Consider the following 113,769-nt stretch of genomic DNA (forward strand, 5'->3'; position numbering starts at 1 on the left):
CCAGCGCGGTGTGAAAGTGCGTCTATCGGAGATGCGCGGCAGCGGAGAAATGACCCCGGCGCACCAGACCGATGGGCTGGCCGAACTGGTATGCTCCAATTCGTTCCGCTCGGACGACGACACCAAGAACGCCGTCGGGCTGCTGCATCACGAAATGCGCGAGCTCGACAGCCTGGTGATGCGCGCTGGCCATGTCGCACGGGTGCCAGCGGGAAGCGCGATGGCTGTGGACCGCGATGTCTTCTCCGCCGAGGTCGAAAAGGCGCTCTCCAGCCACCCTAATGTCACCATCGTGCGCGAGCGGGTCGACGCCCTTCCCGACGCAGGTCTCACCATTGTCGCCACCGGGCCGCTGACGGCTGAAGCGCTGGCGGGCAGCATCGTGCGCGCCACCGGGGCCGAGCGGCTTGCGTTCTTCGATGCCATTGCGCCGATCATCCACCGCGACAGCATCGATATGTCGAAGTGCTGGATTCAATCGCGTTGGAACAAGCGCACCGAGGCCTCGAACGAAGGCGGCGATTACATCAATTGCCCCATGAACGAGGAGCAATACCGCGCCTTCCATCGCGGGCTGATGGAAGGTGAAAAGTCCGAGTTCAAGCAATGGGAAAAGGACACGCCCTACTTCGACGGCTGTATGCCGATCGAAGTGATGGCCGAACGCGGCTGGGAGACGCTGCGCTATGGCCCGATGAAGGGCGTCGGGCTGGATAATCCCTTCGATACCACCCCCGAATTTCCGCAAGGCCGCTGGCCCTATGCCGTGGTGCAGCTGCGCCAGGACAACAAGCTGGGCACGCTGTGGAACATGGTCGGCTTCCAAACCAAGCTCAAATATGGCGCGCAGATCGAGCTGTTCCGCACCATACCGGGACTGGAGAATGCTGAATTCGCCAGGCTCGGCGGGTTGCATCGCAACACCTTCCTCAATTCGCCGCAGGTGCTCGACCGCCAGCTGCGGTTGCGCGCTGCGCCGCATATCCGCTTTGCCGGGCAGGTGACGGGGTGCGAGGGCTACGTCGAAAGCGCGGCAATTGGTCTTGTCGCTGGCATGATGACCGTTGCCGAGATCGCCGGACACGATTGGCGGCCCCTTCCCGCCACTACGGCGCTGGGAGCGCTGCTGAGCCATATCACTGGCGATGCCGAGGCGGAGACCTTCCAGCCCATGAACGTAAATTTCGGCCTGTTCCCACCGCTTCACGACATCGGCAAGAAGGTCCGCAAAGAGGCATATACCGGCCGCGCCAAGGAAGACCTCGCACGCTGGATCAGCGAAACCCGCGAGGCCTTACCCGCCTGAAACTCAGCATTTGCAGGCAGGCTTCTTCGCCACAGGCTTGGGCGCAGTCGCCGCGAATTCGCGCGGGGTCAGGCGTTCGTCGCCATCCCCATCGGCCTTCTCGAACCGGTTGACCGTCGACACCGCCCATTCCTCAAAGGTCAGCAGATTGTTGCCATCCTTGTCGAGCGCGCGGAAGCCCTCCGTCCGGGTGCTGAGCATTTCGTTCCGGGTGATCAGCCGGTCGCGGTTGCGATCATAGCGGAAGAACCGCTGCTCCTCGCGGCTGAGGTCGCTCATCTCGGGCGGTGCGGGGCCGGTCAGACTACCGGGATCGGCAATGGGGAGCGCCTCAGGGTCTGGCGCAGGCGCAGCCACCGGAGGCGGCGGTGCACTCTGTTCGACCGCCGCGCGGCCCTGCCACCAGAACATTCCAATCCCAGCGAGGGCCAAGGCCCCCACCCCTCCCAACGCGGCTTGTCGCAAAGGTCTGCCCCCTTTTGCTGAATACCCCTGCGCGAATATACCCAATCAGTTCAGAAAGATAGCACCCCTGAGCGCCGCGAGTGAGGCCCCCCTCCCCTCCATAAGTGGTCGCCCACCCCGATGAAGCGCGCGCAGTGCCAGCACGTCGAGGACAGCGAGCCCGCGCAAACCTCGCGGAAAGCGCGTGACCGTCTCGCCCTGTAACGTTGAAAGGCCAGCGGCGATCAATGCGGCGCGCTCGCTCTCGTCCGAAACAGCAGCTGCGGCATCGGCCATCGCCCAGCGCGATCCTGCTGTAGCCAAACGCGTGACCAATGCGGCGGAGCTATCCGAAGCCAGTGCCGCGAAAAACGCCCCGCGGGCCGTGCCAAAAGCGGCGGCTTCGCCCTGTCCCAAGCGGTCGGCGGTCACTAGCACTTCCCACCCATCAACCATCGCTACCAGAGCGCTCTCACTCCCAGCCCAGTGGAGCCCAATTCCATCGAGCACGACATCGCCGCGCGGACGCTCCGCCACAGGTTTGGAAAGAGCGTCACGCCACCACGCCAGCCGCATCTGACCCAGCATCGGCTCGCTGGTACGCATCACGATCCGCGCCAGCCGCCGGTCAAGCTGAAGAGCTATGCTTAACGGCCCGCGAACCTTTGGACTGCTCCACGCAAGGGCCAGTTCTGCTTCGGGAGATAGGGGTTCGGGGGTCTCGTTCGTCACGCTTCCAGCGCCTAGCCAAGCATTTGCACACTTGGCAAGCAAACTGTCCCGGCCCGGGACGTCACCATTTCGGGGAGCGCTAAACCTGTCATTAGGACTTTGTTAACCAGGTCTTTTCGCACTCCGCTTACCAGAACGACTTAAGGGCGAAGGCTGCATCTGGATTGTCCGCGGTAATTCCGTGCGGACATCAGGGGAAGGGCACCTAAGTGATGGGGCGAGAAAAGCAGGCCAATATGTCGTTCATGCGCAAGCTGGTGCGCGACAAGACCGCCAACACGCTCGTGATTTCAGCCGCGGCGATGGTTCCGATCATGGCAATGGTGGGCGGCGGCGTCGATGCGAGCCGCTATTATATGACCGCTGCACGTATGCAGGCCGCGTGTGACGCAGGCGCACTCGCAGCGCGGCGCGCGATGACGAATGACACGTTCACATCAGCGCATCGCACGATTGGGCTCAACTTCTTCGATCAGAACTTCAACGACGGCATTTTTGGTACCGAGAACCGCACCCGCGATTTTACTACTGACGGTGACGGCGTCGTGTTCGGCGATGCCAGCGCGACCTTGCCGACGACAATCATGGGCGCATTTGGCTACACCGAATTCGCCATCGAGGTCAGCTGCACCGCTGAAATAAACATCTCCAACTCCGACATCATGTTCGTGCTCGACGTTACGGGCTCCATGTCGGAGTGCCCCAACGGCAATGAGTGCAATTCGAACTCCAGCTCGAAGATCGTCGCGCTGCGCAGCGCGGTGATGAACTTCTACGATACGGTGGAAGCGGCAACCTCCACCAGCGCGCAGGTGCGTTATGGCTTTGTGCCCTATTCGCAGCAGGTCAATGTCGGCTTCTCGATCCCGCGCGCCTATATGGCTGACACGCACAGCTACCAGACGCGCGTGGCACGGTACAATCCTGCGCCGTTCCCGAATTCAGGCAATCCTGACGTCGATCAAGTCGGTGAAACGATCCTGATCTCGGATCAAAGCGAATGGTTGCCGCGTGCGACCAACAACTTCAATTCGAGCAACACCGATCACTACCGCTTCCGCACCGATGGTTCTAACGGAACCACCGCGCGCAACTTCTGCCAGACCACTCTGCCTGGCACACGTAACGTGACGGTCAGCGGCCAGACCCAGAGCTGGCAAGTGTTTGCCACACCTCAGATAGTCACTGGGCAATGGTCGGGCGGCAACTCGAACGAGCGTGCCGGTTGCTATGGGCGTGTGCGCAAGACCCGACTTGCGACCGCCGCTGACGTGATCCCGCAGTTCCGTGAATGGATTTATTGCGAGGTCACGCCACGAACATCCAATCCGTGCAACGTCAACAACCCGCCCCGCAGCCCTGCTGGTTGGGAATCGGTCAACCTTGCATCGATCTATGCCGCCAACACGCTCCAGATCCCGGTCGGTACCAATGGCGCAATGACAACCCAGACCTGGAGCGGCTGCGTCGAAGAGCCGGTGTGGATGGACACCACCGGCAATTACAGCCCCATTCCTGCCGCGGCCCACGATCTCAACATCAATCTGGTGCCGGCAAACGAATCGCAGAAGTGGAAGCCGGCGCTCAACACTGCGGCTTATGAGCGCCGCGATGGCACCGGAAACCGGACTACGAACCAGGTAACCGATTCGGACCGGATCGCCGCCGGATTGTCGACAACTCAGGACCGTCCCGGCTGGGTCTGCCCTGCGGCAGCGCGCAAGCTGGCCGAAATCGACCGCACTGCTCTGCAAACCTACGTCAATGGCTTAGCTGCCAGCGGCAACACCTATCACGACATTGGTATGGTGTGGGGCGCGCGCTTCGTATCGCCGCGCGGCATGTTCGCCGCCGAAAACACCACCGCGCCGAATGGCGACGCCATTGCCCGCCACATCGTGTTCATGACGGACGGTGTGCTTGTCACCGGCGTCGAGAACTATTCGCCTCAAGGGATTGAATGGTGGAATCGCCGCGTCACGGGCAATGGCGATCAAACGCGCGAAGCGACCCGGCGTGCGGCCCGTCTGCAAGCCATCTGCCGCGCTGCCCAGCAGGAGAACATCACCGTCTGGGTGGTGGCCTTCGGGACAGCGCTGACCCAGAACCTGATCGACTGCGCTTCACCCGGCCGTGCCTTCCAGGCCAGCGACTCCGTGACCCTGAACGCGCGGTTCCAGGAAATCGCGCAGAAGATCGCAGCGCTGAGGCTCACCTCGTGATCGGCCGGCTGTCACGCACAGGCGCGCTGCTGCGCCGCCTGCACGCCGATCGCGGCGGCACGACCTTGATCGAATTCGCGATCGTAGCGCCGGTCCTGCTCCTGATGGTCATGGGCCTGTTCGACATGGCGCATACCCAATACTCGAGCTCGGTGTTGCACGGCGCCATGCAGAAAGCGGGACGCGACCTGACGCTGGAGAATGCTAACAGCCAGCAAGAGAGTATTGATCAGCGCGTCACAGATCAGATCACCACGGTGATGCCCGCAGGCACGACGATCGAGCTTGAGAAGCTGTCGTTTTTCGAATTCGCCGACGTCAGCGAGCCCGAGGAATTCACCGACCTGAACAGCGACAGCATCTGCAACAACAACGAACCCTACATCGATGCCAACGAGAATGGCAGCTGGGACGAAGACCGCGGCAGAGACGGGATCGGCGGCGCGCGCGATGTGGTGCTCTACACCGCTACCGTCACCTACCCTCGCCTGTTTCCGATGTACGGCATGGCTGGCTTGTCGGACACCGTCACGCTTGAGGCATCGACCGTGCTGCGCAATCAGCCGTTCGACGAACAGAATGACCGTGTCACCACTCCGGGAAATTGCACATGACCAACACCACGAGGAAACCGCTGCGTAGCCGCGTGCGAAGCCTTGCCCGTCGGCTTTCGGGTGACACATCCGGCCTTGCGTTGATCGAGTTTGCCTTTGCTGCACCGCTGGTGCTCGGCATGGGGATGCTCGGCACTGATACGGCCTTTCTCGTGATCACGCATATGCAGATCAGCCAAATCGCGATGCAGGTCGCCGACAACGCTTCACGCGTGGGCGAACAGGACGTGCTGACCGCGCGCAAAGTGTTTGAGCGCGACGTCGCCGAAACTCTGATCGGTGCGGAAAAGCTCGGCCAGAACCTCGACTTTTACAACAACGCACGGGTCATCATTTCCAGCTTGCAGCGCAATGCTCAGGGCGGTCAGTGGATTGCCTGGCAGCGGTGCCGCGGAGCGGTCGCTCATGCCTCAAGCTTCGGGGTTGAAGGCAACGGCGCGTCGGGAACCAGCTTCCCCGGCATGGGTGTGCCCGGGCGTTATATCACGGCATCACAAGGCACCGCCGTGATGTTTGTGGAAGTGGCGTTCGATTACGAGCCGATCACACCGATCACCGTTTTTGAGAACCGCCGCATTGTGTACACCGCTGCATTCAACGTCCGCGACAACCGCGACCTGACCCGGCTTTACGCTGGTGGCCCGGTGGCGCGTTGCAACGTCTTTTCGGCAGCCCGCCCGACCTAACCAAGGCCGGGCGGTTCATGCCGTCATCAGTTACTTGTAGCAGACCTTGCGCGCTGCAGCCGCAATTCGGGCCGGATCAATCAGCGCGAGCTTTTCGAGATTGGCAGCATAGGGTAGCGGCACGTCTTCGTTGCACACCCGCAGCACTGGCGCATCGAGGTGGTCGAAGCCTTCCTCCATGCAAATGCTGATGATTTCGCTTGCGATCGAACAGGTCGGCCAACCTTCCTCGGCTACGATGAGCCGATTGGTCTTGGCGAGGCTATCTAGCATGGTCTGCTTGTCGAGCGGGCGCAGCGTGCGCAGGTCGATCACTTCGGCATCAATACCTTCATCCGCCAGCGTTGCTGCCGCTTCGAGCGCCATGCCGACCCCGATCGAATAGGTGACGATGGTCACATCGCTGCCTTCGCGCATGATCCGCGCCTTGCCGATGGGCAAGACGTAATCATCCATATCCGGCACATCGAAGCTGCGGCCATAGACCAGCTCGTTTTCGAGGAAGACGACCGGGTCTTCGCAGCGGATCGCGGCTTTCATCAGCCCCTTGGCATCGGCCGCGTCAAATGGCGCGATCACGATCAGGCCGGGGACGCTGGCATACCACGGGCCGTAGTTCTGCGAGTGCTGCGCGCCGACGCGGGAGGCCGCGCCGTTGGGGCCGCGGAACACGATCGGGCAACGCATCTGGCCACCGGACATGTAGTTCGTCTTGGCCGCAGAGTTGATGATGTGGTCGATCGCCTGCATCGCAAAGTTGAAGGTCATGAATTCGACGATCGGGCGCAGTCCGCCCATCGCCGCGCCCGTGCCGATCCCGGCAAAGCCGTATTCGGTGATCGGCGTATCGATCACGCGCTTGGGACCGAACTCCGCCAGCAGTCCCTGGGTGACCTTGTAGGCGCCCTGATACTGGGCCACTTCCTCACCCATCACGAAGACACGCGGGTCGCGCCGCATTTCCTCGGCCATGGCATCGCGCAAAGCTTCCCGCACTGTGGTGCTGGTGAGGGTGGTTCCGGCAGGGATCGCGGGATCAGCAGCCGCAGGGGCGCGCGCTGGGGCCGCTGCCTTGGGCGCCGGAGCCTGTTCGGGCACAGACGCTGGCGCAGCAGCGGGTGTTTCCGCCTCGGCCGGAGTGGGTGCGGGCGCCGCAGACGGTTCGTCCCCTTCCCCGGCGATCAGCGCAATTACTGCGCCGACCGCGACATCTTCCGTCCCGGCTGCGACCAGGATCTTCTCCAGCACGCCTTCGTCGATGGCTTCGAATTCCATCGTTGCCTTGTCGGTCTCGATCTCGGCGAGGATATCGCCCGGTTCGATCCGGTCGCCCTCCTGCTTGAGCCACTTGGCGAGCGTGCCCTGTTCCATCGTCGGCGACAGCGCCGGCATCTTCAGTTCAATCGCCATGGCTCAATACGCCTCCACCAGAACATCGGTGTAGAGTTCGGCTGCACCGGGCTCGGGCGAGGTTTCCGCAAAGTCAGCAGCGGATGCCACCTCGGCGCGGATCGCCTTGTCGATCGCTTTCAAATCGTCCTCGGTCTTGCCTGCTTCGATCAGGGTCTTCTTCAGCCCCTCGATCGGATCGTGGTGGTCACGCTGCTCCTGCACTTCCTCGCGGGTGCGGTACTTGGCCGGATCGGACATCGAATGCCCGCGATAGCGATAGGTGTTGCACTCCATCAGCACCGGGCCCTTGCCCGCGCGGACATGGGCGAAAGCGACTTCGGCCGCCGCGCGCACTTCGAGCACGTCCATGCCGTTCACTTCCATCCCCGGGATGCGGAAGGCGGTGCCGCGGCGGTGGAACCGGGTTTCGGCCGACGACCGCGAACTTGCGGTGCCCATCGCGTATTGGTTGTCCTCAACCACGAAGACGATGGGGAGGTTCCACAAGGCCGCCATGTTGAAGGTCTCATACACCTGACCCTGGTTGGCCGCGCCGTCACCGAAATAGGCCAGGCACAGCCCGCCGTCATTGTTGTACTGGTGGGCGAGCGCAAGGCCCCCGCCAAGCGCCACCTGCGCGCCGACGATGCCGTGGCCGCCATAAAACTTATGCTCGGTCGAGAACATGTGCATCGACCCGCCCTTGCCCTTGGAAATCCCGGCTTCGCGCCCGGTCAACTCCGCCATGATCACCTTGGGATCGATCCCGTAGGCGAGCATATGGCCGTGATCGCGGTAGCCGGTGATGACGCTGTCGCGCTCGTTATCCAGCGCGCTCTGCAACCCGATCGCGACCGCTTCCTGGCCGATATAGAGGTGGCAGAAACCGCCGATCAGACCGAGGCCGTAAAGCTGGCCGGCCTTTTCCTCGAACCGGCGGATCAGCAGCATCTGGCGGTAAAACTCCAGCATCTCTTCCGGCGAAGCGTCATAGCGCTTCTTGGCCTCGAAGGCGGCTTGCAACGAGTGGAGCATGAAATCGGCGTCGTCCGCAGCGGTTGCGGACTTCTTTGCAGGCTGTTTGGCCAAGACAAGTATCCCTCTCTCTGGCGCACTCATGGGGAGGAGAAGCGCATCGTGGCTCTATAGGCAGGGAGATAAGGCCCGCGCAACGCCAAGCCGTAACGGTAATCGCTCACGCATACGAAATCAGGTGAGCCGAGCCGGCTACCCGAAGTCAGTCTTCGAGCGTGATCACGACCTCATCTTCGCGCATCACGCCAAGCTGATCGCGCACCAGCTCGCTGGCCAGATCAGGATCAGCGGCTTCAGGATCAAGGAGCATCACGCGGTTGCGCAGTGCATCGCGCTTGGCGGTGAGTTTGGCGATTTCGCTCTCGCGCACTTCGAGCGCGGCGGCATTTTCGCTCCAGGCGAGCAGGCCCGTCGGACCGGCCACAGCCACGCCCGTCAGCAGCAGCAAGGCACCCAAGGCGCCAAACCGCTTCAGCCTGTTTTCAGATCCTGGTTTGCGCATCGCCGCGAATGATCCCTCGTCCGTTAAATCGAACAGAATCATATCTGCTCGGCCTCTGCAAGAATAATGCGACACAATGGGACACAATGCTTGCAATTCCTTGGGGATTGCAGGTTTCAGTAGCTTCGCGGCAACCCCAGCACGTGTTCAGCGAGGTAGGAGAGGATGAGGTTGGTTGAAATCGGCGCCACGGTGTAGAGTCTCGCCTCGCGAAACTTGCGCTCGACATCATATTCTTCGGCGAACCCGAAGCCGCCGAAGGTCTGCACGCACATGTCGGCTGCGGCCCAGCTGGCTTCGGACGCGAGCAACTTGGCCATGTTGGCCTCCTCGCCCGGATTGCCGCCCTCATCGTAAACCCGCGCGGCATGGTACACCATCAGCTCAGCGGCGCGCATCTGCGCGTAACAACGGGCGATCGGGAACTGAACACCTTGATTCTGGCCGATGGGCCGTGCGAAGACAGAGCGGTCTTTGGCATAGCCCGTCGCCTTCTCGATAAACCACTTGGCATCGCCGATGCACTCGGCGGCGATCAGGATGCGTTCGGCGTTCATCCCCGACAGGATGTAGCGGAAGCCCTTCCCCTCCTCGCCCACCAGCGCCGATGCGGGAATGCGCAGGTCGTCGAAGAACACTTCGCAGGACGAGTGGTTCATCATCGTGCGGATCGGCTTGACCGACATGCCGCACGCCAGCGCGGCCTGCATGTCGACGAGGAAGATCGACAGCCCCTCTGTCTTACTCGCCACATCCTCGCGCGGGGTGGTGCGGGCGAGCAGCAGCATCAGGTCGGAATGTTCGGCGCGGCTGGTCCAGATCTTCTGGCCGGTGATGACATACTCGTCACCATCCCGGACTGCGCGGGTCTTCAGGCTAAGGGTATCGGTGCCACTGGTTGGCTCGCTGACGCCAAACGCCTGCAACCGCAATTCGCCGCTAGCGATGCGCGGCAGATAGGCCGCCTTCTGCGCCTCCGAGCCGTACCGCAGCAGCGTGTTCATGATGTACATTTGCGCATGGGCGCTGGAGCCGTTGCACCCCGAGGCCTGAATCTCCTCCATGATCACGCAGGCCGCCTCCAAGCTGAGACCGCTGCCTCCGTGTTCAACTGGGATCAGAGCGGCGAGGAAGCCCGCCTTGGTCAGCGCGTCGACGAACTCCGCAGGATAGGCCCGAACCGCATCCTTGGCGCGCCAATAGTCCCCCGGAAAACCATCGCACAGGCTGCGGACCGCACGCCGGATTTCGGTGATTTCCTCGGGTTCGTGACGGGACATCGACAAGCCTTCTCTCCTGCTATTGGCGGGAGGCTTGCCCGCTCCCCGCGGCCAAGTCCACCTCATCAATTTGGGTGCTTTTGGGCAAGACGGCGGGCATAGCAATCCCGTTTCGATCTGCTACTCACCATGGTGATGGGAGGAACCGCCATGCAAATCATCGCTCACGATCCGGCGCGCTTTGCCGCTTTGCCCGATTATCCTTTTGCCGAAAACTGGCTGACGATCGACCTTGGCCAAGGGCTGTCAGCGCAAATGCACTATCTCGATGAAGGGCCGAAGGATGCCCCTCCCCTGATCCTGTTTCATGGCGAGCCAAGCTGGTCCTACCTCTACCGCAAGATGATCCCGCTGCTCGTGCAAGCAGGGTTCCGCTGCCTGGCGCCCGACCTCATTGGCTTCGGCAAGAGCGACAAGCCGGACGATCAGGCCTTCTACACCTATGCCCGCCATGTCGATTGGCTCAAGCAGTGGCGCGATGCCGTGGTACCGGAAGTCGCCGGGCTGTTCTGTCAGGACTGGGGCGGGCTGCTGGGCCTGCGCATCGTCGGGCAGGAGCCGGAGCGCTTTGCCCTTGTCGTCGCCAGCAACACCTTCCTGCCCACTGGTGGCGGCAAAGCCTCACCGGGCTTTCTTGCGTGGCGCGAATTTGCCCGTTCGTCGCCCGACTTCAAGATCGGCGGGATCATGGACCGCGGCTGCCAGAGCGAACTCAGTGCTGTCGAGATTGCCGCCTATGACGCCCCCTTCCCTGATGAACCCAGCAAGGCCGGTGCGCGCGCCTTCCCGCAGCTGGTCCCGGTCGAGGATGACAAGGACGGGGTCGCTGACAACATCGCCGCGTGGGATGGGCTCGCCGCCTTCGACAAGCCGTTCCTGACCCTGTTCGGGGAGGATGACCCAGTGCTCGGCCAAGCAGGCCCGCTGCTTTCCAAACGCATTAAGGGCGCCGAGGGCCAGCCCCATGCAATGCTGCCCAAATGCGGCCACTTCAGTCAGGAAGACCGCCCGGCCGAGCTTTCCCAAGGCGTGATCGACATGGCACGGCAGGCAGGGTTCCTCGCTTGACCCAGACCGCGCCCGTTCCTGCCTATCTCACCCGCACGCAGGAACGGGCGCTGGCGCTCACCATCGCGGTGGTGACAGCGAACGCCTATTACATCCACCCGATCATCGGCGAAGTCGCCCGCGCTTTCGGTGTTGGCGAGGCGGAGATCGGGTTGGTGCCGGCGCTCAACCAGTTGGCGCTGGCGCTGGGCATTCTGCTGCTGCTGCCGCTGGGCGACTTCTATTCGAACCGGCGGCTGTGCATCGTGTTCGTCGCCGCGCAAACTGTGTGCCTTGGCGGCATGGTGCTGGCACAGGATCTGGTGCTGTTCACCGCCGCTTCCACTCTGCTCGGCTTCGTCACCATCGCGCCCTATTTGATCCCCGCCTTCGCTTCGAAACGCGTCGCGCCCGAGCGGCTGGGACAGGTCACCGCGCAACTCACCGCGGCGGTGATCTTCGGCATTCTCGTCGCGCGGGTCGGTGCGGGGATCATTGCCGAGCATGCCGACTGGCATACGGTCTACGTCGGGGCCTTCGGGTTGATGGCTGCAGTGACGGCCTTTCTGCCTATCGCCATGCGCAGCGAGCCTGCCGCGCCCAAGCAATCGCAGGCCCGTTACGGCGCGCTGATCGCTTCAGTCTTCACGCTGGCGGCCAAGCACCCCGACATGCGGATTTCAGCCGCGATCCAGGGGCTGAACTTTGCGATCTTCACCGCCAGTTGGCTGGCACTAGCGCTGCACCTCACCAGCCCCGCCATGGGCTACGGCACGGATGATGTCGGCTATCTTGCGGGCGTTGCGGCGATCAGCGTGTTCACCACGCCTCGGCTGGGGCGCTGGGCCGATAAAGTCGGCCCGCGCAAGGCCCGACTGACGGCGGCGGCGGTGCAGATTTTCGGCATCGCGCTGTTCTATCCGCTGGGCTTCAGCATCTGGGGCGTGCTGGTGCCACTGCTGGTGGTCAACATGGTCGGGCCGACCATTGATGTGACCGGTCGGATGACCCTGTTCACCCTCGCCCCGGAAATCCGCACGCGGCTGACCACGTCCTATATCGTGACGATGTTTGTCGGCGGCGCGATCGGCAGCGCGCTGGGCACGGCGGTGTATGATTTTGGTGGCTGGGGCGGCACCTGCGCGCTGATGCTCGCCATGTCGAGCGGGGTGCTGGGGTTGGCCCTCCACGCCGAGCGGCGCTGGCAGCGGCTGCAAGCATAGTGGTGACCCCGGCGCGATTCGAACGCGCGGCCCCCAGATTAGGAATCTGATGCTCTATCCGGCTGAGCTACGGGGTCCCGAGGCGCTTCATAGCAGCCGCGCGTTTCAATTCAACTTTTCGGGCGGCGCCACGGGGAACGGCAGCGGAGCGACCGGCACGCCTTCGTCAATCAGCGCCTTGGCCTCGGCGAGGCTCGCCTGCCCGTGGATCGGAGCTTCGTCACGCTCGCCATAATGCATCTTGCGGGTTTCCTCGGCGAACTTGTCGCCAACCCATGTGCTGTTCTTCAGCGCCGCAGCCTGCGCTTTTGCGAGCGCGGCAAGCGCCTTTTGCACCTCGGGCGGCATCGGCGTGTTGGCAACCTGCCGCGGTGCCTCGGGCGGGAGGACTTCCTGCCGGGTGTTGCCCTTGGCCGGCACGGCTGGGGCCATCGGAGCCTTGCTCACCTCGGCCGAGCCGCAGGACGGGCAGGCGAGCAATCCGCGCTCCTGCTGATCCGCATAATCGGTCGAGGAGGAAAACCAGCCCTCGAAGCGGTGGCCTTCATGGCAGGAGAGGTCGAAAACGATCATCGCAAATCACGATGTGGCAATTTGGCGGCGGTTGGCAAGAGCGGGCACCTGCGCCCGAACTTCGGCGATGCGGGCAAGGTCAATGTCACAGAACGCCAAGCTGGGCGCATCGCCGCCCATATCGAGCAAAACCTCACCCCACGGATCGACGACGAGGCTGTGGCCATAGGTCTCACGCCCGTCCTCATGGCTACCGACCTGTGCAGCTGCAATCACGAAGGCGCTCGCCTCGATCGCACGGGCGCGCAGCATCACGTGCCAATGGGCGGCGCCGGTGGGTTTAGTGAAGGCGGCTGGCACGGCAATCGCATCGCAGCGCCGGTTGCCGAGCTCGCCGAAGAGTGCGGGAAAGCGCAGATCGTAGCAGATCGTCAGGCCAAGCCGACCGACGGGCGTGTTTTCGACGGTCACAACCTCGCGCCCCGGTTCATAGGCATTGCTTTCCCGCCAAGTCTCACCCGTCGCCAGTTCGACATCGAACATATGGATCTTGTCATAGGTCACCGGCTGCGCGGCGGCGGGGGCGAATAGCATTGAGCGGTTGGCGTTCTTGCCGCCCGGCACAGCCACAGCCATGGAACCAAGCGCGATAGTCAGCCCCGTATCGCGCGCCAGATCGGCCAGGAAGGGCACAAAAGGCGACTGGTCCTGGGACACGATATGCTCTGCCGCCCGAGAACGGTTGCGGTCAAGCAACAGCGACATTTCCGGAGTAAAGAGCATCGCCGCCCCGCCCTCGCGAGCAGCATAAGCGGCATCGCGGATGCAATCGAAATTGCGGCCCGGATCAGTCCCCGAGCACATCTGCAAGACCGCGATCTTCGGCATCAGCCCGCCAGCAACGCATCAAGCTTGCCCGCAGCTTCCAGCGCGGCGAGATCGTCCGACCCGCCAACGTGCACATCGCCGATGAAGATTTGTGGCACTGTCATCGCGTTGGGTGCGCGGGCGAGCATCTCGTCGCGTCGTGCTCCACCCATGGTGATGTCATGTTCGGTGAATTCGGCGCCCTTTTGCGTCAGCAGCCGTTTGGCCCGCACGCAGAAGGGGCAGGCGAACTTGGTGTAGATATCGATCTGCGGGCTAGCCATAGGTCCCTCTTGCCAAATGCTCTTGAAAGCACGGGTGGATAAACCAGATAGGCGGTGTCGCCGCGTTTCGCCAGTCTTGGGAAACGGCAACGGCGACAAGGCGGGTGCTGCATCCGGCAGGCCCGCATCCGAACCAAATTGCTCAGCCAAGAGGATTTGCAACTATGTCCCGTTTCGATTTCACCCCCTACCGCCGCTCCACCGTGGGCTTTGATCGTCTGTTCGACCTGCTCGAAAATCAGGCGCGCCTGAATGCTGGCGACAATTACCCCCCCTTCAACATCTCGCGCCGGGGCGAGGACAATTACCGCATCACCCTCGCGGTGGCTGGTTTCCGCCCGCAAGATATCGACATCACCGCCCAGCAGAACCTGCTGGTGGTGCAAGGCCGTAAGCGCGACGAGGCTGAGGATGGCTCGGAGCTGATCCATGTCGGAATCGCCAACCGCGGTTTCGAGCGGCGCTTCGAACTGGCCGATTTCGTCCGGGTCGAACGTGCTGATCTGGCCGACGGCTTGCTGATCATCGATCTGGTGCGCGAAGTGCCCGATGCGATGAAGCCCCGCAAGATCGCGATTGGTGGCACCACGACGCTCACCGCCGTCCCGACCAACGAAGGTGACGATACGGCCAGCGCTGCCTGAAGCACGCCCGGTTCAAGCCGATAATGTAAATTAAAGGGGGCGAATCTTGCGATCCGCCCCCCGCGGCTTGCGCCGCCTCATCTGAACCTATCCGTCCGGGTCGCAGAAGACGGACAAGACCAGACAAGCCTGTTTCATAGAGACCCGTCTAAGCGGGGTCGAATCACTGTACAGTTGTACAGCAGCAATTCGTTTGACCCAGCGCAATCGTCCCTAGAAAACCGTTAAATCCGGGCTCCGTCTAATGCGTAAAGGCAACAACACGCAAGGCCTATCTGCAAACCATGTAAGGAAACGACACAGAAAGTCCGGCTTGCGAAACAAAGGATTGCAAAGACTTGCTAAACGCCGGTTTACACTGCGCGGAAGGGTTCAAATGACGTAGCTAACGGCCCGAATTGCGGGCTAAGAAAAGTGACAGGACCTCGATTTAAACGAGTCGTGACTGTTCCAGCGCAGCTGCGATAAACCCGGCGAACAGCGGGTGCGGATCAAATGGCCGCGATTTCAACTCCGGGTGGAACTGCACGCCCACGAACCACGGATGGTCGGGCCGCTCGACAATTTCGGGCAGCAACCCGTCAGGCGACATGCCAGCAAAGATCAGGCCCTGCTTTTCCAGCGGCTCGATGAAGGCGCTGTTGACCTCATACCGATGGCGATGGCGTTCGGAGATGACCTCGGCCCCGCCATAGATCTGCGAGGTGTGGCTGTTAGGGCTGAGCTTGGCCGGGTAGGCGCCCAGACGCATGGTGCCGCCCAGATCGCCGCCTTCGGCGCGGCTTTGGAGGCCTTCCTTGCTCATCCACTCGGTGATGATGCCGACCACCGGGCTATCAGTCGGACCGAACTCGGTCGACGAGGCATCAGCAAAACCGGCCGCACGCGCACCTTCGATGCAGGCCATCTGCATGCCGAGGCAGATGCCAAAGAACGGCACGTTGCGTTCCCGCGCAAAGCGGACGCTGGCGATCTTGCCTTCGCTGCCACGCTCACCAAAGCCGCCGGGGACGAGAATGCCGTGCATCGGCTCCAAAGCGGCGATGATCTGCGATTCGTCGTCGCCTTCGAAGATTTCGGCGTCGATCCACCGGATGTTGACCTTGACCCGGTTGGCCAGACCACCATGCACCAGCGCTTCGTTGAGGCTTTTATAGGCGTCCTGAAGACCGACATATTTGCCGACCACAGCGATGGTCACTTCGCCTTCGGGGTTGAACTGGCGGTCGGTCACATCCTCCCACGCCGAAAGGTCGGGCGCGGGGGCATCGGTGATACCGAATGCGCGGAGCACCTCGGCGTCGAGACCTTCGGCGTGATATTGCTGCGGCACCGCATAGATCGAAGGCGCATCAAGCGCCTGGATCACCGCTTCGGTGCGCACGTTGCAGAACTGCGCGATCTTGCGGCGGTCGCTTTCCGGGATCGGATGCTCGGCGCGGCACAGCAGAATGTCGGGCTTGATCCCCAGGCTCGCCAACTCACGCACGGAGTGCTGGGTCGGCTTGGTCTTCAGCTCGCCCGCGGCCTTGATATAGGGCACCAGCGTCACGTGAACCGAAAGGGTCTGGAGCGGTTCCAACTCGTTCCGGAGCTGGCGGATCGCTTCCATGAAGGGCAGCGATTCGATGTCGCCCACCGTGCCACCAATCTCGCACAGGATGAAATCGTGATCGTCCTGATCGGCGAGCGCGAAGGCTTTGATCTCGTCAGTGACGTGCGGGATCACCTGCACCGTCGCGCCAAGATAGTCGCCGCGCCGTTCGCGCGCGATAATGTCGCGGTAAACCCGGCCAGAGGTGATATTGTCGCTTTGCCGCGCGGAGACCCCGGTGAAGCGTTCGTAATGCCCTAGGTCGAGATCGGTCTCGGCCCCGTCATCGGTCACATAGACCTCACCGTGTTGGTACGGGCTCATCGTGCCCGGATCGACATTGAGATAGGGATCAAATTTACGGATGCGGACCTTGAAGCCGCGCGCCTGCAGGAGGGCCGCCAGTGAGGCTGCCATGAGACCTTTGCCGAGCGAGGAGACCACGCCGCCGGTTATGAAAATGTACCGCGCCATGGGATTTGGGCCTTAAGCAACAGGAGGGATTCGGAGCAAGCGAATTGCGCCGCACAGGATGCGCGCCATCCACAGTCACGTAGATTTTATGGCCGCGGGGCAGCAGCGCGCCGCCCCTTGCGGACGATTACTGGCCGGCCGGAGCCGCAGGTGCCGGTGCAGCGGGCGCGGGCGCCGCTTCGTTCGGGGCCGGAGCCGGAGCAGGATCGGCCAACAGGTCAGGCACTGCCGGAGCCGCTGCACCCGGTGCATTGCGGTCGAGCGTGCTCGTCACCCCGCCGACGCGGCTTTCACGCACGGCGAGCGCTGCCAGAACGATCGAGAGCGTCACGAAGGCCACTGCCAGCCACTTGGTCGACCGGGTCAGGAAATCCGCCGCACCGCGCGCGCCAAATGCCCCGCCGGGGCTGGAGCCGATACCGAGCCCGCCGCCTTCGGAGCGCTGCATCAGCACGACGCCGACCAGCGCGGCGGCCACGAGGGCCTGGATCACGGTGAGGAAGATGAACAGGGACATGAACGATTCTCGTGGCCGAGGGCGATTGACCGCCCGGTTGCATTGCTTGCGCGCCATGTAGGGGCGCAAGGCCTGCGCGGCAAGCCCGCACCGCCTTCACGCCCGTCACAGCATTGGCGCGCTCAGTTCTCGAACGGCTCGCTTGCGGCAAGGGCTATGCCCATGAAGCTATCCGCCGTCAGGCTCGCCCCGCCCACCAACGCGCCGCCGACATCGGGGACAGCGAAGATCGCAGCGGCATTCTCGGGCTTAACCGAGCCGCCATAGATAATGCGCACGTCGCGCCCATGCTCCTCGCCGAACAGCTCGACCAAAAGCGCGCGGATCGCGCCGTGCATCTCGGCGATATCGTCGGTGGTGGCGGCATTGCCGGTGCCGATCGCCCAAATCGGCTCATAGGCGACCGTCAGCTTGTCGCCTATGTCGGCGGGCAGTTGGTCCGCTGGCGGGAGTGAGGCCTTGAGCTGCCTCTTCACGAAGGCGACCGCCTTGCCCGATTCGCGCGTCTCCGCGCTTTCGCCGCAGCACATGATGATCCGCAGGCCCGCGGCCAGCGCGGCTTCAGCCTTGGCGCGCACGCGGGCATCGCCTTCGCTATGTTCGGTGCGGCGTTCGGAATGGCCGAGGATCACGAACTTCGCGCCCGCATCAGCGATCATCGCCGCCGAGATATCGCCCGTATGCGCGCCGCCATCCATATGGTGGCAGTCCTGCGCGCCAACGCCGATCTGTTCGGCTTCGCGGTGGATCGGATGGATCAGCGTGTAAGGCGGCGCAAGCGCCACCTCGACCTTCATGTGACGCTGAGCCGCACGGTCGATCGCGCGCGCTTCGGACAGCATCGCGCGGGTACCGTGCATCTTCCAGTTTCCGACGATATAGGGTCGGCGGGTCATGACTTGTCCTGCACTTTATATAATTGAGAGGGATAGCCCTGGGCGGGTTATGATTCTGTGCTCGCTGTAGTGGCCCGGGTCCCGGTTCGCTAGCCGAGGAAGTCGGACTAGTCAAAACGCGCAGCCACCTGTTGCCGTGCGGTCGCAGGGCCTCTAAAGCGCCCGGGCAACGCGAGTGATCGCGGTGTGCGCTAAGGGCGCTCGCGTCCTGCCATCAGCCAGCCTCGGATGGGTCAATTACGCCATGTTTTCGTTTTTCCGCCGCTTTTTCCAGTCGAAGATCGGGCTGCCGATCTTTCTTGCGTTCCTTGGCCTGATGGCGCTGGCCTTCGTGGCGTCGGACCTCGGCAACACGAATTTCGGCGGCGTGACCAATACCGACCGCATGGCTGTGGTGGGCGGTGAAGCGATTCCGATTTCCGATCTTACCGTCTCGGCGAACAACGCGCTGGCGCAGGTTCGCCAGCGCAATCCGACGCTGACCATGCCCGAATTCATCGCTGAGGGTTCGCTTGACGAAGTGGTCAAGCAGATGATCGATCGTTTCGCCGTGGGCCAATATGGCAAGGACTATGGCCTGCGCGCGGGCGAAAACCTGGTGAACAGCGAGATTTTGCAGATTCAGGCCTTCCAGGGTCTCACCGGCCAGTTCGACCAGCAGGCCTATCTTGCCGCTATCGGCCAGCGCGGCCTTACTGACGCGACCTTCCGCCGTGACCTCGCGATTGATCTGATCGAACAGCAATTGCTGCGCTCGGCAGTGGCCTCGCCGCAGTTGCCTGAAAAGGTCGCGCGACAATATGCCGCGCTGGTGCTGGAAAAGCGCAAGGGCGAGATCGCTCTGATTCCGAGCGCCGCGTTCGCTCCCGCCGGAAACCCGTCCGAAAGCCAGCTGACCGCCTGGTATAACGACAACCGTGCCCAGTTCATCCGCCCCGAGCGGCGCACGCTGCGTTTCGCGGTGTTGGGTACGGACACGCTCAAGGTCAACGCCGCGCCCACCCAGGCCGAAATCGCCGAGCGGTTCAAGCGCGATGCCGCCAAGTATCAAGCGAGCGAGAGCCGCATCGTCTCCAGCTTTGTTGTGCCTACCGAGGACGCGGCCAAGGCGCTCGCCGCCCGCATCCGCGCCGGAGCCTCGCTTGAGGCGGTCGCGCGCGAGGCGAACTTCACCGCCTCACGCTCACCGGCGCGCACCCGCGAAGCCATGGCAAGCGCCACCAGCTTCGCCTTTGCTCAGGCCGCCTTCAAGGCAAGCGAGGGCGGCGTTGTCGATCCGGCACAGGGGACGCTCGGCTGGTATGTGGCGCGGGTCGACACAATCCAACGCGCGCCCGCCCGCACGCTGGCGCAGGTCACGCCTGAACTGACCGAACAGCTCACCACCGAAAAGCGCGCCGCCGCAATCGCCGATCTCACCTCGGAAATCGAAGCCGAAATCGATGGCGGCACGGCCCTGGCCGAAGTGGCCAAGGCCTATGGGCTGAAGGTCGAGACCACGCCGGCGCTGCTGGCGGATGGGCGCGCCTTCGGGCAGCCGCAGGTGCAGATCGTTCCGCAGCTCGCACCGCTGCTCAGCACTGCCTTCCAGATGGAAGAGAGCGAGCCGCAGCTGGCGCAGATCGAAGCCGAACAATTCGTGATCTTCGAAGTCGCCCGGGTCGATGAAGCTCGCGCCGCGCCGCTCGCCGAAGTGCGTGAAGGCGCAATCGCCGGGTGGAAGCGCAGTCAGGGTGCGGTCCTCGCCAAGCAGGCGGCTGACCGGATCATGGCCAAGGTGCGTGCCGGAACCCCGCTGGCCGCTGCGATGGCCGCCGAAAACAAGCCCGGTTTCGAGCGTGAAGCGATCAATCTGGAACGCCGCGAACTGCTCGCCAGCCAGCGCCAGCGGATTGCGCCGCCGTTGGTGCTGCTGTTCAGCATGGCCGAAGGAACGGTGAAATCGCTCGAAGGCCCGCGCGGGCTCGGCTGGTATGTCGTCGCGCTGGAGGACATCAGCACCCTGCCGCTCGACCAGGAACCCAACCTCGTCACCCAGACCCGCCAGCAGCTTGGCACGGCGCTGAGCGATGAATATCGCGCGCAGGCGGCGGCTGCTATGCGCAAGTCGCTGGGCGTGACCCGCAACGAGCCCGCCATCGCGGCGGTGCGCAAGCGGCTCTCGGGCGAACAGTAAGCGACTGGCGGGCTGGCTTCGTGACTGCACCCCTCTCCGGCGCTGCCACAGGCCTGCCCGAAAACGCCGCCGTAGCCGCAGCCATGCTGGCCGAGGGCCGCGCGGCGCTGGTGTGGCGGCGGATCATTGCCGACAGCGACACGCCCGTGGGCGCAGCGCGGCGGCTGATCGTGCCGGGGCGCGGCGATTTCCTGCTCGAATCGGTCGAAGGCGGCGAAGTGCGCGGGCGTTACAGCCTGCTGGGCCTCGACCCTGATCTGGTGTTCCGGGCCAAAGGCAACGCGGCCGAGATTAACCCCGACTGGCGCATTGACCGCGAGGCCTTCTCCCCCTGCCCCGGCGGTGCGCTGGCGGAACTGCGCGCGCTGGCGGCCACCTGCCGCATCGACCCGATGCCTGAAGGCCTGCCGCCCGCGCTTGCGTGCCTCGTCGGCTATCTGGGTTACGAGACCATCGGGCTGGTCGAGACCCTGCCCCGCGCCGCCGACAGCTCGCTCGATCTGCCCGACATGCTGTTCGTGCGGCCCACGGTCATTCTGGTGTTCGACGGCCTGACCAACGCGCTGTTCGCCATCGCCCCGATTTGGGAGGCGAGCGATCCCGCCGCCGCCGTCGAACGCGCGGGCGAGCGGATCGACGCGACCCTCAGCCAGCTCGGTCAGGCCATGCCTGCGGCCCCTGTCGATGCGGTGCCAGACAGCTTGCCCGATCTTGCCCCCGTCATCGCGCCGGACGACTACAAGGCGATGGCCCTGCGCGCGAAGGACTACATCCTCGCGGGCGACATCTTCCAAGTGGTGTTGGCCCAGCGCTTCACCTGCCCCTTCACTCTGCCCCCCTTGGCGCTCTACCGCGCGCTTCGGCGGGTGAACCCCTCGCCGTTCCTCTATTTCCTTGACCTTCCGGGCTTCGCGCTGGTGGGATCGAGCCCCGAAATCCTCGTCCGGGTGCGTCCGAACGACAAGGGCGAGAACGAAGTTACCATCCGCCCGATTGCCGGCACCCGCCCTCGCGGCGCGACGCGTGAGGAAGACCTCGCCAACGAAGCCAGCCTGCTCGCCGATCCCAAGGAGCGGGCCGAGCATCTGATGCTTCTCGATCTCGGGCGCAATGATGTCGGCCGGGTCGCGGCGGCGGGAACGGTGGAGGTCACCGACAGCTTCACGATCGAGCGTTACAGCCACGTCATGCACATCGTCAGCAATGTCATCGGCAATCTCGCGCCCGACAAAGACGCACTCGACGCGCTGTTTGCAGGCTTCCCGGCAGGCACCGTATCAGGCGCGCCCAAGATCCGCGCCTGCGAAATCATCGCTGAACTCGAGCCCGAAACGCGCGGAGCCTATGCGGGCGGCGTGGGCTATTTCGCCCCGGATGGCAGCCTTGATAGCTGCATCGTGCTTCGCACCGCCGTGGTGAAGGACGGGGTGATGCATGTGCAGGCGGGCGCGGGCATCGTCGCCGATTCCGATCCCGATTACGAACTCGCCGAATGCCGCGCCAAGTCCGGCGCGCTGATCGCCGCCGCGCGTGAGGCTGTGCGGGTCGCGGGCGAGCCGGGGTATGGCCAGTGACGCGCGCATCTCTGCTTACCGCCGGTCTGATCCTCGCCCTCTCCGCTTGTTCCGAGGCGCCGGCGGGTGATGCGGTGGTCACCGTCAACCTTGATGGGTCGCCGGTCAAGCGAGGCACTTCGCCCTCCCCCACGCCTAGCGTGGCTGCCGGACCGTCCGCTTGCCGCAGCGTGACTTTTGAAACCGTCGCGCTCACCCATTGCATTGCCGATCCCGCCACGCACGCGATCACCATGGCGAACCTGAGCGCAGACAAGCAGCCCTTCGGTTCGCTCTCTGCCTTCGCGGGGAGCGTCGATCCCGAACGTATCGCCTTCGCCGTCAATGGCGGGATGTACGGCGATGACCTCAAACCCATCGGCTACTACGTCCAGAACGGCGAGCGGCTGGGCGAGCTCAACCGCGCAAACGGCGACGGCAATTTCTACATGAAGCCCAACGGGGTGTTCTTCGGCACCGGCAACACATGGCGGGTGCTGGGGAGCAACACCTTCTTCGAGACGGTGGGCGACCGGCCGAATTTCGGCACGCAATCCGGCCCGCTGCTGTTGATTGATGGTAAGCTCCACCCGGAGATTCAGGCCGACGGCCCGTCAAAGGCGATCCGCAACGGCGTTGGCGTCGATGCTTCGGGCAAAGCGCATTTCGTGATTTCCGACGCGCCGGTCAGCTTCGGGCAATTGGCGCGCTTCTTCCGCGATGAGCTGAAGGTGTCGACCGCGCTCTACCTCGACGGGCAGGTGTCGAGCCTGTGGGACCCGGCGAGCGGGCGGCAGGATAAGGGCCGCGTGGGGCCAATCATCGTGGTGACCAAGCGCGAGAAGGCAGCCGCAGAATGATTCTCGTTATCGACAATTACGACAGCTTTACCTTCAACCTCGTCCATTACCTGATGGAGCTGGGGGCCGAGGTGCGCGTGGAACGCAACGACGCAATGACGGCCGGAGATGCCTTGCGCACCAATGCGGCAGGCTTCCTGATCTCGCCCGGTCCCTGCACGCCGACCGAGGCGGGCATCAGCCTCGATCTGGTCGCGGCCTGTGCCGATGCGGGCAAGCCGCTGATGGGGGTGTGTCTCGGCCATCAAGCAATCGGCCAGCATTTCGGCGGCACCGTGCAGCGCGGCGGGTTGATGCATGGCAAGACCTCACCGGTCACGCATGACGGGACGGGCGTGTTTGCCGGCCTGCCTTCGCCGTTCATCGCGACCCGGTACCACAGCCTTGAGGTGGTGAATGTGCCGCCCGAGTTGATCGCCAATGCTCACGCGGAAACGCCCGGCTCCGATCACCCGAGCGTGATGGGCTTCCGCCACGAAAGCCTCCCGATCCACTCGGTGCAATTCCACCCCGAAAGCATCGCCACCGAACATGGCCACGCGCTGCTGGCGAATTTCGTGCGGCTGTGCGGTCTGGAGCCGGTGATGCCTGCAAGGCTGACGGCATGAACACCCTCCCCGATGTCAACGCACCGCTCAGCGAGGCCGAGGCCGAAGCCGCCTTCGGCGTGCTGTTGGATGGCGCACCGTCCGAAAGCGAGATCGAAGCCTTCCTCGTCGCCCTGTCGGCGCGCGGGGAGACGGCGGACGAAATCGCGGGCGCAGCGCGGGCGCTCCGGGCACGCCTGATCCCGATCAACGCCCCCGAAGACGCAATCGACGTCTGCGGGACGGGGGGCGACGGGCATCACACCTTGAACGTCTCGACCGCCGTCAGCCTCGTGGTTGCCGCCTGCGGTGTGCCGGTCGCCAAGCACGGCAACCGTGCGGCGTCGTCGAAAGCGGGCGCGGCGGATACGCTGGAAGCGCTCGGCCTCGACATGGACGCCGCTGGGCGGACGGCGGAACGCACCCTCGCCGAAATCGGCATCTGCTTCCTGTTTGCCAAGAACCATCACCCCGCGATGGCGCGCATCCAGCCCATCCGCCTGAAAATCGGCAAGCGCACGATCTTCAACCTGATGGGCCCGCTGTCGAATCCCGCGAAGGTGACAAGCCAGCTGATCGGCATTGCTCGACCCGCCTATGTCCCGATCTATGCCGGCGCGATGGCGCGGCTCGGCACCGGCAAGTCGCTGATTGTCTCGGGCGACGAAGGCCTCGACGAATTGAGCCTCGCGGGCGGCAACGAGGTGGCAGTGGTCACCGGCAACGCCTTTACGATGGAGCGCTTGGATGCGAGCATCGCCGGATTGCCGCACGCCCCGATCGAAGCGATCCGCGGTGATGATGCGAAGCACAATGCGGCGGCATTGAAGGCGTTGCTGATGGGCACCCCCGGCCCCTATCGCGATGCTGTGCTGCTCAATGCAGCCGGTGCGCTGACGGTCGCGGGCCGCGGGAACGACTGGACGGAACGCGCAGCAATGGCGGGCGAGGCGCTGAATTCGGGCGCGGCGATGGGGCTGCTCGAACGCTGGATCGAAATGGCAAAGTAACCCCACCCGTTCGCCCTGAGCTTGTCGAAGGGCCGTACTTCCTCTTATCTGCCGCTCGAAGAAAAACGGTGCTTCGACAGGCTCAGCACGAACGGTAGTTTTTTAGGTGAACAAGCTCGAAGAAATCTGCGCCACCAAGCGCGAGGAAGTCGCGGCCCGCAAGCCGCAGGCGACCCTCGCCGCGCTCGAAGCCGCTGCCGCCGCGCAGACGGCCCCGCGCGGGTTCGAGGCTGCCCTGCGCGCGCGCGCTGCCGATGGCTACGCCCTGATCGCCGAGATCAAAAAGGCGAGCCCGTCCAAAGGCCTGATCCGCGCCGATTTCCACCCCGCCGCCCACGCCGCCGCCTATGAAGCAGGGGGTGCAGCGTGCCTATCGGTGCTGACCGACGCGCCCTATTTCCAGGGGCACGAGGATTACCTCATCGCCGCCCGCGCCGCCTGCGCACTGCCGGTGCTGCGCAAGGATTTCATGGTCGACCCGTGGCAATGTCTTGAAGCCCGAAGCATCGGGGCCGACGCGATCCTGATCATCGTCGCCGCGCTGGAGGACAGCGTTATGGCCGAAATCGAGAGTGCGGCGCGCGATCACGGCATGGACGTGCTGGTCGAAGTCCATGACGAGGCCGAGCTGGAGCGCGCCGCGCGTGTGCTCAAATCGCGCCTGATCGGGGTCAACAACCGCGACCTCAAGACTTTCACCACCAGCCTCGCCGTCACCGAACGCCTCGCCCCGCTCGCGCCGGAAGGCACGCTGCTGGTGGGCGAAAGCGGGATCAACACCCATGCCGACATCGCCCGGCTGGAAGCCGCAGGCGTGCGCACCTTCTTGGTCGGCGAAAGCCTGATGCGCGCTGACGATATTGCGAGTGCCACCACCGCGCTGCTGAGCGGGCTGGCCTGATCAAAGCGCTGACTGTCCTACTTGGTGAAAATCGGGCAAGGCTTCAGCCATGACACACCCGCCCCAACCCCTTAGCCAAGTCCACGACCGTGCCTGCGCCTGGCCGGGTTTTTCGCTTCTGGACGGTGTCTCACGTGTCTCCAACACGGTGGTTCGGCAAGCTTGTGGGGCTTCAAGATGAACGATAGCGGTGCGCGACTCACTCACCTTAGCGAAGACGGCGCGGCCCGCATGGTCGATGTCGGCGGCAAGCCCGCCACCGCGCGGCGGGCTGTGGCGTCGGGCCGGATCACCATGTCCGAGCAGGCGCTTGCCGCGATCCGGGCGGGCAACGCGCCCAAGGGCGATGTGCTCGGCACCGCACGCATCGCCGGGATCATGGCAGCCAAGCGCACTGGCGATCTCATCCCCCTGTGCCACCCGCTCGGGCTTGAAGCGGTAAGCGTGGACTTCGAATATGAGGAAGGCGCCATCCGCGCCACCGCCACCGCCTCGCTGACCGGGCGTACCGGCGTAGAAATGGAAGCGATGACAGCGACTTCTGTAGCACTCCTCACAATCTATGACATGGCCAAGGCCATCGACAAGGGCATGGTCATCTCCGACATCCGCCTGATCGCCAAGTCCGGTGGCAAGTCGGGCGACTGGAACGCGCCACTTTGACCGACCTGCTGGGCCTCGAACAAGCGCAAGCCCGTCTGCTGGCGCTGGCCCCGCTGCTGCCGCTGGAGTCGATCCCAACCGAGGCGGCGCTTGGCCGCATCATCGCCGAGGATATCCGCGCGGCCCGCACCCAGCCTGCTGCCGACCTGTCGGCGATGGACGGCTATGCGCTCACCCCCGATGAAGGTCCGTGGACGCTTGTCGGGGAGAGCCGTGCCGGTGCACCCTTCCCCGGCACGCTTACCCCAGGCGAATGCGTGCGGATCTCAACCGGTGCGATCGTGCCCCAAGGCGCGGACCGGGTGTTGCTTCAGGAAGACGCGGTGCGAGACGAAAGCACCGTCACCGCCACCGAACTGCCTCCGCCCGGCCGCCACATCCGCCTGGCCGGGTTCGACTTTCGCAGCGGCGACCTGCTCCTGACCCGTGGCACCCGCATCACCGCGGGCCGGATGGCGCTGGCGCTGGCCGCTGGGCATGGGCAAGTCACGGTCACCCGCCCCGTCCGCGTCGCAGTGATGGACAGCGGGGACGAGCTGGCGAGCGACCCGGCCCACTGCCTCCCCCACCAGATCCCCGCCAGCAATGCCGCGATGATCGCGGCCCTGATCGCGCCATTGGGCTGCGAGGTCGTCCGGATCGGTCCCGTCCCCGATGACCGCGCGGCGCTCGCCGCGGCGCTGGCACAGGCCGAAGCGTCCGACATCCTCATCACCTCGGGCGGCGCGTCGGTCGGCGATCATGACCTCATTAAGCCTGCACTGACCGATTGGGGCGCGCAGATCGCGTTCTGGAAGATCGCGATCAAGCCGGGCAAGCCGCTGCTGGTCGCCACGCGCGGCTCGCAAGTGGTGCTGGGGCTTCCGGGCAATCCGGTGTCGAGCTTCGTCACCGCGCTCCTGTTTGCCCTGCCGCTGATCCGCGCGAGCCAGGGCGATCCCGATCCGCTGCCCAAGCCTGAGACGCTGCGCGCGGGCGAGGATCTGCCTGCGGTCGGTCCTAGGCGCGAGTTCCTGCGCGCGGTGCGTAATGGCGACCATGTGCGACTGGCCGGATCGCAGGATTCCTCCGCACTGTCCGCATTGGCCGAGGCCGATTGCTTGATTGACCGCCCAGCGCATTCTCCTGCCCTGCACGCAGGCGAGCCCGTTCCGGTGTTCAAGCTCCAAAATGGCTGAAATGCGCGGATTTGGCGCAAGGCGCGCTTGACACCTGACATTGAGTTGCCTAATTGTTCCTTGTTCGTTCACCTTAATGGCGGATCGAACGTGCATGCAACGCACCACGCGCTGACCGGCGCGGGTGCCTCTTGGAGCACAAGTGGGACTGGCGCTTGGCCGATGGGTCGGGCGTGAATGCGACCAAGGGAGATTTGATCCATGCTGACGGCCAAGCAGCACGAGTTGATCCGTTTCATCCAGCAGCGGCTGGAGGAGACCGGGATCTCGCCGAGTTTCGAGGAAATGAAGGAAGCGCTCGAACTGAAGAGCAAGTCGGGCGTGCACCGGCTGATTTCCGCACTGGAAGAACGCGGCTTCCTGCGCCGCCTGCCCAACCGGGCGCGTGCGCTGGAAGTGATCCGCCAGCCTGAAGATGCGACTCCTACCCGTGCCGCTGTGTCCGCGGGTGACAACGTGGTGCCAATGGTTCCGCCCGCCCCGCGCGTTGCGGAAGCGGTCGCCGCGAACGATGTGATCGAACTCCCGCTGCATGGCCGGATCGCGGCTGGCGCCCCGATAGAGGCGCTGGAAGGCCAGACCACCTTGCCGGTACCGGCTGCACTGCTTGGGCCGGGTGAGCACTATGCGCTCGAAGTGTCGGGCGACTCGATGGTCGAGGCCGGAATCTTCGATGGCGATTTCGCGCTGGTGCGGCGGACAAACACCGCACGTGACGGGGAGATCGTGGTTGCGCTGGTGCGCGGCGAGGAAGCGACGCTCAAGTACTTGCGGCGCGAAGGGAGTCAGGTGCGGCTTGATCCGGCCAATGCGGCCTATGATCCGCAATTCTACCGCCCTGACGAAGTCGAAGTGCAGGGCAAGCTGGCAGGTTTGCTGCGGCGCTATCACTGAGGCGCTGGCGCTGTTTGCGGATGCAGAGCGTGTTTTCGGTCGTGATTACCCCGCGATTGCAAACGCTTAGAGAAATGTAAGGCCGCGTCACGGGATCCCTTGAGGCGGCCTTGCTGGTTCCAGCCCCCCGTCAGGCTGCGTTTGGCCCACGTTAGGCCCGCCTGGGTCCGGACTCGTTGCGGCTGCCGGGAGGGCGCGGCGGGGGCGATCTTCCTTAATCCGCCACCAGCCATGCGAACCTTGCCCCGCCGCGACCGTCGTCACGGTCTGACTGGCGAGATTGATCGACAGTCCCCCGCTCCGCCGCAGATAGCGCCGATCCGCCTTGAGCCAGCGCGGACGGCAGGAGCGGGGGAGAAACCGCTCCGATATAACCACATCCGCCTCGGCGCAGGCCGCGGCCAAGGCGCGCTCCTCGACCTGCTCACGCCCGCGCCCCAGCAAGAGCACCCAGTCCCGCCCGCCGCGGTCCAAGATCAGCGTGCAGAACGCCGAAGTGCAACGCGCGCCCTCCCAGTCCGCCAGCGGCAAAGGCTCAGCCGCAACGCCGGCAAGCTCCATCAGATTGTCGAGGGTGTAGGACGAACGGCTGTCGTGCAAAGACAGCAGCTGCGGCGATCCATCAGGACCGGGGACAGTGATGCCCACCTGCTGCCCGTCACCTGCCACCAATAGATCGGGGATCGGGGTCAGCGCCACCAGCACGCTCGCCAGCATTACTGGGACCAACCCCGCAAGCCGAACCGACCCGCTCCAGAGCCCGAGCCATAGCCCGCCCGCCGCAAACAATCCGACCGCAAAGCCGCTGATCTGCGGCATCAGCGTGACCGCCCCCGCCTGCCCCGCCGTAACATGGGCAATGGCGAGCAACAGCGCGAGCGAGCGCCCGACCAGCCACCACGCCGGGCCGCCCAAGCCGATCAGATCGAATAACAAACCCAGCGCAATCAACGGCATGGAGACGAAGGTGACCAACGGAATCGCAACCACATTGGCGACCGCGCCGTACAATCCGGCCCGATGGAAATGGAACAGCACGATCGGCATCAGTGCCAATTCGATCACCACCCCGGTCACGAACAGCATCACAACTTGACGCCCTAGCCGCACAAACCAAGCCTCCTCGCGTGGGGCAAGAAAGGCGCGGACCGGCGCGCTGTTCGACAGGGCGATGATCGCCAGCACTGCGGCAAAGCTCATCTGGAAGCTCGGGCCAATCGCGCTCTCGGGCCAGAGCAGCAGCACGAAGCCCGCCCCCACCGCCACCATCCGCAGCGAGAGTGCCTCCCTGCCCAGCGCCAGCGCACCCAGCACCAGCAGCGCGGCAATGCAGCTGCGCACCGTGGGCACCTCCGCGCCGGTCAGCAGCGTATAACCGATCCCGGCCAGCGCGCCGACCCCCGCCGCGACTACCGGCAGCCGCACCCGCAAGGCCAGCGCCGGCCACAGCGCCAGCAGGCGTAGCGCGGCGAAATAGGCCGCCGCGATCACCGCGCTGACGTGCAGCCCGCTGATCGACAGCAGGTGGGTGAGGCCCGAATCGCGCATCGCTACCTCGTCAGCCTCGGCGATCCCCCCGCGGTCACCGCTGGCAAAGGCCGCTGCGATGGCCCCCGGCGAACCCTCAACCCGCGCGCGGACATAGGTCGAAAGCCACCGCTGCACATTGGCTATCCCGCCGTCTTCAGGCGCGGGTCGAATCAGCGTCAACGGGCCAACCATAGTGCCGGTCGCCGCCAAGCCCTTGAACCACGCCGCTCGCGCAAAGTCATAGCTCCCGGGCAGCATCGGGCTCGCTGGCGGCATCAACCGGGCGCGCAGGCGCACCACCGCGCCCTCGGTGAGGCCAGCGGGCACCCCGGCCTCGCCAAGGGCTGCCAGCGGCACGTTGACTCTGACCTTGCGCGCCGCTCCGGTCTCAGCGCCTTCCACTGGCAGCCGCACCGCCAAGGTCAACCGCAACCTGTCATCGGCTGGCTGATCCTCGCGCGCCAGCACATGGCCTTCGAGCAAGGTGACAACCGGAGCGAGGATCGGCGGCGCCCCTACAATCGCCGAGCGGGCCCACACGGTCGCAATCCCGCCTGCGAACACCAGCCCGCACACGACCAGCGCGAGGCGCAGATTAGCGCGGGCCTCATCAGCGCCACTCCCGGTCGGCCATACCGTCAGCGCGCCCAGCGCGATCCCGACGCCGCCCGCCATCGCCGCGATCCAGTGCCACCCCTGAGGCAGCACAAACCATGTGATAATCCCGAGCGCGAACACCACCGCCAGCCACGGCGCGCGGTCGAAACCGGCCTCGCCCAAAAAGCGCTCGGCCCTGTCCAGTAGCCGCCCGCCGAGGCCTCGGGTGCTGGACATTCGGCGCATGGTTTGCCAAGGGCGCGGCGTCGGTTCTCCGGGGCTACTCAGGCCGCCCGGGTTCTCCCCCATCGGAATGATCGGCACATCGCGCATCGGCTTGTCCCCCCGACAGGCCCGGCATGCGCCCAAGCCGTTCAAATTGAACAGGAAGTCGAAGCCAATGGCAAGCGAAAGCAGCACCCCCCTCGCAAGCGCGCCGGGCGAAGTCGTGACCCGCTTCGCCCCCTCGCCCACCGGGTTCCTGCACATCGGCGGCGCGCGCACCGCGCTGTTCAACTGGCTCTATGCCCGCCACCACGGCGGCCGCACGCTGCTACGGATCGAGGATACCGACGCCAAGCGTTCCACCCAGGTGGCGATTGACGCGATCATCGAAGGGCTCGATTGGCTCGGGCTCGATTACGATGCGCCGCCGGTGTTCCAGTCAGACCGGGCCGAGCGCCATGCCGAAGTCGCGTGGCAATTGCTGAAAGCAGGCCACGCTTACAAGTGCTTCGCCACCCCCGAAGAGCTTGAAGCGATGCGCAACGACCAGCGCATGAACAAGCAACCCCTGCGTTATGACGGGCGTTGGCGCGACCGCGACCCTTCGGAGGCGCCGGAGGGCGCGCCCTTCACGATCCGTCTCAAGACCCCGACCGAGGGCGACGTCACCATCCACGACCAGGTGCAAGGCGCGGTGACGGTGAGGAACGAGGAAATCGACGATTACATCATCCTGCGCGCGGACGGGACGCCGACCTATATGCTCGCGGTGGTGGTCGACGATCACGACATGGGCGTGACCCACGTCATCCGCGGCGATGATCACCTCAACAATGCCTTCCGCCAGCTACCGATCAACCGCGCGATGAACGCGATCGAGAGCAATTGGCCCGATCCGGTCTATGCTCACATTCCGCTGATCCACGGATCGGACGGGGCAAAGCTGTCCAAGCGCCACGGTGCGCTTGGCGTTGAGGCCTATCGCGACGAATTCGGCATCCTGCCCGAAGCGCTGTTCAATTACCTGCTGCGGCTTGGCTGGGGCCACGGCGACCGCGAGGAAATCACCCGCGATGAGGCCGTCGAACTGTTCGACCTGGCCGGCGTTGGCAAGAGCCCGTCGCGCTTCGACATGAAGAAGCTCGAAAACCTGAACGGCCATTACCTGCGCGAGGCCGAGGATGCGCGCCTTGCCGCATTGGTTGCCGCGCGGATTGGCGAGACGGCCGACGAAGACCTGCTCGCCCGCGCCATGCCAGTGCTCAAAGTGCGCGCAAAGAACCTCAATGAAGTGGTTGAAGGCGCAACATTTCTGTTCGCCAAGCGTCCGCTCGCCATGACCGAGAAGGCCGCTGCTTTGCTCGAAGGCGATGCGCCCGCGATCCTACGCAAGATTCACGACCATTTGGCTGCGCAAAACGACTGGACAAGCGAGGCGCTCGAAGCCACTACGAAGGCGCTCGCCGAGGAGCAGGGATTGGGACTTGGCAAGCTGGCGCAGCCGATGCGAGCGGCGCTGACCGGGACGACCACTTCACCCGGTATCTTTGACGTACTGGTCCTCTTGGGCCGGGACGAAGCTCTCGCTCGGCTCGACGCACAGGCTGCGTAGCCGCGCCGCTGCGGGGGCAGAAAACTTGGACAGGAGAAACATCGTGGCAGACAAGCTGGCGAAACTCGAACTCGGGGGCAAAACCTTCGACTATTCCGTGCTCGAAGGCAGCACCGGGCCGGATGTGATCGACATCCGCAAGCTCTACGCACAAACCGGGGCCTTCACCTTCGATCCGGGCTTCACCTCGACCGCCAGCTGTGAAAGCGCGCTGACCTATATCGATGGCGATGAAGGCGTGCTGCTGCACCGCGGCTACCCGATCGGGCAACTGGCCGAGCATTCGAGCTTCATGGAAGTCAGCTACCTGCTGCTCAATGGCGAGTTGCCGAGCAAGGATGAGCTTGACGACTTCAGCTACACCATCACCCGCCACACTATGCTGCACGAGCAGCTGATGACCTTCTACCGCGGCTTCCGCCGCGATGCGCACCCGATGGCGATCATGTGCGGCGTGGTCGGCGCGCTGTCGGCGTTTTATCACGACAGCACCGATATTTCCGATCCGACCCACCGCACGATCAGCTCGCACCGGCTGATCGCCAAGATGCCGACCATTGCGGCGATGGCGTACAAGTATTCGGTCGGCCAGCCCTTCGTCTATCCGGACAACTCGCTGAGCTACACCGGCAACTTCCTGCGCATGACCTTCGGCGTGCCGGCTGAGCCCTACATCGTGAACCCGGTGGTGGAGCGCGCGCTCGACCGCATCTTCATCCTCCACGCCGATCACGAACAGAACGCTTCGACCTCGACTGTGCGTCTTGCCGGTTCCTCGGGCGCGAACCCGTTTGCCTGCATCGCGGCCGGCATTGCCTGTCTGTGGGGCCCGGCGCATGGCGGCGCGAATGAAGCTGCGCTCAACATGCTCAAGGAAATCGGCACGCCCGACAAGATCCCGCATTACATCGAGCGGGCAAAGGACAAGAACGATCCGTTCCGCCTGATGGGCTTCGGCCACCGCGTGTACAAGAACTACGACCCGCGCGCGACCGTGATGCAAAAGACCGTACGTGAGGTGTTCGAAGCGCTGAAGGTCACTGATCCGCTGTTCGAAACCGCGCTGCGGCTGGAAGAGATCGCATTGAACGATCCCTACTTCATCGAGAAGAAGTTGTTCCCGAATGTCGACTTCTATTCGGGCATCATCCTTTCGGCGATCGGCTTCCCGACCACCATGTTCACCGCGCTCTTCGCGCTGGCCCGCACCGTCGGCTGGGTGGCGCAGTGGAACGAAATGATCAGCGATCCCGGCCAGAAGATCGGGCGTCCGCGCCAGCTCTACACCGGCCCGACCGAGCGCGATTACATCTCGCTCGATAAACGCTAAGCCGAGTAAATACCTATGATGATGCTCCGCGCGGCAGGCATATTCCTGTTCGCGATGGGCATCATCTGGGCCTTACAGGGCGCCGGATTATTGGCGTGGCCAGCGGACAGCTTCATGCTCGGGCAAGACAATTGGGTGCTGCGCGGACTTGCGACGGCGGCAATTGGCGGCGCGCTGCTTGGCCTGGTTCATTACCGTCAGCGCAGGTGACGTTCTAAGGTGGGATTGGCGAAACGCGGTCTACCTCAGCCGCGCGGCAGTTCGAGCCGGAACAATGCTCCTCCACCCTGCGCACTCTCCACTGTCAGACTGCCATCCATCGCCTCGGCCAGACGGCGCGAGATATAGAGGCCGAGACCTGAACCCCTATCTCGTCCGCCGTCATTGTCGCGGCCCAGACGCTCGCCCTTGTCGAAGATCCGCTCGGCCTGTTCGGGTGTGACGCCGGAGCCTTCATCGGCGACGGTGACAGCCACCCTGCCCTCACTCGCTCCGTGCGCCGTGATCGTGACTGTGCTCGCCGCGGGCGAATAGGCGATCGCATTGCCGATCAGGTTGATGAGGATCTGGAGCACCCGCCGGAACTCGGCCGTGGCAACCGCCTCGCCATGCACGCCCTCGGTCACCAGCACGGTGTCGCGGTTGCGCGCACGCACACCGAGAATGCCTGCGGCCCGCACGGCTGCATCAGCCAGATCGACCGGTTCTTTCGCCGTGGCAAAGCCGGGGGTCTCGACCACTTCAAGATCGGCGAGATCATCAAGCATCGCGGCAAGATGCTGCCCGGCGCTGGCGATGGTGCCGGCATATTCGCTGTATTCGTCGCGCAACGGCCCGGCGAGCCGAGCGCGGATCGTCTCGGCATTGGCGATGATGCGTGCGACCGGCTGGCGCAACACCGGGGTGAGCGCAGTGCCGACAAGCCGTGTGGGCGAGGTTTCGGGTGCGCCGTCCTCGGCCGGATCGGGCTCGATCGGCGCGGTGAGCGGCTCCTCGGCGATCAGCAGCAATTCGAAGCCCGCCGGGTTCTGCACATCCGTCCCCAGCGGGATCAATCGCACGCGCCAATGGCGCTGCGACCCGGCAAAGCGGCAAGTCGCCCCGTCGAGCAGCCGCCAGTGCAAGGGCTGGTGGTGGGTGATGCCGGTAAGTTCGACCAACTCGCTCCACACCGTGGCGGGCGCGGCCAGCGCAGCGAGCTGGAGCGCGGCGGCATCGGCTGCGCGGGCGCTCAACACCTGCAAGCGCTGGCGGGCATCGAGCCGGGCGCTAACTTCGGCGGTGGCGCGGTCGATCGCGTCGATTTTCTCTGCGAAGTCGCGGGCGCTGGGGGGCGTGAGCGGGCTGCGCTGCCAGTTCTCGACCAGCACTTCGCACCCGCCGCCATCATCCTCGGCCAGGGGATGGATGCGGGCGAAGCCGGAGATCTCGGCATCCCCGTCAAAGGCGCTGAAGGCGCGCGCGATCCTGAGTCCCATGCGCCGCGCTTGCTGCACCAGCGCCAAAAGCTCGGGGATCGCCAGCGTGCCGGGCAAATCGCCGCCGCACCGCTCCTGCAATTCGGCGAGCGGCGCATCGGCGCTCAGCAGCCGGTCACGCGCATCGGTGAGGCCATAGGCGCCCAGAAGGCCGTCCGTGCGGTCCATCGTGTTCATCACAGCCCGCCGCCGCCGAGCAGCGCGGCGGCCCGTTCGGCCGAAACCCCGCCAAAGCCGCGCGGCAACCGGCCCGAAGGCTCGACCAGCAACAGCTGACGCTCAATCGCGGTGGGGGACAGTTCGCCCGCGCGCAGCATAAGGGCAAGCCGCAAGCCCTGCCCTTCGTGGCAGGCGAGCACCGCGTCTCCGCGCAGTTGGCGTGTGGTGATCGACAGCGCACTCGCAAACAGCGCCAGCCCGGCATGATCCAGCGCCAGCGCCGCCATCGCCCCGCGCCGCATCGCTGCGACCAACCGCGCGAGCAGGCCGAGCCGCCCGGTCGCCTCGTCATAACCTGCCTGCAATCGCCCTAGCGCCGCGGCGTCCTGCGCTTCGGTCTGGGCCCTGCCGATCAAGCGGTGGAACAGTTCGGCGGGCAATTCGCCCAACGGCAGCTCCATGCGGCGTTGGCCTTGGACGAACCGCGATTGCGCGGCGAGCGTGCTCATGGCGAGGCTGGCGATGGCCGGGTCTTCGGAGGCGATCAACTCCTGCAAGAGCGGGCTCAGCACCGGATCGATCGCGTGGCGTTGGTGCAAGCGTTCGGCAATCAGCCCCTCGGCCGCGAGCGCATGGCAGAAAGCGAGCAGGACCTCGTCCGCCATCAAGACCGCGGCAAGCCGGTCGAGCGCGGCGGGATCGGCGGAGGCGTGCGCGCGGGTGACAGGATCGCGGCCCGCAAGCGCGGCCAGCAATTGCGCGGCGAGATCAAAGATCATGCCCCGGACGCGGGCGAGGATCGCCTCGCTTACCAGCGCTTCAGCATCGCTGCTCAGAAGATGGCGCAGAACGGGGACGACCGCCGCCAGCGCGCGGCTTTCCCGCGCGAATTCATCCGTGAGGATCGCCTCGACATCAGCGTCGGCGGCCAGGTCCATCGTCTTTTCGCCCATACTTGCAGGCCATAGCGCCCACATAGTTAAGACGGCGTTAGATCAAACCCGGTCAGGACGCAGCAGCAAAGCGAAGAGTAGCCCCAAGGCGAGACAGGCCAATCCTTCAGGCAAGACGCCAAAGGCGGCGGCAAGCGCCAGCGCGAGCAACAAGCTCGCACGGTCAGAGGCGGGGGCAGCCAACATTGCGCCGGGCTGCCCCGCGGTCAGGCGGGCGAGACCGACCACCACTGGCCCCAGCACCGCGAGCGGTTGCCATTCGGGCCAGGGCGACAGCGCAAACCATGTGGTGAGCGCCGCCAGCCCGTCTACCGCCGCCGCCAGCACGGCTGGCCCGCGTCCTGGATCGCCCGCCCGCCTGAGCCTTGCGGATAATGCGGTATAGTCGATCGCAACGCGCGCTGCGAAGGCACCCAGCCCCGCGAGCACCAGCCCCACAGCAGGCGGGCCGAATGCTGCAAACATCACACCGATCAGCAGCAGCGCCAAAGCCAACCCGCCCGCTGCAAGCCCGCCCTGTTCAAGTCCCCTCGGAGCCAGCGCGCGCACGAGTATCGCCGCCAGCGTCGCAAGCGGCGCGCGCCAGTTGGTCGGCGCGGCGGCATCGGCGATGAGCGCCTGCTCGGCCTCGGCAACGGCAGCTGTGCCATCGGCCAGCAACCAGCGTTCCGGCACCAGCTCGCGCGCGGCGAGATCGCGGCACGGGGTTCCGGCCTGCAAGGCAAGGCGCAGCAGTAAAGAGACTGCGTCGGCATCGTCAGGAAATTCGGCCAGCTGCTGCACCGGCGCGCCGCGCATCACCAGCACGCCCGCCCAATGGCGCGCGGCATCAATCCGCTCAAAATCATCGGGGTAAGCGGCAGCGAGCGCGTGGTCAGCCGGGATGGCCGCGATCACCCTTTGCAGCGCAACGTCTCCCCCGAGCACCGCCCGCACGACCGCTGGATCGGGCACCAGCCCATCGCGCAGAATGATGAGGTCATCCTCTGACCGCACCAACGCAGGCAGTGCGGCAAAGTTCGGCAGCGCATGAAACGCCGCCCCGCCCGCTTCGATCCTGTGCTGCAATTGCAGCACTTCGTCAGAGGTGGTCTCTGTCAGGCACAGCACCCGCTCAGCGCCCAAGGATTGCAGCAGATCCGCCTGCCAGGCGAGAACGCTGCGCCCGGCGAGCGGAAGTTCGGCGCGAAGTCCACCATCCGCGCTGCGCCGGATTGCGGCAATCAGGCCGATGCGCATTTCCAACCCCCTTCCCTTAAGCCGCCAGCAAGCGGCCAAGGATTGGCGGTTTCAGAGCAGAGGTTCAAGCGGCACTGCGCGGTTTGCCCCGACGCAGCGCACGGCGCGACGAATCAGCGCCGGATATCGCGATTTTGCGCGCGGTTGAAGCGGGCAAGCACAGCCTCGACCTCGCGGATCGCCATCGGCTCGCCCGGCGCAGCATGGAGCGCGATTTCAGCGGCCTGGAGCAGGTCTTCAGCGTGGAAGCTGGCAGCAAGGCCCTTCAGCCGCATCGCTGCGACATGCCAATTGCCATCACAGCGCGCGCGCTTGAGCAGATCTAGCTGCTTGGCAGCGCTTTCAAGGAAGGCAGCGCGCAGCTCACGCAGCAAGGCGGCATCGTCGCCGGCCGCTGCCGCAAGAGTCGCATCAAGAGCACCGTGATTGAAAGCCATGTCAGGCAGATAGACCAAATTGGGTTAATGCGGGGTTTATCCCGATTCCGGCTGTGGTATGACGTGGCTTATGGCAGGACGGCACCAGATGCGCGCGTTGGGGCGCAAGAGCGGCGATGACGGCGCAGGCGACATGGCTTTTGCAGAGGCTGATGGGCAGGATGGGGCATCCGAAGGGATGCTCGATCTGTCCGAAACCTGGGCAGAGGATGATGAGCTAGCGCCCTCCCCCACGCGATCCGGCTGGCTCGCGCCAAGCCTTGCGGTGCTGGTGATTGCCGGATGGAGCGGGTTTTTCGTCTGGGCTCACCTTGCTGACATTCGCGCCGGAGCCGTGCCTGCGCAATGGGCTGGCTGGGTGGTCGAATGGGCCATGCCGGTGGCCTTGGTGGGTATCGTGTGGCTGCTGGCGATGCGGTCCTCACACGCTGAGGGCAGGCGGTTTGCCGCGACCGCTGCGATGATGAATCGCGAAGGCGCCGCTCTCGAAGCGCGGCTTAAGGTGGTGAACCGCGAATTGAGCTTGGCGCGCGAATTTCTCGCCGCCGAAGCCCGCGATCTTGAGGCGCTTGGCCGGATCGCAGCGGAGCGCCTGTCCACTCATGCCGGCGAATTGCAGGCGCTGATCACCACCAATGGCGCGCAGGTCGAAGCGATTGGCACCACCAGCGAAACCGCGCTGGGCAATATGAACCGGCTGCGCGACGATCTGCCGGTGATCGCCAATGCCGCGCGCGATGTCGCCAACCAGATCGGCGGAGCGGGCCGCGTTGCAGAAGATCAGTTGGCGCGGCTTTCGAGTGGGTTTGACCGGCTCGGCACCGCCGGCGCCGAGAGTGAGGCGCAGGTTACGCGCCTAACTGTGCAGGTGGGCGATACACTCGGCCAGTATGAGGCGCAGCTGACCCGGATCGAAGCTATCGTCACGCAGCGGTTTGCGACCTTGCAGACGGAGGCCGAGGCCTTTCGCACCCGCATCGCCGCGCTCGAAGAAGAAGCGCTGGCTTCGCATGGCGAGCGGGCGCAAGCCGTCGCCAGCCAAAGCGAAGCGCTCGCCAATCAGTTGCGCGAAGCGGGAGAGAACGCGCGCACCAGCTATGCCGCCGCGATTGCCGCGCTGCACGAGACGCTGGTGGAGAAGCTCAATCTGGTCGACCAGCTCGACCGCAATTCTGCAACCGTTGCAAACGAGCGGATCGCCAAGCTCCGCGAAGAAGCGGTGCAATTTGAAGAGCAGCTGACGACACGCAACCGCCAGTTCGACGAGCTGATCGAACAGCGGCAGGCGGCCTTTGAGACCCATGAAGCGCAGGCGAGCGAGGTGTTGGCCCAGCGGCTGGCGGCGCTTGACGATGCGCTCGCCCAGCGGCGCGAGGCGCAGGTTGCCGAAATCGAAAAGCTGGTCGTGCAGGGTGAAGCGATGACCGAGCGGGTCGCGGAACTCGGGCGGGTCTTGGCCGAGATTGACCAGACCAGTGCGGCTGCGCGAGAGAGCCTTGGCGCGGGCCTTGGTACGCTGTCCCAGCAGCTTGGCGAGAAGCGCGCTGTGATCGCCGCAACCGAAGCACAATTGCTCCAACTGACCGACAGCAGCGTGCGTTTGCTGGAGATTTTGCAGTCCGGCGCGCGCACGTGCCACGAAGACCTCAGCACCGCGATCAGCGGAGCTAACATCGCTCTGGAAGGGGTCGAAGCGCGGGCCGACAAGGTCGAGGCGCTGATGCTGCGCAGCACGCAGGCGGGCAGCGAGTTGTCGGACTATCTCCTTCGCACCCGCGCGGAGATCGACACGGCTGAAATTGCGATTGCCGGGTTCAAGTCCCATCTCGCCGAAGAAACCGAAGATGCCCTCGCCCGACTGCAAGGCCTGCGCGGCGGCTTTGCGCGGCTTGCCGAAGAAAGCGGCACGCTGGCGGTCGAGACGCAGGACAGCCTGCGCGCATCGCTTGCGGCGCTAGAAACCGCGATCAACCGGGCCTTCGCCACGCTTGATGAAGGCGCGCGCGAGAAGACGCTGGCGCTGGCGAACAACCTCGGCGGCGAAGCGGTTGAGGTGCTCGAACGCGCGCTTCGCAACGAGGCTGCTGCGACTCTCGGCAAGCTTGAGCAGTCAGCCGCTCACGCCTCGGGCGTCGGCCGCGAGGCGGCGATCCAACTGCGCGATCAGTTGGTGAAGGTGAACGAACTCACCGGCAATCTCGAACAACGAGTTATGCACGCGCGCGAACTCGCCGAAGAGCAGGTCAACAACGACTTCGCCCGTCGCATGGCGCTGATCACCGACAGCCTGAATTCCGCCGCGATCGACATCACTGGAGCCTTGGCCGACGAAGTGGCCGACACGGCGTGGGAAGCCTATCTCAAGGGCGACCGCGGCATCTTCACCCGCCGCGCGGTGCGGCTGATCGACAATGGCACCGCCAAGGATATCGCCGCGCTGTACAGCGCGGACGAAGCGTTCAAGGCCAATGTCAGCCGCTACATCCACGACTTTGAAGCCATGCTGCGCCAGACGCTCTCGACCCGCGATGGCCATGTCCTGAGCGTGACGATGCTGGGTTCGGACATGGGCAAGCTCTACGTGGCGCTGGCTCAGGCGATCCAGCGTTTCCGGACTTAATCGGCAGCGGACGGCGGCTTGGGCAGAAAGTCGATATCGGCGGCGGTGATCCAGCCATAGGTATAGTTGGCGACGAACAGCGCGGTCGCCACCGCCGCCACTATGGATGCGCGCGCAGCGACCTTGCCCGGCTGGAAGTTGACCGGAGCGCTGTCTGCCTGCCCAGGCACCTTCTCGATCCCCGCCTCGTCCGCCGTCTTCACGCCGAACGGCAGCATCATGAAGCCGCTCATCACGAAGAACAGGAAGTAGATCGCCGCAATCGAGGTGATCTGCATCAGGCCGCCGCCCCCGGCATCACCACCCGCACCTGCGGCTTCTTACCCGACCAGCGCTGCGCCGCTCGGCGAGCAGCAAGGCGTGCGGCCTCACGGATCCCGGCCACATCGCGCGCATCCTTGCCCTTCAAGCGATTGATCGCGGTCAGCACATCGCCCGCAGCTTCCTCAAGGAAGTCGGGCAAGTCCTCGTCGAGCGGCAAGCCGATCGCCTCGATCACGGGCTTAGCGCCGCGCGCCAACACCACGATCAGCACACCATCACCCGAAATGCGGCGGCGCATGGTGATTGCGTCGCCGTCAGCCGCCGTGATGATATCGCCATCCAGCACCAGACGCCCGGCGCGCACTTCGGCGAGTTTGCCCGGCTTGCCAGGGGCGAGACGGACCATATCGCCGTTCTTCTGCACCACCTGATGCGGGATGCCCGCAGCCTTACCGACCCGCGCCTGCTCGGCCATGTGGCGGATTTCGCCGTGGACCGGTACGAGAATTTCAGGCTTCAGCCAGCTGTAGAGCGCTTCCAACTCCGGCCGCCCCGGGTGACCCGAGACGTGGATCAGGGCCTGACGGTCGGTCACCATCTGGATTCCGCGCGCAGCAAGCTGGTTCTGGATCTTGCCAATCGGAATTTCGTTGCCGGGGATCTGGCGTGAGGAGAACAGCACCACATCGCCTGCGACCAGCTCAATCGGGTGGTTCATATCCGCCATGCGGCCCAAGGCGGCGCGGGGCTCACCCTGCCCCCCGGTGGCGATGATCAGCACCTCACCGCGCGGCAGGCCCATCGCGGTCTCGAAGCTGATCGGGGTCGGGAAGTCCTCAAGATAGCCATTGTCCTGCGCCACCTCGATAATCCGGTCGAGCGAACGGCCGGCGACACACAGCTTCCGCCCCGTCTCAATCGCGACTTCGCCGAGAGTTTGCAGGCGAGCGACATTGCTGGCGAAGGTGGTGACGACGACCCGCTTGCCCTTGTGGCGCGCGACTTCCTCCATCAGCGCACTATGGACTGCGCCTTCCGAGCCCGAGGTGTTCGGATTGAACACATTGGTCGAATCGCACACCAGTGCGAGCACGCCTTCATCGCCGATTTCGCGCAGTTCTTCCTCGGTGGTCGGTTCGCCGATGATCGGATCGTCATCGAGCTTCCAGTCGCCCGTGTGGAAAATGCGGCCGTGCGGCGTGTCGATCAGCAGCGCGTTGCCCTCGGCAATCGAGTGCGCCAGCGGGAGGTAGGTGATGGTGAATGGGCCAAGCTCAATTTCACCATGATCTTCTTCGATGATGATAATCTCGACCTTGCCGAGCAGCCCGGCCTCTTCCAGCTTGCGCGCCACCAGATCGGCGGTGAACGGCGTGGCATAAAGCGGCACGCCCAGCTCGCCCGCGAAATAGGGAACCGCGCCGATGTGATCCTCGTGCGCGTGGGTGAGGACGATGCCGATCAGGTCCTTGCGGCGCTCCTCGATGAAATCGAGATCGGCGAAGACCAGCTCGACACCGGGATATTCATTGCCCGAAAAGGTCATGCCGAGATCGACCATGATCCACTTGCCCTGGCAGCCGTAGAGATTGACGTTCATGCCAATCTCCCCGGAACCGCCAAGGGCGAGAAACAGGAGTTCGTCTTCGGGGGTAAAATCTTTCTTCAATGTGTTTCCGGTTCTGTGAGAGAGGATCAGGCGGCTTCTGCCTGCCTGGCAAGTATGGCGAGGCCGTCCAGTGTAAGGTCGGCATCAACGTGGTCGAAGATTTCGGTGGCGTCGTCGAACAATATGGCAAGCCCGCCGGTGGCTACAACCTTTGCGGGGCGGCCAATTTCGGCCTTCATCTTGGCAACCATGCCTTCCATCATCGCGACATAGCCCCAGAAGACGCCGATCAGCATCTGGTCTTCGGTGTTGCGGCCGATGACACTGCGGCTGGAGGGGGCCTTGATGGCGATGCGCGGCAGCTTGGCGGTCTTGCCCACCAGCGCGTCCAATGACAGGTTAATCCCCGGCGCGATCGAGCCGCCCTTGTAGGCGCCAGTGAAGTCGACCGCTTCGAACTTGGTGGCGGTGCCGAAGTCGACGATTATGAGGTCGCCGCCATACTTGTGGTGCGCGGCAAGAATGTTGAGCGCGCGGTCGGCCCCGAGCGAGGACGGTTGGTCGACATCAATCTCGAAGCGCCAGCGCGCGGTTCCCTGCCCAGCGAACAACGGTGTGATGCCGAAATACTTTTCGCACAATACGGTGAGATTGTGGTCCGCGCGCGGGACGACCGATGCGACGATAATCTGGGAGATGTCCGAGCGTTCGAACCCTTCGATCTTGAGCAATTGCAGCAGCCACACCGCATATTCATCGCCCGTCCGGCGCGGGTCGGTGGCGATGCGCCAGCGCGCACGAATATGGTGCGTGCCGTCCTCCCCATAGGTGAACAGGGCGAAGACGACATTGGTGTTCCCGACATCGGCGGCGAGCAGCATCTGGCAGTCCTTAACTTACGAAATGTCGCCTGCGCGAATGACACGTTCACTGCCATCCGCCAAGCGTAGCCGCAAAGCGCCGTCGCTTTCCTCAAGGCCAGCAAAGGAGCCCGACAGCACCGAGCCGTCGGTATCGTGAACAGTTACGGCGGAACCCTGCGCATGGATGGAGCGGCTGAGGAAGGCGTGGAGTGTCGCGCCAAGGCCGTAGGTGCGCCAGCTTTCCAGCCTGCGATCAAAGGCTGCGGCGAGGTTCGCAGCAAAATCTTCCAGCGGCGGCGGCGGAATCACATCCGCGAGCGCCGCCGTCTTGCGGTCAGGCAGGTCAGGCGCGCGGGCGAGGTTCACCCCGATCCCGACGACAATGTGCCTGCGCACCATCTCCAAGAGGATGCCGGACAGCTTGCCGCCATCTAGTAGCACGTCATTGGGCCATTTGAGCGCCAGCGCGGTATCGTCGGGCAATGCGGCTGCCGCGGCATCGCGGACGGCCAGCGCCGCGACGAAGCTGAGGCTAGCGGGCGGCGGACCACCCTCCCCCAGGCTTACCACGGTCGAGCCCATGAAATTGCCCGCGCCGTCAAACCATGCGCGCCCTTGCCGCCCGCGTCCTGCGGTCTGGCGGCGGGCAACCAGCCAGCGCCCCTCGGCCCAGCCCTCACCCGTGCGCAAGGCGGCGGCGAGGTCGGCGTTGGTCGAGCCGGTCTGTTCGGCGAAGGCGATCAAACCGTAAGGAACAGCGAGGCCGCAGCCTTGTCAGCCAGATCGGTGAGCGACGGGGTAAGCAGATAACCCAGCGGCGAGACGATCAGCGCCGTCAGCCCCAGCAGCACCCAGTGGGCCGCGCCGCTCTTGCCAGTGACTACGCCCGCAGGCTCATCGAAGAACATCACCTTGACGAACTTGATGTAATAGAACGCGCCGATCACGCTCGCCGCGATAGCGATCGCGCCGAATGCCACCAGCCCGGCCTCGATGGTCGCCTGGAACACCACGAACTTGCTATAGAAGCCGAGCAGCGGCGGAATGCCGGCGAGGCTGAACATGAACAGCAGCAGCGCCCACGCAATTGCGGGCTGCGTCACGGAAAGCCCGCGGATGTCGGCAAAGGTTTCGAACAGCGCGCCATCTTCGCCGCGCAGCATCAACAGCGCGACAAAGCTGCCAAGGCTCATGGCGACATAGATGAACAGGTAAACCAGCATCGCGCTCGCCCCATCGGCATTGGCCACCGCAAGCCCAAGCAGGATAAAGCCGATATTGTTGATCGAGGAATAGGCGAGCAGCCGTTTCAGGTTCTCCTGACCGATCGCTCCCAAAGCGCCGAAGATGATCGAGGCCAAGGCCATGAACATCACGATCTGCTGCCACGCGGCGACTTGCCCCCCGAACACCTCGAACACCACCCGCGCGGTGAGCGCAACGGCGGCAACCTTCGGTGCAGTGGCAAAGAAGGCGGTGACCGGCGTCGGCGCGCCTTCATAGACGTCGGGCGTCCACATGTGGAATGGCACAGCGGAAATCTTGAACGCGAGGCCGGAGAGCACGAAGATCACTCCGAACAGCGCGCCGTAACCCATCTCGCCCGTCAGGCCTGCACGGACAGCGGTGAAGGACGTGCCACCGGTGAAGCCGTAGAGCAGACTCATCCCGTAGAGCAGGATGCCCGATGCCAGCGCGCCCAGCACGAAATACTTGAGCCCCGCTTCGCCCGAGCGCGGATCACGCCGCAGGATCGCCGCAAGGACATAGGCCGACAGACTGTTGAGTTCGAGCCCGAGGTACAGGCTCATGAAATCATTGGCCGAGACCATGATGCTCATGCCAACCGCAGCGAACAGGATCAGCACCGGGTATTCCGCGCGCATCCCGCGCTCGGAGCCCGCCGAGGGGCCATCGAAGAACGGCGGCGCGATCATCAACGCGCCGATCGCGGCGAGGTAGATCAGCGCCTTGGCAAACAGGGCGAAGCTATCGACTTTGATCAACCCGCCGAATGCCAGCGTGGCGGGGCCATCAACGCCGAAATGGAGGCCCGGCACCAGCAGTAACCCGGCCGCGAACAGCGCAGCGGCGGCAGCGATGGCGATCAAGCGTGCGGCCTTGTCCCCGCCCCAGGCAGCGACCAGTAGCAGCACAAGGCCAGCTGCGATCAGCACCAGCTCGGGCATCACAAGTGCGAAAGAAGCAGCGAATTCCATCAGTGCGCGCCCTCCTTGGCGCTCGAAGTCTCGGAGCCCTCATGATGTGGCATCGCATTGGCAGCCGCAGCGCGCGGGGCGCCGGGGGCCAGCTTCGCATCACCCGCCGGAGCGGCTGCCGCAAGCCGCGCGTCAAGCACGGCGATGTCGGCGCGCATCGGCGCAAGGAAGCTCTCAGGATAGACACCCATCCACATCACCGCTGCCGCAATCGGGGCCATCATCACCCACTCACGCGCCGAGATATCACGCATCGCGGCCGCGTCCTCGTTCACCTGTCCGCCAAAGGCAACGCGGCGATAGAGGTACAGCATATAGGCCGCGCCAAGGATGATGCCGGTGGTGCAGATCAGCGCCACGAGACTCGAAGTCTGGTAGATGCCCGCCAGCGACAGGAACTCGCCGACGAAACCGCTGGTGCCCGGCAGGCCGATGCTCGCCATGGTGAACAGCAGGAAGAACAGCGCATAATAGGGCATGTTGATCGCGAGCCCGCCGTAACGCGCGATCTCGCGGGTGTGGAGGCGGTCGTAGATCACACCGACGCACAGGAACAGCGCACCCGAAACGAGGCCGTGGCTGAGCATGACGATCATGGCACCCTCCAGCCCCTGCACATTGAAAGCGAACAGGCCGACCGTGACAATCGCCATGTGCGCGACGGAGGAATAGGCGATCAGCTTCTTCATGTCGGTCTGCACAAGCGCGACCAGCGAGGTGTAGACCACCGCGATCATCGACAGAGCAAACACCAGCCAAGCGAACTGCGCGCTAGCCTCGGGGAACATCGGCAGGCTGAAACGGATGAAGCCGTATCCGCCCAGCTTCAGCAGCACGCCGGCAAGGATCACCGAACCCGCGGTCGGCGCCTGCACGTGCGCATCCGGCAGCCAGGTGTGGAGCGGCCACATCGGCACCTTCACCGCAAAGCTGGCGAAGAAGGCGAGCCATAGCCACGTCTGCGCGCCTGCCGGGAAGCTGTACTGCATCAGCGTCGGGATGTCGGACGTGCCCGCTTCGGCCACCATCCAGAACATCGCGATCAGCATCAGCACCGATCCGAACAGCGTGTAGAGGAAGAACTTGTAGCTGGCGTAAATGCGGTTGTCCCCGCCCCACACCCCGATGATCAGATACATCGGGATGAGGCCCGCCTCGAAGAAGACGTAGAACAGGAACAGGTCTTGCGCCGCGAAGGTGCCGATCATCAGCACTTCCATGAACAGGAAGGCGGCCATGTATTCGCCCACGCGCTTCTGCACCGATTCCCAGCTCGCCAGAATACAGACCGGCATCAGGAAGACGCTCAGCATGATCAGCATCAGGGCGATCCCGTCGATCCCAAGCTTGTACTGGAAACCGGCGAAGAGGTTCGCTTCTTCGGTGAACTGCCACTGCGGTCCGCCGATCTGGTAATTCGACCACAGCACGACGCCGAGCACGAAGGTGACAAGCGTCGCGCCGAGCGCGATCCAGCGGGCCGCAGCTGCGCCCGCAAACAGGCACGCCGCAGCGCCCGCCAGCGGCGCGAGCATCATCAGCGACAGGATGGGAAGGCCTTCCATTACGAAGCGCGCTCCTAAAGCAGAACAAAAGTGACAGCGGCGACCAGCCCGAGCAGCATGATCAACGCGTAGGTGTAGACGTAGCCCGACTGAATCGACTTGGCGGCGACCGAAGAGCGTTCGACCGCCCAGGCGATACCGTTGGGGCCGAAGCGGTCGATGGTGCCGATATCGCCGAGCTTCCAGAACTTGTTACCGAGCCAGAAGGCGGGCTTTACGAAGATCGCATCGTACAACTCGTCGAAGTACCACTTGCGGTAGACGAAGTTATGCAGCGCGCCGAAGGTCGCTACGAACTTTGCAGGGATATCGGGCTTGGCGATGTAGGCGACATAAGCGCCCGCAAACCCGATCAGCATCACGATCAGCGCGGTGTACTTCACCCAGTAGGGCACGGCGTGCATGGCGTGGATCAGATCCTCGTTGTAGAAGATCGACCCGTTCCAGAAGGCCGCGCTGTCGAGGAAGCTGGGCGCAAACACCTGCCCTGCGGCAATCGCGCCGATGGTCAGCAGGCCGAGCGGGATCAGCATCGTGATCGGGCTTTCATGCGGATGATAACCGCCCGTGGTGTCCTCGCCAGCTTCGGCAGGTGTCTTGTGCACCGAGTGCTGGATATGCTCGCTCTCAATCCAGCGCGGCTTGCCCCAGAAGGTCAGGAACATCAGGCGCCACGAATAGAAGCTGGTCAGCAGCGCCGCGATGGCACCGGCCCAGAAGGCGAACTGGCCGGCACCATTGTGGCGCGCATAAGCGACTTCAAGGATCGCGTCCTTCGACCAGAACCCTGCAAAGCCGACACCGAGGTGATAGACCCCCAGCCCCGTGATCGCCAGCGTGCCGGCCAGCATCGCGTAGAAAGTGAACGGGATGTGCTTTCTGAGGCCGCCGTAATAGCGCATGTCCTGCTCGTGGTGCATCGCGTGGATCACCGAACCAGCACCCAAGAACAGCAGCGCCTTGAAGAAGGCGTGGGTGAACAGGTGGAACATCGCCGCGCCATAAGCACCGACGCCCGCGGCAAAGAACATGTAGCCTAGCTGCGAGCAGGTCGAATAGGCGATCACCCGCTTGATGTCCCACTGCGTCGTGCCGATGGTTGCGGCAAAGAAGCAGGTGGCGGCGCCCACGATGGTAACGATCGTCAGCGCGGTCGGCGCAGTCTCAAACATCGGCGAGAGGCGGCACAGCATGAACACGCCGGCCGTCACCATGGTCGCGGCGTGGATCAGCGCGGAGACGGGCGTCGGCCCCTCCATCGCGTCCGGCAGCCAGGTATGCAGGCCCAGCTGCGCCGACTTGCCCATCGCGCCGATGAACAGCAGGATGCACAGGATGTCCATGGTGTAGAGCCGCATGCCGACAAAGGTGATCGTCGATCCGCTCATGCCCGGGGCCGCCGCCAGTATCTCGGGAATCGAGGTGGTCTGGAACACCAGATAGGTGCCGAAAATGCCGAGCATGAAGCCCAAGTCACCGACGCGGTTGACCACGAAGGCCTTGATCGCGGCGGCGCCAGCGCTTGGCTTCTTGAACCAGAAACCGATCAGCAGGTAGGACGCAAGACCAACCCCTTCCCAGCCAAAGAACATCTGGACGAGGTTATCGGCCGTCACCAGCATCAGCATCGCGAAGGTGAACAGCGAAAGGTAGGCGAAGAACCGCGGCTGATCCGGGTCTTCCTCCATATACCCCCACGAATAGAGGTGCACGAGCGCCGACACAGTGTTGATCACGACCAGCATGATCGCGGTCAGCGTATCGACCCGCAGCGCCCAATCGAAGTTGAGCGTGCCGCTTTCAACCCACTTCAGCACCTGAACGACCTCGGCGCTTTCCGTCCCACCGATAAAGCCAAGGAAGATCGGCCAGCTCAGGCCCGCAGACAGCAGCAGCGCGCCGGTGGTGACGGACTTGGCCGCCACATTGCCGAGGAACCGGTTGCCCAACCCTGCGATGAGGGCAGCAACCAGCGGCGCAAAAACGATGATGAGGATGGTATGCACGTCGCGCTTACCCCTTCATCCGGTTGATATCGTCAACCGCGATCGACCCGCGGGTGCGGAAATAGATCACCAGGATCGCCAGCCCGATCGCCGCTTCGGCCGCAGCCACGGTCAGCACCAGCATCGCGAAGACCTGACCCACCAGATCCTGCATGAAGGCGCTGAAGGCGACGAGGTTGAGGTTCACGCTGAGCAGGATCAGCTCGACCGCCATCAGGATGACGATCACGTTCTTGCGGTTGAGGAAAATCCCCAGCACACCCAGCACGAACAGGATCGCGCCCACGGTGAGATAATGTTCGATGCCGATCACAGTTCGACCCCTTGCCCGATCTCCGGGTTTTTCATAACGGTTGCATCTTCCGGGCGGCGGCGGATCTGCTTGCCCACGTCCTGCCGCGCACGCGCGCCGGGCTTGGGCGGCTGGAAGGTCAGCACGATCGCGCCGATCATCGCGACCAGCAGAATGATCCCGGCGATCTCGAACAGCACGATGTAGCGGCCATACAGCAGCGCGCCGAGCGCTTCGATATTGCTGCTGTCAGTCGCTTGCATCGCGCTGCCATCCGGCGTGCCCAACTGGATACCCCCGGCACCATAGGCCCCCGCTGCCAGGAGCAATTCCGCCAGCAAGATAGCTGCGATCAGCAAACCCAGCGGCGCATTGCGGCTGAAGCCCGCGCGCATCGCGGCAAAATCGATGTCGAGCATCATCACAACGAACAGGAACAACACCGCGACCGCGCCGACATAGACGATCACCAGCAGCATCGCGATGAACTCCGCGCCAACCAGCACCATCAGGCCGGCCGCGTTGAAGAACGCCATGATCAGCCAAAGCACCGAGTGCACGGGGTTCTTCGCCATGATCGTCATCACAGCGGCGGCGACGACGATGGTCGCGAAGAAATAGAAGGCGATGACCTGTATCATGACTTTACTCCGCCGATCCGCAGCCCCGGCGTAACGCCCGAGCCCAGAAAGCGGCAATGTGATCCCTAGTCCAAGTTCCGTCCCGGTCCCGATCCCTCGGTGCCGGGGCAGTATTTATGTTGACCCCGTGTCCATCGTCCGCCGCGCCCTAACGATAGGGTGCGTCGGCTTCAAGGTTGGCCGCGATGGCCCGTTCCCACTTGTCACCATTCGAAAGCAGCTTGGCCTTGTCGTAAAGCAGCTCTTCGCGCGTTTCGGTGGCGTATTCGAAATTTGGTCCCTCGACGATGGCATCCACCGGACAAGCTTCCTGACAGAAGCCGCAATAGATGCACTTGGTCATGTCGATGTCGTAGCGGGTGGTGCGGCGGCTGCCGTCTTCACGCGGTTCGCTCTCGATGGTGATCGCCTGCGCGGGGCACACGGCCTCGCACAGCTTGCACGCAATGCAGCGTTCCTCGCCGTTCGGATAGCGCCGCAAGGCATGCTCACCGCGGAAGCGGGGCGAAAGCGGGGCCTTCTCGAAGGGATAGTTGATCGTCACCTTGGGCCTGAAGAAATATTTCAGCGTCAAGGCGTGCGCCTTGAGGAATTCCCAGAGGGTGAACGATTTGATGAGGTGGGAGACGGTGGTCATGACTGGCCTCTCACAGCGACAGGCTGCGCAGGGGTGGTTTGGACGATTTCGGTGGAGGTCGCAGGCGCCGTCGGCGCTATCGAGCGGTCAAAATGCCCAGTCGCCATCAGATACCCGCTGGTCACCGCGACAAACACGAGGCTCATCGGCAGGAACACCTTCCACCCGAGGCGCATCAGCTGGTCATAGCGGTAGCGCGGCACGGTCGCCCAGATCCAGCTGAACATGAAGAAGAACATGAAGGTCTTCAGCAGGAACCAGATGATCCCCGGCACCATGTAGAGGACCGGAATGTCGAGCGGCGGCAGCCACCCGCCCCAGAACAACAGCGTGTTCAGCGAGCACATCAGCAGGATGTTCGCATACTCGCCGAGCCAGAACAGCGCGAAGCTCATCGAGGAATATTCGGTCTGGTAGCCCGCGACGAGCTCGCTTTCCGCCTCGGTGAGGTCGAAGGGCGCGCGCGCGGTTTCGGCGAGCGAGGAGATGAAGAACACCACCCACATCGGGAACAGCAGCGGGTGCACGACATAGGCGTTGATCAGCCCAAGGCCGAAACCGCGCTGCTCGTTGACGATGCCCGAGAGGTTGAACGTGCCTGCAAACAGCACCACGCACACCAGCACGAAGCCGATCGACACCTCGTAGGAAATCATTTGCGCCGAGGCGCGCATCGCCGAGAAGAACGGGTATTTGGAGTTCGACGCCCACCCGCTCATCACCACGCCGTAAACCCCCATTGAGGAGATCGCGAGGATGTAGAGCAGGCCCACGTTGATATCGGCCAACACCACGCCCGCCGAGAATGGGATCACCGCCCAGGCCGCCAGCGCGACGGTGAATGTGATGATCGGAGCGAGGAGGAAGATGCCCTTGTTCGCGGCTGACGGGATGATGGTTTCTTGCAGGAAGACCTTCAAACCGTCGGCGAAAGACTGCAGCAAGCCGAACGGCCCGACCACATTCGGCCCTCGCCGCATCATGATCGCGCCCAGCACCTTGCGGTCGACATAGATCACCATGGCGACACTGAACATGACGAGCAGCGAAATCACAATGATCCCGGTCAGCGTCGCGACGGTCCAGGCCCATTCGTAGCTGAGGCCGAGGGATTGGAAGAAGGCGGTCATTCCGCAGCCTCCTTCACATCGGCCCCATGAAGCAGCTCATCCGAGCAACGCTGCATCACCTCGCTGGCGCGGGCGATGGGGTTGGTGAGGTAGAAGTCCTTGATCGGGTAGCCCACAAGCTCGCCTTCGAACTTCGCGCCGGCGTCTGCCTTGGGCAGCGCGCCGTAATCTGCGAGGCCCTCTTCGCCCAGCGCCGGGACCGCAGCGATCATCTTGGCCTGCAATGCGGCAAAGCTGTCGAAGCCGACGGTTACGCCAAGCGCATCGGCGAGCGCGCGCAGGATCGTCCAATCCTCGCGGGCATCGCCGGGGGCGAAGACCGCCTTCTCGGCGAACTGCACCCGGCCTTCGGCGTTGACGTAGGTGCCGTCCTTCTCGGCATAGGATGCGCCCGGAAGGATGATGTCAGCGTGATGCGCACCCTTGTCGCCGTGGTGACCGATAAAGACCTTGAGGCTGTTCGGAAACGCCGCGTAATCCATCTCGTCCGCACCGAGGCTGAGCAGCACCTTGGGCGAAGCCGCAGCGATATCGCCCATCCCGCCGGGAAGCGTGAAGCCGAGCATCAGCGAGGCCATGCGCGCCGCCGAAATGTGCAGCACGTTGAAGCCGTTCCAACCGTCCTTCACCAGACCGAACTTGTCGATCAGCTTCAGGCCCGCCGGAAGCGCGCCCTTCGCCAGCGCCGCCGCGCCGAGGATCACCGCCGGACGCTTCGCGGACTTCATGACGTCACCCAATTCCTTGGGGATGCGGTTCAGCAGCTTGAGGTCGGAGCCGAGGAAAGTCGCCGGATAGGTCGGGTTCCACTCGGAGCCGATAATATAGACCTTCGCCCCCGCCTTCACCGCCTTGCGCAGGCGGACATTGAGCAGCGCGGCTTCCCAGCGGACATTGCTGCCCACGATGAGGATTGCGTCAGCGGTCTCGATCCCTGCGAAGGTCGAGTTAAAGTTCACAGCCGCAAGGTTCGACACGTCATAGGTCATGCCGGTCTGGCGCGCTTCGGTGAGCTGCGAACCGCAGGCGTTGACCAAAGCCTTGGCGGCAAACATCGTCTCGGCATCGAGCAGATCGCCAGCGACCGCCGCGATGCTCGCCTTGTCGCCTTCCAGAGCGCCCGCGATCAGGCCGAACGCCTCGGTCCACTCGGCAGGCTGGAGTTTGCCGTCACGGCGCACCCACACCCGGTCCAAGCGCCGCTTGGTCAGACCATCGACCTGATAGCGGCCCTTGTCCGACAGCCACTCCTCGTTGACGTCGTCATTCACCCGCGGAAGCGCGCGCATGACTTCGCGGCCCTTGGAATGGAGCGTGATGTTGGCGCCCACCGCGTCGGAGACGTCGATGCTGAGCGTCTTCTTCAGCTCCCACGGCCGCGCCTCAAACGCATAGGGCCGCGAGGTCAGTGCGCCGACCGGGCACAGGTCGATGACGTTGGCCGAAAGCTCGTGCGCCGCCGCCTGCTCGAGATAGGTGGTGATCTGCATATCCTCGCCGCGATACAGCGCGCCGATCTCGTCCACGCCCGCGATCTCTTCCGAGAAGCGCACGCAGCGGGTGCAGTGGATGCAGCGGGTCATAATCGTCTTGATCAGCGGGCCCATGTATTTCTCGGTCACCGCACGCTTGTTCTCGTGATAGCGCGAGCCGCCGCGGCCATAGGCGACCGCCTGATCCTGCAGATCGCACTCACCGCCCTGATCGCAGATCGGGCAATCGAGCGGGTGGTTGATGAGCAGGAACTCCATCACCCCCTCGCGGGCCTTCTTGACCATCGGGGAGTCGGTGCGGATTTCCTGACCCTCGGCAGCGGGAAGCGCGCAAGAGGCCTGCGGCTTGGGCGGCCCGGGCTTCACCTCGACAAGGCACATCCGGCAATTGCCCGCGATGCTCAGGCGCTCGTGATAGCAGAAGCGCGGGATTTCCTTGCCCGCCAGCTCGCACGCCTGCAACACAGTCGCGCCCGCCGGGACTTCGATTTCCTGACCGTCTACGGTGACTTTAGGCATTACTCGGCTGCCTCTTGGAATTGCGCATTATGCTCGTTGATCCGCCGCTCAAGCTCAGGCCGGAAGTGGCGGATGAGGCCCTGAATCGGCCACGCCGCCGCATCGCCCAGCGCGCAGATGGTGTGTCCTTCGACCTGCTTGGTGACTTCCTGCAGCATGTCGATTTCCTCGATTGCTGCGTCCCCGGTGCGCAGGCGTTCCATCATGCGCCACATCCAGCCCGTGCCCTCGCGGCAGGGGGTGCACTGGCCGCAGCTTTCGTGTTTGTAGAAATAGCTCAGGCGGCTGATCGCGCGGACGATGTCGGTCGACTTGTCCATCACGATAACCGCCGCCGTGCCGAGGCCGGAGCCCAGTTCCTTCAGCCCGTCGAAATCCATCGGCGCGTTACGGATCTGCGCGGCCGGGACCAGCGGCACGGACGAACCGCCGGGGATCACCGCGAGCAGGTTATCCCACCCGCCGCGAATGCCGCCGCAGTGCTTTTCGATCAGCTCTTCAAACGAGATGCTCATCGATTCTTCAACCACGCAGGGCTTTTCCACGTGGCCAGAAATCTGGAACAGCTTGGTGCCCTTGTTGTTCTCGCGCCCGAAGCTTGAGAACCAAGATGCCCCGCGCCGCAAAATCGTTGGCGCGACCGCGATACTTTCGACATTGTTGACCGTGGTCGGGCAGCCATAGAGGCCTGCGCCCGCCGGGAACGGGGGCTTGAGGCGCGGCTGGCCCTTCTTGCCTTCAAGGCTCTCGATCATCGCGGTCTCTTCGCCGCAGATGTAGGCGCCCGCGCCGCGGTGCATGAAGACGTCGAAATCATAGCCCGAACCGCAGGAGTTCTTGCCGATCAGCCCGGCTTCGTAAGCCTGATGGATCGCGGCCTGAAGCGTTTCGGCCTCACGGATGTATTCGCCGCGCACGTAGATATAGGCCGCCCGGGCACGCATCGCGAAGCCGGCGACCAGCGCGCCTTCGACCAATTTGTGCGGATCATGGCGCAGGATTTCGCGGTCCTTGCAGGAACCGGGCTCGGATTCGTCGGCGTTGATGACGAGGAAGCTCGGACGGCCGTCGCGCGATTCCTTGGGCATGAAGCTCCACTTGAGCCCGGTGGGGAACCCTGCCCCGCCGCGCCCGCGCAGGCCCGATGCCTTCATCTCTTCGATAATCGCTTCCGGCCCGCGCGCCAGCAGAGCCTTGGTGTCGTCCCAGTCGCCGCGCGCCTGCGCTGCCTTCAGGCCCCAGTCCTGGAAGCCATAGACGTTGGTGAAGATGCGGTCCTTATCCGCGAGCATCGCTGCGTCCTTCTTCTTCGGCCTTCTTCTTAGCGCGCTTGATCCGCACCAACGAAATCACTTGAAACATCAGGCCCATACCCATCAGGATCACGCCCATCTCGAACGGGCCCGTCGCCGTCAGCACCGCTCCCAGCGCAAAACCGGTGAGGCCGAGGATGGCAAAGGCGAGGGTCACCGGATTCATCCGATCGCTCCCGACTGCCACAGGCCCGCAAGCACTGCGATGATGAGCAGGATCACGCCGACGCGCACCAGCCCCATCAGCACCTTATAGGCGATGAAGGCCAGCAGCAGCGCGCCGAAGATGGAGACGACTGCGGTCACCACTCGCCCCGATAATCGTGATTGGCGCTGACCATGTCCTTCAGCGAGGTCGGACCGCCCGAAGGCTCAGACGTGTGCCGCCCAGGCTCCTGCGTGCCAGCCTTGGGCGTCTGGCCCGCGGCCAGCGCATCGAGCACCGCGTCGAGGCGTTCCGGCGTCAGATCTTCGTAATTGTCGTCGTTGATCTGGACCATCGGCGCGGTGGCGCAGTTGCCCATGCATTCGACTTCGGTGAGGGTCCACAGGCCATCGGCCGAAACGTGGCCCTTCTCCATCCCGCGCTTCTTGCAGGCGGCGATGATATCGTCCGAGCCGCGCAGCATGCAGGGCGTGGTTCCGCACACCTGCACGTGGAATTTGCCCACGGGCGTCAGGTTATACATGAAGTAGAAGCTGGCGACTTCGAGCACGCGGATTACCGGCATCCCGAGATAGGCAGCGACATATTCGATCACCGGCAGCGGTAGCCAGCCCTGCGTGTCAGTCTCCGCGCCGACCTGCCGCTGGGCGAGATCAAGCAACGGCATCACCGCCGAGCGTTGACGCCCTTCGGGATACTTGGCGATGTGCCAGTCGGCGGTTTTCTTGTTTTCCGGCGTCCACGCAAACGCGCTCCAGCGGGCGCGCAGTTCAGGGGTGTCGGGTGCGGGGGTACGGTCAGCCATTAGCGGATGAACTCCACGCGAGAGCACTTGTCGCCCTCGAAGGAATAGACGGACATGACTTCGAAGGGCTCGGCGGTGGCCGAACGGTAGACCCGTTCATGCAGCACAGCATACTCGCCCAATTCGTAGCCTGTGATGATTTCAGCCCGGTTCTCGGGAAACTCGGCGAACATCGCCTTGAGCCCGGTGCGCGTGCCTTCGCGCCCCTCACGGATCACCGCCCCGCGATAGCCTGCCTCGCAGGCATTATCCGTCATCAGCGACACATAGGCATCGGCATCCTGCGCATTGTAATGCGCGATCATCTGCTCGGCGATGGCGAGGCGGTTAGTCATCGTCACTTAGCTTTTTGAATGCGCGGTTCGCGCAGTATATCTGCATCAAACAAACACCGAAGAACGCGACCATTGGGGGAATGAAGTTGGGGCTGGCTCGGTCTTCCCCCGCAAAGACGAGATAAACAAGCAGGAGGAAAGCAGGCAAACCAATGACCCAAGTGATCGCTTTGGCCCAAGTCGGCAATGCTGCCCACGCCCAACCTTCATCAACAAAGGCCTCTTGCTGCTTATCGTTGAAGGTGCTCACCGGTCGCACTCCCCGAACACCACATCGATCGCACCCAGAATGGCGGTAGCGTCGGGGAGCATGTGGCCTTTGCACATAAAGTCCATCGCCTGAAGGTGCGAGAACGCCGTGGGGCGGATCTTGCAGCGGTAGGGCTTGTTGGTGCCGTCGCTGACGAGATAGACGCCGAATTCGCCCTTGGGGCTTTCGGTCGCCACGTAAACCTCGCCCGCAGGCACGTGGAAGCCTTCGGTATAGAGCTTGAAGTGGTGGATCAGCGCTTCCATCGACTGCTTCATCTCGCCGCGTTTGGGCGGGGAAACCTTGCCGTCGCTGCTCGCAATCGGCCCCTGCGGCATATCGCGCAGACACTGGCGGATGATCTTGGCGCTTTCGTAGACTTCCTTCACGCGCACCATGAAGCGGTCATAGCAGTCCGAATTGGTGCCGACCGGAATGTCGAATTCCATGCGGTCATAGACGTCGTAGGGCTGGCTCTTGCGCAGATCCCACGGAATGCCCGCCGCGCGGATCATCGGGCCGCTAAAGCCCCAAGCAATCGCGTCCTCGCGGCTGACGATGGCGATATCGACATTGCGCTGCTTGAAGATGCGGTTGTCGAGCACAAGGCTCATCGCGTCTTCGAACAGCTGGAAGAAGCGATTATCGAGCCAGTCGCCAATGTCGACCAGCAGCTTTTCTGGCACGTCCTGATGGACACCGCCCGGGCGGAAGTATGCGCTGTGCATCCGCGCGCCGCTCGCCCGCTCGAAGAAGTTCAGGCAATCTTCGCGGAGGTCCATGATCCACAAGTTCGGCGTGAACGCGCCGACATCGAGGATGTGCGCGCCCATGTTGAGCATGTGGTTGCAGATGCGGGTCAGCTCGGCGAAGAGCACGCGCAGATATTGCGCGCGGATCGGCACTTCGAGATTCAGCAGCTTTTCGATGGCGAGCACATAGGAATGCTCCATCGCCAGCGGCGAACAATAGTCGAGCCGGTCGAAATACGGCAGCGCTTGCAGGTAGGTCTTGTGCTCGATCAGCTTTTCGGTGCCGCGGTGAAGCAAGCCAATATGCGGATCAATCCGCTCGATCACTTCGCCGTCCAGCTCCATCACCATGCGCAGCACGCCGTGCGCAGCCGGGTGCTGAGGGCCGAAGTTGATGGTGTAGTTGGAGATGACCTCGCCGGTGGTTGTGAGCGATTCTTCGCGTTGCATGGTCACTTTCCGCCCTCCTTCGAGGTGGGATCGGGCGCACCGGGGGCGTCTTGGGTGCTAGCCTTCTGCGCGGCCGAAGTACGCTTCTCGGCGTTGGCATTGGCCGCAGCGCCTGCCCCGGTCTGACCGGGCTTTTCAGTGGTCTTCACATCATTCACCGTCGGCGCACCGCGCGATTTTTCATCGCCGGGCAGCTCGTAATCAGCGCCTTCCCAAGGGCTGAGGAAGTCGAAGCTGCGCATTTCCTGCGCCAGTTCGACGGGTTCGTACACCACGCGCTTTTCCTCTTCGGAATAGCGCAATTCGGTGTAGCCCGTCATCGGGAAGTCCTTGCGGAACGGGTGGCCTTCGAAGCCATAATCGGTGAGGATGCGGCGCAGATCCGGGTTGCCGGCGAACGTCACGCCGTACATGTCGAACACCTCGCGCTCGAGCCAGCCGGCATTGGGCCACAGCGTGGTGACGGTCGGCACCGGCGTATCCTCGGAGGCCGAGCACTTGACCATCACGCGGTGGTTCTTGGTCAGGCTCTGGAGCATGTAGACGACTTCGAACCGTTCGGCCCGGTCGGGGTAATCGACGCCCGCGATCTCCATCAGCTGCTGATAGGCGTGATCATCGCGCAGCGTCTCAAGCACGCGGGCGATATCGTCGCGCTTCACGCGGAAGCTGACTTCGCCGTGGGCTTCGCCAGCGTCAATCAGCCAGACGCTGATGCTCTCGCTGATTGCGTCAATCACGCCTTCATTCGAGGCAAACTTCGGAGCGGAATGGAGAACGGCCATGCGCCCTTACCTCTCGATCGTGCCGACGCGGCGGATCTTCCGCTGCAACTGCATGACGCCGTAAAGCAGCGCTTCGGCGGTCGGCGGGCAGCCGGGAACGTAGATGTCGACCGGCACAATCCGGTCGCAGCCGCGCACGACGCTGTAGGAATAGTGGTAATAGCCGCCGCCATTGGCGCAGCTGCCCATGCTGATCACATATTTAGGATCGGACATCTGGTCATAGACCTTGCGCAGCGCCGGGGCCATCTTGTTGCATAGCGTGCCGGCGACGATCATCACATCCGACTGGCGCGGGGACGCGCGCGGGGCCGCGCCGAAGCGCTCCATGTCATAACGCGGCATGTTGACGTGGATCATCTCGACCGCGCAGCAGGCGAGCCCGAAGGTCATCCACCACAGCGAGCCAGTGCGCGCCCATTGGAACAGGTCCTCGGTCGAAGTGACGAGGAAGCCCTTGTCATTCACCTCGGTCTGCATCGCGGTGAAATAGGACGCATCGGGCTGACGCACATCACCGCCAGCGGCGGTCGTCAGCGCGGAAATGTCGGGCAGTCCTTGGGGAGGAGTAACGATGGTATTCATTCCCAGTCCAACGCCCCTTTCTTCCATTCATAAGCAAGCCCGACCGCGAGGATGAACAGGAACACCATCATGCCGCCCCAGCCAACCCAGCCCGTCTCACCCAGACTGACCGCCCAGGGGAACAGGAAGGCGGCTTCGAGGTCGAACACGATGAAGCTGATCGCGACCAGATAGAAGCGCACGTCAAACTGGCTGCGCGCATCTTCGAACGCGGGGAAGCCGCATTCATACTCGGAGAGCTTTTCCGCATCGGGATTGTGGGTGCCCGTGAGGCGCGACACCGCCATGGGCGCGACCACAAACAGGATCGAGAGCCCGAAAGCCACGAGCACGAATAACAGTATCGGCAGATACTGACTGAGGTCGACCACGACGATGTCCAAGCTGTTAATCCCGTTCGTCGCCCTAAGCCTGTCGCACGCGGGGCGCAAGCCTGCGACTCGCGGAAAACCCCTCAGGTATGTTGCAGGAAATCGAACAAAGGTTGCGACAGGTCGTTCAGCGCGGCGCGAGCCGCAAGCGGCGGATCACGCTGGGGATGGCGGTCATGCCGTCGCGCAGGCGCCCTTGTTCGTAACGGTCCCACTGGCCGGTGGCGACATAGTAGAGCGCTCCTTTGGCGATGCTGCCGCCCAGCGGCTCGGTCCAATCGGGGTGCGCTTGTTCCAAGATGAGGTGTCCGATGATCCGAGTGCCGTCCTCAGAAAGAGCGAAGGCACTAATCCGCATCGGACTGGTGCCGTTCTGCACCGCAATAAGCTCGCGGCCATGCAGCCACAGCCCATCCACCCCGTCGAGCGCGGCCGGAACGTCGCTGGAAAGCCGCGTCAGCGCGCCGCTGGCGAGCTCGATCACTGCGAGGCCATAGCGGTAATCGCTGACATAAAGCCGCGCCCCGTCCGCACTGACCGCCAGCCCTTGGGGCGAGCGCAGTGCCCCGGGCCCGACCAGCGCTGACAGCTCGGCCGCAGACGGCGAAGCGCGATAGATGCCGCCGCCCACGGGGTCGCTGGCATAGACCGTGCCGTCCGGCCCGGCCGCGAGATCGGACACGGCCACACCTGCCGGAGCAGGAATAAGGCGAAACTCGCTGGGTTCGCCGGTCAATCCGATCAAGCCGGAGAACCGTTCCGGATCAACGGGCGAACCGTCGATATTGCCCGACGCGATCCAGCCCGTCCGCCCATCGGGGGCAGAGACAATGCCAGACAGGGCATAAGCGCGCGGGGTTGCGATCTCCTCCCACGCGTCGCCGGGCCCGCGAGCATAAACGGACCGGAGAGAGACCGAGGTTGCCAACGCTTCGATGCCGTTTGGCGCGACAAACACGCTCTCGATTAACCCGGCTTCGGCCTGTACCTCGTCAAAGATAGTGCTTGCAGCGACCACCTCGGCGGTGGGCAACAGCAGCGCGCGCGCAGCCTCGGCGTGGGCCGCGCCGATCAGGACCGGGATCTGCGCCTGCGCGCGCTCGCTGAATACATGACCGCGCTCCCGAAGCCACGCGAGACTGGCGAGCGCCCCCGCGCAATCGCCCGCCTCAAGTTGCGCATTGAACAACCGCAGCCGCACGCTGGCGCTGTCAGGAAAATCGCGCGCCAGCTGCTCCAGCCCTGCGACATCCGCGATAGCGCCCGTCGCAGGATCGACCGCGCGCCACGCCGGCGGCTCCTCAGCACCGAGCGGCGCCAACAGAAGCACAGCCAGCGCGGCGGCGAGCGCCTTCATTTCATCATGTTCGCCGCAGCCTTCTCGGTCGCCTTGCCATAGGGCGGCTTCATGCCGGCGAGCTTGGCGATGTCGATCTTGGGCTGGTGATAGACCGCGCGGGCGTGGCTGAATTCGCGGAAGCCCTCGATCGCGTGGTAGCTGCCCATCCCCGACGGGCCGACCCCGCCGAACGGAAGGTCTTCCATCGATACGTGGAACACCACGTCATTGGTGGTCACTCCGCCCGAGATGGTCCTTGTCAGCACGCGCTCCTGCTCGCCCTTGTCCTCACCGAAGTAATAAAGGCCGAGCGGGCGGTCATGCTCGTTGATGTAATCCACCGCCTGATCAACCGCCTTGTAGGTCATCACCGGCAGAACCGGGCCGAAGATTTCCTCCTGCATCGCGGCCATGCCGTCGTTCACATTCTTGAGGATCGTGAGCGGCATCTTGCGCTGGTTGGAGTTGGCGAAATCCTCGCTCGCCGGATTGACCTCGATCACCTCGGCGCCCTTGCCCTTGGCGTCGGACACGAGGCCCTGCAAGCGCTCGAAATGACGGTCGGATACGATCGAGGCATAATCGTCATTGTCGAGCAGAGTGGGATACATCGCGCTCGCTGCGCCAACGACGCCCGCCACGGCCTCGTCCTGCTTGTCTTCGGGCACGATCAGGTAGTCAGGCGCAAGGCAGATCTGGCCCGCGTTCATCATCTTGCCGAGCGCAATCCGCTCCCCCGCCTTGGCGAAGTCGGCGCTGCGCCCCATGATGACGGGCGACTTGCCGCCGAGTTCGAGCGTCACGGGCACGAGATTCGCTGCGGCGGCCTGCATCACGCGGCGGCCGGTTGCGGTCGATCCGGTGAAGACGAGATGATCGAACGGCAGCGAGGAGAATGCCGCGGCGACTTCGGGGCTGCCGGTCACGACAGCGACTTCCTCAGGTGCGAAATATTCCGCCGTCAGCTCAGCCATCAACTCGCTGGTGCGCTCGGTGAATTCAGATGGCTTAATCATCGCCCGGTTGCCCGCGGCCAACACCTGCATCAGCGGGCCGAAAGCCAACTGCACCGGGAAGTTCCACGGCGAGAGAATGCCGATCACGCCCTTGGGTTCGTAACGCACCTCGGCCTTGGCCCCCAACAGGCCGAGCGGGAATTGCACCTTGCGCTTTTCAGGCTTGGCCCAAGCGTCGAGGTGCTTGAGTGCATGATTGCCCGCCCCAACCGTGGCGGCAATATCGGTCAGCATTGACTGCGCGTAGGAACGATTGCCGAAATCGGCGCTCATCGCCTTGGCGAAGGCCTCACCGTGGTCCTTCACCAGTGCCATCGCGCGGCGGATGCGGTCCTTGCGCTGCGACAGCGGCTCTGGGCGCGAGGCGGTGAAGGCGGCGCGCTGGCGCGCAAGCAGGGCTTCGAGTTCATCGCGGCGATCATCGGCCATGTCATTCTCCCGTGAGACATAGATGCGTTTTCATTTGCGACGCGTTCTCGCCCAAAGGCGTAGCCAAGGCAAGGCGCTTCGATCCGGGCCGTGATTGCGTTTGACGCATTGCAGCATTACATCCGCCACCGGAACACCCCCCATGTCACGCAAGGACTTTGCCATGACCCAGCTCTCCCCCGCCGATCCGATCGTGATCCTCTCCTACGCCCGCACCCCGATGGGCGCGATGCAGGGCGCGTTGTCCGATGTGTCGGCGACCGATCTGGGCGCTGTCGCGGTCAAGGCTGCGGTTGAGCGCGCGGGCGTGGCGGGCGAGGATATTGACCGTGCCTATATGGGCTGCGTGCTGCCCGCTGGGCTTGGGCAAGCACCAGCGCGTCAGGCGGCGATCAAGGCGGGCTTGCCGCTTTCGGTCGAGGCGACCACGGTCAACAAGGTCTGCGGCAGCGGTATGCAGACCGTGATCATGGGCAGCGAAGCGCTCGCCAGCGGCACGGTCGATGTGGTGGTCGCAGGCGGGATGGAGAGCATGACCAATGCGCCTTACCTGCTCAAAAAGCACCGCTCGGGCGCGCGGCTCGGGCATGACACGGCCTATGACCACATGTTCCTCGATGGCCTCGAAGACGCTTACGAGCCAGGCCGGGCCATGGGCACCTTCGCGCAGGACACCGCCAATGCCTACCAGATGACCCGCGAGGACATGGACGCCTATTCGATCGAGTCGCTTGCCCGCGCCAACCGCGCGATTGCCAGCGGCGCCTTCGCTGACGAAGTGGTGGCTGTCACGGTTTCGACCCGTACGGGCGACGTGGTGGTCGAACATGACGAAGCCCCCGGCAAGGGCCGCCCCGACAAGATCCCGCAGCTGAAGCCCGCCTTTGCCAAGGACGGGACGATCACGGCCGCCACCTCAAGCTCGATCTCGGACGGGGCGGCCGCAGTTGTGCTGACCCGTGCCAGCATCGCCGAGGCCAAGGGCCTTACACCGGTCGCCCGCGTGGTCGCGATTGCGTCCCACGCCCAAGCCCCCGCGCAGTTCACCACCGCGCCGATCCCCGCGATCCAGAAGGTCCTCGCCCGCGCTGGCTGGGGCGTGGACGATGTCGATCTGTTCGAGGTGAACGAGGCTTTCGCCTGCGTCGCGATGTTCGCGATGCGTGACCTCGGCATCCCGCACGACAAGATCAACGTGAACGGCGGCGGCACCGCACTCGGTCACCCGATCGGGGCGAGCGGCACGCGGATCATCGTCACCTTGCTCAATGCGCTGAAGCAACAGGGCAAGACACGCGGCGTCGCCTCGCTGTGCATCGGCGGCGGGGAAGCGACGGCGGTTGCGGTCGAACTGATCTGATTTGGGCGCGCTGGGCGGCGTTATTCGTCGCCCGGCAGCGTGTCAGAGCCCCACAGGCGCGCGGCGCTTATCCAGCCCTTGCGCCCAGCAATATCGACCTCGCACCAGCCCGTGCGGCACGCCTTGAGCTTGGTGACCACGCCCGGTTCGGCCCGCCATTTCACGGCCGCCGCTGTGCTGGGCTCGGCTCGTACCTCGGCAAGACCCGCTCCGATCACCAACCCGCCCCGCGCCGGATCGAGCTGGCTCGAAGCCACCCAGCCCTGCGTGCCTTCGTGGTCTTCGACCAGACGCCAACCTTCGCGCACCCGAACCACCTTCACCGGCATCCCCTGCCGCAGATAGACCCAGGTGACGGGATATTCCGCGCTCGGCCCAACGCGCATATTGACCTTCTCGTACCGCAGGCTCGCCCAATAGGGCAGCGTCCGATCCTGCGCGCTGAGCGGCGCGATCATGAAGGTTGCGGCCAGCATCAGCACAAGGCCGAGCGTCGAGAAGAAACGGAATCTCTGCATTCCCGATGCGATAGCGCCTTAGCCCCTGCGGATTCAAGCAGCGCGAGTGCATCCGCGCCTTGACCGCGAAGCCCCAGTAGCATTAGCCCGTCAGCCATGACCCAGCGCCCCACCCGTCCGCTCGCCAATGTCCCGCGCGTTATCGTCACCCGCCACCTGATGCCGGAGGTCGAGGCGCGGATGCGCGAGCTGTTCGATGTGGTGCTGAACGCAAGCGATGTGCCGCTCACGCGCGAGCAATTGGCCAAGGCGATGCAAGACTGTGATGTGCTGGTGCCGACCGTAACTGACCGGATCGACGCCGATCTGATCGCCGGTGCTGGCGAGCGGCTGGGCCTGATCGCCAATTTTGGCGCTGGCACCGAGCATATCGACCTGCCCGCCGCCGCCGCGCGCAAGATCCTCGTCACCAACACCCCCGGCGTCTTCACCGATGATACGGCCGATATCGCCATGGCGGGTATCATCGGCGTGCCGCGCCGGATTCGCGAAGGCACAGGCCTCGTGCGCAGCGGCAAGTGGACCGGCTGGGCGCCATCAGGCCTGCTCGGACGCAAGTTGGCAGGCAAGGTGCTCGGCATCATCGGCATGGGCCGCATCGGCCAGGCGGTCGCCCACCGTGCCCGCGCCTTCGGGCTGGAAATCGCCTATTATAACCGCAAGCCGCTGCCCGAAGCGCTCGAACGGATGCTGGGCGTACGCTATGTCGGCGATGTCGATGCGCTGATGGCCGAGGCCGATATCCTCACCCTGCACTGCCCGCTGACCGAGGACACCCGCCACCTGATCGACGCGCGCCGGATCGCGCTGATGAAGCCGGGCAGCAGCATCATCAACACCGCGCGCGGCGAATTGATCGATCAGGAAGCGCTGATCGCAGCGCTGGAATCGGGGCATCTGGCCGGCGCCGGGCTCGACGTGTACCCGGACGAGCCCCACGTCGACCCGCGCCTGATCGCGCATCCCAACGTGATGACCCTCCCCCACATCGGCAGCGCCACGGCCGAGGGGCGCGAGGATTCGGGCCACAAGGTGATCGCCAACATCCGCATGTGGGCCGACGGCCACCGCCCGCCCGATCAGGTGCTGACAGCGCTGGTGTGGGGCTGATCGCCGCCAACACCGCGCCGCAGGGTCAATCCCCCGTCAAAATCCGCTCGACCAGTTCGCCCACGCTCGGCGTGTAGCCGTTGGAGAAGAACGGATCGGTTTTGAAGCGGTAAGCGGCGTGGCCCGCGAAGGCGAGGTTGTTGTCCGGATCATCGCCGTGGGCAATGTCCTGCAACGTCTTCTGGATGCAGAAGCTGCGCGGGTCGGCCAGACGTCCGGTGGTGAAGTCGTCGTGGTCCTTCCAGCTGGAAAAACCGCAATGCGACAGGCAGCCCATGCAATCCTGCTGGTCCTTGCGGATGGTGTCGCGTGCTTCGGGGGTGACGAACACGATCGTGTCATCAGGGGTCTTGAGCGGCTCGGTATGACCGGCGCGCATCCACATTTCGGCCTTGGCCTTGTCTTCCGGCTTGACCCAGAAGCTGCGGGCCTTGCCGTCTTCGCCCAGCTGCACCGTGCCTTCTTCCACGCCGCGCTTGAAGTAAGGCACTTGGCGCTCCGAACGGTGCATCAGGTCATAGAGGAACGGGGTCTTCACCGCGCTCGAATAGAAGCCGGTGGGTGAGAACTTGTGGAGCAGCACATCACCGGGCTCGACGGTGCGCAGCAGGTCCTTCCAGATTTGCGGGATCGGGCTTTCCTGCGTCAGCAAGGGCCGCGTGCCGAACTGGAAGGCGATTTTGCCCAGCTCGGGATTGTCGATCCAGTTGTTCCATTCGCGCAGGTACCAGACCCCGCCCGCCATCACGATCGGCACGTCATCGCTGACGCCTTCGGCACGCATCATGTCGCGCAGCACCTTGACGCGCGGATAGGGATCTTCGGGCTTGGTCGGGTCTTCGGCGTTGGAAAGGCCATTGTGCCCGCCCGCCAGCCACGGGTCTTCATAGACCACAGCCGCCATCAGATCGGGCACCTTGTGATAGGACCGCTTCCACAGCGCGCGGAAGGCGCGGCCCGAACTCACGATCGGCAGGTAGCAGACGTTAAAGCGCGCCGCGATTTCGGCGAGCTTATAGGGCATCCCCGCCCCGCAAGTGACGCCGGTCACCATGCCGCGGGTGTTTTCCAGCACACCTTCGAGCACGGCCTGCGCCCCGCCCATTTCCCACAGCACGTTGATATTGATCGCGCCCTTGCCGTTCGCGATTTCATAGGCCTGTTTGACCTGCGTGGTCGCGCCGTCGATGGCGTAGCGGATCAGTTCCTGATGCCGTTCCTCACGGGTGCGGCCGTGGTAGATCTGAGGGATGGGATTGCCGTCATCGTCATAGCTGTCCGCATTGACCGCACTGACCGTGCCGATCCCGCCAGCAGCGGCCCAAGCGCCGGAACTCGCATGATTGGTTGCCGATACACCCTTGCCGCCTTCTACCAGCGGCCAGACTTCACGACCGCCATAAACGATCGGGCTCAATCCCTTGAACAATGAAAATCCCCTTTGCGCGAAAGCCGCGCTTTTCTACGTATTCTTGCCATAGTCGGGGCGGGCTCGCCTCGCAACCTCATGGGTTGGCGCCGTCAGCCTGCCTCGCAGACGTTGATCGCGTCAGGCGCGGTGCGTTTGGTGCCGCGCTGGAAGCGTGCGAAATATCCCTTGATGTCAGGGCGTTCGATGTACTCGACCAGCACATAGCCGACCGCTTCGAACTCGCAGAACAGCAACGTGTGCGGCAGCCCGTGACGGCCAACCGGACTGTCGCTTTCCACGACCACGATCTGCCCCCCGGCGTTCAGCGCGGGCCACATGTTCCACAGGAAGGCGTAAGGATCGGTCACTTCATGGTACATGTGGACCATGAAAATGCGGTCGAAACTGTCGGGCGGAAGCTGCGGATTGTCGGCATCACCGAACTTGATCGAGATGTTCTCGAGCCGCTCGCGCTCCACTCGCCGGCCGAGCCGGTCGAGCGCTTCGCGGCTGATGTCCTGCGCCAGCACGCGCCCATCGGCGCCGACCCGTTCGGCCAGGCGCACGGTGTAGTACCCCTCGCCCGCGCCGATATCGGCAACGGTCATGCCGGAGCGAAGGTCAGCAAGGTCCATGACGACCTGTGCTTCATTTCGCTCGTCACGCGCGTCTTCGTTGGAGAACTGGTTGGAAACGACCTTGGCGATCGGGCGATCGGGCTTGGGGAAGCTCACTTCGCCTGCGGCCGGATCGCCGGTGACAGGCGCAATGCCATCGCACCCGGCCAACAGCAGCGCTGCGCCCACTCCCAAACCAGACCAGACCGCAGGGCGCCGCATCGGGCTTACTCCACGTCCTCGATGTCGACCTTCTCACCCGTCACCCGCTGAGCAAGCGCAGCCGAGATGAAGGGATCAATTGCGCCATCGAGCACAGCGTCAGGGGCGGTCGAAACCACCCCGGTGCGCAGGTCCTTGACCATCTGGTAGGGCTGCAAGACGTAGGAACGGATCTGGTGGCCCCAGCCAATGTCGCTCTTGGCCGAGTGTTCGGCGCTGGCGGCTTCCTCACGCGACCGCATCTCCGCCTCGTAAAGCCGTGCCTTGAGCATGTTCATCGCGATTTCGCGGTTCTTGTGCTGACTGCGATCCTGCTGGCTGGCGACCACGATGCCGGACGGCTGGTGCGTGATACGCACCGCGGAATCGGTGGTGTTGACGTGCTGCCCGCCCGCGCCGGACGCGCGATAGGTATCGATCTTGAGGTCGGCGGGATTGATGTCGATCTCGAAGGAATCGTCGATCACCGGATAGACCCAGACACTCGAAAAGCTGGTGTGGCGGCGGGCGCTGCTATCATAGGGGCTGATGCGAACCAGACGGTGGACGCCGCTTTCGGTCTTGGCATAGCCGTACGCGCCGTCACCCTTGATCAGCAGCGTCGCAGACTTGATGCCAGCCTGCTCGCCGCTCTGATACTCGACCGTCTCGACCTTGAAGCCGCGCCGTTCGGCCCAGCGGCCATACATGCGAAACAGCATTTCGGCCCAGTCCTGGCTCTCCGTCCCGCCCGCGCCGGCGTGGATTTCGAGATAGGTGTCATTGCCATCAGCTTCGCCCGAAAGCAGCGCCTGCACCTTATCGGCATCCGCCCGGTCGGCGAGACGTTGCAGGGTTGCCAAGCCATCCTCGACGATGGTGTCTTCGCCCTCGGCCTCGCCCATTTCGATGAACTCGATCGCGTCGGCCATTTCGGCGGCGATTTCGTTCACGGTGTTCACCGCCGTCTCAAGCGTCTTCTGCTCGCGGCTGATCGCCTGCGCCTGCTTGGGATTATCCCATAGGTTCGGGTCCTGCACCCTCGCGTTCAACTCATCGAGCCTCCGCAGCGCGCGATCCCAATCGAGCGACAGGCGCACCAGCGCCAGCGCCGCTTCGATCCGGTTGATGTAAGCCTGGCCTTCGGCCCGCATCGTCTATCCTTCAGTGATGCTCTAAAAAAAGTCGGCCCCGCTTAGCGCTGCGCGCGCGATTGTAAAGCGGCTGCGCCGCTGCCTGAGGCCCTACTTCTTGAGCGCGCGCACCGCCGCCAAGGTCTTTTCGACATGGCCGCGATAATCGGCGGCCGAATGCACTGCGACGATGCTGCCGTCGCGCGCGATCACGTAAGATGTGCGGCTGGCATAGCCCGAGCCACTGCCGGCCACATCATAAGCCGCCATGATCTTGGCCGAGGCAACGCCGACCGGGAAGGCATCGCGGCATTCTTCGCGGCTGAAGCGCTTTAGGGTTTCGATATCGTCGTTCGACATCCCGATGACGCTCGCACCCGCCGCCTTGAACTGCGGCATCGCGGCGGCAAAGGCATTGGCTTCCAGCGTGCAGCCGCTGGTGAAGGCCTTGGGGTAGAAATAGAGCACCACCGGCCCCTTGGCCAAAGCGGCGCTAAGCGTAAATCCAAACTCCGACCCGGCGAGCGCGGCGCGGGTGGCAAAGGCGGGGGCCTTGGCACCCTTGGGCAGTTCAGCCGAAGCGGAGGTGACGGTCATCGCGGCGAGCCCGATCAGGGCGAGCGCGGCGAAGGGGGTGAAGCGGGTCCGGGTGCTGGTCATGGCACACTAACCCGCCAGCCCCGCGACCGGTTCCACGCAAGATCAGTCAACCCCGCCTTCATCGATGAATTCGACCGCATCCGGGGCAGGCTCGTCAACCACCGCGCTTTCAGCGTTCTGCCGCCCGGCGCGGATCAGCGCGAGGATTTCGTTGCGCTTGGCCGCGATGGCGTCCTGCCGGGTGTAACGCTCTGGCTCAGTGTCGGGCTTGAAGGCTTCCCAGATGATCGCGGAGCGCGGGTCGTCTGTCGGCCAGCCATCGAACACGCGCTTGCCCGAGCGGCGGTCAACCCGCACCATGCGGACACCCGCAGGCGCCACTGCAGGAAGGTCAGACCACTTGGGCTTGGTCTTCTCGATCAGGCTCTTGATGATCGGCGCGGCAATCGTGCCGCCAAAGGCATAGCCGCCCATATTCCGGGGTTGGTCGAAACCGATATAGGCGCCAGCGATCATCTGCTGCGTGCCGCCAATGAACCACACGTCCTTGGGGCCGGTGGTGGTGCCGGTCTTACCGAACAGCGGCAGGTTCAGCGGATTGAGCACGGTCGCGGTCCCACGGCTGACCGCGCCGCGCAGCATGTGCATCACCTGAAACGCGGTGCGCGCGTCCATCGCCTGCGCGCCGCGCACGCCGAAGCGCGGCATCGGCTTGCCATCCCATTTGGCCATGTTGCAGCCACGGCATTCACGGTCGTCAGCGCGCCACAGCACCTTGCCGCGGCGGTCCTGCACATAGTCGATCACGGTCGGCGGATTGAGCCGCCCGTGATTGGCAAGCGCGCTATACGCGGCAACCATCTTGACCAGCGTCGTCTCACCTGCGCCCAGCGCAGTCGAGGGATAGGCCGGGAACTTGCCGATCCCGATCTTCTCGATGCCTTTGACAACATTGTTCATGCCCGCCGTCATGCCGATCTGCACGGTCATGATGTTCTGCGACTGTTCGAGCCCAAAGCGCATCGGATGCTGCCCGCCGCTGCCCGAGCCGCGAATGCACTTCTCGCCGAGATTGGCGCCCTGATAATAGCAGAAGCGATTATTATCGACTTGGGTCGAAGGGGTCATGCCGGTATCGAGCCCGGCGGCATAGACGAACGGCTTGATGGTCGAACCCGGCTGACGCATCGCCTGCGTGGCGCGGTTAAAGTCCGACAGGCGGTGATCGAACCCGCCCTGCATCGCCAGCACTCGCCCGGTCTGTGCGCTCTCGACCACCAGCGCGCCCTGCGCTTCGGGGATGGTCCGCACGTTCCAACCATTGCCGCTGGGATTGGCGGCAATAACGTCGCCTGCTTTCAGCGCGTCGGGCAGATTGCCGAGCGGTGCTTCCTTGCCATCGGCAAAGCCGATCCGCGCCGATTGCCCGCTGCGACTTGTGACAACGCCAACGCGCCAGTCCTTGTAGCTGATCCCGAGCGGGGAGCTTTGTAGCTGGCTCGCCCAATTGCCGGCGCTGACATCGAGTGTCGCAATCGGCCCCGCCCAAGCGCGCCCACCATGATAGCGCAGCAAGCCTTCGCGCAGCGCATCGCGGGCGGCGGTCTGCATCTGCGGATCAAGCGAAGTGCGCACCCACAGCCCGCCCGCATAGACCGAGTTTGGCCCGGTCTCCGCCGTCTCGCCAAACCGCGTGATCAGTTCGCGGCGGACTTCTTCGAGGAAGTAGCCCGCATCCACGCTCCGCTCACGCCGCTGGGTGACGAGGCCCAAGGGCTGCGCCGCAGCCGCCCGGCGTTGCGAGCCGGTGATGAAGCCGTTCTCTTCCATCTGGCCGAGCACGAAATTGCGCCGTTCAAGTGCGGCCTCTTCCTGACCCTTGCGGCCATAACGCTCCGGCGCCTTAGGCAGGATCGCAAGGAAGGCCATCTCGTGCAGTTCGAGCGCATCGACATCCTTGTCGAAATAGGCGCGCGATGCGGCCTGCACGCCAAAGCTGCGCCGCCCGAGCGGGATTTCGTTGAGGTAGAGTTCAAGGATTTCCTGCTTGGTCAGCACCTGTTCGATGCGGCCGGCGAGGATCATTTCCTTGAGCTTGCGCGTAACGGAGTATTCGTCGCCCAGTAGCAGGTTCTTGGCGACCTGCTGGGTGATGGTCGACCCGCCGACCGCTCGCTCACCTGAGCCAAACTTGGTAGCATAATCGAACACCGCATTGGCCGTGCCGAGGAAATCAACCCCGCCGTGGCTGAAGAAGGTTTTGTCCTCGGCTGCGAGATAGGATTCGATCAGCTTTTGCGGGAAATCGGCATATTGCAGCTGCACCCGCCGCTCACGCGCATAGGTGTGGACGATCTCGCCGTCATAGCCGCGCACCACCGTGGGGAGCGGCGTTTCATAGGTCAGCAGCGCTTCGGCTTCGGGCAGGTCGCTTGCCAGCCACACGAACACCGCGATCCACAACGCGAGGAACACGCCGAATGCGCCCGCGACGAGCTTGAACAAGAAGCTCTGCCGCCAACGATCACGAAACCATGCCAGCGCCCCGCCGAGATCGCGGTTCACGCGGTAGCGCAGGTAAGCCCAGGTGGAGGGCGCGCCGGGTTCGGCAACAGGTGAGGCGGTCGGCTCAGTCATGGACGCGCGGCAACTAGCACGCGGGGATTGACCAAGGCTAGCCGATTTCCCATCCTATTCGCCGTCCGCCGCAGGAACGCTGCGCCGCGCGAAATAGACCCGGATGGCACGCGCCAGTACGCCGGCATATTCAGCCCGCCCTTCCGCCGTGGTCAGGCGCGCACGATCGGTAAGGTTGGTGACGAAGCCGCTTTCAAACAGGACCGACGGCACATCGGGCGCGCGCAGCACGGCAAGCCCGGCAGCGCGCTTGGGCTGGGGGACGAAGGCCAGTTTGCGCTCACCTTCACGCAGGACCAGGCCGGCAAAATCGAGCGCGTCTTCCTGCGTGCGCTGCTGCGAGAGTTCGACCAGGATCGTGCTGACCGCAGCGCTCTGCCCATCAATCGTGATGCCATTCAATCGGTCCGCATCGTTTTCGCGGGCAGCAAAGCGCGCCGCCGCCTCGCTCGATGCTTCATCGGACAGGGTGTAGATGCTCGCCCCGCTGACATCATCGCGCTCCCCGGCGGAATCGGCGTGGACCGAGATGAACAGGTCCGCATCAAGCAAGCGGGCGATTTCGGGCCGATAGGGCAGCGGGAGAATGCGATCATCCGCGCGGGTCAGCGCGACCCGGATCCCGCCTTGGCGCAGCAATTCATCCCGCACAGCAAGCGCAATGGCGAGAGTGATGTCCTTCTCGTTGAACTTGCGCCCCTCAGGATCGGTGCCGATTGCGCCCGGATCGCGTCCACCATGCCCGGCGTCGATCACCACAAGCGGACGCGAGGGATCATCGGGGCCCTCCACCGATGGTAAGTCGATTGTCGCGCCCTCACTTTCGAGCGCAAACCGCAGCACATAATCGCGTCCCCACTGGGGCACGGGGATCGTCAGACCCAGCACGCTCGCCCCGCCAAGCACGGCAATCGGTGCCAGAAACACGATCAGCAGAAGAGTACGAAAACTCATGATGGTAAGGTGCTTACGGTCTCGCGCGCCGCTAGCGCAATAGAGTTGCGGGGTTTGCCCCACAGTGCTAGCGGTATTGCCAGAGAGGTTGCATCACGGCGCACTTTGCGCTTCACCTGCGATCCTCTTGCGCCGGGGCACCACCATTCCTCGCACCCGGCCCAGTACAGGTTGATGTAGTGACAGAACGTTTTTCCCGATCGATGAGCACAATGCGCAAACAGCGCGTGCGTGCCCTCGCGGGTCAAGATGCGGCGCTCGGCCGCACGTTCCACATTGCAGACACGAGCTTCGCGCAGAGCGCCGCTGGCGGCCAAAGCGCGATTTCCCCTTCCGGCACAGCTATCACGCAGGCCGGTTCACCACATAAATCGCGTCCCCTTCATGCCCCATTGCGGGCAAGGCCGGACGCATGGAGAATATTCAATGTCAACGCGCATGCTAATCGATGCGCGCCACCCGGAAGAAACACGGGTGGCGGTTCTGCAGGGCAACCGGATTGAGGAATTCGATTTCGAATCTGCCGAACACAAGCAGATCAAAGGCAATATCTATCTCGCCAAGGTAACCCGGGTTGAACCCTCGCTACAAGCGGCTTTCGTCGACTTTGGCGGCAATCGCCACGGCTTCCTCGCCTTCAGCGAAATCCACCCCGACTACTATCAGATTCCCAAGGCTGATCGCGACGCGCTGCTGGCTGAAGAGGCTGAAGCGGCTGAAGAAGAAGAACGTCTGCGCGCTGAAGAGGAAGATGAAGGCATCTCCCCCGGCGATGAATATGACGCCGAAGAAGAAAGCGGCGAATCCCTCGCCGAAGACTTTGCCGAAAACGGCGTCGAGGAAGTCGACACCTCCGACAAGGATGATGTCGCCACCTTCGAAGGCGGCGCATCGGATGATGACAATTCGGACGACGAAGACGGTTCGGACGACGACGCTGACAATGGCGACGATGACCAGAACGGCGATGAAAACGCCGATGGCTCGGATCAGGATCGCGGCCGTGGTCGCCGGGGCCGCCGCCGTCAGGGCAGCAAGGGCGGCGACAACGGTGCCAATAGCAAGGGAGGCCGCAGCCGTGCCAAGCAGGTCGACGAAGTGCGCGCCAAGCGCATGGCACTGCGTCGCCGCTACAAGATTCAGGACGTAATCCAGCGCCGCCAGGTGCTGCTGGTGCAGGTCGTCAAGGAAGAACGCGGCAACAAGGGTGCAGCGCTCACCACCTATCTCAGCCTAGCCGGGCGTTACACGGTGCTGATGCCCAACAGCTCCAGCGGCGGCGGTATCAGCCGCAAGATCAGCTCGACCAGCGATCGCAAGCGCTTGAAGGACATGGTCTCCGATCTCAAGCTGCCCAAGTCGATGGGCCTGATCGTGCGCACCGCCGGCATGAGCCGCACCAAGCCCGAGATCAAGCGTGACTTCGATTACCTCGCCCGCGTGTGGGACGAGATCCGCGAGAACACGCTGGCATCTGTGGCGCCCGCGCTGATCCATTCGGACAGCGACCTGATCAAGCGTGCGATCCGCGACATCTACAACAAGGAAATCGAGGAAGTCGTCGTCGAGGGTGAGGACGGCTACAAGTCGGCCAAGGCCTTCATGAAGATGCTGATGCCCAGCCACGCACGGCGGGTGAAGGCCTATTCCGATCCGGTGCCACTGTTCCAGCGTTACGGCGCGGAAGATCAGCTGCGCGCGATGTATGATCCGATGGTACAGCTTAAAAGCGGCGGCTACCTGATCATCAACCCGACCGAGGCGCTGGTCTCGATCGACATTAACTCAGGCCGCTCGACCAAGGAACACGGGATCGAAGCGACCGCGCTTCACACCAACCTTGAAGCGGCCAAGGAAATCGCCCGCCAACTGCGCCTGCGCGACATGGCCGGTCTGGTCGTGATCGACTTTATCGACATGGAGTACCCCTCCAATGTCCGTAAGGTCGAAAAGGCGATGAAGGACGCGCTCAAGAATGATCGCGCGCGCATTCAGGTCGGCCGCATCTCCAGCTTCGGCCTGATGGAAATGAGCCGCCAGCGCCTGCGCACCGGCGTGCTCGAAGCGACCACCCGCCCCTGCCCGCATTGCGACGGCACCGGTCTGGTTCGCACCGCATCGTCGGCGGGCCTTTCGGCTCTGCGCTTGATCGAAGACGAGGCTGCGCGCGGCAGAGGCACGCTGATCCGGCTTGCCGCCAGCACCGAAGCAGCGATCTACCTGCTCAACGAAAAGCGCGCCGATCTGGTCGAGATCGAACAGCGTTACGGCGTGAACGTCGCAGTCGTGCCCGAAGGCGAGGATGAAGGCGCCAAGATGGCCGTCTCCAGCTCCGGCCCGCGCCCGGCCTTTGCGCCCAAGTTCGAACCGATCGTTGACGACGAGCCGGAAGATGACCTGCCCGAGGAAGAAGAAGACTTCGCCGAGGAAGAGGTTGAAGAGCGTGAGCCCCGCCAACCGCGCCGCGAACGCGCCGACAATGACGACGAAGGCGGCCGGAACAAGAAGAAGCGCCGCCGCCGCCGTGGCGGTCGCAACCGCAATCGCGGCGATGAAGGCGAAGGCGCCGAGGGTGAAGGCTCCGAAGACGGCGCTGAAGCTGGCGACGATGGCGACGACAATGGCGAAGCCCGCAACGCCGATGCCAGCGACGACAACGGCACCGAAGGCGCCAATGACGGCGCGACCGACAGCGAAGGCCGCCCCAAGAAGCGCCGCCGCCGCGGTGGTCGCGGGCGCAAGCGTCGTGACGGCACCTACGAAGGCAGCGAAGGCGGCTCCGATGGTGATACTGACAGCGATGGCAGCGAAGCGCAGGATGACGGAGAGCCCGCCGCCGAGGCCGAAGTAGCGGCCGCACCGGCCGAGGCTGAGGTTGCTGCCGATGTGCCCGAAGTCGAAGTGGCCGAAGCTGCTCCGGCGGAAAAGCCCAAGCGCGTCCGTGCTCCCCGCAAGAAGAAGGAAGCGGTTCCGGTTGCCGAAGTGGCGGCCGAACTCGCACCGGAAATCGCAGCCGACGCTGCCGATGTCGCCGCAGAGGCTCCCGCCGAAGCGCCGGCCGAAAAGCCCAAGCGCAAGCGCGCGCCGCGCAAGGCGAAGGTGGCCGAAGCCGAACCGGCTGAAACCGCCGAAGCAACCGAACCGGCAGTGGTTGAAGCGGCTCCGGGCCCTGAGCCCAAAGCCGATGCCGAACCTGATGGGGATGGCAAGCCGCGTCGCGGTTGGTGGCAGCGCACCTTCGGCGAGTAAGCGCTCGCCGATCAGGCCAAGCATTCATGGGGCGGGAGCGGGCAACCTCTCCCGCCCTTTGCTATTGCGGCTTGCGGGCGATGCCCCACTCCATCCACCCGGCAAAGCGCGGGGCCTTGGGCGTGTAGCCTTCACCCAAAGTCTCAACCGCAAAGCCTGCGCCTACAAGCGCGCCCGCGATCGGCCGCGTCAGGTGACAACCGCCTGCGAGGCGCTTCCAGACCGGTTCGATCCGCTGCTGCCAGCGACGCACATCACTGTCGGGCGCGCGGCCATGTTCGAGGAACAGCGCTTGCCCGCCGGGACGCAGGATGCGGCGCAGCTCGCGCATCACCTGGGCCGGATCGCTCACCGAGCAGAGCGTAAAGGTGCAGACCACGCAGTCGAAGCTGGCGTCATCGAAGGGGATCGCTTCGCCCCACCCTTGCCTGAGATCGGCCGCCCAGCCCTTGACCCGCGCCGCCGCCCGGGCGCCATCTAGCAGGCCTTCATGCGGGTCGATTCCCGCATAGGAGGTGATCGCTTTGGGATCGTAGAATGCATGATTAATCCCGCCGCCGCAGCCCAGCTCGAACACGTCTCCGCGCGCGAGCGGCACCACGGCAGAGCGCCGCTTCATCACCTGCCCTTGCGAGCAGGCGCAGGTGATCAGGCGCGGCATGACGTTCGCCTCGTACCAGCTGGTGATCCCCATGCGTCGCTCCCCGTCCCGCTCAACATCGGGTTTAGCCCGATGCTGGCGCAAGGAAAGCTGTGCTTTGTGCTCAGGCGGGGACTTCTGCCCCGCAGAAATCGAACACCCGGCCGGAATGTTCGGGCGTCAGGCCAGCGAGCACGCGCAGCAGATTGGTGGCGGCATCTTGCGGCGTGGTCAGTTGCCTCTCGGCAAGGCCCGACTGGAACGGCTGGGACAGGCCGCTATCGACCGTTCCCGGATGCAGGCCGACAATCACGCTCTCGGGATGGGTGCGCGCCATTTCCAACGCGAAGTTCCGCAGCAGCATATTGAGCGCCGCCTTGCTCGCCCGGTAGGAATGCCATCCGCCAAGCCGGTTGTCCGAAATCGACCCGACCCGCGCCGAAAGCGCCGCGAAGGTGAAGGCGCTCCCGCGCGGCATGATGCCCAGCATATGCTTGGCGATCAGCGCCGGGCCGATGGTGTTCAATGCCAGAACCTCGGCCATAGCGGCGGGATCGAGGCGCTTGTACGTCCGCTCCGGCCCGGTGCCATCGGCCAGCGTCAGCACGCCGGTTGCTGCGATCACTAACTCGGGGGGATCAGCGCGCATCGCTTCGGCAGCTGCCGCGATGCTGGTCTCGTCCTTCAGATCGAAGGCGAACGGCCGGATTCCCGCGCCCTCAGGCCCCTGTCCCGCGCGCGATCCGGCATAAATTACCTCGGTCCCACCCGCCGCCAGCGCATCGCAAAGCGCACGGCCGATCCCGCCCGAAGCACCGAAAACGCATGCGATCCTTGGCGCGCCCTGCGCGCGCTGTCCTACATTATCCATGCCTGTTAAAGCGCCCGCATGTCTCGCCAGTTCCCCGCTTTTTCCGGTGCAATTGAAGCAACTGCTGCACGCAGGTTGAGGGGGGAGCATTTTGTCCTTCTGGACAGTGTCTCATGTGTCTCCAACAGCGGTCCCGTGCTGCGCTCAACATCTGTGCGAAAGCCTGCAACAATTGCCAGCCACCGCCCGCTTGCGCCGGGGGACAATGGCGTTAGATAGGGTGCAAATCGAAACGGGATCAGTACATGGCGACCTTCACTCTCCCCAAGAATTCCAAGATCAATGCCGCTGGCAAGGTGCACAAGGCATCGGGTGGGCGCGTGAAGGCGTTCAAGGTCTATCGCTATGATCCCGACTCCGGCCAGAACCCGCGCTACGACAAGTTCGAGATCAATCTCGACGAATGCGGGCCGATGGTGCTGGACGCGCTGTTCAAGATCAAGAACGAGATCGACCCCACCCTGACCTTCCGCCGCTCGTGCCGCGAAGGGATCTGCGGGTCATGCTCGATGAACATGAACGGCAAGAACGGCCTCGCCTGCACCACCGCGATCGAGGATCTGAAGGGCGAGATTCGCATCACGCCGCTACCGCACATGGACGTGATCAAGGACCTGGTGCCGGACTTCACGCACTTCTACGCGCAATACGCCTCGATCCGCCCGTGGCTCCAGACCGTCACCCCGACGCCGAGCGGCAAGGAGCGGCTGCAATCGCCCGAACAGCGCGAACAGCTCGATGGGCTCTACGAGTGCATCCTGTGCGCCTGCTGCTCGACCTCGTGCCCGAGCTATTGGTGGAATTCTGACAAGTTCCTCGGCCCGGCGATCCTGCTTCAGGCCTATCGCTGGCTGGCCGACAGCCGGGACGAGATGACCGGTGAGCGGCTTGACGATCTGGAAGACCCGTTCCGCCTCTATCGCTGCCACACGATCATGAACTGCGCGAATGTGTGCCCCAAGGGTCTCAGCCCGGCCAAGGCGATCGCCGAAACCAAGAAGATGATGGCCGAACGCGCGATCTGATCCTCGCAGACTGACCGGACAGGCGCGTAGATATGGCGACCAGCGAACCCATCAACGCGCCGTTCGATCACCACCCCCTCGCGCCCGATGAATGCGGCGGTGAGGCTGGCTGGCACAGCTGGAATCTGGTCGACAGGACGCGGTTCAACACGGCTGTTCTCGGCGATATGCGGGTGCGCAAGGAGGGCGACAAATGCCGCCTGCGGATGTTCCCCGAACGCCGCCACACCAATCTGGGCGACAACATCCACGGCGCGGTGACGCTGGGCTTGATCGACATTGCCCTGTTCGCCGCGATGCACATCAACGGCAGCGGCGAGGCCGGGCCTTCGGTCACGGTCGAACTCTCGACGCAATTCGTGGGCGCAGGCGATCCCACGCGTCCGCTCGATGCCGTCAGCGAGATCGTGCGCGAGACGGGGCGGATGCTGTTCCTGCGCGGCTTTGCCACCCAACCCCGCGATGACGGGACCGAGGATATCATCGCCAGCTATTCGGGCATCGTACGCAAGATGCGCTCGCGCGTGTGAGCGGGCTGCTGGCCCGTTACGATGCGCTGATCGCCAGCGATGAGCTTCGCGCAGACCCGGATCAGCGCGCAGCGGCGGAGAAGCTGGCTGCGCTCCAAACCGCGCTTGAGGCCGAGGCTCCCTCGGGTAGGCTGCTGGGCAAGTTATTCGGCAAGAAACCCACGCCCCCTCGTGGCATCTACATCTGGGGCGGCGTCGGGCGCGGCAAGTCGATGCTGATGGACCTGTTCGTCCAGACGCTCGCCATTCCGGCAAAACGCCGGGTCCACTTCCATGCCTTCATGCTCGAAGTCGACCGCCGCATCGCCGAGGCGCGCAAGGCGCAGTTAAAGGACCCGCTGATAGCGGTCGCCACGCGCCTGTCCGAGGAGGTGCGCTGTCTGGCCTTTGACGAAATGGTGGTGAACAACACCGCCGATGCCGCGATCATGGGCCGGTTCTTCACCGCGCTGATGGAGGCGGGCACGGTGATCGTCACCACCAGCAACCGCCCGCCGCGCGATCTCTACAAGGACGGGCTTAACCGCTCGCTGTTCCTGCCCTTTATCGATCTGGTCGAGCGCGAGATGGACGTGCTGTCGCTGAACGGCCCGACGGATTACCGGCTCGACCGGATCGGCGACCTTACGACATGGCACGCACCAATTGGCGATAGCGCGACAGCGCAGGTGCGCGAGGCGTTCTTCCGTCTCACTGACTTCGAACCCGAAGACGCTGCCCATGTACCGAGCGGCACGCTTGATCTGGGCGGCGGGCGCACGCTGCATGTGCCCAAGAGCCTCAAGGGCGTCGGCGTCTTCAGTTTCAAGAAGCTGTGCGGGGAGAACCGCGGCGCGGCGGATTATCTCGCGATCGCGCGCAGCTTTCACACCGTGATCCTCGTCGGCATTCCGCGCATGGGGCCGGAGAACCGGAACGAGGCGATCCGCTTCACCAAGCTGATCGACGCGCTCTACGAACACCGCGTGAAGCTGTTCGTGACCGCCGCCGCCGAACCGGAAGCGCTGTATCAGGCGGGCGATGGCGCCTTCGAATTCGAGCGCACGGTCAGCCGCCTCAACGAAATGCAGAGCGCGGAATATATGGCGCTGGGGCACGGCACCGAAGACTAAGCGCTCACCCCGAGCTGGGTGAGCGATTTCTCCAGCATGAGCAATTGCCACAGCGTGCGCGAATGGTCCGCGCGGCCGGCGATATGGGCTTCGGCCATGGCGCTGATCGCCTGCGGGTCGAAGAACCCGGTTTGCGCCAGCCCGCCGCTCGCCCCGATTCCCCGCGCCGCGCCCGCCAGCGGCCCCCTCAGCCATTCGGCAATTGGGGTCACGAAGCCCTGCTTGGGCCGATAGAGAATGTCGTGCGGCAGATAGCGTTCGAGCGATTTCTTGAGCAGATACTTGCCCGTCGAACCCTTGACCCGCATCCCTTCGGGCAACCTTGCGGCGAACTCGACGAGGCGGTGATCGAGCAGCGGCTCGCGCGCTTCGAGGCTCACCGCCATGCTGGTGCGGTCGACTTTGGTGAGAATATCGCCCGGCATCCAGAACATCAGATCGGCATATTGCGCGCGGTCGAGCCCTGAGCGGCCCGGCGCGGCGCGCATCAGGGCGATCAGCTCATCCTCACCGCGGAAGCCTTCGAGGCTGGCGGTGAAGCTGTCCGAATACAACACCCGGCGCGCTTCGGGCAGCATCACGGAAAGCCCGCGCGCATAACCTTCCTCACCGCTCTCGGCGAGGGCCAGCAGGGTTGACTTGGCGCGCAGAGGACGGGGTGCCCAGTCGGCCTTGGGCCATGCCCGGCCCAATGTCCCAAACAAAGGCGCGCGCAGGCCAGCGGGCAGGATCGAGCGCGCGCGTTCCTCGTGGTGGTGGAAAACTTGCCGCCGGTATCCGCCGAACGCTTCGTCCGCGCCGTCGCCCGAGAGCGCCACGGTCACCCGTTCGCGCGCAAGCTGGCACACGCGCCACGTGGGCAGAGCCGAAGCATCGGCGAAGGGTTCATCGAACATCGCGGCAAGCTGGTCGATGGCGCTGAAATCGTCGGTCGCAACAATCCGCTCGGCATGATCGGCGCCGAATTTGGCGGCGACCTGACGGGCATAGGACGTCTCGTCATAGGCGGCGACATCGAAGCCGATCGAGCAGGTCTGCACCGGCTGGCTCGACGCTTCGCTCATTAGCGCGACGACGCCCGAACTATCCACCCCGCCCGAAAGAAACGCCCCCAGCGGCACGTCCGACACCATGCGCGACCGCACGCCTTCACGCAGCAGGTGGACGAGCTGCGCCGACAGATCCGCCTCGCTCCCCCGCTCGCGCTGGGTAAAGTCAATGTCCCACCACCGCTGCGGCCGTCCGGGCGTGCGGCCCTGTTCCAGCAGCCAGAAATGGCCAGCAGGCAGCTTCTCCACGCCTGCGAGGATCGAATGCGTATCCGGGACATAGCCCCACGTCATGTAAGCCTCGATTGCCTGCGGGTTCACGCGGCGGCGCAGCAGCGGGTGCGCGAGCAGGCCCTTCAGTTCCGAGGCAAAGGCGATGCTGCCATCCGACAGCGGCGCGTAGTACAGCGGCTTCACCCCGAACCGGTCGCGCGCCAAGAACAGCTGGCGCTTGTCGCGATCGTACAGCGCGAAGGCGAACATCCCGTCGAGCCGTTTCAGGCAATCCACCCCCCAGCGCTGCCACGCGGCGAGGATCACCTCGGTGTCGCCCGAGGTGCGGAACGTAAACCCGGCCTGCTCAAGCTCGCGGCGCAGTTCGCGGAAGTTGTAGATCTCGCCGTTGAAGACGATCACCGCGCGCCCATCGGGCGTGTGCATCGGCTGGGGAGACCCGGCGAGGTCGATGATCGACAGGCGGCGGTGGCCGAGGCCCACGCCCTGATCGGTCCACACCCCCGACCCGTCAGGCCCACGATGGGCGAGCGCGTCGCACATCCGCTCGACCCGCGACGGGTCAACCGGCTTGGGCGTTTCGGCATGGAAGATCCCGGCAATCCCGCACATGGTCTTGCCGCCTAGAGCAGCACAGCCAGCGCGGCAATCGCCGCCAGGGCAGTGATCGCGAGCGCGGCGCTGGTGGGCGCAAAGCGCAAGGCCTCGGCGCTTGCGATCAGTTGCCAGTCGGCAATCGCGGCGGCGGGCCAGCCATAGGCTTCAGGTTCACGCTCGAAAAGCCGCCATGCCCCGCCGAGCAGAGCGGCGAGCACGATGGCGAAGAAAATCCAGCCATAGACGATGTGATCGAAGCCGGTCGCCTGCTCGGCCCCGATGAACTGCGCTACGTAGATCGTCGCCCAAGCGCGCACGCCATTGGCGAGGATCGGCACGATGATGCAGGCGGCGAGGAAAGCCGCGCGGCGGGTCCAACTTTCAAAGCGGGTGAAGCACACCAGCACGGCGAGCGTTACCATCGCGATCAGGAATTTCACCCCGGAGCACGCCTCGGCGACGATGAACAGGCCGGCGGGCGTGTGGATGTGGATGCCCTCGATCCGCGCGGGCACGCCGCTCAAGTGGGTGAGCGCGATGGCGATTTCGGCGGTCACGGTTTGCAGCGGCGGAATGATTTCGTCGCCGAACGGCACGAGGAAGCTCGCAAAGGCGAGCGGCAGGGCGAGCAGCACGCTAACGCGCAGGCCGAGCACGGTGACGACCGCCGCTTGCAACGCAGCCACCGCGCCCACTTGCGCGATAAGGTTGATGCCGCGTGTCTCGCCAACCCACCACAAGCTCAGCGCCGTTGCGACGCCGATAAGGCCCGGCCAGAATGGCTGCGGCGTGACCGCGGCGAGTTCTTCCTCCTTCAGCCCCACAAGCCAGGCGGTGATGAAAGGGACGAGCAGCAGGTGGTTGTACGTATCAATGTTCCACCACTGATGCAGCATCGCGCTCCAGCTTTGCGCCGTCACCGCGATCAGTACCGCCGCCGCTAATGCGAGCGCGCCAAGCGGGCCGCGCCATGCGACGGGAAGGCTGGCTGAGGCAGGTGCTGAGGGAAATGTGGCGGTCTCAGGCGGCATGGCGCTGCCCCTCGTCCGCCATGCCGATCAACCCCGCGAGCGGGGCTAGCATCGCATCCCAGCCATGATGGTCGAGCACGAACCGCCGCGCTGCCGCGCCGATCCGGGCGGGAGCCTCGGGATCACGCAGCAGCGCTTCGATGCGGGCGCACATGGCGGCGGGATCGGGCGGACACACCAGCCAATCCTCGCCATCGCTGGCGGCAATGCCGGTCGCCGCATCGGGCGTCAGCACCACGGGCTTGGCCATCGCCATGGCTTCGAGCACCTTGTTCTGCACCCCGCGCGCAATCAGCAGCGGGGCAAGCACGGCATCGGCGGCAGCGATGAAGGGGCGCACATCGGGCACCTCGCCCCACACCTGCACACCGGGGGTGCCGTGGTGGGCCATGAGCTTGCCCGTAGGGTTGCGCCCCACGACATGGAACATCGCCTGCGGGAAACGCGCGCGCAGCTTGGGCATCAGCGCTTCGATCACCCACAGCGCGGCCTGCTCGTTGGGGCGGTAGTCCATCTGGCCGGTGAAGGCGAAGTGCGGCCCCGGCAGGCCTGCGACCACCGGATGCGGAATGGTGGCGGCAGGGTCGAAAAAGGCCGCATCAATACCGTTACCGATTACTTCGACATTGACCTTGTCCGGTGCAGTCAGCCGGCTGCGGTAGAGCGCCGCCTCGGCTTCGGAGATCAGGATTGTCGCATCGGCGCGCGCGCCAAGCCGTTCTTCCTCGATCGCCAGCAACCGCGCCTCGCGGGCGTTGAGCCAAACGCGCTCGCCTACATCGGCGTAGCTGGCAAACTTGGCGCTATCGACGTCGCACAGGTCAATCACGACGCGGCCCTTGAAGTCCGCAGGGATGTATTGACCCATCTGGCCGGAGAAGATGACGATCACAGCGATGTTGTGGGCCGTGATCGTATCATGCACCCATGCTTCAAGCTTGCGGCTGTGGAATGCAGTCAGGCTGACCGGCTTGCCGGTCAACACGGCTTCTATCCCCGCCAGCGGCAAGGGCTTGGTGCGCGGGGCGATGCAATGTGAGGCCGCCAGCGCCGCCAATGCATCCTCGCCTTCACCGGCGCTCTCGGCAAAGCAGCCGACATGGACCGGAGCAAGCCGCGCCAGCGCTTTCAGCAGATTATGCGAGCGGATCCGGTCACCCCGGTCGGGTGGGAATGGCACCCGGTGGGCGAGGAACAGGATCTCCCCCATCACGCCAGCCCGCGCGCGATCCACGGCCCTAGTGTGTTGGCGATCGGCAGCGGCAGCTTCTTCCACAGCTCGATCTTGCGGCTGAAGCTGGTGTCGGTCGGGTCGATATTGCGGGCAGGCTGGCCGGGGGCGGTCCATGCGCCATAGGTCAGCGGCTGCGGCACAAAGCCCCAGTTCTTCTTGAAGGCGAACGGCCCGCTTCCCGTCTTGGAGCGCCCGAAATCGAACCGGGCTATCCCCTGCCTGCGGGCGTGGAGCATCAGCTCGTAATACATCAACTCGTTGGCGCGTGCTGCCCGCGCGGCGAACACGCCGCCGCCCCAGAACGGCATGACCACGTCGCCGTGATAGAAGCTCAGGACACTCGCCAGCGGGGTTTCGCCCTGCCAGACCGTGACAATGTCGCTGCTGGACGGGAAGGCCTCCAGCATCGCCGCGAACAGCGAGCGCGAGAACACCGGAGTGCCAAGATTGCGCACGCTCGCGCTGTAGCAAGCGTAATGCGCGGCGAGATCGGCAGCGCTGCGCCCGATGGTGATGCGGTGGCCAAACGTCAGGCCCTTCCTGACCTCGGCGCGGGCGCGTTTCGGAATGGCAAGCAGTTCTGCCTGATCGTCAACGGCAAGCGCGCGCTCGAACCCGCAGTGCTTGTCCGACCATGCTGTCCAGCCATCGGGGATCGCGCCGCCGCGCAGCTCGATACCGGTAAAGCCGCCGGCATGCGCATAACTCTGCGCACGCTGGGCGAGGACCTGCGCGGCGTTATCGCTATGTGCGATGATGCCGCCACCGACCCCGAACCCGCTCGACACCAGCGCCTTGCCGAACAGCACGGAACGCGCCTCGGTCAAAGGCAGCCAGCCTGTCACGACACCAAGTCGTTCGGCGATCAGACCCGCCGCGCGCTGGCGCGTTCCGGCCTCGACTGCTTGCAACCATGCCGGACGGTGGAACAGGCTTGCGCCCGTCTCCGCAACGAAACCCTCGATCCGGCGCAGGTCAGCGGCGTCGCCGAAATCGACAACCCGCACGACCTCTCCGGCTTTCACCGGCGCATTCATGCCGCGATATCCGCCGACGCCGCGTCAGGATCAGGCAAGAACAGATCCTCGGCCCGCGCCGCCTCGCGGTGAGCGACCAGATCCATCCGGCTCCACCGAAATTCATGGACCAGCTCGCGCAGCTTGCCCGCCATCTTGCCCAGCCCCGTATAGTGCCGGAAGCGGGAGCGCAGCGGCGCGTGTCCGACGCGCGGCTGATCGGGATCAACCTCCCACGGGTGGAAATAGAACACCGCCGGGCGGCCATCGGAGCGGTTGACCTGCCGGATCGCCCAGCGCGAAAAGCCGTAAGGCAGCACGCGGAAGAACCCGCCGCCGCCTGCCGCCACGCGCCGCCCGCCCAGCATCGCGGTGGTCACCGGAAGCTCTACCATCGGCGACCACGGCAGCGGCTTGAAGGCAAAGCGCGGCGCTTCGGGCCAGCCATAATGGTCATGGGCCACCGGGGCGACGCTGGAGGAATAGACATAGCCCTGCTCGGCCAGCTCGGCGAACGCCCATGGGGTGCGGCTGTCGATCGAGAAGCTCGGCGCGCGGTAGCCGGTGACTGCCACGCCCGAACAATCCTCAATGATGGTGCGCGCCTTGCGGATGTCCTCGGCAAAGCCCGCACGATCCATGGTGAACACCCGCGCATGGTCATAGCCGTGGCTAGCGAGTTCATGGCCTGCGTCAGCGATGCGGCGGACCATGTTGGGGTGGCGTTTGGCCACCCAGCCCAGCGTGAAGAAGGTCGCGCTGACATCGGCTTCGGCGAACAGATCAATCACGCGGTAGACATTGTCTTCGACGCGGGTCTTGATGCTGTCCCACTCGCCGCGGGCGATGACGTTCTCGAAGGCGCCGACCTGGAACCAGTCTTCGACATCGACCGACAGGCCGTTCACGATGCCCTGCGCAGCGCCAAGACTGGCGCCGGTTGCAAGCCGTTCAGAGAGAGGCTGAAAGGGGGCGTTCATGGCGTCACGCCGCCTCGCGCGACGAGTCTTCCTCAAGCCACTCGATCAGCATGGTGAGCACATGGCGGAAGGATTGCTCCTGCTCTTCGAGCCGAGCTTCGATCCGCTCGAGCGCGGTGGCAAAGCGGGCCTCGGCGATGCGGGCTTCCTCGGGCGAAAGCGCTTCGCCGTCGGCACCCTGACCCATCCCGGCGGCCTGCAATTCGCTGATCGCGGCTTCAAGCTCGGCAGTGCGCGCGTCACGTTCAGCCAGCAGCGCGGCGACTTCGGTTGCGGGCAGGCTGCCCTGCGCGACTGGAGCGGCAGGCTGAGGCGCAGCGGCGGGTGCGGAGCGCAGATCGCTCGCGCCGCGTGCGCCGCGGTTCTGGTCCGCCGCCATTTCGGCGATCACATCGTCGAGCATGGCGAGGCTTAGGGTATCGCACTCCTCGATAGCGCCCAGCAGCAACAGGCGGTTCATCACCTGATTGACCCGGCGCGGAATTCCGCCGGTGTGGCGATAGAGGCTCTCGAGCAACCCGGCATCGAACATCGGCCGATTGTCCCACCCGACATGGCCGAGCCGGTGGCGCACGTAATGTTCGACCTCACCCGCATCCAAGGCTTCGAGGTGGTGTGAGGCGATGATCCGCTGGCGCAGCTGCTCCAGCCCCGGATGATGCGCGACCATGCGGCGGAACTCGGGCTGGCCGAGAAGCAGGCTTTGCAGCAAAGGATGCGCGCCGAGCTGGAAGTTGGACAGCATCCGCAGCTCTTCCAGCGCGGTCAGCTCAAGGTTCTGACACTCGTCGACCACCAGCAGGCAGCGGCGGCCCGCGCGCGCTTCGTCCTGGAGGAAGCGCTCAATCGCGCCCAGCGCCCCGGCCTTGTCCTGCCCCTCGACATGCAGACCAAACGCCTGCGCCACCACATGGACGACCTCGGCCCCGTCGAGCGCTGAGGTGACGATCTGCGCCACAGTCAGCGCCGCCGGATCAATCCGCTCCATCAGATGGGCCACGAGCGTCGATTTGCCCGCGCCGACCTCGCCGGTGATGACGATGAAGCCCTCACCCTGCGCCAGGCCATAGCCGAGATAGCTCATCGCCTTCTTGTGGCTGGTGCTCTCAAAATAGAACTGCGGGTCGGGGGTGAGCTGGAAGGGTCGCCCGCTGAAGCCGTAGAATTGTTCGTACATGAGCCGCTTATCCCGTCAGAAATTGTAGCGCAGGCCAACCAGCGCGGTGGCAAAGGCGAAGTCCTGGGCGGTGAATTCGCTGTCGAAGTAATCGACCGCAATCGCTGCCCGGCCCACAAGCCGCTGGGTGATTGACTGGTTGTAGGCCGCCGAAGCGCCCATCGCCGTCACGTCATTGTTGTTACCGGCCGCGTTGAACCAGTTGACGTAGGCATTGGTGGTGATGTTCGCATCCTGCCCGATCTGGCGAGTGAGACCGCCGATCACGTAGTAGCTTTCATCCGTCAGCCCGTTCACCGGTGCGAGCACTGTCCCGGCCGCAGCGATGAAGGTGCGCCGGTCATAGCCTGCGCCCAGCGCTGCCACGGTGCGGCCCATTGTGCGCTGGTACGAAGCGCGAACCCCGCGCCCGCGGAACGCTGCCGATCGGGTCGAGCCGACGCCGCCGATCAGCGCTTGCCCTTCGGTGCCGCTCACTAGCCCGCCGAAATCACCCGTTACCGGGTTGCGGATCGCTTCGAAATCGCTCGAAAGACCCGCCAGCGCGTTGTTGAGCGTCCCGCCGACGCCGCTCACCCCGTCATAGGCCGCCACGGCAAAGGCGCTGCGCTGGCTGGGGACGTAGGTGAAGGTACCGTAATAGGTGGTGGAATCGTACCGCCGCCCGACCGACGCCTGAAGGCTGGTGCGCGAGGACGGCCGCCACAGCACGCCGACATCCCACAGCAGGCCGTCGACATCGAAGGCGATCCGGCGCGGGGCGTTGGGATCGGTGACAAAGCGGCCATCGGAGCCAATCACCGGCACGCCATTGGCATCGCGCACGGCATCGCGGCTCGAAATCTCGACATCCTCGTAACCCGCGCCCGCCACCAGAGCGAGCGTGCGCGACACCGGCAAGGTCACATCACCGCGCACAAACAGATCGCGGACCCGCTGATCGAGATTGCCGATATCTTCCTGAAAGCCGCCCGCTGTCACGGCAAGGCCGACCGGCAGAACTTCGCCCGGACTTACCCCAGCACGCAGCTGGCCGAGATAGGTCACGCTGTCATCGAACACATCGATGGTGTTGCCCGCTTGCGTGACCAGCGCATCATCGGCCTCGAACCTGTTGTACCCGACGCGCGCCACGCCCTGCACATCGACGTCGCCGACGCGGGTGTTGAGGCTCGGCCCAGCGTAGAAGCTGTAGATCCGGCTTTCGGCATCTTCACGCACCAGCGGGTTGGCGGTGGTGCCGCCGCCCGCGTCGATCCGGCTGCGCGAGGCAAGCGCGCCCGCTTCCAAGCTCAGCGTATTCGGTACCAGCGCCAGCGTGCCGCGTGCGACCCCGCTGATGGTGTTGGTGTCGACGCTGTCATCGCCGTAGCCGATATTGCGTTCATAACGGACAGAGACAGCCGCACCGCTGTTGCGGCCCTGCACGTTGATATCCACGCCCACCGCAACCTGCGTGAAGGTGACGACATCATCGCCGGGGCTCAGCTCAGCCGAGACGATCTGACCGACCTCGATATAGGGCTGTACCACGCGGTTGCCGCGCTGGCCGGGGGTGTCGCCCCCCTGTCCTTGACCTTGGCCGGATCCCTGACCTTGGGCCTGAGCGTAAGCCGGATTGGCAGCCGCGGCGATCAAGCCAGCGGCCAGCAATGCGGCTGCGAATGAGCGGGCACGCATCTCTATTTCCCCTTGGTGCCATACGTGCCGAAGCGCCGCCCCGAAGGGCTGTAGCGCGCGGCATTCAGAAGCAGTTTGATATCGCCGCAGGCCGACAACAGCTGCTGCGCGTCTTCCAGAGCGGCGCGGCTGGTTTCGTCTGCGCGCACGACCAGCAGCGCTTGCCCGACATGCTGGGCAAGCTCGGCAGCGGGCGAGGCGGCAAGCGCGGGCGGCGTGTCGAAAATCACGATCCGGTCCGGCGCACCCTGTGTCAGCCGGTCGAGCACTTCGCCGGTGCGCGCACTGGCCAGGTATTCGGCATCGAGCGAAGTCGCTGTGCCCGCAGGCAGGACGAACAGGCCTTCGATGTCGGTGCGGATCACAAGGCTTTCTGGCCGGATCGACGGATCGGCGAGCGCATCCATCAGGCCTTGCTCGACATCGATGCCGAGGCGCAGCGCCACCGAAGGCTTGACCACATCGGCATCGACCAGCAGCACCTCAAGCCCGCGCTCAGCAGCGAGCGCGATGGCGAGGTTGGTGGCGCAATAGGTCTTGCCCTCGCCCGGATGGGGCGAACACACGAGAATGCGGCGGGCGAGCGGGCTGGCGCCCGCACGGGCATCGGCGAGCAGCTCGCGCTTGACGATGCGGAATTCTTCAAGAAGTCCGGTGACCGGGTCTTCCGGCACGATCAAACCACCATCGCGCAAATGCTCGCGGTCGATGTGGACAAGCGGCCCGCCAAAGGCGACGGCACGCGGCGCTTCGGGCTGAGGCGCAGCAGGAGCCGCGACAGGCTCGGGCTTGGCGAAAGCCACCGGCTGCGGCGCGACGGGCGCCTGCGGTGCGGGCTGCGGAGCAGGCGCGCGGCGCAGTGCTTCTGGCACCGACGGAACCGGCGGCACGGGTGGCGTTCGCACCGGGCCTAGCCCGAACGCAGCGTCAGCGCGCTCGAACAGCGATGCCGGCCGTGCGCCTTCGCGGTTGATCTTCCCCTGATCGGTCATGCTTCGGCTCCCATCCTCACGCTATCGACCCTATCGAGACGACCTCGATGGCGAGAAGGATCACAAACATCATGCCAAGCCCTGCGCAGGCTCCGGCGAACTGCATCAACCGGCGGCGTTCGATCGCGCGTGCGGCGTCTGATACGGTCAGCGAAATCGAGCCGATGACCGGCAGATCGAAGGTGCGCTCCAGCTTCTGCGGCGTGGCGAAGCTCGATTTGAGCTGTGCCAGCGCATAGGCCGCTGCGACCCCTGCCCCGATCCCGACGATCAGCACGCCGAACAGCAGCAGCGGACGATTGGGCGCGGCAGGCTTTTGCGGCACGCCGGGCTGCTGGATGATATCGAACCGGAACTGGCTGGCCTTGTCCTCGACCTTGCCGCGCGTGCGCAGCGCCTCACGATCTTGCAGCAGCTTTTCGTAATTCTGGCGCAGGACGTCGTAATCGCGGCTGATGCGGTTGGCTTCGGCGGCGACCGCCGGTTCGCTCGCCTGACTCGCCATCAACGCGGCAAAGTTGCTTTGCAGCGCAGCACGGCGGGCCTGGAGGGCTTCGACGGTGGCCTGACGCTCACTCTTGATCGCGATCAGCGAGGCATAGGCCGGGTTCGGCGTGCCGCCCGCATCATCGCCCGCAGCCGCAGCCTGCCGCGCAAGGATCGCAACCTGCTTGGTGGTCGAGACGACATCGGGGTGGCTGTCGGTCAACCCGCGTGAGCGCAATTCGGCCAGTTGGGTCTGCGCCTGCTGCAAGGCGGCGCGCGGGCCGGTCGCCTGCGGCCCACCGGCAATCGTGCGCGGCGTGGCCGCCATCTGCGACGAGATCGCCGCGAGGCCGCTTTCCGCCGCTGCCAGATCGGCATCGACATTGCGCACTTCGGTGCGGGCCTGCTGGACCTTGGTGGACAGGCTATCCGAGCCGCCGACCAGATCGGGATATTGCGCTTCGAACGCCAGACGGCGCTGTTCGGCCTGCTCGAGTTCGAGCTTGCGCTCGTCGAGCTGGCGGTCGAGATCGCCAATCGCGGTGCTGATCCCGGTGCGGTTGCCGATCACATGCTCTTCGCGCAGGATGTCGAGCAGCTTCTGCACCACATCGCGCGCCAGCACGGCGTTCTCGGCATCGGACAGATCACCCCGGCCAATGGCGGCGGTGATTTCGAACAGGTTATCCTGCTCGCTGGTGACGGTAACCTTCTTCTCCAGCTCGCCGATCATCGAATCCAGCGCGCCGCGTTCGGTGATGCCTTCGCCCAACCGGGTCGAGGTGATGACCTTTTCGAGGTTCTTGGCGCTCGACAGCGTTTGCCGCACGCGCATGATCTCTTCCTTGCCGTCCCCGGCAATGCCGAGCTGCTTGGAGAGCACATCCTGCACGTCAACATAGACGCGCGCCTTGGATTCGTAGCTGTTGGGGATCATGCTGACCACCAGCCACCCCAGCACGCACACGCCCCAGGCGGTCGCAATCGCCATCCAGCGCCGGTGCCATACCGACCACAGTGCCGCGCGCAGTTCGTCGAAGATCTCGCTCATCCCCCGGCGCGCCCCTTAGAACCGGCTCTCGGGGATGATGATTGTGTCACCCGGCTTGAGCATCACGTTCGCCGTCGAATCGCCCTTGCGGATCAGGTCCGACAACCGCAGCCGGTATTCGACCTGGGTGCCGGTCTCATGATCGAGCCGGATCAGCTTGGCGCGGTTGCCAGCGGCAAACTCATTGAGCCCGCCCACCGCGATCATCGCGTCAAGCACGGTCATGTTGGCGCGGTATGGCAGCGACGCAGGCTGCCCGGTCGCGCCGATGACGCGCACCTGCTGGGTGAAATTACCCTCGGGCGTGTTGACGATCACCGAGACGATCGGCTGCTCGATATACTTCGCCAGCTCGCCCGCGATGTAATCCTGCAACTGGGTCGCGGTCTTGCCCACGGCCGGGATGTCCTGCACCAGCGGGATCGTCAGCCGTCCATCGGGGCGCACGCGCACCTTGTCGGCGCTGAGTTCGGGGTTGCGCCAGACGTGGATGGTGATCTCGTCGAGCGGGCCGATGGTGTATTCCTCGGACGGGGCGACGCTGCCGTCACCATAGCTGGCCGAGGGCAGTTCCGTGCCTCCGCTAGCGCAGGCCGCCAACAGGGCAGCGCTGACGCCAAGAGCTGCGAGACGCATCGGGGGCAGACGGTTCAACATCGGTCGAGGATCCTTGGCCAGTTCTTGCCGGGCGGCGCGTATCAGCGCAGGAGCGACCTGCAACACGGACCGCCCGGTTATGGGGGTTCTTGTCGCTGGAAATGGTGAACATCTGGTTAGTTATACAGCGCCAAATCCGGCCCTATCCCGCGATGGGACAGCGGATTTGCGGCGGTTAACGCAAGTTGTTGTGACGCGTCAGACCAGCAGTTCAGCCGCCGGGCCGTGACCGAGGAAGGCACTGGGCGAGGCGGTCGCGCCATAAGCTCCCGCGCAGAAGACCGCGACCAGATCGCCCACTTCGGCTCGAGGCATCGCGGCATTGTCAGCAAGTCGATCCAGCGGGGTGCACAGACAGCCGACGATGTTGACTTCCTCGGTCGCCTCAGCCCCGTAACGCGTTGCAATGGCTGACGGATAATTGCGGCGCACCACTGTACCGAAATTGCCTGAGGCAGCGAGCTGGTGATGCAACCCGCCGTCCGTCACCAGGTAAGTCACGCCGTGGCTAACCTTGCGGTCAATGATGCGGGTCAGATACACGCCCGCCTCGCCGACGAGGTAGCGCCCGAGTTCGATGCACAATTCGGTATCCGCGAGCACCGGCGGCAATTCAGCCACACGCTCGGACAAAGCCGCACCCACGCGCGCCAGATCGACCGGGGTGTCGCCCGGGAAATAGGGAATCCCCAAGCCCCCGCCCATGTTCAGCTTGGGCAGGCCGTGGCCGATCGCGTCGGCAAGTTCAGCGGCCAATTCCAGCACGTTGCCTTGCGCTTCGATGATCGCGTCTGCGCTGAGCGTCTGGCTGCCGGTGAAGATGTGGAGGCCGCGCCACTCAGCCCCTTCGCCGATCAGGTGTCGGGCAAGATCGGGCACCCGCTCGGCATCAACGCCGAATTGCTTGGCCCCGCCACCCATCTTCATCCCCGAACCCTTCATTTCGAAGGACGGGTTCACCCGGATCGCGATGCGCGGTGCCTTGCCGAGCCTCTGGCCGATGGCGACCGCCCGCGCGCCCTCACCCTCGCTTTCGCAATTGAGCGTCACGCCTGCGGCAATCGCGGCCTCCAGTTCATCGTCGCGCTTGCCCGGCCCGGCAAAGCTGATGCGCCGGGGATCAATCCCTACCGCCACGCACAACGCCAGTTCTCCCGAGGAGGCAATGTCGAAACCATCCACAAGCGGCGCCATATGGCCGATCACCGCGAGATGCGGGTTCGCCTTCACCGCATAGTTCAACCCCACCCGCGTCGGCAGCGCCGCGCGCAACTCCGCCACGCGGGCATCAAGATGCGCGCGCGAATAGACGAACAGCGGGGTGCGCCCCGCCTCGGCCACCAATTCGCTCGCGCGCTTGCCGCCGATGGCGAGTTCGCCTGCGATCGTCTCGTAACCAGCTGGGATCGGGCCGACGGGCTTCATTGGGCAAATTCCTGATTGAGTTCAGCCTGCAAGGCAGTGCGGTCGATCTTGCCATTCGGATTGAGCGGCATCGTCTCGCGCCAATGGATGTGCTGGGGCTGCATGAAATTGGGCAGGTCGCGCTGGAGCCGCTTGGGCAATTCCGCGCGCGCCGCTTCGTCGGCGGCGCCGCGCACCACCAGATGCACCGCTTGGCCAAGGCGCGGATGCGCCACGCCCAGCGCGACCGCCTCAGCAGCGAGGCCTGAGGCCAGCGCGGCCTCCTCGATTTCCTGCGGGCTGATGCGGTTGCCCGCGCTCTTGATCATCGCGTCGCGGCGTCCGGCGAAGTAGAGCAAGCTTTCAGCCGCGCGCCGCACCCGATCACCCGACCACACCGCCATCCCGCCATAGGCCGAGGCGGCCGGTGCAGGCTTGAAGCGCTCCGCCGTCCGCTCCGGGTCCTGCCAATAGCCCTGCGCCACCAGCGGGCCGCAATGGACCAGCTCGCCCTCCTCGTCATCGGCGGCGATATCACCTGCATCATTGATCACAAGAACCTCTGCGAAGGGGATCGACTTACCCATTGATGTTGGATGGGAATCTACCAGCGCAGGATCAAGGTAGGTCGACCGAAACGCCTCGGTGAGACCATACATCGGGAACAGGCGCGCTTCGGGGAACAGACCCCGCAAGGATCGCACCAGATCCACCGTTAACGCCCCCCCGCTATTGGTCAGCCGCCGCAAAGGCGCGCGCGCCTCCTCGGGCCAGTCGATCTCGGTCAGTTGCACCCACAGGGGCGGGACAGCGGCGAGCGTCGTCACCCCATGCTTGGCGCAGGCCTTGGCGACATCCTTGGGGAACAGGAAATCGAGCGGCACCACACAGCCGCCCGCATACCACGTCGATAGCAACTGGTTCTGCCCGTAATCGAACGACAGCGGCAGCACTGCCAGCGTCACGTCGTCCTCCGCCAACCCAAGATAATGCGCCACGCTGACCGCACCGAGCCACATATTGGCATGGCTAAGCATCACGCCCTTCGGGCGACCGGTCGAACCGGAGGTGTAGAGGATCGCCGCCAGTTCCGCCGGATCGGCCGCGGATGGGCCCATTTCTCGCCCAGCAGCCTCAGCCGCCGCCAGCGCCTCGGCCTCGCCCAGCGCGGCGCAGCCCGCAGGCAAATCGCCCGGCTCCAGCGAGGCAAGCCGCGAGCCCGTCCCGATCAGCAGCATCGCGCCGCTATCGGCAAGAATGTGCGCGGCCTGGGCGCGCTTCAGCAGCGGATTGATCGGCACATGCACCAGCCCTGCCCGCGCGGCAGCGAGCGGCAGCAGGCACGTGACCTCACCCTTGGCCGCCCAGCTTGCCACCCGCGCGCCCTTGTCCGGCACCATCTCGGCCAGCCATCCGGCGAGCCGCGCGACACGCTGTCTTAACTGATTGTGGTTAAGCGTGCCCTCGCGCAGCACCAGCGCAGGCCTATCGCCACGCCCCGCCGCCCCCGCCAGTTCGGCAAGGTGGTCAAGCGGGCGCAAGGCGGGATCGGGCTGGTGCGGCATAGTCAGGAGCATTCTTTTACAGTGATCGAAGCGCGGTATCACGATAGCGTTAACGTCTTGCAAGCGTTGAGCGCCAAAGGAGCAGGCAGCGGCACCCCCGCGCCGTTCGACCGTGCCGAGTGGTTCGCGCTGCTGGCCGAGACCGGGCTTGTGCCACTGATCGCGATGGCCAGCGATGCCGATTGCGCTGCCGCCTTGGCTCTGACCGAGGAAGGGGGGCGAATCGCTCCCTTGCGCAACTGGTACAGCTTTACCTGGCGCGAGCTTGCCCCGGCGGGTGCGGCGGGCGACCGGTTGCTCGAAGCGATTGCGCGGCAATTGAAGACGCGCGGCTATCGTGTGACGCTCGAACCCGTGCCGGGCGAGGATTGTTCTGCGGACCGGCTCACGCGCGCATTCCGCAACGCTGGATGGAAGGTCGCAGTGGAACCTTGCGATATCAATCACATTCTGCCTGTGCGCGGGCGCAGCTTTGCCGAATACTGGGAAAGCCGCCCCGGCCAGCTTCGAACGACGCTGAAACGCAAGGCGAAGAAGGTCGAAGTGGAGGTGCTCACCCACTTCGACGCGAACGTCTGGGCCGATTACGAAGCGATCTATGCTGCCAGCTGGAAACCCGCTGAGGATCAGCCCGCCATGCTGCGTGCCTTCGCCGAGGCGGAGGGCGCGGCGGGACGGCTGCGGCTAGGAGTGGCCCGAGCCGAGGGTATCGCGGTCGCAGCGCAATGCTGGACTGTCGAGAATTCAATTGCTTATATCCATAAGCTCGCCCATCTTGAAAGCCACAAGCCACTGTCCGCTGGCACCACGCTGACCGCTGCGCTGTTCCAGCACGTCATTGATGTCGACCACGTCGACCTCGTCGACTTCGGCACTGGCGATCAGGGCTATAAGGCCGACTGGATGGAGGACGTGCGTCCACGTTTCCGCGTCGATTGTCTCGACCCGGCACAGCTAAAAAGCTGGCCCCCGCTCACCAAGCGGCTGCTACGCCGTGGCGGAGCCTGAGGCGCGCACCTACGGACCCGCAGTGCTTGCACCCGGCCCCGCGCATGGCTAAGCCCCGCCGCCACGGCCAGACACAGGGATTTGGGCACGAATGACCACCATTCCGAACATCGATAGCGCAGCGGGCGAGGCCGCGCTCGATAGCGAACTCAAGGCGTTGATCGCCGATGTGTTGGGGCTCGACCCGGCGCAGGCCGCTGCCTTCGGTCCGGAATCGGGCCTCTTTGGCCACCTGCCCGAACTGGACTCGATGGCGGTCGCCGGATTGCTGACCGAAATGGAAGACCGGCTCGGCATCGTGATCGAGGATGACGATGTCGATGGCGAAATGCTGGAAACCTATGGCGGGCTGCTGGCATTTGCGCGCGCGAAGCTAGACCCCCGCTAGGCCGGCCTTGACCCCTCCCAGGGTGCCTCTCGGGTGATTTTCACGTGGAACCATCCGGCCCCCGACGGCGGCTCTCCGTCTGAGGAATTGCTGGTCGCCTTCGACCGTGGCCGCGCGGCGCGGGTGCTGGTGTGCCCGGCATGGTTTGACGAGGCGAACAAGCTGCGGCGTTTCACGATCGAGGTGATGCGGCGGCTGGATGCGGCGGGGATCGACAGCCTGCTGCCCGATCTGTCGGGGTGTAACGAGAGCCTTGCTCCGCTCGAAAATCAAACACTTGCAGGCTGGCGCGCAGGTATGGCCGCAGCGGGCAACGCGCTTGGCGCGACCCATGTGCTGGCGATCCGGGCGGGCGCGCTGGTCGCTCCGGCGGTGCTGCCCGGCTGGCACTATGCCGCACAAACCGGCCCCAAGCTGCTGCGCGGCATGATCCGCGCCAGAACCATCTCCGCCCGCGAGGCCGGAATGGCCGAGACGTCCGATGGGCTGATGGCACAAGGCCGCGCGAGCGGTCTGGTGCTAGGCGGCTGGCCCATCGGGGCGGCGATGTTCCGCGAACTCGAAACCGCCGAACCGGCGCTCGCCCCGGGCCAGACCGACATTGCCCAAAGCATGGTCGGCGGCCCCGGCCTATGGCTGCGCGCCGAACCTGATGAGGACGCGGGGCAGGCCGATCGCCTCGCCGCTCTCATCGCCGAAAGCATCGGAAATTCAGCGGCATGACGCGGCTTTCTCACACCTTTGGTTGCGGCAGCTTGACGCTGGCCGGCACGCTCGACACAGCGCCGGGGACCACGGGATTGCTGATCGTCAGCGGCGGCAACGAGATTCGCTCGGGCGCATTCGGCGGTCAAGCCGACATGGCCGCGCGGATCGCCCGCGCAGGCTTTCCGGTGTTCCGGTTCGACCGCCGCGGCATCGGCGACAGCGAAGGCGAGAACCGCGGGTTTCGCCATTCAGCCAAGGACATCGCTTGCGCCGTTGATGCCTTCCGCGCGATGACACCGCAGCTCGCGCGGGTCGTGGCTTTCGGCAATTGCGATGCGGCCTCGGCGCTGATGCTGGCGAGCGGTACTGGCTGCGATGGGCTGGTGCTTTCGAACCCCTGGACGATCGAGCAGGACGACGGCGGCGGCGCGGTGGACGATACCCCGCCCCCGGCCGCGATCCGCGCACGCTATCTCGAAAAGCTGAAAAACCCGCGCGAGGTCATGCGGTTGCTGGGCGGAGGTGTGAACCTTGGCAAACTGGCTCGCGGTATCGCCCACGCCCTGCGTCCACCCCCGCCGCCGTCAAGCCTCGCACAGGACATGGCAGCCGGGCTGGCGAGCTTCACCGGATCGGTGCGCATCCTCGTAGCCACGGCGGACCGCACTGCGCAAGTGTTCCAAGCAGCATGGGACAGGGACGACCCGCGCATCTGCCGCTGCGAGGGCGCAGGCCACGCCTATGTCGAGCCGGAGCACCGCACATGGCTGGAAGCTCAAATCCTTAAAAGCTTGCGCGCTTAACGCTCGAAATAACTTACCAATTCGACATGGGTGGACCAGCGGAATTGGCCGACAGGTCGCAGCTTCGCAAGCCGGAACCCGGCCTCCGCCAGCACCGCCGCATCGCGCGCCCAGCTTGAGGGATTGCAACTGACATAGACCACCCGCGAGACCGTGCTCGCCGCGATTTCTGCCACTTGGGCACGGGCGCCGGCGCGCGGCGGATCGAGCAGGATAGCGTCGAAGCGGTTCAACTCCTCGGGCTGGAGCGGCGAACGGAACAGGTCACGGTGGAGCGCCAGGACTCGGCCGCCGCTCATCGCCCCGGCCGCCTTGGACGCGAGATGCGCCGCACGTTCCGCCTCAACCGCCAGCACCTTGCTTCCCCCTCGCAGCGCAAAGGCAAAAGTGCCGAGACCTGCGAACAGGTCAGCGACAACCCGCGAACCCGCCAGCCATTCAGCAGCATCGGCGGCCATCACATGCTCGGCATCATGGGTCGCCTGAAGGAAGGCGCCAGGGGGCAGGCTCACCGGCACGCCGGACAAAGTCACCGTCGCCGGTTCAGGCTCCCAGACCGTCTCGGGACCGTACCCTTGATCAAAGGAAAGGCGCGCAAGCCCCTGTTCGCGCGCGAAATCGAGCGCAGCTTCGGTCGGGCCGAGGCCTTCGAGCGGGAAGTGCGTCAGGCACGCTTCAACGCCTTGATCCGCCAAGGTCAGATCGATACCGACCATTCCTTTCGGCCCATGCGCCGCCACAAACCGCCGCAGCGGCGCGATGAGTGCGGTGAGCGATGGGTGCAGCACCGGGCATTCGGCGAGATCGACCACGCGGTGCGACCCGCCCTCGCGGTATCCCAGCACTGCGCCCTTGGCCGTGCGCAGCCCATGGAGGCCCGCGCGGCGGCGGGTGGCGGGCGGCGAGAGGTGGACGGGGAGCAATTCGGACGGTTCTAGCCCCTGCCCCCGCGCGGCATTCACCACCCGGCCCTCGACAAACTCGGCGAGCGCCGTGTCGTCTGCGTGCTGCAACAGGCACCCGCCGCACACGCCGAAATGGCGGCAGGCTGGGGCGATGTGGTGCGGCCCCGGCGTGATGGCGCCAGCCTCGTCCACCATGTCGCCGGTTACGCCGCCTGCGATATGGCGGCCAGAGACGGTCACGCCGTCGCCCTTGGCGGCGAGGCGGATAATGGGTTCGAGATCGGTCACAGGCAGGCCGCTAGCGCCTCAGACACCCTTTCGGCAAGCTGCGTCGGTGTGAAAGCCGCCCCCGCCCGTCGTGCCGCCTCACCATGGAGCCACAGCGCCTCGCAGGCGGCGTTAAAGGGATCGGCCCCGTTCGCCATCCGGCTCGCAGCGATCCCGGCGAGCACATCGCCTGTTCCGGCCACTGACAGCCAGCTCGGCGCGGGCTGACCGAGCGCGATGCGGCCGTCAGGCGCGACGACGATGCTGTCCGGCCCCTTGGCCAGCACAACCATGCCGCTGACTCTGGCAAGGGCCAAAGCCCGATCGCGGCGGGTTTCCGCGATGACGCCAAAGCTGCGGCACAAAGCCTCAAGCTCACCGTCATGTGGGGTGACAAGCCTTGGCACTTCGCGGGCGAGCATCGCGGGGGTGAGCAGCATCAGCGCATCGGCATCGAGCACAAGTGCGCGAGCCTGCGCCAACGCTGCTTCGAGCCTTTCACGCGCCGCCTCATCACGCCCCAGCCCCGGCCCGACCAACACCGCAGCGATGCGCGGATCGGCCAGCGCCTCGGCGAGCGGCGCAGTGTCAGTCACCACATCGGGCGGCGTGCGCGGATCGACATGAGGGGCGAGCAGCTTCACATAGCCCGCGCCGGAACGCTGGGCCGCGGCAGCGGCTAGCAGGCTCGCCCCCGGCATTGCGCCGGTAACGATGCCAAGCAGCCCGCGGCGATATTTGTGACTATCCGCCGCGGGGGCGCTGAGGCGAGGCCGTTCGACCAGCTGCGCCGCGCCCTCCAGCGGCGCGATCCCGATCGGTATAAGCCGCATCTGCCCCATCAGCGACCGACCCGGCAGGCTCCAATGCGCGAACTTCCACGCGCCCAGCGCGAGGGTCAGGTCATAATCGGGCAGCCGCTCGTTCAGCACCGCGCCGCTATCGCTGGCAATGCCCGAGGGCACATCGACCGCGACCTTGTAACGATGCCGCGCCGCCAGATCGCGGATCAGCAAAGCGTGCTCGGCGACCAAGGGCCGTGCGAGGCCGGAGCCGAACAGGCAATCGACAAACACATCAGCCCCCGCCCCTCCCGCAGTGCTGACCGGCCCGTCCCACCGCCGCCGCGCCTCTTTGGCGGCGTCGGTTGCAGGGTCGAGCGGAGCGATCACTGCCACCGCATTGCCCGCATCGCGCAGGCGGCGGGCGATGACATAGCCGTCTCCGCCGTTGTTGCCTGGGCCGCACAGAACCGTCACCGCACGTCCGGCGGCAACCCGGCGGATCCACTCCGCTGCGCCTCCTGCGGCGATCTCCATCAGTTCCGAAACACTGGTGCCCGCATCGAATAGCGCCTGTTCGGCAGCGCGCATCTGGGCGGCGGTAAGGACCTGTGCGGCGGTCACTTTGGCGGCGGTTCGATGAGCGTGCGCGGGATCAGATAGCGATCTGCACCGATGGCAAAGGCCTCTGCGCCCGCTCCGCCCTGTTCGGGCACCAGCACCTCGGCCCCGTCACGCGGAGCAAGCGCGCCAGTGGCAGGATCGCGGGTCAGCCGCCTGAAGCCGCCGTCAGGGTGGTGGAGAATGACGTCATTCCCCGCCAGCTCCAGCGTGCAGACGGGCGAGAGCGCAGCCCCTGCGCCGATCGCGCATTCGACCTCGTCGCCCGGTGGCGGCGGGCTTTCCGCGGCGCCGCAGCCGGCCAGCACAACCAAGGCCGCAAGCGTGCTAGATGTCCGCAAACACATGGGTCTCCGCCTTTGCGCCGGGATGGGTGATGGCGCCGTAGCGAGCCAATCCGACGACCTGACTGTAACGCCACAAAGCGCCCGACTGGTAGTCGTTGGTGCGCGGCTGCCAGGCCTTGCGCCGCTCGGCTAGCACGTCCTCAGGTACGTCGAGTTCGATGGTGCCAGCTTCGGCATCGATGCTGATGATGTCGCCATCCTCGATCAGCCCAATGGGGCCACCGTCGGCTGCCTCCGGGCAGACATGGCCGATGCAGAAGCCGCGTGTGGCGCCCGAAAAGCGCCCGTCAGTGATCAGCGCGACCTTTTCGCCCATGCCCTGCCCATAGAGGGCGGCGGTGGTGGAAAGCATCTCGCGCATCCCGGGGCCGCCCTTGGGCCCTTCGTAACGGATCACGATCACGCAGCCCTCGGCAATGTCGCGCTTTTCCACGGCCGCGAACGCATCTTCCTCGCAATCGAACACCCGCGCCGGGCCGGAGAATTGCAGGCGCGCCATACCGGCGACCTTCACGATAGCCCCGTCAGGCGCGAGGCTACCCTTGAGGCCCACGACGCCGCCGGTCGGCGTGATCGGGGTCTTCACATCGTAGAACACCTTCTGATCGGGGTTCCAGGTGATCTCTTCCAAGTTCTCGCCGATGGTCTTGCCGGTGACGGTGATCGGGTTGGGATCGATGAACCCGCCGTCGAGCAGCGTCTTCATCGCCATATAGACCCCGCCCGCCTCGTGCATGTCCTTGGCGACATACCTACCACCGGGCTTCAAGTCTGCGATGTATGGCGTTGATTTAAAGACTTCAGCAACATCGAACAGGTCGAAATGGATCCCTGCCTCGCTCGCCATCGCGGGCAGGTGAAGCGCAGCGTTCGTGGAACCGCCCGTGGCCGCGACGACGCGGGCGGCGTTCATGAAAGCCTCACGCGTGCAGATGTCGCGCGGACGCAGATTGCGGGCGACAAGCTCCATGACCTGCTTGCCAGCGGCAACCGCGATATCATCACGCGATCGGTACGGCGCGGGCGCCATGTTGCTGTTGGGCAGGCTGAGGCCAATCGCCTCGCCGACGCAGGCCATGGTGTTGGCGGTGAACTGGCCGCCGCAGGCGCCGTGGCCGGGGCAGGCGACCTTTTCTAAAGCGATAAGCTCGGTCAGCGGGCAATTGCCTGCCGCATATTGCCCGACCGCCTCGAACACGTCGACCACGGTCACATCGTTGCCGCGGTGCGTGCCGGGGAGGATTGAGCCGCCATAGACGAAGATGCTTGGCACATTCAGCCGCAGCATCGCCATCATCATGCCTGGAAGGCTCTTGTCGCAGCCTGCAAAGCCGACCAGCGCGTCATAACAATGGCCTCGGACCGAAACTTCGATCGAGTCGGCGATGATCTCGCGGCTGATGAGCGAGGACTTCATACCCTGGTGGCCCATCGCGATGCCATCGGTGACGGTGATGGTGTTGAACCGGCGCGGGGTGCCGCCGCCCGCGATCACGCCCTCGCGGCAGATATCGGCCTGCGCGTTCAGAGTGGTGTTGCAGGGGGCCGAGTCGTTGCCCGCACTGACCACGCCCACAAAGGGCGCGGCGATTTCTTCCTCGGTCATGCCCATCGCGTAGTAGTACGAACGGTGCGGCGCGCGCTCCGGGCCGACCGAAACGTGACGGCTGGGGAGCTTCGACTTGTCAAACTTCTGCGACATAAGATTTCCCGTTGAAGGCAATTTGTGAAACGTCCCCTGCCTTCAGGCGAGCGCCGACGCAACCCTTTGCGCAATATTCGCCAACAATGCCGCCCAGCGGGTGTGGGCATGGGGGGTCTGGACGAGGTCCTGGCGCAGCTCGATCCCAAGGTAAGCGCGCCCTTGCGCCTCCGCATGGCGGTTCATGGTGTAATTGAGGTCGCGCCCCGAATAGGGGAGATTGTCGCCGACCTTCAGCCCCTCGGCTGCGAGCATGGGGATCGCGATGCGGGCGGCACGGTCATCGTGATTGTAGAGCACGCCCACCTGCCACGGCCGCGCTGCGTCCGAAGTTGCAAGGCGCGGGGTGAAACTGTGGAGCGAGAGGATCAGCGCGGGTTCGGCAGCGGCCAGCCATTGCTCCAGCGCGGTGTGATAGGGGCGGTGGAAGCGGTTGAGCCGCCCTTCCCTGTCCGCGCCGACATTGCCGGGGATCGGGTGCCCGTCGCTGGCTTCGGGGACGAGGCCGGGGGCGGTCTCCTCACGGTTGAGGTCGCAGACGAGACGACTGACTGCGGCGATGTGGGCGGGGATGCCGTGGCCCTGCGCCAGCAGCTCGGCGATCGCTTCGGTGCCAATGTCGACCGCGATATGTTCGTGCAGCAGGTGCTGGGGGATGCCGAGGGCGATGTCGGCGGGAACATGGTTCGAAGCATGGTCAGCGGTGCAGACGATCCCGCCGGGGGTGGGCATGCCGAGTTGGCGGAAGGCTTCGCTCATTGGCCCAAGCCCCGTTCGTGCTGAGCTTGTCGAAGCACCGCACTTCCTTTGCGGCGGCACTGGTTTTCAAGCAAGGATGGCCGTTGTCCCTGCGGGACAGCTTCGCTTCCGGCAAGCTCAGGGCGAATGGATCTTTGGAAACTCAACGAAGCCGTCCTGCCATTGTCCACCATTCCCTTGGCATCGCTGCCGCCGCCGCATCGCGGGCCTCAGGCGTGTTATAAAGCGCAAAGCAGGTCGCGCCCGAGCCCGACATCCGTGCGAGCCACGGCTTGGTCTCGGCCAGTGCCGCCAGCACCTCTGCGATCACCGGGCAGAGCGAAATGGCAGGGGCTTCGAGGTCGTTGCGCCCCTCCCTCGCGATCTTGGACGCCGGGCCTTCAGGCAGCGCCCCGCGATCCTCGCCATCCCACGCCTTGAACACCGGCCCGGTCGAGAGCGGCACGCGCGGGTTGACCAGCAGGACGGGGGTTCCGGCGAGGTCGTCCTCGACCTCGACCTGCTCGGTGCCGGTGCCGAGGCCGATATGGGTGCGGCTGAGGACGCAGGCAGGCACATCCGCGCCGAGCTTCGCCGCCCGCGCCTGCCAGTCCTCAGGCAGGCCGTGGAGCGCCTCGACAATCCGGAACACGGCCCCCGCATCCGCCGACCCGCCGCCGAGGCCAGCCGCAACGGGAAGGTTCTTATCCAGCGTCACCGCGAGCCCCTGTGGGCGCGGCAGCGCAGTCAGCGCGCGGGCGACGAGGTTGTCGAAAGGATTGTCCAGCCCGCCCGCAAACTCGCCCAGCGTGGTGACGCTGTCGGCTGCGGCAGGAGCGGCGCTCAGCACATCGCCCGCATCGACAAAGGCGAACAGGGTCTCAAGCTCGTGATACCCATCCTCCCGCCGCCTGCGGACATGCAGCGCGAGGTTGATCTTGGCGTAGGCGGTTTCGGTGGTCATCAGTCTTTCCAGTCGATCCGCGAGCCGATCTGCCATTCTGCGACGTCCATCTCGAACACTGCGCCGGTCTTCGCATTAATCGCATACCAGCCGAGCAATACGCTCCCGCATCCTTGCGGCTCACGGCAATGGGCGTTGATCCTCAGGATATAGAAGCCCGGATGCTCTTCGTCTTTCCCCCCGTCGCAGCTTGCCATTTGGTCCGCACGATAGATCTTGTTAGCGGCCAGAACGGCGATGACCCGCTCGCATGCTCCATCGTCGGACGTCACGGGCTTTGGCCGTTCCGCAGCCGCGCAAATGGCTGACAACGTGGTAGCAAGCACCGCGAGGACGAGATTGACGTAAGGGATCCGCGTGACCGACAAACTTCAATACTTCGTCATTGCGAGGAGCCGCAGGCGACGCGGCAATCCATGGCCGGTGATCCGCTGATCTGCGCTCGGTCCATGGATTGCTTCGCTCCGCTCGCAATGACGAATGTGGGCTTCTTGCCTCACATATTCGGATAGTTCGGCCCGCCGCCACCTTCCGGCGTCACCCAGTTGATGTTCTGGTTGGGGTCCTTGATGTCGCAGGTCTTGCAGTGGACGCAGTTCTGCGAGTTGATCTGGAACTTGGGCTCGCCGGTCTTCTCATCGGTCAGCCACTCATAGACCCCCGCCGGGCAGTAGCGCGCCGAGGGCCCGCCGAAGACGCCGAGTTCGCTCACCTTCTGCAATTGCAGGTCCGCAACCTGCAAGTGGCAGGGCTGGTCCTCGGCATGGTTGGTGTAGCTGTAGGCGACGTTGGTGAGGCGGTCGAAGGTGATGACACCATCGGGCTTGGGGTAGTCGATCTTCGGGTAGAGATCGGCACGGCCAGTGTTGGTGTAATCGGCGTGGTGCTTCATGCTGATCGGCAGGCCGATCTTCAATGTGCGCATCCACATGTCGATGCCCGCCAGCACTGTGCCGATATCGCCGCCGAACTTGGCGACCGCAGGCTCCGCGTTCTGGACGACCTTCAGCTCGGTCGCGATCCAGCTGGAGCGGACCGCCGCGTCGTAATCGGCAAGCTCGGTCTTCTCTTGACCCGCCGCGATTGCCGCCGCGATGCTCTCGGCCGCCAGCATCCCGCTCTTCATCGCCGTGTGGCTGCCCTTGATGCGCGGCACGTTCACAAAGCCCGCCGCGCAGCCGATCAGCGCGCCGCCAGGGAAGGCGAGCTTGGGCACCGACTGCCAGCCGCCTTCATTGATCGCGCGCGCGCCGTAGCTCACACGCTTGCCGCCTTCGAGATATTCGCGGATCGCGGGGTGCTGCTTCCAGCGCTGGAATTCCTGATAGGGCGAGACCCAGGGGTTTTTGTAATCGAGTGCGGTCACGAAGCCCAAGGCCACCTGACCGTTTGCCTGATGGTAGAGGAAGCCCCCGCCCCAGCTTTCGCTTTCGGTCAGCGGCCAGCCCTGCGTGTGGATCACGCGGCCCGGCTTGTGCTTCTTGGGATCGATGTCCCACAGCTCCTTGATGCCGAGGCCATAGACCTGCGGCTGGCAATTCGCCTCAAGGTCGTACTTCGCCTTCATCCGCTTGGTGAGGTTACCGCGCGCACCTTCGGCCAGCACGGTGTACTTGGCGTGGATTTCCATGCCGGGGGTGTAATCGCCCTTGTGGCTGCCATCGGCGGCAACGCCCATGTCCTGCGTGATGACGCCGGCAACGCGGCCGTCCTCGTCAATCATCACATCGGCCGCGGGGAAGCCCGGGAACACCATCACGCCCAACCCCTCGGCCTGTTCGGCCAGCCAGCGGGTCAGATTGCCGAGCGAACCGGTGTAGCAGCCGTGGTTGCTCATCAGCGGCGGCATGATCGCGTGAGGGATCGAGGTCTTGCCGGTCTTCGACAGGACCCAGTGCCAGTTATCGGTCACCGGGGTTTCTGCCATCGAACAACCCTGCTCACGCCAATCGGGGAGCAGCTCGTCCAAAGCCTTGGGATCGACCACCGCGCCTGACAGGATATGCGCCCCGATTTCGGAGCCCTTTTCCAGCACGATCACTTCCAGTTCGGCGTTGATCTGCTTCAACCGGATCGCGGCTGCCAGCCCCGCAGGACCGCCCCCGACGATCACGACATCGCAGGGCATTGATTCACGTTCGATCATGGGGCTTTCCTGATCCTTGTTGGTATTGGGCGCGCAGGCCGCACAGTCTGGCGATATGCCTTCATTGTCCACTTGCTAACACCCTCGGGGACAGTCAAGACCCGCGTTGGATAGCATGACCCCTCAATGAGCCGGCCCGAACTTTCGATAGCGCGCGAATTTGAAGCGGCGCTTGCCTGGTGGCACGCGGCGGGGGTCGATTGCGACTATGCGGGTGACGCTACGGCGTGGTTGGCCGATGTGCCCTTGGCCAAGCCTACCGCAGATGCCAACAAGGCCGGTTCATCGCGCGGCGGTTCCGCTCAGGCGCCGGGCCCAGCCAGTGAATCCGTCGCCGCCCGCTCCTTGCCCGCCGCGCCACCATCACCACCCGCAACGCTGCGCCGCGATCTTTTGGGCGAATCGCCGCCGCAGGATTTGGCCGCTTTCCGCGACTGGTGGATGACGGCGCAAGGGATCGACACCGCGCGCGCTTTTCCCCGGATTGCGCCGCGTGGAGAGGCTGAGGCTGCGCTGATGGTGCTGGTGCCGCAGCCCGAGGAAGCGGATCGCGACCGCCTGCTGTCCGGGCCGCAAGGACGCTTGCTCGCCAATATACTCGGCGCGATCGGGCTGGACGAAAGCGCGGTCTATATCGCCGCCGCGCTGCCCTGCCACACGCCAATGGCCGATCTGGCGATGCTGGCGGCGGGCGGGATGGACGCGGTGACGGCGCATCACATCAGCTTGGTGCGTCCCGCGCGGGTGATCGCCTTTGGCACCGGGCTTGCCCCGATGCTCGGCGCGAATGAAGCCGAACAACCTTTACGCGAAATCAACCATGCCGGTGGCAAAGCTCCGGTAATGGTGAGCGAAACGCTCGATTCCCTGATGGAAATGCCCCGGCTTAAAGCCCGGTTCTGGCGGAGATGGACGCAATGGTCGCCCCCACTATGAAACTTCGCCTGCGCGTGCTGACAGCGACGGTGCTGGCTGCGGCGGCCCTGCCTGCACCGCTGGCCGCGCAATCGGGCGATCTGGTCGCGCGCTGGAATGGCGCAACCCCGGCTGAGACGGCCATTGCCCCGGTGCTGACGCCCGAGGAGCGCAACGCCTATCGTCAGGTCTTCACCGCCATCGATGCCGAACAGTGGGATGTGGTCGAAAACCTGCTGGCCCAGCGGCCCGAAGGCGTGCTGACCCAGGCCGCCCGTGCCGAATTCTATACCCACGCCAACAGCCCCAAGGTGTCCGCCGAACAGATCGCCAGCTGGTTTGCAGCCGGCACCGATCTCCCGCAGGCCGAACAACTCGCAAAGATGGGGGCCAAGCGCGGGGTTACCTACTTGCCGCCCCTGCCGAGTGAACAGGGCTTTTCGCGCCAACCCTATGCGCCCAAGCGGATCCTGCCGCGCTCCGTCAACGACGGCACCATGCCGAGCGCCACTGCGAGCCTGATCCTCGAAGCGATCAAGGCCGACAATCCCGGCGAAGCGCAGCGCCTGCTCGCCGAAATCGATCCAATGCTCTCCAGCGATGCGCGCGCCGAGTGGCGCGAGCGGGTGGCATGGAGCCACTATATCGAGAACAATGACGCCGCCGCGCTGGAACTGGCGCGCACCGTGGCCGAAGGCTCAGGCGAGTGGGTCGCGGAAGGCGCGTGGGTCGAAGGCCTGTCATCGTGGCGGCTGGGCTATTGTGCGCTGGCGGCTGAGGCGTTTGCGCGGGTGGCTGGCGGTGCTTCCAATGTCGAACTGGCCGCCGCCGGGCATTATTGGGCACACCGCGCGCTGGTGCGGTGCCGGGAGCCTGAGCAGGCGCAGCAGCACCTGTCTGCCGCAGCTCAGCTAAACGAGACGCTGTACGGGATGCTCGCCGCCGATCAGCTCGGGGTCGAACTGCCCGCCCATGCCCCGCCGCCGCCGTTCAGCCGTGACGATTGGGCGCAGCTGGCCCAGCGGCCCAATGTGCGCGTGGCCGCCGCCCTCGCTGAGATCGGGCGGCCCAGTCTGGCGGATGAAGTGCTGCGCCACGAAGCGCAGATCGGCCCGGCCTATCAGTATAGCGCCCTCGCCCGACTGGCGCGCGAGATGGGCCTGCCCTCCACCCAGCTGTTCATGGCTCACAATGCGCCTTATGGCACCCGCAGCGATCCGAGCCTGCGCTTCCCCGTCGCCCATTGGCAACCCGTCGGCGGGTGGCAGGTCGACCCGGCGCTCGCCTTTGCCCATGCCTTGCAGGAATCGAACTTCCGCGCCTCGGCCGTGAGCCCCGCCAATGCGCGCGGGTTGATGCAGATCATGCCCGGCACGGCGCGCGATCATTCGGGCAGGTTAAGCCTCGGCGCGAGCTACGAGGATCTGAACGACCCGCAGGTCAATCTCGCCTATGGCCAGCGCCACCTTGCGATGCTGCGCGATCACCCCGCGACCGGCGGCGTGCTGCCCAAGATCATGGCGGCCTATAACGCCGGCCTCACCCCGGTCGGGCGCTGGAATTACGAGATCAACGATCAAGGCGATCCGCTGCTCTGGATGGAATCGATCCCCTATTGGGAAACGCGCGGCTATGTCGCGATTGTGATGCGCAATTACTGGATGTATGAGCGTGCCGCAGGCGTCCAATCGCCCAGCCGACGGGCGCTTGCGCAAGGGCGCTGGCCCGAATTTCCGCAGGCTGCTACGACCCGCTCGGCCCGATTGGAGCCGTAACGGGAGCGGATAGAGTGGCGATTGACGAGAGCCGGGTTTTCAAACCGATCAACATTGCCGTCCTGACCGTATCCGACACGCGCACGCCGGAGACCGACACCTCGGGCAATATTCTGGCGGCGCGGGTGACAGGCGCGGGGCACAATCTGGCGGCGCGGATGATCGTGAAGGATGACGCGAAGCTGCTCGCTGCCCAGTTCGATGCTTGGATCGACGATCCGGCCATCGACGCTGTGGTCAGCACGGGCGGCACGGGTCTGACGGGCCGCGATGTCACCCCCGAAGCGCTCAGCCTGATCGAAGGTGCCCGCGACATTCCCGGCTTTGGCGAACTGTTCCGCTGGCTAAGCTTCAAGAGCATCGGCACCAGCACCGTCCAATCGCGCGCCTGCGCGGTGGTGGCGCGCGGCACCTATATCTTCGCACTCCCCGGATCGAACGGGGCGGTGAAGGACGGCTGGGACGGGATTCTGTCGGAGCAACTCGACAGCCGCAATCGGCCCTGCAACTTTGTCGAGCTGATGCCGCGGCTGAAGGAAGTTTAGCCCTTTGCCGTCACCCCAGCGCAAGCTGGGGCCCAGGGCGGCTCGGACGGCATTTGCCGCCCGAGGTCCCAGCATAGGCCTTCGGCCACCTTCGGTTCCGCTGGGATGACGATGGTTGGCATCGCACCCTTTGTTCTCTATACGTTCCAGCCATGCCAGAGCGAATCCATGGCCGCGGTGCACAATCGGCGGCGGTCCCCACCCGCTTCGGATTGGCGGAGCGCGAGGTCGATGGCGACTGGCGCGATCATATGCAATCGCTCGACGGCCCGCCGGTCAAACTGCGCACCACGGTGACCGAGGAGCGCCCGAAGTCGATCCTCACCTTCAACCAATCCCCCGACGTGCCATTCGACCGCTCGATCAACGCCTATCGCGGGTGCGAGCATGGCTGCGTCTATTGCTTCGCCCGCCCCACCCACGCCTACCACGACCTCTCACCCGGCCTGGATTTTGAGACTCGGCTGTTCGCCAAGCCTAACGCGGCCGAATTGCTCAAGGCGACGCTGTCGAAGCGCGGCTACCGCCCCAAGCCGATAGCGATGGGCACCAACACCGATCCCTATCAGCCGATCGAGCGCGATTACCGCATCACGCGCCAAGTGCTGGAAGTCTGTCTGGAGGCCCGCCACCCCGTGACCATCACCACCAAGTCAGACCGGGTGCTGGACGATGCCGATCTGCTGGCGGCCTTGGCACGCGAGAAGCTGGTGGCGGTATCGATCTCGGTGACGAGCCTCGACCCCGTGCTATCCGCCAAGCTCGAACCGCGCTGCGCCGCCCCTGCCAAACGGCTTGCGGCGCTGGGGCGGTTGGTGGAACTGGGCGTGCCGGTGCACTGCTCGATCTCGCCGATCATCCCGGCAATCACCGATGAATTCATCGAAGCCACCACCGCCGAAGTGGTGCGGCGAGGGGTGCAAAGCGTCAACTGGATCCCCCTGCGCCTCCCCCACGAGGTCGCGCCGCTGTTCCGCGAATGGCTCGCGGTCCATTATCCCGAGCGCGCAGGCAAGGTGATGAGCATCGTGCGCGAAATGCGCGGCGGGCGGGACAATGACCCGAACTTCCACAGCCGCTTCAATCCGCAAGGCGTGTGGGCCGATCTGATCCGTGCGCGGTTCAATCTGGCGTGCAAGCGGGCGGGAATTGCGAAGGTGCGGTTCGAGCTGGATTGCTCACGGTTCCGGGCGCCGGAAATGGGTGGGCAGTTGCGGTTGCTTTAGCTCACCCGAACCCATCCCCCACCTCGCCCGGCGCGAACCGCACCAAGCGGCTATCAACTAGCGCCGCCGTACGGTTGACGACGGCCATCTGGTACTCCGGGTCCTTCAGCATCGCGAAGAATGCACCCGCGTTGGGGTACTGCGCCACGAAGCCATCGTGCCAGCGCTCGCCCTCCGGCCCCGTCACCACCGTCTGGAAGCTCCCGCGCCACAGGATGGTGCCGCCGACGCGCTGGAAGATCGGGCCGCTGGTCTTGCCATATTCCTCATAGGCGCGCTTGCCGCTCCAGCCCTTGCCGGCGTGCTCATGGCCCTCGGGATAGTCGGCCAAATCGCGGTACAGCAGCAGGTTGAGCATATTGATCGGTGTATCGCGCGGCAGGTCCTTGAAGGCCTGAAAGTTCACCGGCGAGGGGTCGATATAGGTTTCGCAGGTCATGGCTCATGTCCCTCCAGCGTCAGATCGCATTGCATATAGACCGTATCGAGCCTGCGCCCGAACTTGAAGCCGACATTGCGCATCCGGCCAGCTTGAACGAAGCCGCACTTGGCGTGGAGCGCAATCGAGGCAGGCTCGCCCCCGCCGATCACGGCGATCATCTGCTCGAAGCCGCTCACCCGCGCGGCAGCAACCAGCGCAGCGAGCAGGGCCGATCCCACCCCGCCCCCGCGCGCCGTCTCAGAAACATAGATGCTATCCTCACAGGTGCGCGCATAGGCGGCGCGGTCGCGGAACTGTGTGGCGTAGCAATAGCCAAGCACCTCACCGTCCCGCGCGGCGACAAGGAACGGCCACTCGCGCGAAGAGACGGCTGCGATCTTGTCCGCCCAGGTCGCCGCATCGGGCGCAACCGTGTCGAAGGTCGCCGTGCTGTGCGCGACGTGAAACGCGTAGATGTCGCAAACGGCCTGCGCATCGCTCGCGAGCGCAGGCCGGATGGTCATGTCAGCCAAGCGTGTAGTCCGCAAAGCGGTCGCGCAGGTCCTTCTTGCTGATCTTGCCGGTCGCCGTGTGCGGGATGTCGTCGACGAATTCGACCGCATCGGGCAGCCACCACTTGGCGATCAGCGGCTTCAGGTGTTCGACGATCTCGTCGCCCGAGACCTCGGCGCCCGCTTTCTTGACCACGAACAGCACCGGGCGCTCGTCCCACTTGGGGTGGTAGATGCCGATGCAGGCCGCCTCGGCCACGGCGGGATGCCCGCAAGCCGCGTTCTCAAGCTCGACCGAGCTGATCCACTCCCCACCCGATTTGATCACATCCTTGGTGCGGTCGGTTAGCTGCAAGGTGCCGTCCGGGTGGAGGATGCCGACGTCGCCCGTATCGAACCAGCCGTCATTGCCGACTGCGTCTGTCTCTGCCTTGAAGTAGCGCCTGATCACCCACGGCCCGCGGATCTGGAGTGCGCCGCTGGTCTTGCCGTCGCGCGGCAGTTCGGTCGCCATGTCCGAGAGGTCGACCGTGCGAAGCTGGACGCCGAAGATGGGACGGCCCTGCATGGCGGTCTTTTCGACCTTCTGCTCCAGCGTGAGGCTGTCCCAGTCCCAGGTCGGCCCACCCACCGTGCCGATCGGGCTGGTTTCGGTCATGCCCCAGGCGTGCTGAACACGGGTGCCGTTCTTCAGCAAACGCTCGATCATGAACTTCGGCGCCGCCGAGCCGCCGATGGTGGCGGCCTTCAGGGGCGGCAAGTCGACGCCCTCGCGGTCGCAATACTGGAAATGCGCCAGCCATACGGTCGGCACGCCCGCACTGTCCGTCACGCCTTCACGCAGCATCAGATCGTGGAGCACGGCGGGATCGTTGACCGCCGAGAACACGAACTTGATCCCCGCCATCGCGCCCGCGTAGGGCAAGCCCCAGCTCGCCGCGTGGAACATCGGCACCACCGGCAGCATCACCGAAGCCGAGCTGAAATTGAAGGCAGCCGGTTGCAGCCCGCTCATCGCGTGGAGCACGGTCGAGCGGTGCTCGTATTGCACGCCCTTGGGATTGCCGGTGGTGCCAGAGGTGTAGCAGATCATGCACGGATCGGTTTCGGGGCCGGTGACCCATTCGAAATCGCCATCCTCTGCCGCGATCCAGTCTTCAAAGGCGGAGGAATGCGCGCCGCTATCGTAGCAGATATAGTGCTCGACCGTGGTCCAGCGCTCGCGCATCCGGTCTACGATCGGCTGGAACGCCGCGTCGTAGCACAGCACCCGGTCTTCGGCGTGGTTGACGATGTAGTCGAGCTGATCGTCGAACAGGCGCGGGTTCACGGTGTGGAGCACGCCGCCCATCCCGGCCACGCCATACCAGCTGACCAAGTGGCGGGAGTGGTTCATCGCGAGGCTCGCGACCTTGTCACCCGGTCGCAGACCCAGACGCTGCAAGGCCTGCGCCATCTTCAGCGCATCGCGGCGGATGCCCGCCCAGTCGGTCCGCGTTTCGCTCCCATCGGCCCAACGGCTCACGATCTCGCGTTCGGGCGCTTCGCGCGCGGCGTGATCGATCACCGCGGTTACCCGCATGGTCCAGTCCTGCATTGCCCCGAGCCTGGTTCCGGCCATTGTCTGTCTCTCTCCCATTGTGATTTAATTTCGCCGCGCGGAAACCGCACAGGCTGTGTTCATGCCTTTGCTTATAGGCCTTGGCAATCGGTTCGCCCAATCGCTGACACGTTTCGTCCCGATGTCATGAAACATTCCGACCATCG

The 113,769-nt window shown here is 64.7% G+C and carries 107 protein-coding genes and 1 tRNA gene (1 of these 108 cut by a window edge); 34 read left to right on the top strand and 74 right to left on the bottom strand.

Annotated elements, in window-relative coordinates; all coding sequences use genetic code 11:
- Nucleotides 1–1,306, top strand: partial view of a methylenetetrahydrofolate--tRNA-(uracil(54)-C(5))-methyltransferase (FADH(2)-oxidizing) TrmFO gene (gene trmFO / locus GRI59_RS09860; RefSeq protein ID WP_160761004.1) — the 3' portion only. The gene continues 80 nt to the left of window position 1, outside the view; the window shows 1,306 of its 1,386 coding nt (coding positions 81–1,386); its start codon lies beyond the left edge, outside the window; it ends in the stop codon at nt 1,304–1,306.
- A gap of 3 nt (nt 1,307–1,309) precedes the next feature.
- Here trmFO and GRI59_RS09865 read toward each other — a convergent pair whose 3' ends face one another.
- Nucleotides 1,310–1,717, bottom strand: a complete 408-nt coding sequence (locus tag GRI59_RS09865) for an EF-hand domain-containing protein (RefSeq protein WP_160761615.1) — start codon at nt 1,715–1,717, stop codon at nt 1,310–1,312.
- A gap of 99 nt (nt 1,718–1,816) precedes the next feature.
- Nucleotides 1,817–2,356, bottom strand: coding sequence for a hypothetical protein (locus GRI59_RS09870; protein WP_237440765.1), 540 nt, complete (start codon nt 2,354–2,356; stop codon nt 1,817–1,819).
- 338 nt (nt 2,357–2,694) lie between these two features.
- Between GRI59_RS09870 and GRI59_RS15820 the strand changes: the two genes are divergently transcribed.
- The 3 genes from GRI59_RS15820 to GRI59_RS09885 are packed head-to-tail and all read left to right on the top strand — an operon-like array spanning nt 2,695 to nt 6,004.
- Nucleotides 2,695–4,704: a pilus assembly protein TadG-related protein gene (locus GRI59_RS15820; RefSeq protein WP_160761006.1), complete on the top strand. Its 2,010-nt coding sequence runs from the start codon at nt 2,695–2,697 to the stop codon at nt 4,702–4,704.
- A complete protein-coding gene (locus GRI59_RS15825) occupies nt 4,701–5,318 on the top strand; it encodes a TadE/TadG family type IV pilus assembly protein (RefSeq protein WP_337190256.1) in 618 nt (205 codons plus the stop codon). Before GRI59_RS15820 ends, GRI59_RS15825 begins: the two co-directional genes overlap by 4 nt.
- On the top strand, nt 5,315–6,004 hold the full coding sequence (locus tag GRI59_RS09885) for a TadE/TadG family type IV pilus assembly protein (RefSeq protein WP_160761008.1): 690 nt from the start codon (nt 5,315–5,317) through the stop codon (nt 6,002–6,004). Before GRI59_RS15825 ends, GRI59_RS09885 begins: the two co-directional genes overlap by 4 nt.
- 30 nt (nt 6,005–6,034) lie before the next feature.
- On the opposite strand, the gene GRI59_RS09890 is transcribed toward GRI59_RS09885, so the two are convergent.
- The 4 genes from GRI59_RS09890 to GRI59_RS09905 form a co-directional block, all read right to left on the bottom strand.
- Entirely contained in the window at nt 6,035–7,414 is a 1,380-nt protein-coding gene (locus tag GRI59_RS09890) for a pyruvate dehydrogenase complex E1 component subunit beta (protein WP_160761009.1), read from the bottom strand.
- A gap of 3 nt (nt 7,415–7,417) precedes the next feature.
- Nucleotides 7,418–8,431: a pyruvate dehydrogenase (acetyl-transferring) E1 component subunit alpha gene (gene pdhA / locus GRI59_RS09895; protein ID WP_237440823.1), complete on the bottom strand. Its 1,014-nt coding sequence runs from the start codon at nt 8,429–8,431 to the stop codon at nt 7,418–7,420.
- Nucleotides 8,432–8,633: 202 nt separating this feature from the next.
- Nucleotides 8,634–8,933, bottom strand: a complete 300-nt coding sequence (locus GRI59_RS09900; protein WP_160761011.1) for an FtsB family cell division protein — start codon at nt 8,931–8,933, stop codon at nt 8,634–8,636.
- Between the two features lie 116 nt (nt 8,934–9,049).
- Nucleotides 9,050–10,213 carry an acyl-CoA dehydrogenase family protein gene (locus GRI59_RS09905; RefSeq protein ID WP_160761012.1) on the bottom strand — a complete coding sequence of 388 codons (1,164 nt, stop codon included), beginning with the start codon at nt 10,211–10,213 and terminating at the stop codon, nt 9,050–9,052.
- 150 nt (nt 10,214–10,363) lie between these two features.
- On the opposite strand from GRI59_RS09905, the gene GRI59_RS09910 reads away from it, so the two are divergent.
- Both GRI59_RS09910 and GRI59_RS09915 read left to right on the top strand, forming a co-directional pair.
- On the top strand, nt 10,364–11,281 hold the full coding sequence (locus GRI59_RS09910; RefSeq protein ID WP_160761013.1) for a haloalkane dehalogenase: 918 nt from the start codon (nt 10,364–10,366) through the stop codon (nt 11,279–11,281).
- Nucleotides 11,278–12,483, top strand: a complete 1,206-nt coding sequence (locus GRI59_RS09915; RefSeq protein WP_237440766.1) for an MFS transporter — start codon at nt 11,278–11,280, stop codon at nt 12,481–12,483. The genes GRI59_RS09910 and GRI59_RS09915 overlap by 4 nt, the downstream gene beginning before the upstream one ends.
- Here GRI59_RS09915 and GRI59_RS09920 read toward each other — a convergent pair.
- From GRI59_RS09920 to grxC, 4 genes are all read right to left on the bottom strand, one after another.
- Nucleotides 12,484–12,560, bottom strand: a tRNA-Arg gene (locus GRI59_RS09920).
- 28 nt (nt 12,561–12,588) lie between these two features.
- Nucleotides 12,589–13,056, bottom strand: a complete 468-nt coding sequence (locus GRI59_RS09925; protein WP_160761015.1) for a DUF1178 family protein — start codon at nt 13,054–13,056, stop codon at nt 12,589–12,591.
- 6 nt (nt 13,057–13,062) lie between these two features.
- Nucleotides 13,063–13,884, bottom strand: a complete 822-nt coding sequence (locus GRI59_RS09930) for a carbon-nitrogen hydrolase family protein (RefSeq protein WP_160761016.1) — start codon at nt 13,882–13,884, stop codon at nt 13,063–13,065.
- Nucleotides 13,884–14,147, bottom strand: a complete 264-nt coding sequence (gene grxC / locus GRI59_RS09935) for a glutaredoxin 3 (RefSeq protein ID WP_160761017.1) — start codon at nt 14,145–14,147, stop codon at nt 13,884–13,886. The genes GRI59_RS09930 and grxC overlap by 1 nt, the downstream gene beginning before the upstream one ends.
- Nucleotides 14,148–14,311: 164 nt before the next feature.
- Between grxC and GRI59_RS09940 the strand changes: the two genes are divergently transcribed.
- Nucleotides 14,312–14,791 (top strand): Hsp20 family protein, encoded by a 480-nt coding sequence (locus GRI59_RS09940; RefSeq protein WP_160761018.1) that lies wholly within the window; start codon nt 14,312–14,314, stop codon nt 14,789–14,791.
- Between the two features lie 430 nt (nt 14,792–15,221).
- On the opposite strand, the gene GRI59_RS09945 is transcribed toward GRI59_RS09940, so the two are convergent.
- The 3 genes from GRI59_RS09945 to tpiA all read right to left on the bottom strand — a co-directional run bounded on the left by GRI59_RS09945 (nt 15,222) and on the right by tpiA (nt 18,272).
- On the bottom strand, nt 15,222–16,859 hold the full coding sequence (locus tag GRI59_RS09945) for a CTP synthase (protein ID WP_160761019.1): 1,638 nt from the start codon (nt 16,857–16,859) through the stop codon (nt 15,222–15,224).
- A 127-nt stretch (nt 16,860–16,986) separates the two neighbouring features.
- Nucleotides 16,987–17,376, bottom strand: a complete 390-nt coding sequence (gene secG / locus GRI59_RS09950) for a preprotein translocase subunit SecG (RefSeq protein WP_160761020.1) — start codon at nt 17,374–17,376, stop codon at nt 16,987–16,989.
- A 122-nt stretch (nt 17,377–17,498) separates the two neighbouring features.
- On the bottom strand, nt 17,499–18,272 hold the full coding sequence (tpiA, locus tag GRI59_RS09955; protein ID WP_160761021.1) for a triose-phosphate isomerase: 774 nt from the start codon (nt 18,270–18,272) through the stop codon (nt 17,499–17,501).
- Nucleotides 18,273–18,516: 244 nt separating this feature from the next.
- Between tpiA and GRI59_RS09960 the strand changes: the two genes are divergently transcribed.
- The 9 genes from GRI59_RS09960 (at nt 18,517) to lexA (ending at nt 28,094) form a co-directional block, all read left to right on the top strand.
- Nucleotides 18,517–20,448, top strand: coding sequence for a SurA N-terminal domain-containing protein (locus GRI59_RS09960; protein WP_160761022.1), 1,932 nt, complete (start codon nt 18,517–18,519; stop codon nt 20,446–20,448).
- Between the two features lie 83 nt (nt 20,449–20,531).
- A complete protein-coding gene (locus GRI59_RS09965; RefSeq protein ID WP_160761616.1) occupies nt 20,532–22,022 on the top strand; it encodes an anthranilate synthase component I family protein in 1,491 nt (496 codons plus the stop codon).
- 170 nt (nt 22,023–22,192) lie between these two features.
- Nucleotides 22,193–22,861, top strand: coding sequence for a phosphodiester glycosidase family protein (locus tag GRI59_RS09970; RefSeq protein WP_337190257.1), 669 nt, complete (start codon nt 22,193–22,195; stop codon nt 22,859–22,861).
- Nucleotides 22,858–23,469, top strand: coding sequence for an anthranilate synthase component II (locus GRI59_RS09975; protein WP_160761024.1), 612 nt, complete (start codon nt 22,858–22,860; stop codon nt 23,467–23,469). Before GRI59_RS09970 ends, GRI59_RS09975 begins: the two co-directional genes overlap by 4 nt.
- Complete coding sequence (gene trpD / locus GRI59_RS09980) at nt 23,466–24,458, top strand: anthranilate phosphoribosyltransferase (RefSeq protein ID WP_160761025.1); 993 nt, start codon at nt 23,466–23,468, stop codon at nt 24,456–24,458. The genes GRI59_RS09975 and trpD overlap by 4 nt, the downstream gene beginning before the upstream one ends.
- A 106-nt stretch (nt 24,459–24,564) precedes the next feature.
- Nucleotides 24,565–25,359 (top strand): indole-3-glycerol phosphate synthase TrpC, encoded by a 795-nt coding sequence (trpC, locus tag GRI59_RS09985; RefSeq protein ID WP_160761026.1) that lies wholly within the window; start codon nt 24,565–24,567, stop codon nt 25,357–25,359.
- 177 nt (nt 25,360–25,536) lie between these two features.
- Nucleotides 25,537–26,022 carry a cyclic pyranopterin monophosphate synthase MoaC gene (moaC, locus tag GRI59_RS09990; protein ID WP_160761027.1) on the top strand — a complete coding sequence of 162 codons (486 nt, stop codon included), beginning with the start codon at nt 25,537–25,539 and terminating at the stop codon, nt 26,020–26,022.
- Entirely contained in the window at nt 26,019–27,200 is a 1,182-nt protein-coding gene (locus GRI59_RS09995; protein ID WP_160761028.1) for a molybdopterin molybdotransferase MoeA, read from the top strand. Before moaC ends, GRI59_RS09995 begins: the two co-directional genes overlap by 4 nt.
- 201 nt (nt 27,201–27,401) lie before the next feature.
- Nucleotides 27,402–28,094 (top strand): transcriptional repressor LexA, encoded by a 693-nt coding sequence (lexA, locus tag GRI59_RS10000; protein ID WP_160761029.1) that lies wholly within the window; start codon nt 27,402–27,404, stop codon nt 28,092–28,094.
- 87 nt (nt 28,095–28,181) lie between these two features.
- On the opposite strand, the gene GRI59_RS10005 is transcribed toward lexA, so the two are convergent.
- On the bottom strand, nt 28,182–30,458 hold the full coding sequence (locus tag GRI59_RS10005) for a ComEC/Rec2 family competence protein (RefSeq protein WP_237440767.1): 2,277 nt from the start codon (nt 30,456–30,458) through the stop codon (nt 28,182–28,184).
- Between the two features lie 163 nt (nt 30,459–30,621).
- On the opposite strand from GRI59_RS10005, the gene gltX reads away from it, so the two are divergent.
- Genes gltX through GRI59_RS10020 form a run of 3 tightly spaced genes read left to right on the top strand, consistent with a single transcriptional unit; the run spans nt 30,622 to nt 33,598 of the window.
- A complete protein-coding gene (gene gltX, locus GRI59_RS10010; protein ID WP_160761030.1) occupies nt 30,622–32,058 on the top strand; it encodes a glutamate--tRNA ligase in 1,437 nt (478 codons plus the stop codon).
- A 43-nt stretch (nt 32,059–32,101) separates the two neighbouring features.
- A complete protein-coding gene (locus tag GRI59_RS10015) occupies nt 32,102–33,388 on the top strand; it encodes a citrate synthase (RefSeq protein WP_160761031.1) in 1,287 nt (428 codons plus the stop codon).
- A 15-nt stretch (nt 33,389–33,403) separates the two neighbouring features.
- Entirely contained in the window at nt 33,404–33,598 is a 195-nt protein-coding gene (locus GRI59_RS10020) for a hypothetical protein (RefSeq protein ID WP_160761032.1), read from the top strand.
- Between the two features lie 35 nt (nt 33,599–33,633).
- On the opposite strand, the gene GRI59_RS10025 is transcribed toward GRI59_RS10020, so the two are convergent.
- From GRI59_RS10025 to GRI59_RS10040, 4 genes are all read right to left on the bottom strand, one after another.
- Entirely contained in the window at nt 33,634–35,043 is a 1,410-nt protein-coding gene (locus GRI59_RS10025; RefSeq protein ID WP_237440768.1) for a sensor histidine kinase, read from the bottom strand.
- The gene (locus tag GRI59_RS10030) at nt 35,043–35,963 is read right to left on the bottom strand and encodes a hypothetical protein (protein ID WP_160761033.1); all 921 of its coding nucleotides are present in this window, start codon (nt 35,961–35,963) and stop codon (nt 35,043–35,045) included. The genes GRI59_RS10025 and GRI59_RS10030 overlap by 1 nt, the downstream gene beginning before the upstream one ends.
- 57 nt (nt 35,964–36,020) lie before the next feature.
- Complete coding sequence (locus tag GRI59_RS10035; protein WP_160761034.1) at nt 36,021–37,217, bottom strand: hypothetical protein; 1,197 nt, start codon at nt 37,215–37,217, stop codon at nt 36,021–36,023.
- A 113-nt stretch (nt 37,218–37,330) separates the two neighbouring features.
- Nucleotides 37,331–37,654: an Hpt domain-containing protein gene (locus tag GRI59_RS10040; protein WP_160761035.1), complete on the bottom strand. Its 324-nt coding sequence runs from the start codon at nt 37,652–37,654 to the stop codon at nt 37,331–37,333.
- An 88-nt stretch (nt 37,655–37,742) separates the two neighbouring features.
- Here GRI59_RS10040 and GRI59_RS10045 point away from each other — a divergent pair, with 88 nt between their 5' ends.
- Nucleotides 37,743–40,274: a coiled-coil domain-containing protein gene (locus GRI59_RS10045; RefSeq protein WP_237440769.1), complete on the top strand. Its 2,532-nt coding sequence runs from the start codon at nt 37,743–37,745 to the stop codon at nt 40,272–40,274.
- On the opposite strand, the gene GRI59_RS10050 is transcribed toward GRI59_RS10045, so the two are convergent.
- The 24 genes from GRI59_RS10050 to GRI59_RS10160 form a co-directional block, all read right to left on the bottom strand.
- Entirely contained in the window at nt 40,271–40,552 is a 282-nt protein-coding gene (locus GRI59_RS10050) for a DUF1467 family protein (RefSeq protein WP_160761037.1), read from the bottom strand. The genes GRI59_RS10045 and GRI59_RS10050 overlap by 4 nt on opposite strands.
- Nucleotides 40,552–42,207, bottom strand: coding sequence for a ribonuclease J (locus GRI59_RS10055; protein WP_183363609.1), 1,656 nt, complete (start codon nt 42,205–42,207; stop codon nt 40,552–40,554). The genes GRI59_RS10050 and GRI59_RS10055 overlap by 1 nt, the downstream gene beginning before the upstream one ends.
- A 26-nt stretch (nt 42,208–42,233) precedes the next feature.
- The gene (locus GRI59_RS10060) at nt 42,234–43,028 is read right to left on the bottom strand and encodes a type III pantothenate kinase (RefSeq protein WP_160761039.1); all 795 of its coding nucleotides are present in this window, start codon (nt 43,026–43,028) and stop codon (nt 42,234–42,236) included.
- 15 nt (nt 43,029–43,043) lie between these two features.
- Nucleotides 43,044–43,754, bottom strand: coding sequence for a biotin--[acetyl-CoA-carboxylase] ligase (locus GRI59_RS10065; protein ID WP_160761040.1), 711 nt, complete (start codon nt 43,752–43,754; stop codon nt 43,044–43,046).
- Complete coding sequence (nuoN, locus tag GRI59_RS10070) at nt 43,751–45,229, bottom strand: NADH-quinone oxidoreductase subunit NuoN (protein WP_160761041.1); 1,479 nt, start codon at nt 45,227–45,229, stop codon at nt 43,751–43,753. Before nuoN ends, GRI59_RS10065 begins: the two co-directional genes overlap by 4 nt.
- A complete protein-coding gene (locus GRI59_RS10075; protein ID WP_160761042.1) occupies nt 45,229–46,794 on the bottom strand; it encodes an NADH-quinone oxidoreductase subunit M in 1,566 nt (521 codons plus the stop codon). Before GRI59_RS10075 ends, nuoN begins: the two co-directional genes overlap by 1 nt.
- 14 nt (nt 46,795–46,808) lie before the next feature.
- The gene (gene nuoL, locus GRI59_RS10080; RefSeq protein ID WP_160761043.1) at nt 46,809–48,800 is read right to left on the bottom strand and encodes an NADH-quinone oxidoreductase subunit L; all 1,992 of its coding nucleotides are present in this window, start codon (nt 48,798–48,800) and stop codon (nt 46,809–46,811) included.
- Nucleotides 48,801–48,807: 7 nt separating this feature from the next.
- A complete protein-coding gene (nuoK, locus tag GRI59_RS10085; protein WP_160761044.1) occupies nt 48,808–49,113 on the bottom strand; it encodes an NADH-quinone oxidoreductase subunit NuoK in 306 nt (101 codons plus the stop codon).
- Nucleotides 49,110–49,733: an NADH-quinone oxidoreductase subunit J gene (locus GRI59_RS10090; RefSeq protein ID WP_160761045.1), complete on the bottom strand. Its 624-nt coding sequence runs from the start codon at nt 49,731–49,733 to the stop codon at nt 49,110–49,112. The genes nuoK and GRI59_RS10090 overlap by 4 nt, the downstream gene beginning before the upstream one ends.
- Nucleotides 49,734–49,881: 148 nt before the next feature.
- On the bottom strand, nt 49,882–50,370 hold the full coding sequence (nuoI, locus tag GRI59_RS10095; RefSeq protein ID WP_160761046.1) for an NADH-quinone oxidoreductase subunit NuoI: 489 nt from the start codon (nt 50,368–50,370) through the stop codon (nt 49,882–49,884).
- Nucleotides 50,367–51,500, bottom strand: a complete 1,134-nt coding sequence (nuoH, locus tag GRI59_RS10100; protein ID WP_237440770.1) for an NADH-quinone oxidoreductase subunit NuoH — start codon at nt 51,498–51,500, stop codon at nt 50,367–50,369. The genes nuoI and nuoH overlap by 4 nt, the downstream gene beginning before the upstream one ends.
- Nucleotides 51,497–53,512 (bottom strand): NADH-quinone oxidoreductase subunit NuoG, encoded by a 2,016-nt coding sequence (nuoG, locus tag GRI59_RS10105; protein ID WP_160761047.1) that lies wholly within the window; start codon nt 53,510–53,512, stop codon nt 51,497–51,499. Before nuoG ends, nuoH begins: the two co-directional genes overlap by 4 nt.
- Complete coding sequence (nuoF, locus tag GRI59_RS10110; protein ID WP_160761048.1) at nt 53,512–54,804, bottom strand: NADH-quinone oxidoreductase subunit NuoF; 1,293 nt, start codon at nt 54,802–54,804, stop codon at nt 53,512–53,514. The genes nuoG and nuoF overlap by 1 nt, the downstream gene beginning before the upstream one ends.
- Nucleotides 54,791–54,991, bottom strand: coding sequence for a hypothetical protein (locus GRI59_RS10115; RefSeq protein WP_160761049.1), 201 nt, complete (start codon nt 54,989–54,991; stop codon nt 54,791–54,793). Before GRI59_RS10115 ends, nuoF begins: the two co-directional genes overlap by 14 nt.
- On the bottom strand, nt 54,988–55,131 hold the full coding sequence (locus GRI59_RS15635; RefSeq protein WP_166546949.1) for a hypothetical protein: 144 nt from the start codon (nt 55,129–55,131) through the stop codon (nt 54,988–54,990). Before GRI59_RS15635 ends, GRI59_RS10115 begins: the two co-directional genes overlap by 4 nt.
- Nucleotides 55,128–55,796, bottom strand: coding sequence for an NADH-quinone oxidoreductase subunit NuoE (gene nuoE / locus GRI59_RS10120; RefSeq protein WP_160761050.1), 669 nt, complete (start codon nt 55,794–55,796; stop codon nt 55,128–55,130). Before nuoE ends, GRI59_RS15635 begins: the two co-directional genes overlap by 4 nt.
- Nucleotides 55,796–56,131 carry a nuclear transport factor 2 family protein gene (locus GRI59_RS10125; RefSeq protein ID WP_160761051.1) on the bottom strand — a complete coding sequence of 112 codons (336 nt, stop codon included), beginning with the start codon at nt 56,129–56,131 and terminating at the stop codon, nt 55,796–55,798. Before GRI59_RS10125 ends, nuoE begins: the two co-directional genes overlap by 1 nt.
- Entirely contained in the window at nt 56,124–56,381 is a 258-nt protein-coding gene (locus tag GRI59_RS10130) for a hypothetical protein (protein ID WP_160761052.1), read from the bottom strand. The genes GRI59_RS10125 and GRI59_RS10130 overlap by 8 nt, the downstream gene beginning before the upstream one ends.
- Entirely contained in the window at nt 56,378–57,589 is a 1,212-nt protein-coding gene (locus tag GRI59_RS10135; protein ID WP_160761053.1) for an NADH-quinone oxidoreductase subunit D, read from the bottom strand. Before GRI59_RS10135 ends, GRI59_RS10130 begins: the two co-directional genes overlap by 4 nt.
- Entirely contained in the window at nt 57,586–58,368 is a 783-nt protein-coding gene (locus GRI59_RS10140) for an NADH-quinone oxidoreductase subunit C (RefSeq protein ID WP_160761054.1), read from the bottom strand. The genes GRI59_RS10135 and GRI59_RS10140 overlap by 4 nt, the downstream gene beginning before the upstream one ends.
- 6 nt (nt 58,369–58,374) lie before the next feature.
- A complete protein-coding gene (locus GRI59_RS10145; protein ID WP_202390949.1) occupies nt 58,375–58,953 on the bottom strand; it encodes a NuoB/complex I 20 kDa subunit family protein in 579 nt (192 codons plus the stop codon).
- Nucleotides 58,950–59,324, bottom strand: coding sequence for an NADH-quinone oxidoreductase subunit A (locus tag GRI59_RS10150; protein WP_160761620.1), 375 nt, complete (start codon nt 59,322–59,324; stop codon nt 58,950–58,952). Before GRI59_RS10150 ends, GRI59_RS10145 begins: the two co-directional genes overlap by 4 nt.
- Nucleotides 59,325–59,451: 127 nt before the next feature.
- Complete coding sequence (locus GRI59_RS10155) at nt 59,452–60,681, bottom strand: SMP-30/gluconolactonase/LRE family protein (protein ID WP_160761055.1); 1,230 nt, start codon at nt 60,679–60,681, stop codon at nt 59,452–59,454.
- Nucleotides 60,678–62,108 carry a coniferyl aldehyde dehydrogenase gene (locus GRI59_RS10160; protein ID WP_160761056.1) on the bottom strand — a complete coding sequence of 477 codons (1,431 nt, stop codon included), beginning with the start codon at nt 62,106–62,108 and terminating at the stop codon, nt 60,678–60,680. Before GRI59_RS10160 ends, GRI59_RS10155 begins: the two co-directional genes overlap by 4 nt.
- 163 nt (nt 62,109–62,271) lie before the next feature.
- On the opposite strand from GRI59_RS10160, the gene GRI59_RS10165 reads away from it, so the two are divergent.
- The gene (locus tag GRI59_RS10165) at nt 62,272–63,468 is read left to right on the top strand and encodes a thiolase family protein (protein ID WP_160761057.1); all 1,197 of its coding nucleotides are present in this window, start codon (nt 62,272–62,274) and stop codon (nt 63,466–63,468) included.
- 20 nt (nt 63,469–63,488) lie between these two features.
- Here GRI59_RS10165 and GRI59_RS10170 read toward each other — a convergent pair whose 3' ends face one another.
- Nucleotides 63,489–63,986, bottom strand: a complete 498-nt coding sequence (locus GRI59_RS10170; protein ID WP_160761058.1) for an SH3 domain-containing protein — start codon at nt 63,984–63,986, stop codon at nt 63,489–63,491.
- 96 nt (nt 63,987–64,082) lie between these two features.
- On the opposite strand from GRI59_RS10170, the gene GRI59_RS10175 reads away from it, so the two are divergent.
- Nucleotides 64,083–65,096 carry a 2-hydroxyacid dehydrogenase gene (locus tag GRI59_RS10175; protein ID WP_160761059.1) on the top strand — a complete coding sequence of 338 codons (1,014 nt, stop codon included), beginning with the start codon at nt 64,083–64,085 and terminating at the stop codon, nt 65,094–65,096.
- A 25-nt stretch (nt 65,097–65,121) separates the two neighbouring features.
- Here GRI59_RS10175 and GRI59_RS10180 read toward each other — a convergent pair whose 3' ends face one another.
- From GRI59_RS10180 to GRI59_RS10205, 6 genes are all read right to left on the bottom strand, one after another.
- Nucleotides 65,122–66,525: an NAD(P)H-dependent flavin oxidoreductase gene (locus tag GRI59_RS10180; protein ID WP_160761060.1), complete on the bottom strand. Its 1,404-nt coding sequence runs from the start codon at nt 66,523–66,525 to the stop codon at nt 65,122–65,124.
- 92 nt (nt 66,526–66,617) lie between these two features.
- Nucleotides 66,618–67,346: a class I SAM-dependent methyltransferase gene (locus tag GRI59_RS10185; protein WP_160761061.1), complete on the bottom strand. Its 729-nt coding sequence runs from the start codon at nt 67,344–67,346 to the stop codon at nt 66,618–66,620.
- Nucleotides 67,347–67,351: 5 nt separating this feature from the next.
- Nucleotides 67,352–68,479 carry a peptide chain release factor 2 gene (gene prfB / locus GRI59_RS10190; protein WP_160761062.1) on the bottom strand — a complete coding sequence of 376 codons (1,128 nt, stop codon included), beginning with the start codon at nt 68,477–68,479 and terminating at the stop codon, nt 67,352–67,354.
- Nucleotides 68,480–68,569: 90 nt separating this feature from the next.
- Nucleotides 68,570–69,118, bottom strand: a complete 549-nt coding sequence (locus tag GRI59_RS10195) for a peroxiredoxin (RefSeq protein WP_160761063.1) — start codon at nt 69,116–69,118, stop codon at nt 68,570–68,572.
- Nucleotides 69,119–69,160: 42 nt separating this feature from the next.
- Nucleotides 69,161–71,695 carry a penicillin-binding protein 1A gene (locus GRI59_RS10200; RefSeq protein ID WP_183363607.1) on the bottom strand — a complete coding sequence of 845 codons (2,535 nt, stop codon included), beginning with the start codon at nt 71,693–71,695 and terminating at the stop codon, nt 69,161–69,163.
- Between the two features lie 54 nt (nt 71,696–71,749).
- On the bottom strand, nt 71,750–72,649 hold the full coding sequence (locus tag GRI59_RS10205) for an N-acetylmuramoyl-L-alanine amidase family protein (protein WP_160761064.1): 900 nt from the start codon (nt 72,647–72,649) through the stop codon (nt 71,750–71,752).
- Nucleotides 72,650–73,075: 426 nt separating this feature from the next.
- Between GRI59_RS10205 and GRI59_RS10210 the strand changes: the two genes are divergently transcribed.
- Nucleotides 73,076–75,898, top strand: coding sequence for an Rne/Rng family ribonuclease (locus GRI59_RS10210; RefSeq protein ID WP_160761065.1), 2,823 nt, complete (start codon nt 73,076–73,078; stop codon nt 75,896–75,898).
- A gap of 61 nt (nt 75,899–75,959) precedes the next feature.
- Here the strand turns inward: GRI59_RS10210 and GRI59_RS10215 are convergent, their stop codons facing one another.
- Nucleotides 75,960–76,592 (bottom strand): class I SAM-dependent methyltransferase, encoded by a 633-nt coding sequence (locus GRI59_RS10215; RefSeq protein ID WP_160761066.1) that lies wholly within the window; start codon nt 76,590–76,592, stop codon nt 75,960–75,962.
- 70 nt (nt 76,593–76,662) lie between these two features.
- The gene (locus tag GRI59_RS10220) at nt 76,663–77,409 is read right to left on the bottom strand and encodes an SDR family NAD(P)-dependent oxidoreductase (RefSeq protein ID WP_160761067.1); all 747 of its coding nucleotides are present in this window, start codon (nt 77,407–77,409) and stop codon (nt 76,663–76,665) included.
- 245 nt (nt 77,410–77,654) lie between these two features.
- Between GRI59_RS10220 and GRI59_RS10225 the strand changes: the two genes are divergently transcribed.
- Genes GRI59_RS10225 through zapE form a run of 3 tightly spaced genes read left to right on the top strand, consistent with a single transcriptional unit; the run spans nt 77,655 to nt 80,076 of the window.
- The gene (locus GRI59_RS10225; protein ID WP_160761068.1) at nt 77,655–78,434 is read left to right on the top strand and encodes a succinate dehydrogenase iron-sulfur subunit; all 780 of its coding nucleotides are present in this window, start codon (nt 77,655–77,657) and stop codon (nt 78,432–78,434) included.
- Between the two features lie 32 nt (nt 78,435–78,466).
- Nucleotides 78,467–78,964: a PaaI family thioesterase gene (locus GRI59_RS10230; RefSeq protein WP_160761069.1), complete on the top strand. Its 498-nt coding sequence runs from the start codon at nt 78,467–78,469 to the stop codon at nt 78,962–78,964.
- A complete protein-coding gene (gene zapE / locus GRI59_RS10235) occupies nt 78,961–80,076 on the top strand; it encodes a cell division protein ZapE (RefSeq protein ID WP_160761070.1) in 1,116 nt (371 codons plus the stop codon). Before GRI59_RS10230 ends, zapE begins: the two co-directional genes overlap by 4 nt.
- Here the strand turns inward: zapE and GRI59_RS10240 are convergent.
- From GRI59_RS10240 to GRI59_RS10295, 12 genes are all read right to left on the bottom strand, one after another.
- Nucleotides 80,073–81,971, bottom strand: coding sequence for an XrtA/PEP-CTERM system amidotransferase (locus tag GRI59_RS10240; RefSeq protein WP_160761071.1), 1,899 nt, complete (start codon nt 81,969–81,971; stop codon nt 80,073–80,075). The two genes, zapE and GRI59_RS10240, sit on opposite strands and share 4 nt — an antisense overlap.
- An 11-nt stretch (nt 81,972–81,982) precedes the next feature.
- Complete coding sequence (gene xrtA / locus GRI59_RS10245) at nt 81,983–82,987, bottom strand: exosortase A (protein ID WP_160761072.1); 1,005 nt, start codon at nt 82,985–82,987, stop codon at nt 81,983–81,985.
- Nucleotides 82,977–84,221, bottom strand: coding sequence for a TIGR03087 family PEP-CTERM/XrtA system glycosyltransferase (locus tag GRI59_RS10250; RefSeq protein WP_337190258.1), 1,245 nt, complete (start codon nt 84,219–84,221; stop codon nt 82,977–82,979). The genes xrtA and GRI59_RS10250 overlap by 11 nt, the downstream gene beginning before the upstream one ends.
- Nucleotides 84,197–85,258 (bottom strand): FemAB family XrtA/PEP-CTERM system-associated protein, encoded by a 1,062-nt coding sequence (locus GRI59_RS10255; RefSeq protein WP_160761073.1) that lies wholly within the window; start codon nt 85,256–85,258, stop codon nt 84,197–84,199. The genes GRI59_RS10250 and GRI59_RS10255 overlap by 25 nt, the downstream gene beginning before the upstream one ends.
- Nucleotides 85,255–86,217, bottom strand: coding sequence for an XrtA system polysaccharide deacetylase (locus GRI59_RS10260; RefSeq protein ID WP_160761074.1), 963 nt, complete (start codon nt 86,215–86,217; stop codon nt 85,255–85,257). Before GRI59_RS10260 ends, GRI59_RS10255 begins: the two co-directional genes overlap by 4 nt.
- 4 nt (nt 86,218–86,221) lie before the next feature.
- Nucleotides 86,222–87,394: an XrtA/PEP-CTERM system-associated ATPase gene (locus tag GRI59_RS10265; RefSeq protein ID WP_160761075.1), complete on the bottom strand. Its 1,173-nt coding sequence runs from the start codon at nt 87,392–87,394 to the stop codon at nt 86,222–86,224.
- A gap of 15 nt (nt 87,395–87,409) precedes the next feature.
- Complete coding sequence (locus GRI59_RS10270; RefSeq protein ID WP_202390950.1) at nt 87,410–89,074, bottom strand: preprotein translocase subunit YajC; 1,665 nt, start codon at nt 89,072–89,074, stop codon at nt 87,410–87,412.
- 2 nt (nt 89,075–89,076) lie between these two features.
- Nucleotides 89,077–90,066: an AAA family ATPase gene (locus GRI59_RS10275; RefSeq protein ID WP_160761076.1), complete on the bottom strand. Its 990-nt coding sequence runs from the start codon at nt 90,064–90,066 to the stop codon at nt 89,077–89,079.
- Nucleotides 90,067–90,082: 16 nt separating this feature from the next.
- On the bottom strand, nt 90,083–91,603 hold the full coding sequence (locus tag GRI59_RS10280; protein WP_160761077.1) for an XrtA system polysaccharide chain length determinant: 1,521 nt from the start codon (nt 91,601–91,603) through the stop codon (nt 90,083–90,085).
- Nucleotides 91,604–91,618: 15 nt separating this feature from the next.
- A complete protein-coding gene (locus GRI59_RS10285; protein WP_160761078.1) occupies nt 91,619–92,260 on the bottom strand; it encodes an XrtA/PEP-CTERM system exopolysaccharide export protein in 642 nt (213 codons plus the stop codon).
- A 198-nt stretch (nt 92,261–92,458) separates the two neighbouring features.
- Nucleotides 92,459–93,685 carry a pyridoxal-dependent decarboxylase, exosortase A system-associated gene (locus tag GRI59_RS10290; RefSeq protein ID WP_160761079.1) on the bottom strand — a complete coding sequence of 409 codons (1,227 nt, stop codon included), beginning with the start codon at nt 93,683–93,685 and terminating at the stop codon, nt 92,459–92,461.
- Nucleotides 93,682–95,229, bottom strand: coding sequence for an acyl-CoA ligase (AMP-forming), exosortase A system-associated (locus GRI59_RS10295; RefSeq protein ID WP_160761080.1), 1,548 nt, complete (start codon nt 95,227–95,229; stop codon nt 93,682–93,684). The genes GRI59_RS10290 and GRI59_RS10295 overlap by 4 nt, the downstream gene beginning before the upstream one ends.
- Nucleotides 95,230–95,295: 66 nt before the next feature.
- Here GRI59_RS10295 and GRI59_RS10300 point away from each other — a divergent pair, with 66 nt between their 5' ends.
- From GRI59_RS10300 to GRI59_RS10315, 4 genes are all read left to right on the top strand, one after another.
- Nucleotides 95,296–96,237 carry a GNAT family N-acetyltransferase gene (locus GRI59_RS10300; protein WP_237440771.1) on the top strand — a complete coding sequence of 314 codons (942 nt, stop codon included), beginning with the start codon at nt 95,296–95,298 and terminating at the stop codon, nt 96,235–96,237.
- A 91-nt stretch (nt 96,238–96,328) separates the two neighbouring features.
- The gene (locus GRI59_RS10305; RefSeq protein WP_160761081.1) at nt 96,329–96,625 is read left to right on the top strand and encodes an acyl carrier protein; all 297 of its coding nucleotides are present in this window, start codon (nt 96,329–96,331) and stop codon (nt 96,623–96,625) included.
- Nucleotides 96,626–96,658: 33 nt separating this feature from the next.
- Nucleotides 96,659–97,348 (top strand): alpha/beta hydrolase family protein, encoded by a 690-nt coding sequence (locus tag GRI59_RS10310; protein WP_160761082.1) that lies wholly within the window; start codon nt 96,659–96,661, stop codon nt 97,346–97,348.
- Nucleotides 97,345–98,136, top strand: coding sequence for a hydrolase 1, exosortase A system-associated (locus GRI59_RS10315; protein ID WP_160761083.1), 792 nt, complete (start codon nt 97,345–97,347; stop codon nt 98,134–98,136). The genes GRI59_RS10310 and GRI59_RS10315 overlap by 4 nt, the downstream gene beginning before the upstream one ends.
- Here the strand turns inward: GRI59_RS10315 and GRI59_RS10320 are convergent.
- The 8 genes from GRI59_RS10320 to GRI59_RS10355 form a co-directional block, all read right to left on the bottom strand.
- The gene (locus GRI59_RS10320) at nt 98,133–99,329 is read right to left on the bottom strand and encodes a class I SAM-dependent RNA methyltransferase (RefSeq protein ID WP_160761084.1); all 1,197 of its coding nucleotides are present in this window, start codon (nt 99,327–99,329) and stop codon (nt 98,133–98,135) included. The genes GRI59_RS10315 and GRI59_RS10320 overlap by 4 nt on opposite strands.
- Nucleotides 99,326–100,714, bottom strand: coding sequence for an NAD(P)H-hydrate dehydratase (locus tag GRI59_RS10325; protein WP_160761085.1), 1,389 nt, complete (start codon nt 100,712–100,714; stop codon nt 99,326–99,328). The genes GRI59_RS10320 and GRI59_RS10325 overlap by 4 nt, the downstream gene beginning before the upstream one ends.
- Entirely contained in the window at nt 100,711–101,025 is a 315-nt protein-coding gene (locus GRI59_RS10330; protein ID WP_160761086.1) for a hypothetical protein, read from the bottom strand. The genes GRI59_RS10325 and GRI59_RS10330 overlap by 4 nt, the downstream gene beginning before the upstream one ends.
- A gap of 13 nt (nt 101,026–101,038) precedes the next feature.
- On the bottom strand, nt 101,039–102,760 hold the full coding sequence (ilvD, locus tag GRI59_RS10335; protein ID WP_160761087.1) for a dihydroxy-acid dehydratase: 1,722 nt from the start codon (nt 102,758–102,760) through the stop codon (nt 101,039–101,041).
- Nucleotides 102,761–102,802: 42 nt separating this feature from the next.
- Nucleotides 102,803–103,519, bottom strand: coding sequence for an N-formylglutamate amidohydrolase (locus GRI59_RS10340; RefSeq protein ID WP_160761088.1), 717 nt, complete (start codon nt 103,517–103,519; stop codon nt 102,803–102,805).
- Between the two features lie 142 nt (nt 103,520–103,661).
- Nucleotides 103,662–104,462: a 4-(cytidine 5'-diphospho)-2-C-methyl-D-erythritol kinase gene (locus GRI59_RS10345; RefSeq protein WP_237440772.1), complete on the bottom strand. Its 801-nt coding sequence runs from the start codon at nt 104,460–104,462 to the stop codon at nt 103,662–103,664.
- Nucleotides 104,462–104,734 carry a hypothetical protein gene (locus tag GRI59_RS10350; protein WP_160761089.1) on the bottom strand — a complete coding sequence of 91 codons (273 nt, stop codon included), beginning with the start codon at nt 104,732–104,734 and terminating at the stop codon, nt 104,462–104,464. Before GRI59_RS10350 ends, GRI59_RS10345 begins: the two co-directional genes overlap by 1 nt.
- Nucleotides 104,735–104,958: 224 nt before the next feature.
- Complete coding sequence (locus GRI59_RS10355; protein WP_160761090.1) at nt 104,959–106,608, bottom strand: electron transfer flavoprotein-ubiquinone oxidoreductase; 1,650 nt, start codon at nt 106,606–106,608, stop codon at nt 104,959–104,961.
- Between the two features lie 126 nt (nt 106,609–106,734).
- On the opposite strand from GRI59_RS10355, the gene GRI59_RS10360 reads away from it, so the two are divergent.
- The 4 genes from GRI59_RS10360 (at nt 106,735) to GRI59_RS10375 (ending at nt 111,069) form a co-directional block, all read left to right on the top strand.
- On the top strand, nt 106,735–107,544 hold the full coding sequence (locus GRI59_RS10360) for a uracil-DNA glycosylase family protein (protein ID WP_160761091.1): 810 nt from the start codon (nt 106,735–106,737) through the stop codon (nt 107,542–107,544).
- Nucleotides 107,541–109,298, top strand: a complete 1,758-nt coding sequence (locus tag GRI59_RS10365) for a lytic transglycosylase domain-containing protein (protein WP_160761092.1) — start codon at nt 107,541–107,543, stop codon at nt 109,296–109,298. The genes GRI59_RS10360 and GRI59_RS10365 overlap by 4 nt, the downstream gene beginning before the upstream one ends.
- A 14-nt stretch (nt 109,299–109,312) precedes the next feature.
- Nucleotides 109,313–109,843: a molybdenum cofactor biosynthesis protein B gene (moaB, locus tag GRI59_RS10370; protein WP_160761093.1), complete on the top strand. Its 531-nt coding sequence runs from the start codon at nt 109,313–109,315 to the stop codon at nt 109,841–109,843.
- A 152-nt stretch (nt 109,844–109,995) separates the two neighbouring features.
- Nucleotides 109,996–111,069, top strand: coding sequence for a PA0069 family radical SAM protein (locus GRI59_RS10375; protein WP_160761094.1), 1,074 nt, complete (start codon nt 109,996–109,998; stop codon nt 111,067–111,069).
- A gap of 1 nt (nt 111,070) precedes the next feature.
- Here GRI59_RS10375 and GRI59_RS10380 read toward each other — a convergent pair whose 3' ends face one another.
- From GRI59_RS10380 to GRI59_RS10390, 3 genes are read right to left on the bottom strand one after another with little or no spacing between them, the layout of a single operon-like run.
- Nucleotides 111,071–111,508: a DUF1330 domain-containing protein gene (locus GRI59_RS10380; RefSeq protein ID WP_160761095.1), complete on the bottom strand. Its 438-nt coding sequence runs from the start codon at nt 111,506–111,508 to the stop codon at nt 111,071–111,073.
- Nucleotides 111,505–112,014: a GNAT family N-acetyltransferase gene (locus tag GRI59_RS10385; protein WP_160761096.1), complete on the bottom strand. Its 510-nt coding sequence runs from the start codon at nt 112,012–112,014 to the stop codon at nt 111,505–111,507. The genes GRI59_RS10380 and GRI59_RS10385 overlap by 4 nt, the downstream gene beginning before the upstream one ends.
- Nucleotide 112,015: 1 nt before the next feature.
- Nucleotides 112,016–113,623 carry a long-chain fatty acid--CoA ligase gene (locus tag GRI59_RS10390; RefSeq protein ID WP_160761097.1) on the bottom strand — a complete coding sequence of 536 codons (1,608 nt, stop codon included), beginning with the start codon at nt 113,621–113,623 and terminating at the stop codon, nt 112,016–112,018.
- Nucleotides 113,624–113,769 lie beyond the last annotated feature (146 nt).

Origin of the sequence: Erythrobacter ramosus (genome assembly GCF_009828055.1) — a bacterium.
Taxonomy (GTDB): Bacteria; Pseudomonadota; Alphaproteobacteria; order Sphingomonadales; family Sphingomonadaceae; genus Erythrobacter; species Erythrobacter ramosus.

Excerpts from the sequence above, each read along its gene's own strand:
- GRI59_RS09865 (WP_160761615.1), bottom strand. The coding sequence starts at position 1,717 with ATGTTCTGGTGGCAGGGCCGCGCGGCGGTCGAACAGAGTGCACCGCCG.
- GRI59_RS09870 (WP_237440765.1), bottom strand. The coding sequence starts at position 2,356 with ATGCGTACCAGCGAGCCGATGCTGGGTCAGATGCGGCTGGCGTGGTGG.
- GRI59_RS15820 (WP_160761006.1), top strand. The coding sequence starts at position 2,695 with ATGGGGCGAGAAAAGCAGGCCAATATGTCGTTCATGCGCAAGCTGGTG.
- GRI59_RS09885 (WP_160761008.1), top strand. The coding sequence starts at position 5,315 with ATGACCAACACCACGAGGAAACCGCTGCGTAGCCGCGTGCGAAGCCTT.
- GRI59_RS09890 (WP_160761009.1), bottom strand. The coding sequence starts at position 7,414 with ATGGCGATTGAACTGAAGATGCCGGCGCTGTCGCCGACGATGGAACAG.
- pdhA (WP_237440823.1), bottom strand. The coding sequence starts at position 8,431 with ATGCTCCACTCGTTGCAAGCCGCCTTCGAGGCCAAGAAGCGCTATGAC.
- GRI59_RS09900 (WP_160761011.1), bottom strand. The coding sequence starts at position 8,933 with ATGCGCAAACCAGGATCTGAAAACAGGCTGAAGCGGTTTGGCGCCTTG.
- GRI59_RS09905 (WP_160761012.1), bottom strand. The coding sequence starts at position 10,213 with ATGTCCCGTCACGAACCCGAGGAAATCACCGAAATCCGGCGTGCGGTC.
- GRI59_RS09910 (WP_160761013.1), top strand. The coding sequence starts at position 10,364 with ATGCAAATCATCGCTCACGATCCGGCGCGCTTTGCCGCTTTGCCCGAT.
- GRI59_RS09925 (WP_160761015.1), bottom strand. The coding sequence starts at position 13,056 with ATGATCGTTTTCGACCTCTCCTGCCATGAAGGCCACCGCTTCGAGGGC.
- GRI59_RS09930 (WP_160761016.1), bottom strand. The coding sequence starts at position 13,884 with ATGCCGAAGATCGCGGTCTTGCAGATGTGCTCGGGGACTGATCCGGGC.
- grxC (WP_160761017.1), bottom strand. The coding sequence starts at position 14,147 with ATGGCTAGCCCGCAGATCGATATCTACACCAAGTTCGCCTGCCCCTTC.
- GRI59_RS09940 (WP_160761018.1), top strand. The coding sequence starts at position 14,312 with ATGTCCCGTTTCGATTTCACCCCCTACCGCCGCTCCACCGTGGGCTTT.
- GRI59_RS09945 (WP_160761019.1), bottom strand. The coding sequence starts at position 16,859 with ATGGCGCGGTACATTTTCATAACCGGCGGCGTGGTCTCCTCGCTCGGC.
- secG (WP_160761020.1), bottom strand. The coding sequence starts at position 17,376 with ATGTCCCTGTTCATCTTCCTCACCGTGATCCAGGCCCTCGTGGCCGCC.
- tpiA (WP_160761021.1), bottom strand. The coding sequence starts at position 18,272 with ATGACCCGCCGACCCTATATCGTCGGAAACTGGAAGATGCACGGTACC.
- GRI59_RS09960 (WP_160761022.1), top strand. The coding sequence starts at position 18,517 with ATGTTTTCGTTTTTCCGCCGCTTTTTCCAGTCGAAGATCGGGCTGCCG.
- GRI59_RS09965 (WP_160761616.1), top strand. The coding sequence starts at position 20,532 with ATGCTGGCCGAGGGCCGCGCGGCGCTGGTGTGGCGGCGGATCATTGCC.
- GRI59_RS09975 (WP_160761024.1), top strand. The coding sequence starts at position 22,858 with ATGATTCTCGTTATCGACAATTACGACAGCTTTACCTTCAACCTCGTC.
- trpD (WP_160761025.1), top strand. The coding sequence starts at position 23,466 with ATGAACACCCTCCCCGATGTCAACGCACCGCTCAGCGAGGCCGAGGCC.
- moaC (WP_160761027.1), top strand. The coding sequence starts at position 25,537 with ATGAACGATAGCGGTGCGCGACTCACTCACCTTAGCGAAGACGGCGCG.
- lexA (WP_160761029.1), top strand. The coding sequence starts at position 27,402 with ATGCTGACGGCCAAGCAGCACGAGTTGATCCGTTTCATCCAGCAGCGG.
- GRI59_RS10005 (WP_237440767.1), bottom strand. The coding sequence starts at position 30,458 with ATGTCCAGCACCCGAGGCCTCGGCGGGCGGCTACTGGACAGGGCCGAG.
- gltX (WP_160761030.1), top strand. The coding sequence starts at position 30,622 with ATGGCAAGCGAAAGCAGCACCCCCCTCGCAAGCGCGCCGGGCGAAGTC.
- GRI59_RS10020 (WP_160761032.1), top strand. The coding sequence starts at position 33,404 with ATGATGATGCTCCGCGCGGCAGGCATATTCCTGTTCGCGATGGGCATC.
- GRI59_RS10025 (WP_237440768.1), bottom strand. The coding sequence starts at position 35,043 with ATGAACACGATGGACCGCACGGACGGCCTTCTGGGCGCCTATGGCCTC.
- GRI59_RS10030 (WP_160761033.1), bottom strand. The coding sequence starts at position 35,963 with ATGGACCTGGCCGCCGACGCTGATGTCGAGGCGATCCTCACGGATGAA.
- GRI59_RS10035 (WP_160761034.1), bottom strand. The coding sequence starts at position 37,217 with ATGCGCATCGGCCTGATTGCCGCAATCCGGCGCAGCGCGGATGGTGGA.
- GRI59_RS10040 (WP_160761035.1), bottom strand. The coding sequence starts at position 37,654 with ATGGCTTTCAATCACGGTGCTCTTGATGCGACTCTTGCGGCAGCGGCC.
- GRI59_RS10045 (WP_237440769.1), top strand. The coding sequence starts at position 37,743 with ATGCGCGCGTTGGGGCGCAAGAGCGGCGATGACGGCGCAGGCGACATG.
- GRI59_RS10050 (WP_160761037.1), bottom strand. The coding sequence starts at position 40,552 with ATGCAGATCACCTCGATTGCGGCGATCTACTTCCTGTTCTTCGTGATG.
- GRI59_RS10060 (WP_160761039.1), bottom strand. The coding sequence starts at position 43,028 with ATGCTGCTCGCCGCCGATGTCGGGAACACCAATGTCGTCTTCGCCCTG.
- nuoN (WP_160761041.1), bottom strand. The coding sequence starts at position 45,229 with ATGGAATTCGCTGCTTCTTTCGCACTTGTGATGCCCGAGCTGGTGCTG.
- GRI59_RS10075 (WP_160761042.1), bottom strand. The coding sequence starts at position 46,794 with ATGGAAGGCCTTCCCATCCTGTCGCTGATGATGCTCGCGCCGCTGGCG.
- GRI59_RS10090 (WP_160761045.1), bottom strand. The coding sequence starts at position 49,733 with ATGATACAGGTCATCGCCTTCTATTTCTTCGCGACCATCGTCGTCGCC.
- nuoI (WP_160761046.1), bottom strand. The coding sequence starts at position 50,370 with ATGACCACCGTCTCCCACCTCATCAAATCGTTCACCCTCTGGGAATTC.
- nuoH (WP_237440770.1), bottom strand. The coding sequence starts at position 51,500 with ATGACCGCCTTCTTCCAATCCCTCGGCCTCAGCTACGAATGGGCCTGG.
- nuoG (WP_160761047.1), bottom strand. The coding sequence starts at position 53,512 with ATGCCTAAAGTCACCGTAGACGGTCAGGAAATCGAAGTCCCGGCGGGC.
- nuoF (WP_160761048.1), bottom strand. The coding sequence starts at position 54,804 with ATGCTCGCGGATAAGGACCGCATCTTCACCAACGTCTATGGCTTCCAG.
- GRI59_RS10115 (WP_160761049.1), bottom strand. The coding sequence starts at position 54,991 with ATGAATCCGGTGACCCTCGCCTTTGCCATCCTCGGCCTCACCGGTTTT.
- nuoE (WP_160761050.1), bottom strand. The coding sequence starts at position 55,796 with ATGGCTGACCGTACCCCCGCACCCGACACCCCTGAACTGCGCGCCCGC.
- GRI59_RS10125 (WP_160761051.1), bottom strand. The coding sequence starts at position 56,131 with ATGACTAACCGCCTCGCCATCGCCGAGCAGATGATCGCGCATTACAAT.
- GRI59_RS10140 (WP_160761054.1), bottom strand. The coding sequence starts at position 58,368 with ATGGCCGTTCTCCATTCCGCTCCGAAGTTTGCCTCGAATGAAGGCGTG.
- GRI59_RS10145 (WP_202390949.1), bottom strand. The coding sequence starts at position 58,953 with ATGAATACCATCGTTACTCCTCCCCAAGGACTGCCCGACATTTCCGCG.
- GRI59_RS10155 (WP_160761055.1), bottom strand. The coding sequence starts at position 60,681 with ATGAAGGCGCTCGCCGCCGCGCTGGCTGTGCTTCTGTTGGCGCCGCTC.
- GRI59_RS10160 (WP_160761056.1), bottom strand. The coding sequence starts at position 62,108 with ATGGCCGATGATCGCCGCGATGAACTCGAAGCCCTGCTTGCGCGCCAG.
- GRI59_RS10165 (WP_160761057.1), top strand. The coding sequence starts at position 62,272 with ATGACCCAGCTCTCCCCCGCCGATCCGATCGTGATCCTCTCCTACGCC.
- GRI59_RS10170 (WP_160761058.1), bottom strand. The coding sequence starts at position 63,986 with ATGCAGAGATTCCGTTTCTTCTCGACGCTCGGCCTTGTGCTGATGCTG.
- GRI59_RS10175 (WP_160761059.1), top strand. The coding sequence starts at position 64,083 with ATGACCCAGCGCCCCACCCGTCCGCTCGCCAATGTCCCGCGCGTTATC.
- GRI59_RS10185 (WP_160761061.1), bottom strand. The coding sequence starts at position 67,346 with ATGCGGCGCCCTGCGGTCTGGTCTGGTTTGGGAGTGGGCGCAGCGCTG.
- prfB (WP_160761062.1), bottom strand. The coding sequence starts at position 68,479 with ATGCGGGCCGAAGGCCAGGCTTACATCAACCGGATCGAAGCGGCGCTG.
- GRI59_RS10195 (WP_160761063.1), bottom strand. The coding sequence starts at position 69,118 with ATGACCAGCACCCGGACCCGCTTCACCCCCTTCGCCGCGCTCGCCCTG.
- GRI59_RS10200 (WP_183363607.1), bottom strand. The coding sequence starts at position 71,695 with ATGACTGAGCCGACCGCCTCACCTGTTGCCGAACCCGGCGCGCCCTCC.
- GRI59_RS10205 (WP_160761064.1), bottom strand. The coding sequence starts at position 72,649 with ATGAGTTTTCGTACTCTTCTGCTGATCGTGTTTCTGGCACCGATTGCC.
- GRI59_RS10210 (WP_160761065.1), top strand. The coding sequence starts at position 73,076 with ATGTCAACGCGCATGCTAATCGATGCGCGCCACCCGGAAGAAACACGG.
- GRI59_RS10215 (WP_160761066.1), bottom strand. The coding sequence starts at position 76,592 with ATGGGGATCACCAGCTGGTACGAGGCGAACGTCATGCCGCGCCTGATC.
- GRI59_RS10220 (WP_160761067.1), bottom strand. The coding sequence starts at position 77,409 with ATGGATAATGTAGGACAGCGCGCGCAGGGCGCGCCAAGGATCGCATGC.
- GRI59_RS10225 (WP_160761068.1), top strand. The coding sequence starts at position 77,655 with ATGGCGACCTTCACTCTCCCCAAGAATTCCAAGATCAATGCCGCTGGC.
- GRI59_RS10230 (WP_160761069.1), top strand. The coding sequence starts at position 78,467 with ATGGCGACCAGCGAACCCATCAACGCGCCGTTCGATCACCACCCCCTC.
- GRI59_RS10240 (WP_160761071.1), bottom strand. The coding sequence starts at position 81,971 with ATGTGCGGGATTGCCGGGATCTTCCATGCCGAAACGCCCAAGCCGGTT.
- xrtA (WP_160761072.1), bottom strand. The coding sequence starts at position 82,987 with ATGCCGCCTGAGACCGCCACATTTCCCTCAGCACCTGCCTCAGCCAGC.
- GRI59_RS10255 (WP_160761073.1), bottom strand. The coding sequence starts at position 85,258 with ATGAATGCGCCGGTGAAAGCCGGAGAGGTCGTGCGGGTTGTCGATTTC.
- GRI59_RS10260 (WP_160761074.1), bottom strand. The coding sequence starts at position 86,217 with ATGAACGCCCCCTTTCAGCCTCTCTCTGAACGGCTTGCAACCGGCGCC.
- GRI59_RS10265 (WP_160761075.1), bottom strand. The coding sequence starts at position 87,394 with ATGTACGAACAATTCTACGGCTTCAGCGGGCGACCCTTCCAGCTCACC.
- GRI59_RS10270 (WP_202390950.1), bottom strand. The coding sequence starts at position 89,074 with ATGCGTGCCCGCTCATTCGCAGCCGCATTGCTGGCCGCTGGCTTGATC.
- GRI59_RS10275 (WP_160761076.1), bottom strand. The coding sequence starts at position 90,066 with ATGACCGATCAGGGGAAGATCAACCGCGAAGGCGCACGGCCGGCATCG.
- GRI59_RS10280 (WP_160761077.1), bottom strand. The coding sequence starts at position 91,603 with ATGAGCGAGATCTTCGACGAACTGCGCGCGGCACTGTGGTCGGTATGG.
- GRI59_RS10285 (WP_160761078.1), bottom strand. The coding sequence starts at position 92,260 with ATGTTGAACCGTCTGCCCCCGATGCGTCTCGCAGCTCTTGGCGTCAGC.
- GRI59_RS10290 (WP_160761079.1), bottom strand. The coding sequence starts at position 93,685 with ATGAAGCCCGTCGGCCCGATCCCAGCTGGTTACGAGACGATCGCAGGC.
- GRI59_RS10295 (WP_160761080.1), bottom strand. The coding sequence starts at position 95,229 with ATGCCGCACCAGCCCGATCCCGCCTTGCGCCCGCTTGACCACCTTGCC.
- GRI59_RS10305 (WP_160761081.1), top strand. The coding sequence starts at position 96,329 with ATGACCACCATTCCGAACATCGATAGCGCAGCGGGCGAGGCCGCGCTC.
- GRI59_RS10315 (WP_160761083.1), top strand. The coding sequence starts at position 97,345 with ATGACGCGGCTTTCTCACACCTTTGGTTGCGGCAGCTTGACGCTGGCC.
- ilvD (WP_160761087.1), bottom strand. The coding sequence starts at position 102,760 with ATGTCGCAGAAGTTTGACAAGTCGAAGCTCCCCAGCCGTCACGTTTCG.
- GRI59_RS10340 (WP_160761088.1), bottom strand. The coding sequence starts at position 103,519 with ATGAGCGAAGCCTTCCGCCAACTCGGCATGCCCACCCCCGGCGGGATC.
- GRI59_RS10345 (WP_237440772.1), bottom strand. The coding sequence starts at position 104,462 with ATGACCACCGAAACCGCCTACGCCAAGATCAACCTCGCGCTGCATGTC.
- GRI59_RS10355 (WP_160761090.1), bottom strand. The coding sequence starts at position 106,608 with ATGATCGAACGTGAATCAATGCCCTGCGATGTCGTGATCGTCGGGGGC.
- GRI59_RS10360 (WP_160761091.1), top strand. The coding sequence starts at position 106,735 with ATGAGCCGGCCCGAACTTTCGATAGCGCGCGAATTTGAAGCGGCGCTT.
- GRI59_RS10365 (WP_160761092.1), top strand. The coding sequence starts at position 107,541 with ATGAAACTTCGCCTGCGCGTGCTGACAGCGACGGTGCTGGCTGCGGCG.
- GRI59_RS10375 (WP_160761094.1), top strand. The coding sequence starts at position 109,996 with ATGCCAGAGCGAATCCATGGCCGCGGTGCACAATCGGCGGCGGTCCCC.
- GRI59_RS10380 (WP_160761095.1), bottom strand. The coding sequence starts at position 111,508 with ATGACCTGCGAAACCTATATCGACCCCTCGCCGGTGAACTTTCAGGCC.
- GRI59_RS10385 (WP_160761096.1), bottom strand. The coding sequence starts at position 112,014 with ATGACCATCCGGCCTGCGCTCGCGAGCGATGCGCAGGCCGTTTGCGAC.
- GRI59_RS10390 (WP_160761097.1), bottom strand. The coding sequence starts at position 113,623 with ATGGCCGGAACCAGGCTCGGGGCAATGCAGGACTGGACCATGCGGGTA.